The sequence below is a fragment of the Amycolatopsis sp. cmx-11-12 genome, from assembly GCF_046269425.1.
Taxonomy (GTDB): Bacteria; Actinomycetota; Actinomycetes; order Mycobacteriales; family Pseudonocardiaceae; genus Amycolatopsis.
In genome coordinates, this window is record NZ_JADNQM010000011.1 from 112953 (window position 1) to 227731 (window position 114779).

The following is a 114779-nucleotide window of genomic DNA, read 5'->3' on the forward strand; positions in this document are numbered from 1 at the left end:
CGGACCAGCCCGGCCCAGAAGAACCCGGTCACCGCACCCCACCACGACCAGCTGATCAGCCCGCCGAGCACCGCGGGCAGCACGAGACTGAGCGTGATCCACAACCAGAAGTAGCGGTTCACGACGCGAAGATCCTTGTCGGCCACCAGATCCGGCGCGAAGCGCTCGTAGTTGGTCACCTCGCGGCTGAACATCCAGCCCATATGCGCGTGCCAGAACCCGCGCAGCAGCGCAGTGGGCGAAGTCCCGAACAGCCAGGGGGAGTGCGGGTCGCCTTCGCGGTCGGCGAACGCGTGGTGACGACGGTGGCTGGCCACCCAGAAGATGACCGACCCCTGCACCGCGAAACCGCCGGCGATGGCGAGCGCGATCCGCAGCGGGCGTCCGGCCTTGAACGCGCCGTGGGTGAAGTAGCGGTGATAGCCGACGGTCACCCCGAGCGTCCCGACGGTGTAGAACACGGCCGCCAGCGCGAGATCGACCCAAGTCATGCCCCAGCCCCACACGATGGGCACGGCGGCGAGCAGTGCGACGAACGGGACCAGCAGAAAGGTCTTGAGTATCAGCATCTCCCCGGACCCTCGGCGGTGGGAGATCAGGGGCTTGGACTGACTGGCCGGTGCGTCCGGCTCCGTGCTGGCGGTCATGCGACACCTCGTGCCTCGACTCGGTGGTGACCCCCGTGTGGGGCACCGAACGCAGCGTAAGGGCACCGTCTGGCGAGCACGCCGCCCGGGGGTTACGTCCGGTTTGCCGAAGGGTCAGTTCGAGGTGGCGAGTTCGCGTTCGGGCGCCCTCACCGAGACGACGGGACCGCGATCACGTGAGCCACACCACAATGCCGCCGTCGAGATGATCACCGCGGCGGAGCCGAGGACGTGGAACGAGACCAGCGCCTCCGGCACCCCCAGCGCGTACTGCACCGAGCCCAGGACACCCTGTGCGAGCGCGATGACCCACACGATGGTGTAACGCCGCCACAGCTGCTTCGGCGTGCTGCCACGCATCAGCTGGAGCCCGAACACGACCAGCACGATCAGATAGGCCACCAGCAGCCCGCCGTGGATCTGCGTGAGCGTCTCGATCGGCGCCTGGAACCGGTGGGTGCCGGGGTCGCCGCCGTGCGGGCCCGCGCCGGTGACCGTGGTGCCGGCGATGAGGACGGCCCACATCGCGGCGGCGAGCACGATCAGTGTCTTGCGGCCCGCGTCCGGGATCAGCCAGCGGGCGGGCTCGTCACCCTCCTTGAACGCGCGCAGCAGCAGGACCGCGAGCCAGACCAGGGGAGTGGAGGCCAGGAAATGCAGTGCGACGGTCCACCATTCGAGCTTCGCGAGCACGGTGATCCCGCCGACGACGGCCTGCAGCATCACGCCCGCGGGCATCGTCCAGGCCAGTTTCACCAGACGGCGGCGGCTCGGGTGCTCGATCTGCACGCGCCACGCGGTGATCACGCACAGCGCGGCGACGGCGATGACGACGCCGGTCAGCATCCGGTTGCTGAATTCGATCCACTGGGTGAGCGCGTCGAATTCGGGATGCGCCACCGGGACGATGCTGCCTTCGACGCACTGCGGCCAGGTCGGGCAGCCGAGGCCCGAACCGGTGACCCGGACGATCGAACCGGTGACGCCGATTCCGGCCTGTGCGATCACCGCCGCGATCGCGACCGCTCGCTGGACCGCGAACGAGGGATACGGCAGACGCGCTACAAGGCTCTGGAACGGCACCGTCCGATGCTAGAACGCCGCTCCTGAGAGCGTGTCACCGGCCGTACCCGCTGTGTCCGCCGCCTCAGGTGAGCTTCGTGGTCTTGCTCGCCAGCGAACCGGCGACGACGCCCCAGCCGACGAGGACCGCGAACGGGCCCCAGCCGAACGAGCCGTCCAGCAGCACCGACCGCAGACCTTCGGCGAGCGCGCCCGAGGGCAGCAGCTCGACGATCGTCGCGACACCGGACGGCATCGTCGACGGCGCCAGCAGGATGCCACCGGCGAGCAGCAGCACGAACCAGACGATGTTCGCCAGCGCCAGCACGGCTTCCGCCCGCAGCGCCCCGCCGAGCAGCAACCCCAGCGCGCCGAACGCGAACGTGCCGACGATCAGGAACGGGATCGCGCCGAGGATCCCGCCGAGCGACGGCGACCAGCCCAGCAGCGCGGCGACCGCGCCGAGGATCACGGCCTGCAACGCGACCACGACCAGCGCGGCGGTCACCCGGCCGGCGACGAGCAGCCAGCGGGGCAGCGCGGTGGCGGAAAGTCGTTTGAGGACGCCATAACGGCGATCGAAGCCCAGTGCGATGGCTTGCCCGGTGAACGCCGACGACATCACCGCCAGCGCCAGGATCCTCGGCGTGATCCAGTCCACTTTGGACGCCGAGCCGAGCTGCGACGACGGCAGGATGTCCAGCAGCGACAAGCCGATCAGCAGCGCGAGCGGGATGAGCAGGGTCAGCAGGATCTGCTCGCCGTGGCGCAGGGTCAGGCTCGCCTCGACCTTCGCGTGCGTGCGCAGCATCTTGCCGAGCGAACCGCGGCCGGGAGCGGGGGTGAAGGTGCCCGCGGCGAACCGCGGGGCGGGCGTCGTGGTCATGCGCGCAGTTCCCGTCCGGTCAGCTCCAGGAAGACCTCTTCCAGCGTGCGCCTGCCGACCTGGAGTTCCTCGGGCATGACGCCCTGCTGCGCGCACCACGCCGTCACCGTCGACACCACCTGCGGGTCGATCGCGCCCTCGACGAGGTACGTCCCCGGCGCGGACTCGTGGACGAGGTGCCCCTCGGGCAGGGCCGCGGTCAGCAGGCCGGTGTCGAGCCGCGTACGCGCCTTGAAACGCAGCTGCGCGGCTTCGCCCGCGTCGACGGTCAGCGACTGCGGGGAGCCTTCGACGACGACCTTGCCGTGGTCCACGATCACCACGGTGTCGGCCAGCGTTTCGGCCTCCTCCATCAGATGCGTGGTGAGCAGCACGCTGACCCCGTCGGCGCGCAACGCACCGAGCAGATCCCAGACCAGGCGGCGGGCCTGCGGGTCCATGCCAGCCGTCGGCTCGTCGAGGAAGAGCAGTTCCGGGCGTCCGACGAGCGCGCAGGCGAGGGAAAGCCGCTGCTGCTGTCCGCCGGAAAGCCGTTTGAACGGCGTCTTCCGCGCTCCGGAGAGACCGAGGACGTCCAGCAGCCAGGCGGGATCGAGCGGGTTCGCGGCACACGCCGCGACCAGTCCGAGCATCTCGTCGGCGCGCACGCCGGGATACGCGCCGCCGCCCTGGGGCATCACGCCGATCCGCGGCCGCAATGCGGATCCGTCGTGCGAAGGATTCAATCCCAGCACGCGGACTTCGCCGTCGTCAGCGCGCAGGAAGCCTTCGCAGATCTCGACGGTGGTGGTCTTGCCGGCCCCGTTCGGGCCGAGCAGAGCGAGCAGTGCGCCACGTTCCATCCGCAGGTCGAGTCCATCGACCGCGGTGGTGGATCCGTAGCGTTTCACCAGCCCGGTGATCTCGACGGCGGGGGTGTTCACGACAGGTCACGATACGGCGTCACGCCGGGACCGAATGCTCCGGGGACGGTCTGGACAGCAGCAGCGGCGAGATGCGGTGGACGACGAACAGCCCCAGAAGCGTGATCGCCCCCGCGGCGGCCCACGCGAACGGCAGGACGTAACCGCGGCCGTCGAAGGTGCTGCCCGTCGTGGGCAGCAGGAACGGCAGGACGGCGGTGACGATCGTCGCGGCGATGCGGAATCGCGAGGTCCCCGCGGACGCGGCGAGCGGGATGATCGCCCACAGCAGGTACCAGGGTTGCAGCGCGACGTGCAGGACCATCACCGCGCCGAGCGAGACACCGAGGCCGATCATCGGCCGGTAGCGCCATTTGAAGCTGTCCCAGAGGAACTTGACCGTCACCGCGCCCGCCACGAGGTAGCCGAGCGAGCCGAGGATCGGTACCAGCGCGTTGGTGTGGTTGCCGAGGCCGAGCGCGATGCCGAGGACACCGCCGAGCGCGGCCAGTTCCGACGTCGGCGAGATCCACGAGCGCACCAGTCCCGGCGTCCCGAGCGCGCCGACCCAGCCGAAGCCGAGGCCGGTGCCGTAACAGACCGCGACCAGCACGACGCCGAACAGCAGCGCCATCGGCACCGCCGCGGTGAGCAGGTCCTTGAGCCTGCCGTGCCAGCGTCTCGCCACCATCACCGTGAAGAACGGCAGCGCCAGGATCGCGTTCAGCTTCACCGCGACGCCGAGGGTGATGATCGCCACCCCGAGCCCGATGAACAGCAGTTCGCCCTTGGCCAGTGGCGGGGGAATGTCGCCCTTGAACCGCACCGGCATCCGGCTGATGCCGATCTCCAGCCCGGCCACCATGAGACCGATCGCCAGCGCGTCATTGTGGGCGCCCGCGACGAAGTGGAAGATCAGCAGCGGGTTCGCCGCGCCGAGCCACAGCGCGGTGGCCGGCTGCACGCCGAACCGCCGGGCCAGCCGGGGCAGCGCCCAGATGATCAGGATGACGCCGATCAGCGCGAGCCCTCGTTGCAGCAGTACGCCGGTGACGATGCTCCCGTTGCTCAGCGGGGCGAGCCAGCCGCCGAGGCGCAGCAGCAGCGGGCCGTAGGGCGCCGGGGTCTCGCGCCACATGTTGGAGACACCCGAGGTCAGCGGATCGGAGACACCGAGCGCTTCGGCGGGACCGAGGGAGTACGGATCCATCCCGCGCGCCACGATCTCGCTCTGCGCGAGATAGCTGTAGACGTCGCGGGAGAACAGCGGCGGGATGACCAGCAGCGGCGCGCACCAGAGCGCGATGGTGCGGGCGAGCTGGCCCTGGGTGGCGAGGCGGCGGCGCGCGGGCTGCGCGAACCGGCCGAGCATCAGCCAGCTGAGCACGATGATCGCCATCCCGGCGAGGCCCATCGCGAGCGAGACGGTGGGAATCCGGGTGAACAGCCGCAGGACCGGGATCTCCTGGACCGGGTTGATCACCGGCGCGGCACCCGCGCCGAGCGAGCCGAGGGCGAGGAACAGGGAGCCGACCGCGCCGAACCGGCGGACGACGTTCAGCCCGCGCAGCTCCTTGTCGTCGAGCGGCTCGGGTTCGTGCGGGCGTGCCGGGGACAGCGTCGCCACCGATCCCGACGCCGGGTCTTCCGGTCCCGTCCCGTCCGTGTCCCGCTGTGCCGGGTGTTCGCCCACTGCCACGCACGAAGGGTAGCGATCGCGGGAACAGACTGAACGGGTACGTGGTTACCGCGGAGATGAAGACGGTGACGTGACGCGCGCCACTCCGTGAGGCACCCCTCTTTGCCGTCTCCCCGGAAATACGTCACACTTGTGTTGTGAAAAAGACGGGGACGCAGGACGAGGCCGGTGGCGACATGCCCCGCGCCGAGGTCCAGCCTGTCCCCGCGCAGGTCGGTCCCGAGGGCCGGACCAGGCACGAAGTGGCCCGCTTGCTGCTGGAACAGGGTCCGATGACCGCCGTCGTGGTCGCCGAGCAGCTGGGGATCAGCGCCGCCGCCGTCCGCCGTCATCTGGACGCGCTCCTGGCCGACGGCGAGGCCGAGACCCGCGACGCGCCCCGCCGTGGCCCCCGCGGACGAGGCCGTCCCGCCAAGAACTTCCTGCTCACCGAAGCGGGCCGCGCCCGGTTCGGGCACGCGTACGACGACCTCGCGTCCTCGGCCATCCGATTCCTCTCCGATCACGCCGGCGAAGACGCCGTGAAGGCCTTCGCGGAGGCCCGTGTCGCTTCGCTGGTCGGCCCGCATCAAGAGGCCATCACCAAGCACGCGGATCCCGCCGCCCGCGCCGAGGCCCTCGCTGCGGCGCTGACCAGGGAGGGTTACGCTGCGTCGACCCGTCAGGTCGGGGTTGGCGAACAGTTGTGCCAGCACCATTGCCCGGTCGCCCACGTCGCCGCCGAGTTCCCTCAGTTGTGTGAAGCCGAAACCGAGGCTTTCGCGCATCTGCTGGGTACCCACGTGCAGCGACTGGCGACCATCGCACGCGGTGACAACGCGTGCACCACACACGTACCCGTCGCTTCGGCGGGTCACCCGGCCACACCCGGGCCGGGAAGCACGGCGCCCTCTCCAGGGCGCACAGCACGGATCCCGAATGGAGGGAAACCCGCATGACTGCCGCTGCCGAGCAGCGCACTCCCACCACCGCGCCCATGAGCCAGGAAGAGACCATCGAGTCCCTTGGCAAGTACGCGTTCGGCTGGGCGGACTCCGACGAGGCGGGCTCAACGGCCCGTCGCGGACTGAACGAGGACGTCGTCACCGACATCTCCTCGAAGAAGTCCGAGCCGGAGTGGATGCGCGAAGCGCGACTGAAGGCTCTCAAGCTCTTCGACTTGAAGCCGATGCCCAACTGGGGAGCGGACCTCTCCGGGATCGACTTCGACAACATCAAGTACTTCGTGCGGTCCAGTGAGAAGCAGGCCACCTCCTGGGAAGACCTGCCCGAGGACATCAAGAACACGTACGACCGGCTCGGCATCCCCGAGGCGGAGAAGCAGCGTCTCGTCGCCGGTGTCGCCGCGCAGTACGAGTCCGAGGTCGTCTACCACTCGATCCGTGAGGATCTGGAGGCGCAGGGCGTCCTGTTCCTGGACACCGACACCGCGCTCAAGGAGCACCCGGAGATCTTCAAGGAGTACTTCGGCTCCGTGATCCCGGCCGGGGACAACAAGTTCTCCGCGCTGAACACCGCGGTGTGGTCCGGCGGCTCGTTCATCTACGTGCCCAAGGGCGTCAAGGTGGACATCCCGCTGCAGGCCTACTTCCGGATCAACACCGAGAACATGGGCCAGTTCGAGCGGACCCTGATCATCGTCGACGAAGACGCCTACGTGCACTACGTCGAGGGTTGCACCGCGCCGATCTACCAGTCCGACTCGCTGCACTCGGCGGTCGTGGAGATCATCGTGAAGAAGGGCGCCCGCTGCCGTTACACGACCATCCAGAACTGGTCGAACAACGTCTACAACCTGGTCACCAAGCGCGCCAAGTGCGAAGAGGGCGCGACCATGGAGTGGATCGACGGCAACATCGGTTCCAAGGTCACGATGAAGTACCCGTCCGTGTTCCTGATGGGCGAGCACGCCAAGGGCGAGGTCCTCTCGGTCGCGTTCGCGGGCGAAGGCCAGCACCAGGACGCCGGCGCGAAGATGGAGCACCTGGCGCCGCACACCTCCTCGACCATCGTGTCGAAGTCGGTGGCGCGCGGCGGTGGCCGCACCTCCTATCGCGGCCTGATCAAGATCGCGAAGCGGGCGCACCACTCGCGGTCCAGCGTGGTCTGTGACGCGCTGCTGGTCGACACGATCTCGCGGTCGGACACGTATCCGTACGTCGACATCCGCAACGACGAGGTCTCCATGGGCCACGAGGCGACCGTCTCGAAGGTCAGCGAAGACCAGATGTTCTACCTCATGTCGCGCGGTCTCGACGAGGCCGAGGCCATGGCGATGATCGTGCGCGGGTTCGTCGAGCCCATCGCGCGTGAGCTGCCGATGGAGTACGCGCTCGAGCTGAACCGCCTGATCGAGCTTCAGATGGAAGGGTCCGTCGGCTAGTCATGTCGGTTACCGAGAACAACGTTTCCGAAGCGATGCGCGAGGGAGTTGGCGAGCCCGCCGGCTCTGGAGGCACAGTTGTGCCGGCCACGTCCCGCGCGGAGCGGTTCACCTCCCACGACGTCGAGGCCTTCGAGGTCCCTAGGGGACAGGGCGAGGAGAACTGGCGCTTCACTCCGATGAAGCGGCTGCGCGGCCTGCACGACGGGTCCGCCACCGCTTCGGGTTCGGCCACCGTCGAGGCCGACGCCGCGCCCGAACTGAAGATCGAACAGGTCGGCCGGGACGACGAGCGCCTCGGCGTCGCGGGTGTCCCGAGCGACCGGATCGCCGCGCAGGCGTACTCCTCGTTCACCGAGGCCACCGTCATCACGGTGCCCAAGGAGACCAAGGCGTCGAAGCCGTCGACGGTGAAGATCACCGGCCCCGGCGAGGGCGAGGTCGCCTACGGGCACCTCCAGGTCCGCGCCGAGCAGTTCTCCGAGGCCGTCATCGTCCTCGACCACGCCGGCTCCGGCACCTACGCCGACAACGTCGAGTTCGTCATCGGCGATTCGGCCAACGTGACCGTGGTCAGCGTCCAGGACTGGGCCGACGACGCGGTGCACGTGTCCGAGCAGCACCTCAAGCTCGGCCGCGACGCCACGCTCAAGCACATCGTCATCACCCTGGGCGGTGACCTCGTCCGCGTCTCGCCGACGGCGACGTTCGCCGACAAGGGCGGCGACGTCGAGATGCTCGGCCTGTACTTCGCGGACGAAGGACAGCACCAGGAGCACCGCCTCTTCGTCGACCACGCCGTGCCGAACTGCAAGTCGCGGGTGATGTACAAGGGTGCGCTGCAGGGCGACGGCGCGCACACCGTGTGGGTCGGCGACGTGCTGATCCGGGCGGCCGCCGAGGCCACCGACACCTACGAGCTCAACCGCAACCTGGTGCTGACGCCGGGCGCGCGGGCGGACTCGATCCCGAACCTGGAGATCGAGACCGGCGAGATCGAAGGCGCCGGGCACGCGAGCGCGACGGGAAGGTTCGACGACGAGCAGTTGTTCTACCTTCAGTCGCGGGGAATCGGCGAGGACGCCGCGCGGCGCCTGGTCGTACGCGGGTTCTTCCACGAGATCCTGGTCAAGATCGGCGTTCCCGAGGTGCGCGAGCGTCTCGAGGCCGCGATCGAAGCCGAGCTCGAAGCCGTGGGCGTCTAAGCCCTCGTCCGTCCACATCAGACTTTAGGAAAGAAATGCCTACGCTGGAAATCAAGGATCTGCACGCCTCGGTCACAACCGAGGAGGGCCCCAAGGAGATCCTCAAGGGCGTCAACCTGACCATCAAGTCGGGCGAGACCCACGCGATCATGGGCCCCAACGGTTCGGGCAAGTCCACACTGTCCTACGCCATCGCCGGTCACCCCAAGTACGAAGTCACCTCCGGGCAGGTCCTGCTCGACGGTGAGGACGTACTGGAGATGAGCGTCGACGAGCGCGCCCGCGCGGGCTTGTTCCTCGCCATGCAGTACCCGGTCGAGGTCCCGGGCGTGTCCATGTCCAACTTCCTCCGCACCGCGGCCACCGCGGTCCGTGGCGAGGCCCCCAAGCTGCGCCACTGGGTCAAGGAGGTCAAGGAGGAGATGGGCAAACTGGAGATCTCGTCCGAGTTCGCCGAGCGTTCGGTGAACGAGGGCTTCTCCGGCGGCGAGAAGAAGCGCCACGAGATCCTGCAGCTGGCGCTGCTCAAGCCGAAGATCGCCATCCTCGACGAGACCGACTCCGGCCTCGACGTCGACGCGCTGCGCGTCGTGTCCGAGGGCGTCAACGAGTTCAAGGCCAACAACGACGCCGGCGTCATGCTGATCACGCACTACACGCGGATCCTGCGGCACATCACGCCCGACTTCGTGCACGTCTTCGCCGGCGGCAAGATCGTCGCGTCCGGCGGCCGTGAACTCGCGGACGAGCTGGAGGAGAACGGGTACGTCAAGTACACCGGCTCCGCCGAGACCGCCGCTGTCTGATCCTGGGAATTTCGCGACTACACCGAGAGGAGTTGGCCCGATGACCACCACCACGGCTAACTCTCCTGATGGACCCTCCGCTGGAACAAGTACGTCGGGTCGGGCCGCACCGCTGGACGTAGCGGCCATCAGGGCCGACTTCCCCATCCTGACCCGTACCGTGCGGGACGGGAAACCCTTGGTGTATCTGGATTCCGGTGCGACGTCCCAAAAACCGATGCAGGTGCTCGAAGCCGAGCGCCGGTTCCTTGAGACCTCGAACGCCGCGGTGCACCGCGGCGCGCACCAGCTCGCCGAGGAGGCGACCGACGCCTACGAATCCGCCCGCGTGCGGATCGCGGAGTTCGTCGGCGCCTCCCCGCACGAGCTGGTGTTCACCAAGAACGCCACCGAGGGCATCAACCTCGTCGCCTACGCGATGAGCAACGCCGCCACGGCTGGTCCCGGGGCCGAACGGTTCAAGATCGGCCCTGGCGACGAGATCGTCATCACCGAGATGGAGCACCACGCGAACCTGGTGCCGTGGCAGCAGCTCTGCCAGCGCACCGGCGCGACGCTGAAGTGGTTCTCCGTCACCGCCGACGGCCGTCTCGATCTGTCCAATGTGGACGAGCTGATCACCGAGCGGACCAAGGTGCTCGCGTTCACGCACCAGTCCAACGTGCTCGGCACGATCAACCCGGTCAAGTTCCTGACGGAGAAGGCACACAAGGTCGGCGCGCTGGTCGTGCTGGACGCCTGCCAGTCGGTACCCCACTTTCCAGTGGACTTTCACGACCTGGACGTCGACTTCGCCGCTTTCGCCGGGCACAAGATGGTCGGCCCGTACGGCATCGGTGTCCTTTACGGCCGCCGCGAGCTGCTCGAAGCGATGCCGCCGTTCCTGACCGGCGGCTCGATGATCGAGATGGTCCGCATGGAGCAGACCACGTTCGCCGCGCCGCCGCAGCGGTTCGAGGCGGGTACCCCGATGACGTCGCAGGCCGTCGGCCTCGGCGCGGCCGCCGACTACCTGTCGTCGATCGGCATGGACCGGGTCGCCGCGCACGAGCACATCCTCACCGAGGCGGCGCTGGCCGGGCTCGGCGAGATCCCCGGCGTGCGGATCATTGGCCCCACCGACATGGCCGACCGCGGCGGACTGGTCTCGTTCGTCATCGACGGCGTCCACCCGCACGACTCGGGCCAGGTGCTGGACAGCCTCGGCATCGCCGTCCGCGTCGGGCACCACTGCGCGTGGCCGCTGCACCGGGCCTGCTCGGTCCCGGCGACCGTGCGCGCGTCGTTCTACGTCTACAACACACTGTCCGAAGTGGACGCGCTGGTGAACGGTGTGCGTGAGGCGCAGAAGTTCTTCGGGGTGGCCTGATGAACCTCGAAAGCATGTACCAAGAGATCATCCTGGACCACTACAAGAATCCGCACGGCCGCGGTCTGCGCGAGCCGTTCGACGGCGAGTCGTTCCAGGTCAACCCGACCTGCGGCGACGAGGTGACCCTGCGGGTGAAGGTCGACGACGGGAAGGTCGCCGACATCTCCTACGAGGGACAAGGTTGCTCGATCAGCCAGGCGTCCACGTCGGTCTTGACGGATCTCGTCGTCGGGCACACCGTGGAGGAGGCGTTCACCACCATGGACGCCTTCGTCGAGCTGATGCAGGGCAAGGGTCAGATCGAGCCGGACGAGGAGGTGCTGGAGGACGGCATCGCCTTCGCCGGCGTCGCCAAGTACCCGGCCCGCGTGAAATGCGCCCTGCTCGGATGGATGGCGTTCAAGGACGCCGTCGCCCGCACGACCAACGGAGTTGAGACGGCATGACCGAACAGCAGACCGAAACCCGCGAGGGGCGCACCGCCGCCGACCTCGACGCCGAGACCACCGCCGCCCCGGACACCGCCGACGTGGCGAAGGTCGAGGACCTCGAAGAGGCGATGCGCGACGTCGTCGACCCCGAACTGGGCATCAACGTCGTGGACCTCGGGCTGGTCTACGACATCCGGGTCGAGGCGGACAACACCGCCACCATCGACATGACGCTGACGTCCGCGGCCTGCCCGCTGACCGATGTCATCGAGGACCAGACCGGTGCCGCGCTCGTCGGCGGAGGAACGGGACTGGTCAAGGACTTCCGGATCAACTGGGTCTGGATGCCGCCGTGGGGCCCGGAGAAGATCACCGAGGACGGCCGCGAACAGTTGCGGGCGCTCGGCTTCACCGTCTGACCCTCTTTCGCCGTAGTACATGAAGGCCCCCTTCCTTGCGCCTAGGTACAGGAAGGGGGCCTTCATGTACTTTGGCTGGACTGACGAGGCCTTCACGGCTATTCCTCGGCAAGGAGTGTCGGCCGCACACCGGCTACCCCTTACTGCGCGTGGAGGTAAGGGGGTGTGGGGAAATAGGGACACTCAACGTCCCTATTTCCACACACCCCCTCTGGATCCGGTCGTGACAGGGACGTTCTTGCAGGACTGTGTGGATTTTGGGGCGTTAGATGACCCAAAATCCACACAGTCACCCTTTTGTATAACGACCTATACGGTGCGGCGACGGCGCACGCCTGGCGGGGTCGGCGTCATCGGGGCGATCGTGAGCGTTGCCCGGTCCGCCGGAAAACGACGAAAAGCAGTCGCAATCCCACCAGGGCACTGACCACCAGCAGGTTGTAGCCGAACATCTGGTGCAGCGTGACACCGGGCAGCATCTCCGGGCCGGACGCGCCCGCCAGCAGCAACACTGCCATCAGCCCGGTGGCCGCGCCGACGAACGCCAGCAGGATTTCGTGTACCAGGCCGGTGACGACGTCGCGGTCGCGTTCGTCGGAGAACAGCCGGACGTTGACCGAAAGCCTGCCCTGCTCCAGTGCGTTGCCGATCCGGTCGACGCGGCGGGGCAGGCGGCGCAGCACCGGCAGGAGCGCCAGCAGTTCGTTGGTGGCGGTGGCGCGCAACGATTCCGGCCGCAATCCGGCACCTACCTGCTCGGCGGCGTAGGCGCGGGATTCGACGACGATGTTGAATCCCGGCGCCAGCGCGGCCAGCGTTCCCTCCAAAGTGGCCAGTGCGCGGAACACCGCGGCGATCGGCGGGGGCACGCTGAGCCGGAAGTCGGCGATCACCCGGAACAGGTCGGTGAACATATCCAGATCCGGGGCCTGACCGTGGTTGAAATGCTTGGCCACCAAGGCACCCAGTGCCCGCTCCAGCCGTTGCTCCTCGATCTCGTCCGGCCGGTCGACGATCTCCAGCAGGCCGTCGCGCAACGCGGCCGGGTCGCCTCGGTCGAGGGCGAGGATCAGGTTCTGCAACCCACCGCGCAGTCCCGAGTCCAGCCGTCCGACGGAGCCGAAGTCGAGCAGGCCCAGCCTGCCGTCGGTGAGCAGCAGGACGTTGCCGGGATGCGGGTCGGCGTGGAAGACGCCGCTGCCCATCACCTGGCCGAGCACGCACCGCAGCATCGACCGCGCGAGTTTGGCCCGTTCCGCGGCCGGGACCTGTTCCCTGGCGGCGGCCAGCGGTTTGCCGTCGAGGTGCCGCATCACCAGGACACGCTCCGTGGACAGTTCTTTGTGGACGGTCGGGATGGCGACTTCGGTGCCGGGGTAGGCCGCGGCGACGGCCTCGATGTTCCTGGCCTCCGTAAGGAAATCGAGTTCCTCGACCAGCGCGTCGGCGAATCCTTCGGCGAGGTCGACGACGCCGAGTGAACGCGCCCAGTCCGCGCGCAGGTCCAGCGCGGCGGCCACCCGGCGGACGATGTCGAGGTCCCGGTCGACGAGCGCCTGCACACCGGGCCGCTGCACCTTGACGACGACGTCCTGCCCGCCGCGCAGCTTCGCCCGGTAGACCTGCGCGATCGACGCGGCCGCGATCGGCTCCGGGTCGAACTCGGCGAAGATCCCGTCCGGGTCGCCGCCCAGTTCCTCCCGGAGCACGGTGGCGATCTCGTCGGCGTCCGCGAAGGCGACCTGGTCCTGGAGTTTGCTCAGTTCGTCGATGAACACCGGCGGGAGCAGGTCGGACCGCGTCGAGAGCAGCTGGCCGAGTTTCACGAACGTCACGCCGCCCTCTTCCAGCGCGCGCCGCAGCGATCGCGCCAGTTTGGCGTGCCGGACCTGGGCGAGGCCGGGTTCGCGGCGGCCGGTGAGGTAGCGGCCGAGGCCGTGCTTGATCGCGATCCGGGTGATCTGCGAGTAGCGCCGAGTCCGGGCCGCGCGACGGCGCAGGGAGCGGATCCGGCCGATCAGCCCGAGTCCGGAGCCCGCCGGCAGGACGAACTCCGCGACGAACAGGAAGATCAGCGTCGCCAGGAAAGCACCGCCCGCCACCGGGATGACCAGTCCGACGAAGGCACCGCCGCTCGCGTACATCGGCGTGGGGAACGCGCTGAGGATGCCGCCCGCGACGAGCCAGCCGAAACCCGCGGCGCAGAACGCGCGGACCACGCCGACCCGCACCCCCAGCACGCGACGGGCGGCGACCACCAGCGGCCACAGCATCAGCGCGTAGACGGGCAGGGTGAGCAGGCCGAGCAGCAGGTTCATGCGAAGAGAACATCACGCGCAGCCCACGCGGGATTCCCGCTCCGGCGGGACGGGACTCACCCTTGAGAGGGAGCGGACCCCGAAGTTGTAGGTCGTGGTCGCCTCCCGGGGCGCGAACAGGACACCGAGGACCGCGATCACGGCGGCGGCGAGGAACCCGGCGCGAAGGTCGATGAGGTCGCCGAGGAGGCCGATGAGCGGCGCTCCGACGGCCTGACCGAGCGCCAGCATCAGGAAGGACACGCCGACACCGAAGGCGGGCGCCGTCGGATAGGCCCTGGTGCCCCAGAGGATCAGCACTCCGGTCAGTCCGATGTAGACGGCTCCGAAGAGCGCCGCCGCGATGATGAGCGCCGGGAGCGATCGGGTGGCGAGTGCGAAGAGCGCGGTGGCGACGGCGAACAGGACCATCCCCGCCGACCAGGCCCGGCGCAGTCCTGCCCGCGAGGTCAGCTCGGCGGTGAACGCGCCGGCCAGGCCGACAGCGCCGAGGACGATCCACACCACCGTCGAGGCCGTCTCGCTGAGACCGCCGACGCTCACGGCGATGTCCCGGCCGAACGTCCAGATCGCCGCGCTGGCCAGGCCGAGCGTCGCGGCGGCGGGAAGCAGCCGTCCGGTGGCGGGCGGGAGCAGCGGTGACGGCAGGCCACTCTTCCGGTCATCCTTGACGGGCGGCACGACCCGGGCGATCCACAGCGTCACCAGCGCCGACGCCGCCGCGAAGGCCCACCAGGCCAGGCGCCAGTCGCCGATCGCGAGCAGGGAGACCGGGCCGGAGATCAGCACGCCGAGTCCGGTTCCGGCGTTCACCACGGATTGGGCGCGGTCGCGGCGGGTCACCCGGACGACGCGGGAGACCGCGTCCGCGAGCGACGGGGAGGCCAGTCCGGTGCTGGCTCCGGCCAGGACGACGCCGAGTGAGAGGACCGCGGCGTTCGGCGCGGCCGCGATCAGCGCGGTCCCCGCGGTGGCGGTCGCCCCGGCGGCGAGCGCACCCGTCCGCGCACCCCAGCGGCTCGTGACGGCGGTCGAGGCGATGACCGCGAGGCAATACGCGACGTAACTGCCCGCGGCGATGGCGCCGAGCGTGCCGCCATCGAGGCCGAACTCCGCCCGGAGCGTCGGCGCGAACAGGCCGTACGCGTACCTCGCGAGTCCGTAGGAGACCGCGATCAGCGACAACCCGGCCGCGGTGAGCGTCAGCTCGCGTTTGTACGAAGAAACCATCAGCTCTCCTCCAGAGGTATACCGATCGGTATACCTCTGGAGTGTTCCCGCATTTCGCGCTTAGGTCAACCGATCGGTATAGTCGAGGCATGCTGACACCGGCCGGCGAGCGAGTCTTGAGCGCGGCGAGCACGTTGTTCTATCGAGACGGTCTGAACGCCGTGGGCGTCGCGGCCATCGCCGAGGCCGCGGGCGTCACGAAGAAGACGCTGTACGCGTGCTTCGGGTCGAAGACGGACCTCACGGTCGCGTACCTGCGAAGTCGTCACGACGTCTGGTGGGCGTATCTGGAACGGCGGCTGGCGGAGGCCGACGCGCCTCGGGCGCTGACGGTCTTCGACGCCTACGTCGATCACCCGAAGCTCGGGAGCGACCGCGGATGCGCGTTCCTCAACGCGGCCGCCGAACTGCCCGCGGGGCATCCCGGGCTCGACGTGATCCGGCGGCACAAGGCGGCGGTGCGGGCGAAGTTCGCCGAACTCCTCCGCGAGGACGTCCCGGGCGCCGCCGACCCGGAGCGGCTCGCGGAGCAGCTCTTCCTCCTGCTGGAGGGCGCCGTCGCGCACACCGGTATCGACGGCGACGCGCACCGGGTCACGCTCGCGAGGGAGATCGCGGAGATACTGCTGAGGGATCCGCGCGGATCCGGCACACGCTAGAAAGAGCACATGCGACTTTTCGGCCCGCTCGTGGACCGGGCGACCTACCGACGGTGGGTGTACTTCATCCTCGGCGGCGCGCTGAGCGTGCCGTATATCCTCTTCGCCGCCATCGTGGTGCCGTCGCTGCTGCCCCTCGTCGTGACGGTGGAGCGCGGGGTCGCCATCGCGACGATCACCCTCGTCCTGGTGGTCATCGCGTCGTCGTTCATCCCGGCTGTCCGGGTGCTGGAAGGCGCGGCCGTGCGGGAACTGCTGGACGATCCCGTGCCGGGAGTGACGTTCGGGCCCGCGGGGAGCTGGCCTGTCCGGCTGCGGTCGACCGCGATGTACCTGCTGCACGTGAGCACCGGTTGCGTCGTCAGCCTGGCGAGCCTGTTCGTCCCGGTCGCGTTCGGGTTCACGGTCGCGGCACCGTTCACCGGCCGGATCACGCTGTCCACAGAGGACCCGATCGTGGTGCCGGTTGGCTGGGCGAGCGCGTGGATCCCGCTGGCCTTCCTGCTCGGCGTCGTCGCACTGGCGTATGTGGTGTGGGGAGCGGGTGCGGTGCTGACCCGCGTCGCCCGGAGCCTGCTGGGTGTCTCGGCCGCGGAACGGATCGCTCAGTTGGAGAAGCGCACCGAGCAGCTCGCCGAGCGCAACCGGCTGGCGCGGGAACTGCACGACTCGGTGGGGCACGCGCTGAGTGTCGTGACCATCCAGGCCGGGGCCGCGCGCCGGACCCTTCGGTCCGATCCGGACTTCACCGAACAGGCGCTCACCGCGATCGAGGACTCCGCCCGTGGCGCCTTGGACGACCTCGACCATGTGCTGGGCCTGCTGCGGGAGGAGGCCTCGTCGCGGGCGCCGCAATCGGGGCTGGCGGAGCTGTCCGCGCTGGTCGAGGCCACGCGACTGGCGGGTGCCGAGGTGACGGCGGAGGTACGGGGCGAACCGGCGTCGGTGCCGCAGGTCGTTTCGCGCGAGGCGTACCGGATCTTGCAGGAATGCCTGACGAACGCGTTGCGGCACGCCGGTAAGGTGCCGGTGACGGTGCTCGTCGACGCCGGTTCGGAGCTGTTGCGGCTGCGGGTGTCCAACCCGCTGGGCGCCGCGGCTCCATCGCGGGACGGCGGCGGCCGGGGACTGCGGGGGATGGCGGAACGGGTGGACGTGCTCGGTGGCACGATCACCGCGGGCCGCGCGGACGGATTCTGGAAGGTCGAGGTGGCGGTGCCATGGGGGAAACGGCGATGAGCACGAAGGTGCTGCTGGTCGACGACGAACAGCTGATCAGGGCCGGGCTGCGGGCGATCGTCGCTTCCGAGCCCGATCTGGAGGTCGTCGGCGAGGCGGCCGACGGTGCCGAGGTACCGGGCATGGTCTCGCGGTTCCGGCCCGACGTCGTGCTGATGGACGTCCGGATGCCCTCGATCGACGGCATCCGCGCGACCAGCCACCTTATGTCCACTATGGACAACCCGCCGAAGGTGATCGTGGTGACGACCTTCGAAAACGACGACTACGTCTACGACGCCCTGCTCGCCGGTGCGAGCGGTTTCCTGCTGAAACGGGCCCGGCCCGAGGAGATCGTCGCGGCGATCCGGACCGTGGCGGCGGGGGAGTCCCTGCTGTTCCCGGCCGCGATCCGGCGGCTGGCCGCGCAGCAGGCGAACCGGGGCCCGCAGGACGGCCTCGCCGGCGCCGGGCTCACCGAACGCGAACGCGAGGTGCTGCGGCTGATGGCCGGTGGACTGTCCAATGTGGAGATCGCGGGCGAGCTGTACCTCGGCGTGCAGACGGTGAAGACGCATGTCGGGAACGTGCTGGCGAAACTCGGCGCGAGGGACCGGACACAAGCGGTGATCAAGGCGTACGACACCGGATTCGTCACACCGGCGGGCTGAACGCGGTAGGGTTCCCAGGTGGATACGAACGTCAACCGCCGTCGTGTGCTGGGTCTGGGCACGGTCGCGGCCGCGGGTGCGGTGCTTGGGACGACGCAGATCGCGGGTGCCGAAGAGGCCGAAGTGGACACGGCCGCCAAAGACGCTTCGGCCGCCGCGCGCCGGATTTCCCAGGTGTACGCCCGGGAAACCGCGAAGGCGGGTGGCACGTGGTCGTCCTACATCAGCGTCGCGGACTCCGCCGGGAACCTGGTGCCCGCCGTCTCCGAGCGGGCGGATGAGGTCGTCGAGGCCTACAGCGTCAACAAGATCGCGGTCGCCTCCGCGGTACTCGACAAGATCGACCGCGGACTGCTCACGTTGGACCAGCGCGTCGACGTCACGGCCGACATCGTCATCAAGGACACCGATGGCATCTTCGGCCTCGACGGCGCGTACCCCAGTTCGGTGACCCTCGGGCACGCGATGGCCGCGCTGCTGACGCTGTCCGACAACACCGCCGTCCGCTTGTGCGGACTGGTCTGCCCCGCTGCCGAGGTCAACGAGATCCTGCGTGGCAAGGGATTCGTGCATACACAGGTCGTTCCCGTCGCGAACCCGAACCGGTTCTTCCTCGGCAAGACCACCCCGGCCGAGACGCATACGCTGCTGCGGAAACTGGTCGGCGGGACACTGCTTTCGGCGAAGTCGACCGAGTACCTGCTCACCATCCTGCGTTCGCTCAGCGCTTTCACCGACGGCGTGCGGCTCGACCTGACCTCCGCCGAGCGGCTGCGGGTCGCCACCAAGGCCGGCTGGTTCAACGACGGCCGCAACGAGGCGGGCGTGATGTTCAGCGCGGACGGCAAGCCGATCCTGACCTATTCGCTGTTCGCGTCCGGTGCGTTCGCGGGCGACCCGGCGGTCAACAAGGACGACTACGCCGCGACGCATCCGGCGCTGAAAGCGCGTACGCGGCTCGGAAAGACGATGTTCCGTTCGGTCGAGAAGCTGACCGCGACCACGGCCCGCACCTACGCGACCGCTCCGTACCGGGCCTCCAACGGCGGCTGATCGTCAGTCGAGGGCGGCGAAGATCAGCGCGGCCATCGAGGCAGGATCCCCGTTTTCCGGGCGCAGCACCAGATCCGGGGTCTCGGGACGTTCGTAGGGAGCGTCCACCCCGGTGAACCCGGTGATCTCGCCCGCCCTCGCCTTCACATACATCCCCTTGGGGTCGCGGTCTTCGCAGACCTCGAGCGGGGTGTCGACGAAGACCTCCAGGAACGGCAGCCCGGCGGCCTCGTGCGCGGCGCGGGCGAGTTCGCGATCGGCTTGATACGGGCTGATCAGCGAAACCACCGACACCACACCGGCGTCGGCTAACAGCTTCGCGACCTCCGCGACGCGTCGCACGTTCTCGGCGCGGTCGGCCGGGCTGAAGCCGAGGTTCCCGTTCAGCCCGTGCCGGAGATTGTCGCCGTCCAGCAGATACGCGGGCCTGCCGGACGCGACCAGCCGCCGCTCCAGTTCCACGGCCACGCTCGATTTCCCGGACGCGGAAAGCCCGGTGAGCCAGACGGTGAGCCCGCGCGTCGCGCGTTCCGCCCTGGTGACCGCGGCGGTGTGCCAGACGACGTTCGACGCCGTCACACTCGGCCCGGTGATCATGCCGGCCGCGACCGTCGCCCCGGAATGCTCGTCGATGAGGAGGAAACCGCCGGTGGACCGGTTGCGGCGGTAGGAATCGAACAGCAGTGGCTGCCGCGCGCGCAGCCGGACACGGCCGATCTCGTTGAGGGACAACGATTTCGCGGTCTCGTCGCGGTGCAGCGTCGTGACGTCGAGCCGGTAGGCGAGGTCGCGGATCTCGGCCTTGGTCTCGCGGGTGGTGTGCCGCACGACGTAGCTCGCGCCAGGGGAGAGGGCGCTTTGCTCGGAGAACCAGCACACTATCGCGTCGACGTCCCGTCCGGTGTGCGGGCGATTGCCGGGACGGCAGATCAGGTCGCCGCGGCCGAGGTCGAGGTCGTCGGCGAGTTCGATCGTGACCGCCCGCGAGGCGAAGGCCTCGGTGATCGGAATGCCGCCCGGCCCCCAGATCGCGCGTACCGTCGTGGTGAAGCCGGACGGCAGCACGGTGACCTCGTCGCCGGGTTTGAACACCCCGCCCGCGACGGTGCCCGCGTACCCGCGGAAGTCGCGGCTGTGCTCGCGGATCACGTACTGCACGGGGAAACGCGCGTCGATGAGGTTGCGATCCGAGGCCACGTGCACCTGTTCGAGATGGTGCAGCAGGGAAGTCCCTTCGTACCAAGGCATACTGGCACCGCGGTGCACGACGTTGTCACCGTGCAGTGCCGACATCGGGACGAACGTGAGGTCGTGCACCTGGAGCTTCATGGCGAAGCGGCGGAAGTCGTCGCGGATCTCTTCGAAGCGTTCCTGAGACCAGTCGACGAGGTCCATCTTGTTGACGCACAACACCAGGTGCGGAATTCCGAGGAGGCTCGCCAGGAACGCGTGCCGCCGAGACTGTTCGAGCACGCCTTTGCGGGCGTCGATCAGGACCAGAGCGAGGTCCGCGGTGGACGCGCCGGTGACCATGTTCCGGGTGTACTGCACATGCCCCGGGGTGTCGGCGATGATGAACTTCCGTTTGGGGGTCGCGAAATACCGGTGTGCGACATCGATGGTGATGCCCTGTTCGCGTTCCGCGCGCAGGCCGTCGGTCAGCAGCGCGAGGTTCGGGTACGCCTCGCCGCGGGCGCGGCTGGTGCGTTCGATGGCTTCGAGCTGGTCGGTGAACACCGTCTTCGAATCGAACAGCAGACGGCCGATCAGGGTCGACTTACCGTCGTCGACACTGCCCGCGGTCGCGAGGCGGACCAGTTGAGAGGCGCCCATCAGAAGTACCCTTCCTTCTTCCGGTCTTCCATGCCCGCCTCGGAGATCCGGTCGTCGGCCCGGGTGGCGCCGCGTTCGGTGAGCCTGCTGGCGGCCACCTCGGCGACCACTTCGGACGGTGACGTCGCCGTCGACTCGACGCAGCCGGTGCAGGTCGCGTCGCCGACGGTACGGAAGCGAACCGTTGCGTCGTAAGGACTTTCGCCTTCATCCAAGGTGAGGAAGCGGGTGTGCGCGAGCAGCATCCCGTCCCGCTGGACGACCGCGCGCCGGTGCGAATAGTAGATCGAGGGCAGGTCGACGTCCTCGGCCTCGATGTACTGCCAGATGTCGAGTTCGGTCCAGTTCGACAGCGGGAAGACCCGGATGTGCTCACCCTTGCGGTGCCTGCCGTTGTAGAGATCCCAGAGTTCCGGGCGCTGGTTGCGCGGATCCCATTGGCCGAACTCGTCGCGGAAGCTGAAGACCCGTTCCTTGGCGCGGGCTTTTTCCTCGTCGCGCCGGGCGCCGCCGAAGACGGCGTCGAACGCGTGCTCGCGGATCGCGCGCAGCAGGGCGGCGGTCTGGAGGCGGTTCCGGCCGGCCTTCGGATCTTCGATCACCCGGCCCGCGTCGATGTCGTCCTGGACGCTGGTGACGACGAGCCGGAGCCCGTAGGTGTCGACCGTGCGGTCCCGGAACTCGATGACCTCGTCGAAGTTGTGCTCGGTGTCGACGTGCATCACCGGGAAGGGGGGTGGCGACGGCCAGAACGCCTTGGCCGCCACGTGGAGCATCACCATCGAGTCCTTGCCGCCGGAGAACAGCAGCACCGGCCGCTCGAAGGTCGCCGCGACCTCTCGGAAGATGTGCACTGCTTCGGCTTCGAGTGCTTCGAGATGGGTGAGCTCGTATGCCGGGGACGCCATCGTGACCTCCGTGGTTGGAGATCAGAAAAGTAGAACAGGTTCTTGTGCTTGGTCAAGAGGAGGAGGACGCTGTCGGCATGGACCTGGTCGCGCTCGAAGAGATCCGCCGTCTCAAAGCCCGCTACCTCCGGTACCTCGACCTCAAGCTGTGGGACGAGATGGCCGGGACCCTGACCGCCGACGCGCACGCGCGCTACGGCACGCCGTCGTACGGCAAGCCGCTGACCTTCGAGGGTCGCGGAGAGATCATCGGGTTCTTCCGGAACGCCGTCGGGCCCGGGATCATCACGGTGCATTTCGCCGGGCAGCCGGAGATCGACGTCGACGGCGACACCGCGACGGGCACCTGGCTGATGCGGGACAAGGTGATCGTGCCGGAGCACCGGGTGGTGATCGAGGGCGCGGCGTACTACGAGGACACCTATCGGCGGGTGGACGGCGTCTGGCTGACCGCCTCGACCCAGTACGACCGGCTGTACGAGACGATGATGTCGATGGACGACGTGCCGAGCCTCAAACTCACCGCGAACCTGTGGTCGACCCCCGCAAGTAGGTGACTAATTGCGGTCCGTTGCCGCCTGCGGTGGGTCGTGAGACGGGTCTTGACCAAGGGAGGGTTGGGACACTCAACGTGCCAAATCCTCCTTGGCGGCTCAGACCCGTGCCGCCGCGCGCTTGACGTACCGCTCTCAGGCGCGAGGGTGTCGCGAAAGCCACTTTCGGGACATCAGACGTCCCGAAAGTGGCTTTCGCGACATCACGAGACCTTGCTCGCGCCCCACCCGGCACCGGTCCTTGCACGCGCAACTCCCGCAAGTAGGTGACTAATTGCGGGATTCGGTGGTGACGGCGTCGGCGGTCGCGACCAGGGCGGCGCCCCGCCGCGCGATCTCGGCGCCGGTGATCGTTTCGCCGACGGACAGCGTGAGCACCAGTTCCTGTCTGCCCGAAGCGTCGAACGTCGGCGCGGCGAGCAGGCTCACCGCGTGTTTGCGGCGCGGTTCCAGGTCGGCGCCGAGGTAGACGCGTTCGCCGAGGCTCGAGACGAGTTCTCCCACCAGGCCCCGTACTTCCGGTGGCAGTTCCTCCGCGCCGACGCCCGCCATCAGCGCGTAGAGCCGCCGCCCCGCGGAGGTCAGGCTCTCCACCAGGTAACCGTGTTCGCGGCATTCGGCTACGACGCGCCGCAGGTGCGCTTCGTCCAGCCGCACCGGCACCGCCGGGGGTTTGGCGAGCCACGCGTCGAACGCCGCGTCGGAGTCCCACAGCACGTACATCAGCCCGACCGGCGGCGCGAACGGGTAAGCCTCGCCGAGTTTGACCCGTCCGGGCCCGGCGCTCTGCAACATCAGGATCCGGTCGCCGACCACGGCCGACGCGGTGCACGTCGCGCCATAACGCCTGCTCAGATCCTCCAGATGCCGCCGCGCGACCTCGCTCGCGCCGAATCCCTCGCCCGCGACGCGGCCGGCGGCGATCATCGCGGGCCCGAGCCGGTAGGTGACCGGCTGCGGGTCCCGGACCAGGTAGCCGCCCGCGGTCAGCTCGGTCACGATGCCGAGACAGGTCGGTTTGGCCAGGTCCAGTTCGCGGGCGAGTTCCGAAAGGCCGAAACGCCGTCCAGGCCGCGCGGCGAAGAAGTCGAGCAGCCGTACGACTCGCTCGGTGGGCGGAGAGCGCCGAGTCATTGACCCATCCTTAGAACGCGTTCTAGTCTGATGTCGCGAAGAACGTACCAAGTCGGTACGTATTTGTACCAGCATGAGGAGTCGCCGGTGCTCACTCAACCGTTCGCGGACGCGATCGTCGAAGCCGAGAAGGTCATCGCGGAGGCGCCGCACATCCGGACCGAACAGGATCTGGTCGAGGGGTACGACTACCTCGCCGGCAGTATCCGCGCGTCCCTGCAGATGGCGTGGGCCTACGAACGGGACTATCCGTACTTCACCCAGTCCACCGGGCCGTACACGAAGATGGGCCTGGACAACCCGGACACGCTGTACTTCAACGCGAACATCCGCGAGGACCGCGAGTACGTCGTCACCGGGACTCGGGGGAGCACGGCGGACCTCAGTTTCCAGGTCCTCAACGGCGACTACTCGCCCGTCGAGGTGCCGGACAGTCTCGCCGCGTTCGACGACCGCGAGATCGAGATCGCCGACGACGGCTCGTTCGAACTCCGCTTCGGACCGGCGAAACCCGACCCCGGCCCCAACTACTTCATCCTCGGCCCGGGTTCGTCGATGCTCGTGGTGCGCGAGGTCCACAGCGACTGGGCCACCGAACGCCGCGGCACGATCCAGATCCAGTGCGCGGACACCGCGGGTGGCTCACCCGCGCCGCTCACCCGCGACGTGCTGGCCAAACGCTACGGCGTCACCGGCAAGATCCTGTTGAGCAGGTTGCGCACTTTCCTCGCCTTCCCGAAGTGGTTCTACCTGAACCTGCCGGTGAACACGATGACCGAACCGCGGCCAACGCCGGGTGGCCTGACCACGCAGTATTCGTCCGCCGGGCACTACGAACTCGGTGACGAGGAGGTCATGATCGTCACGGTGCCACGTTCGGACGCGCCCTACCAGGGCATCCAGCTCGGCAGCGTCTGGTACCTCTCGCTGGACTACATCAATCACCAGACCAGCCTCACCGCCGACCAGGCGAGGGTCGATCCGGACGGCAAGATCCGGTTCGTGATCAGCGAACGCGACCCGGGCCTCGCCAACTGGCTCGAACGCACCGGTCACGACCGCGGTTACGTCCAGATCCGCTGGCAGCGGCTCTCTCGGGCGCTGGGCGAAGCCGACGGTCCCGAAGTCGAGGTGGTGAAGGTCGGCGAACTCGCCGACCGGCTGCCGTTCCACGACGAGGCGCGCGTGACGCCGGAGGAGTGGGCGAGCCGGATCGCGGCACGCCAGACCGCCGTCGCGGCGAGGATGCTGGGCTGACATGGACCTCTTGAAGGACAAGGTGATCGTGGTCTCCGGTGTCGGACCGGGACTCGGCCGGTCCATCGCGGTGCGCTGCGCCGCGGCGGGCGCCGACGTCGTTCTCGCCGCTCGCACCGAATCAAGGCTCGCCGAGGTCGCCAAGGAGGTCGACGCGCTCGGCCGTCGCGCGGTCACCGTGCCGACCGATATCACCGACGACGCTTCGGCCGCGAATCTCGCCGAGGCCGCGCTGAAGGCGTTCGGCCGAGTGGACGCGTTGGTGAACAACGCTTTCGCCATCCCGCCGATCATGGATCTCGCCGACGTCGACCTGGCCGACGTCCGTGCGGGCTTCGAGACCAACGTCCTCGCCGCGCTCCGGCTCACTCGGCTGTTCACGCCGTCTCTCGAAGACAGCGGGGGTTCGGTGGTGATGATCAATTCGGCCGTGCTGCGGCATTCCCGGCGGACGTTCGGCGCGTACAAGATGGCGAAGTCGAGCCTGCTCGCGCTCGCGCAGAGTCTCGCCTCGGAACTCGGGCCACGCGGGATCCGGGTCAACTCCGTGGCGCCCGGGTACATCTGGGCGGACTCACTGAAATGGTATTTCGCCTACCTGGCCAAGGAACGCGGCGTGACGCCGGAACAGGTGTACGCCGAGACGGCGGAGACGATCGACCTGCGCCGTCTTCCGGAACCGGATGAGATCGCCGACACCGTCGTGTTCCTCGCCTCGTCGCTCGCCCGGTGCGTCACCGGTCAATGCCTCGACGTCAACGCCGGCGAATACCACCACTGAAGGGGAGAACATGCTGCCAGGGCGCGAAAACGTCGGCACGGTCGAGGATCTGCACGCGTCGGCGGCGAAACTCACCGGGCTGGACGACTTCGGCGGCGAGGATCACCTCGAAGGCCTCCGCGTGCTGCTGGATTCGTATGCCGGAGAGGCCGGTTTGACGCCGTACGGCAACAAGATCCATCGCGCGTTCCTGCGTGGCGCTTTGGTGGCGCGCTCGTTGAGCGAGGCGTCCTGGAAACAGAATCCGCGGTACGCCGAGGTTCCCGTCGAGCGGCCGATCTTCGTCACCGGCCTGCCGCGCACCGGGACCACGGCGTTGCACCGGCTGCTCACCGAGGATCCGGCGCACCAAGGCCTGGAGGTCTGGCTGACCGAGGTGCCGCAACCGAGGCCGCCGCGCGAGACGTGGGCGGAAAACCCGGTGTTCCAAGGGATCCAGGCGGGTTACGAGAAGCATCACGTCGAGCATCCCGAGTTCATGGGCCTGCATCATATGTCGGCCGATCAGGTCGAGGAATGCTGGCAGCTGCTGCGGCAGTCCCTGAAATCGGTTTCGTACGAATGCCTCGCGCACGTGCCGTCGTACTCGCGCTGGCTGGACGGGCAGAGCTGGACCGACGCCTACCGCAGGCACCGGCGCAATCTCCAGCTGATCGGCCTTCCCGACGCCGGGCGCCGCTGGGTGCTCAAGAACCCGAGCCATCTGTTCGCGCTGGACGCGCTGCTGGAGGTGTACCCGGACGCGCTGATCGTCCAGACCCACCGCGCGCCCAGCACGATCATCGCGTCGGTGTGCAGCCTGAACGAGCAGGCGTCGGAAGGCTGGTCCGACGTCTTTCGCGGGGACGTGATCGGCCGTAGTCAGCTGGATCTGTGGGCGCGAGGTGCGGAAACGTCACTCGAAGCACGTGCGCGGCACAACGCGGCGCAGTTCTGCGACGTCCGGTATGAGGACTTCGTCGCCGACCCGATCGGGACGGTCGAGGGGGTCTACAAGCATTTCGGGCTGCCGCTGAGCGGCGAAGCTCGCGACGCGATGACCGCGGTCCACGCCGAAAGCCGTTCCGGGGAAAGGAAACCCGTGCACCGGTACGACCTCGCGGACTTCGGGCTCACCGCGGGCGAGGTCGACGAACGCTTCTCCACCTACCGCGCCGCCCACGACCTCTAGACCCTCCCGCAATTCGGCACCTACTTGCGATACTTGCACGCGCAATGATCGCAAGTAGGTGCCGAATTGCGTGGGTCAGAAGCCCGCGGCGGCGCGTTGGGCGGGGAGACCTCGGGTCGTGATCCCGCGCAGTACCTCGACGCGCTCCGAGCCTGGCCGCCCGAGCACCCAGCTCGACCCGGGGACCTCCTTGGCGCGCTTCTTCAACGGCGCCAAGAGCCGCGAAGCGTCCTTATAGGATCGGATCGCGCCGTTCCCGCACACCAGGGTCGCGAGCGACACCGTCACCGGCAGTCCGTCGGCCGACCACGGCGTGTCCAGCAGTGCGGCGGCGACCGTGCCGATCTCGTCGACGTCGCAGGCGATCAGGAAGTCGTCCCCGCCCACGTGGCTGACACGCATCCGGCGAAGCCTGGACTCCAGATCGGTGAGCGTCCGGCCGAGTGTGCGGATCAGGTCGTCGCCCGCGGCGAACCCTGCCGTGTCGTTGACCGTCTTGAACGAGTCGACGTCCAGCCAGGCCGCGACGAACGGTTCCCGCGCGTTGATCCGGCGGTCGACGTCCCTGGCGACGGCGTCGCTGCCGGGCAGCCGGGTCAGCGGGCTGAGGGAGACGGCCTCCTCGACCTTCGCCTCCGCGACCCCGCGGACGACCTCGTTCACCAGCACCACGCCGAGACAACGACCACGGTCGTCGACCACCACGACGTCGTCGCCGGTCCGGCTCCAGTCCGCGTCGGTGACCAGTTCGAGGAACTCCAGCGCGCTCGCGTCGACGTGGATCGTGTGCGGCTGGTCGGCGAGCCTCGACGCGGGCCGTTTGGCGTGCAGGGCGTGCCCGTACAACCCGGTCACCGCGACCAGGAACCGTGTCCGGTCGATCGACCACTGTGGACGGTGCCGGTCGTCGATGCCGACGATGCCGCTCGGCCCGTCGGCGGCGGCCAGCACCTCGCGCACGTCGTCGCACGTCGCGTCTTCCGGCAGCGTGGTCGCGGGCCGGAGGAAGTCCCCGACGCGGCGCGCGCGGGCGGTACCGGGGATGAACGGGCCGGGCGCGTCCGGCGCGGGCAGCGGCGCGTGGTTGCCGTCCGGCGGCGCGAGCAGGTTGCCCTGCGCGATCCGCACGCCGAGTTTGCGCGCGGACTCCAGCTGCTCGGTGGTTTCGAGCCCGGTGGCGACCAGCCGGTTGTCCGTCCGCGACGCGAAATGCAGCACCGACTCGACCACCGCGACGGCGGCCGGGTCGTGCGGTAGGCCGCGCAGCACGCTGCGGTCCAGTTTCACCAGGTCGATCGGCGCGGAGGCGAGCAGCGTGAGCGGGAGATCGCCGCGGCCGAGGCCGTCGAGCGCGAGCCGGAAGCCGAGTTCGGTGAGCCGCCGCATGCCGCTGAGCAGCAGGTCGGCGGGGATCTGCGTGAACGGCGGCCCGATCTCCAGCACGACGTCCCTTGCCCGGCGGCCCGCCAGGCTGAGTGCCTCGGTCAGCGGGTCGAAGTGCGACGGCGGAGCCGCCACCGTCCGCGCGGACAGGTTCAGGTGCAGGGGGAGGGCGGCCTGCGGCTCGTTCTGCTGGCGGACGGCTTCGGCGGCCAGGCCGACATCGACCTCGGCCAGCCTGCCGCTGCGCCGGGCGTCGGCGAGCAGTTCGTGGGCGGTGCCGCGACCTGGCCGTGCCAGGGCTTCGAACGCGACGACGCCACCGGTGTGCAGGCTGTACAACGGCTGGTAAGCGAAGCGGACCGCGATCTGCAACGTCACAAACGAATGTTCGCTGGAGATGTCAGGAAACGAAACACGTGTCAACTGATGTTCATCGTCAAGGCACCAGGGTTACCTAGAACGGCGTAGTGCACGCCACCCGATCAGGTGTTTCCTTACTCGCCATGGCGCTATTCGGAAAAGTGCCGACATCGCTTCGGCGGTACCCGAAACATCTTGGTGACCGGACGTGAAAGCCCGTTGGAGTCCGGTGGGCAGGGTGAAGAACAGCTCGAAGAACACCGGGACCAGATCGGGCGGCATCCCGCACAACGCCCGCAGCCCGTGCCGCCGCAACCCGTGCACGGTGCGGGCCGAGGACGGCCACAGCGCCCGGTGAGCGGCCGACGCGGCTTCGGCGGGCCCTCTCTCCCAGGCCTGGGCGACGGCGTCGGCGACCGGATCCGCGAGCCGCACCGACGTCGCCACGCTGTACCCGGTCGCCGGATGCACCAGCCCGGCCGCCGCCCCGAACGGCACCGTCCGGCCTCGCCGGGGCACCGGCACGTCGAGCACGATCCGGACGCGCTCTTCGCGCCCGCGCGTCGTGAGCCCGGCTGCCGTCAGGCGGGCGCGCAGCCGTGCCGCCAGGACGTCCAGTGGCAGGCCGGGCTTGCGGGCCAGCGAGGTCTCCTCGACCAGGACGGTGCCGTCGCCGAGCGGCAGCACGTAGAGGAAGCCCTGTTCGCTGCCGCGCCAGTCCATGAACACGGCGGTGTCCGGGCCGTCGACCAGCCGGAGCGCGTCCTCGGCGGGGAGGACGGCGCCGAACGCCGTCTGTTCGTACCGGTTTCCCCGGGGCCGGGCACCCGTGGCGTCGAAGTACAGGCCCGCCGCGAGGACCTGGCCGTCATCGAGGCGCACCGAGGATCCGTGCTTGCCGTGATCGACGCCGGACACCGTCCCGGCGACGACGTCGTAGCCGCCGGTCAGCCAGTCGCGCAGACCGGCGTTGTCCACCACGAGGTACTGCCGCTCGAGGACGTGCGGTCCGGTTCCGAAGGCGAGTGTCGTCGAAGGCGCGCAGGCTACGGCGCTCTCGGGCAGCGACGGCAGCTCGTCGGCCCACAGGCCGTAGGTCGCCCGCCAGCGCCTGCCCGGCGCCGGGTCGACCAGGACCGTCGTCAGGCCGCGCCGCGCGCAGGCACGTGCGAGAGCGCGCCCTGCCGGGCCACCGCCCGCGATCACCACGTCCGTCACCTTGGCATCTCATCACGGCACCGCGACGGATACGGTGTGACGCATGGAACAGACGGATCCGAGGGCGTGGCGGCGAGACCCGGAGAGCGAGAGCGCCGGGTTCAGCGACCTCGCCACGAGCCCGTTCCGGATCGACCGGGACCGGATCGCGGCGTCGCCGTTCTTCGCCCGGCTCGGCGGGGTGACCCAGGTGGTCAGCGCCGGGGGCGCCGGACTGCTGCACAACCGGCTCACGCACAGCCTCAAGGTCGCGCAGGTCGCCCGCGCGATCGCCGAGCGGATCAACGCGAGCAGCGATTCCGCCGAACTCGCCGCGAAACTGGGCGGCTGCGACCCGGACGTCGCCGAGGCCGCCGCACTCGCGCACGATCTGGGGCATCCGCCGTTCGGGCATCTGGGGGAGCAGACCCTCGACCGGATCGCCCGGCACCGGTTCGGCCTCGCCGACGGCTTCGAAGGCAACGCGCAGTCGTTCCGGATCATCACGACGACCGACGTCCGAGGGCCGTCCGCGTCCGGACTCGACCTCACCACGGCGGTCCGCGCCGCGGTGCTGAAGTACCCGTGGGCGCGGCTGCACGTCCCCGATCCGCATCCGACGTCGATGGACGTCCAGCCCCGCGGCGCGGCCGAACCGGCCGACGCCCCCGGCACCGGCGCGAGCAAGTTCTCCGCCTACAGCACCGAACTCGACGACTTCAGCCAGGCGCGGGCGCCCTTCGAGGGACGTATCGAGCCGTGGCAGCAGACCGTCGAAGCGTCCGTGATGGACACTGCCGACGACATCGCGTACGCCATCCACGATCTCCAGGACTTCCACCGGATCGGCGTCCTGCAGCACGCGCCGGTCGCGGCCGAGTTCACCGGCTGGGTCGACCACGCGGTGGATCTGGCCGGACTGGACGACGCGACGCTGACCGCCGAACGGCGGCTCCCTGGCCGTTCGCTGGAACGCCTGCGCCGCCGAATGCACGCCAAGGACGGCTGGATCGTCGACGACGACGCCTTCACCAGTGCCGTCGCCCGTGTCCGCGCCGAACTCGTCGACGGTCTGCTCGCCACCGGGTTCGACGGTTCCATCGAGGCCGAGCAGGCCACGGCCGCCTTCTCCTCGAAGTGGACCGCGCGGCTCGTCGACGGCGTGCAGGTGGTGCCGTCTCCCTCGACCCGGACAGGGCATCTCACGCTGCGGCCCGCGCAGTGGCACGAGGTGCAGGTGCTGAAATTCGTGCACCGGAGGTTCGTGCTGCTGCGCCCGGAACTGGCGCTGCACCAGCGCGGACAGGCGAGCCTGGTGACCACCCTGGTCGACGCGCTCGACGCGTGGCTGCTCGACCGTGACGAGTTCTACCGGCTCCCGCGGCGGCTGCACGATCTGGTGGAGCTGGCGCGGTCGGAGTTCAACGACCTCGCGCGGACGGCGCCGGAGCTGCTCGTCGGGGCGACCGGGGAGCCGGTCGCCGGTGCCGACGCCCTGCGCGGGCTCGCACGCGGGCGGGCAGTGGTCGACTTCGTGGCGTCGCTGACGGACAAACAGGCGGTGACCCTTATGGACGGTTTGTCCGGCCGCGCTTCGCAGCCTTGGTCCGACTCTTTCGTCCTTTGAGGCCGGTCCCCGGCACACCGTGACCCTACGATTACGCTGATCGGCCTACCTTCCGCGGCCGAAAACGGAAATTCCCATTCTGACGTCACTCGAACGGCCTCTGCCAACGGTGCACGCGCGGTACTTAGCTTGATCCAGCCGGTGATCGCCGGCATTGGTCAGCGTGAGTCGGGGCACGCGCCTAGGAATCGGAGGCGCACGTGCGTCCAACCCGTTCTAGTAGGAGAAGAAGAACGATCCTGACCGCGGGCACAGCGGTGCTCGTCACCGCGCTCGGCCTGGTCAGCCCGCCCGTCGCGGCGGCGGAAACCGGCCAACCCCCGGACGCCTTCTCGGAGAACACCGTCCGGCAGATCGAGGCCTTGCAATCGATCAAGAAGAGCCAGACCACCGGTGAGTCCAAAGTGGACAGCCGATTGCTCGTCGAACAGAAACTCCGCGCTCAGCGCATGTCGGCCTCCGCGGTTCCCGCACTGGGGTCTGGGGCGAATGTCTCCGCGGCCGGCACCGTGCTCGTGGACATCCGGGGCCAGGTCTCGGAAGAACTCCTGAAGGGCCTTCGTGAATCCGGTGCGGGGATTCGCGCGGTCTCGCAGCGATACGGCAGTGTTCGCGCCGAGGTGCCGCTGAACGCGGTCCAGGCGATCGCCGGTCGTGCCGACGTCAAGAAGGTCGAAACCGCCAACGAGGCGTTCACCGCCCGGCAGCTCGCCGAACCCGCCGTCGCGGGCAAACGGGAGAGCAAACAGGAGAAGGCCGACCGGATCACGGCCGAGCTGAAGAAGGCCGTCGAGGCCAAGGGGCAGGTCGGCATCTCCGCCGGGCCGATCAACAGCGAAGGCGACCGCGCGCACAACGCCGACACCGCGCGCCAGCAGTTCGGCGTCACCGGGGTGGGCACCAAGATCTGCGCGCTGTCCGACGGCATCGACTCGCTCGCGACCTCGCAGGCGCGCGGCGAACTCCCGGCGGGCGTCGACGTGATCCCCGGCCAGGAAGGCGACGGCGACGAAGGCACCGCGATGCTCGAGATCATCCACGATCTCGCGCCGAACGCGTCGCTCGGTTTCGCCAGCGCGTTCAACTCCGACGCCAGTTTCGCCGACAACATCCGCAAGCTGCGGTTCGACGCGCACTGCGACGTCATCGTCGACGATGTCCTGTACTTCAAGGAATCGCCGTTCCAGGACTGGATCATCGCCCAGGCCGTGAACGACGTGACCGCCAACGGCGCGCTGTACTTCTCCTCGGCCGGTAACGAGGGCAACGTCGCCGACGGAACCTCGGGCCACTGGGAAGGCGACTTCGTCGACTCCGGCAAGAGCGTCGGCAAGTTCGCCGGCACCGCGCACAACTTCGCCGGCGCCGCGGGCAACCAGATCTTCGAGCCGATCTCGAACGCGTCCGGCGCCGTGCCGGTCACGCTGTTCTGGTCGGACCCGCTTGGCCGTTCGAACAACGACTACGACCTGTACCTGCTGAACGCGGCGGGCAACGTCGTGGACTTCAGCCAGGACAACCAGACCGGGACCCAGGACGCCTACGAGCGGGTGGACACCACGGGTGCCGCCGGGCTGCGGCTGGCCATCGTCAAGTTCTCCGGCGAGGGCCGTTACCTGTCGCTTTCCGCGCTGCGTGGCCGTTTCTCCGACTCGGCCGACGGCCTCAAGGCCTACACCAGTCCCGGCGTGACCGTGGGCCACTCGGCCGCGCGGGACGCGTTCAGCGTCGCGGCGGCCCCGGCGGCCAAGGCGTTCCCGCGTGCCCTCGAACCGGGCGACCCGGCCAACCCGGTGGGCCCGTTCCCCGGCGCGTTCGGTGCGACCACGAAGGTCGAACGGTTCACTTCGGACGGTCCGCGGCGGGTGTTCTACCAGGCCGACGGCACCCCGATCACCCCGGGCAACGTGTCCGGGACCGGTGGTGAGGTCCGCGCCAAGCCGGACATCACCGCGGCCGACGGCGTCTCCACCAGCGTCACCGGCTTCACCACGTTCTACGGCACGTCGGCCGCCGCGCCGCACGCCGCCGCGATCGCGGGCCTGGTGCTCTCGGGTAACCCGGGGCTGCCCCCGGCCGACGTGCGCGAGGCGCTGATCAACACCGCCGTCGACATCCTGACCCCTGGCCGCGACAACTCCAGCGGCGCCGGAGTCATCCTCGCCGACAAGGTGCTCGCCTACACCGGTGCCAGCCCGCAGCCGCTCGCGACCGCGGGCCAGCCGACGGTCACCCCGGCCGACGGCGGTTCCGCGCTCGACCCGGGCGACACCGCCAAGGTGACCCTGCCGGTGACCAACCGGGGCGACGGCACCGCGTCGTCGACCAGCGTCGTGCTCTCCAGCCCGACCCCCGGTGTCACGGTGGCGCCGCGGTCGAAGTCGTACGGCACGATCAGCCCCGGTCAGACCGGCGTGAACGACTTCACCATCACCGTTCCCGCCACACAGGAACTGGGTGTTCCGGTGGTACTGAACGCCAGGGTGACGTTCGCCGGCTCGTTCTCGCCGACCACGTCGACGTTCTCGCTGCCGGTCGGCACGCCGTCGCCGGTGACGCAGAACTTCGCCTACACCGGTGACGTCGCGGCCATCCCGGACAGCGACCCCACCGGCGTGACCGTGCCGATCACGGTGAGCGGTGTCGGGCGCGCGTCGAAGCTGACGTTCTCGGTGGACGGGGCCACGTGCAACACCGACCAGACGTCGACGACGGTGGGCATCAACCACTCGTACGTCGGTGACCTGGTCGGCACGCTGACCTCGCCTTCGGGCGCCAAGGCGACCGTGTTCCAGCGCGGCGGCGGCTCGGGCAACAACCTGTGCCAGGTCGTCTTCACCGACACCGCGGCCGCTCTGTTCAGCACGGCGCCCGCGGCGAGCGCCCCGTTCACCGGTACCTACAAGCCGGTGCAGGCGCTCGGCGGCCTGACCTCCGGTACGGCGGCCGACGGCACCTGGAAGTTCACCGCGGTCGACGTCGCCGGTGGCGACACCGGCTCGATCCGCTCGATTTCCTTGCACATCAACGGTTTCGTTCAGCCCGGGGTGGCTGAGCGGCCCGCGAGCGTCGGGAAGTCGGTCGGGCGCGGTCCGGTGAAGCCGGTCTAGCCCTTTCGGAAGCGCGTGAAGGCCCCCTTCCCTCGGCTGATCCGAGGGAAGGGGGCCTTCACGCGCATGCGGGGCCTTGCCCGCGCGAGGGTGTCGCGAAAGCCACTTTCGCGACGCCTCATGTCTCGAAAGTGGCTTTCGCGACACGGTCGCGTGACTGGTGTCGCCGCGAAACGGCACCGTAGGTTGGACCTATGGCGAAGGAGAGGCAGGTAGCCGGAGGCGGCAGGGCGGTCGAAGTCGCCCCGGGCCGCCTCGAAGGCTGGTACGCCCGCTTCGCCGTCCGCAACGAAGGCGTCCGCGAGACCCAACTGAGCCCCGACGCCGTCACAGTCACCGCGGACAACGGAGTCGTCGCCGTCGCGACCGTCCCTTTCGGACCGCTGGATGCGGAAGGGACCGTGGAGGGGCTGGCCGTCGAGCCGCTCATCGAGCACGCGCTGATCTCGCGGAGGATCGCGCTCCTGCTGGTGCGCCGAGGCGGGCACAGTGTCGGGATCGCGCGCGGGGGAGTGATCGTCCAGTCCAGGACCGACCGGCATCTCGTGCAGGGCCGGTCCGCGGCGGGCGGCTGGTCGCAGCAGCGGTTCGCGCGGCGCAGGGAGGGGCAGGCGCGCGTCGCGCTTCGTTCCGCCGCCGAGGACGCGTTCGATGTGCTCGTGCCGCAACTGTCCGAAGTGGACGCTGTCGTGCTCGGAGGTGACCGCCGGGCACTGGAAACACTGCGCGAGGACCGGCGGCTGGCACCGTTGTTCGATCGGGCGGAACCCCGCGTCCTCGACATCGCCGAACCACGCCGCACGGTGCTCGACGACGCCGCCGAACGCGCGGTCACGGTCGAAATCACCCTGTCCGGGCCGTGACGTCGGGCACGGTCGGATAAAATCGTTCGACAGCGGCCCGTACACTGATCGCGTGGACATTCTCTTGGAGTGAGCTCCTCGCCTGCCCGTCGGCAGGCGAGTCGAAGCTGTCCACTCATCCACCCCTTTTACCGGGAGTTCCCGTGATCACGGCCTCTGGCCTGCAGCTGCGCGCCGGCTCGCGCATTCTGCTCGACGAAACCAACGTCCGCATCCAGCAGGGCGACCGCATCGGCCTGGTCGGCCGCAACGGCGCCGGCAAGACCACCTCGCTCAAGGTGCTGGCCGGGGAGGGCGAGCCGCACGCCGGCGAGGTCCGCCGCAGCAGCGAGCTCGGTTACCTGCCGCAGGATCCGCGTGAGGGCGACCTGTCCGTCACCGCGAAAGACCGCGTGCTCTCCGCCCGCGGCCTCGACTCGTTGATGCGCAACATGGAAAAGGCGCAGACCGCGATGTCGGAGCTGGTGGACGACAAGGAGCGCGACAAGGCGATCAACCGCTACAGCCGTCTCGAAGAGCGGTTCGCCTCCCTCGGTGGTTACGCCGCCGAAAGCGAGGCCGCGCGGATCTGCTCCAACCTCGGTCTCGCCGACCGGGTGCTCGCGCAGACGTTGCAGACGCTCTCGGGTGGTCAGCGCCGCCGCGTGGAGCTGGCCAGGATCCTGTTCGCCGCGGCCGAGGCCGGTGCCGGCGGCAAATCCGAGACGATCCTGCTGCTCGACGAGCCCACCAACCACCTTGACGCCGACTCCATCAACTGGCTGCGCGGGTTCCTCAAGCAGCATGACGGTGGTCTCGTGGTGATCAGCCACGACGTCGAACTGCTCGGCGACGTGGTCAACAAGGTGTGGTTCCTCGACGCGACCCGCAGCGAGCTGGACCTGTACAACATGGGCTGGCAGCGCTACCTCGACGCGCGGGCCACCGACGAGAAGCGCCGCCGCCGCGAGCGTGCGAACGCCGAGAAGAAGGCGGCCACGCTGCAGCAGCAGGCCGCGAAACTCGGTGCGAAGGCGACGAAGGCGGTGGCCGCCAAGAACATGGCCCGCCGTGCCGAGCAGATGCTCTCCGCGCTCGACGACACCCGTCAGGCCGACAAGGTCGCCCGGATCAAGTTCCCCGAGCCCGCCCCGTGCGGCCGGACCCCGCTCACCGCGGAGGGGCTCTCGAAGTCCTACGGTTCGCTCGAGATCTTCACCGGGGTCGATCTCGCGATCGATCGCGGTTCGAAGGTCGTCGTACTCGGATTGAACGGTGCCGGAAAGACGACTTTGCTCCGGCTGCTCGGCGGAATGGAAACTCCGGATACCGGCAAGACCATTCCGGGTCACGGATTGCGTTTGGGCTATTACGCACAGGAACATGAAACGCTCGACCATGATGCTTCCGTGTGGGAAAATATCCGGCATCTCGCACCGGACACGGGCGCACAGGAGTTGCGGAACCTGCTCGGGTCGTTCCTCTTCACCGGTGAGCAGCTCGATCAGACCGCGGGCACGCTCTCCGGTGGCGAGAAGACCAGGCTCGCCCTGGCCGGTCTGGTGTCCAGCGCTGCCAACGTTTTGCTGCTCGACGAGCCGACGAACAACCTGGACCCGGCCAGCCGCGCCCAGGTCCTGGACGCTTTGCGCAGCTTCGCCGGGGCCGTCGTCCTGGTGACACACGACCCGGGCGCGGTCGAGGCGCTGGAGCCGGAACGCGTGATCCTGCTGCCGGACGGAACCGAGGACCATTGGTCCGCCGATTATCTGGAACTTGTCCAGCTTGCGTGACCCCTGCGTCCGTTCGGGTGCTTGATCGATGCCATCCGGCCACTGAAATGGCCCAATGTGATCGCGGTTTCAGCAGTTTTGCGCTCGTCGTCTGGCATTCCGGCGCTCAGTGTTCGATCATTGCGGCGACAGGGGCCGCAATGTGGCCCAGAACACTCTCGGCGGGAAGGCGATCGACGTGGCTGATCTCAAGAAAGGCGCGCGGATCACCGGCAACACGCGTGACAAGCTGGCCGCTGACCTGAAGAAGAAATACGAGAAGGGCTCGAGCATCCGCGCCCTCGCGGAGTCCACGGGTCGCTCGTACGGGTTCGTGCACCGGGTTCTCTCGGAGTCCGGCGTCCAGCTGCGTGGGCGTGGCGGTGCCACCAGGGTCAAGAAGAAGTAGTCACGAAGAAGTAGCGGACTGCTGCGCGGGGGGCGCAGTTCCCTTTCCAGGGACCGCTGTTTCGCGGGATTCGCTGGAGGCGAAGGCCAGCCTGGCGCCGAGCAGGACCAGCGGATACACCAGGTAGCCGTACCTGGTCGCCGGAGTGAGCAGGATCAGCGCGCCGAGTCCGGCGGCGATGCGCAGGAGTGCGTCCGAACCGGTCACGGGAGGACGGCGTACCAGCCAGACCAGGATCGCGACGGCCGCGATCCCCAGCAGGGCGAAGGAAACCGCCGTGCCGACGGGGCCGAGCGAGGCGATGAGGCGCCCCGGCAACGGGCTCGCCGCCGGTGACTTGATCACGCCCATTCCCAGCGGGAACCGGAAGACGTGCTCGATGAACGCCTTCGGGTCCACGAGATACACCGGTACGTGCAGGACCACGGTCGTCACCACGAGTGCCGCGGCGTATCCGCCCAGTGCGCGAGGACCACGCCGGGTGAGCAGGAGGACACCCAGCACCACCGCCGCGGGAGCGACGATGAGTTTCGCGCTGATCACCAGCGCCAGCACCAGACCCGACAGGATCGCGCGGCCGGTCGTGGCCAACGCGACGGAAAGCACCAGCAGGCCGACGATGGCCAGATCCGGGCCGGCGACGGCCCAGGTCAGCGCGGTCAGCGGGCACGCGAGCGCGAGTTGTGCGGCGCTCACCGGGATTTTCGGCCACTTCAGCAGCCGCAGTGTCAGCAGGACGCACGCGACGGCGGCCAGCGCGAACATCCAGCGCGCGTCGGTGAGGGCGTTCGCGACCGGCCCACCGCCGAAGAGAGCGCGCGGCAGGCCGAAGACGGTCATCACCGGACCGTATGGCGTGTAATCGTTTACTTCCGCCGCGCGACCGAGCGCGGTGACGTCGACGTACGGGGTTCCGTTCTCCAGAAGGAGTTTCGCCGACCGCTCGATCACCCAGACCTCGGGCTGGGCGGCCCACGAGTTCGGCGTGATGAGCCAGTCCACTCCGGTCAGACGGCGAATGACGAGCATTCCCAACGGAAGGATCATCGCGAACAAGCCGATGGCGCCGATACCGATCCACCGCGAGCCGAGCGCGCCGGACAGGGGCTTGCCGCGCCGGCCGGCGATCATCAGCCAGCTGGTGTGGACCACGGCGAGGCCGTAACCTGCGACAGCGAAATTGGCCCACACGCGGTATCCGTAGAATTCCGCGACGGCCGTGTTGATTCCCGCGAAGATCAGGCAGCCGGCGTAGAAGACCAGGTCGATGGTCAGCTGTCGCGAGTCCTTGGTCACCGGCTCAGGCTACCGACGTGGCCGTGGCCGCTGAAAAGAGGACGCGGAAACCGGGAAGCATCCGGTGTCCTTCGGTGTTGGTGCTGGTTATATCCGGGAAAAATCTCGACCAATGTCGAGGTTTGGTGGGGGCGAGGAGAGAGATTCCATGGACAACACGTGGACGCTGATGAACTCGGCGATGAAGTCGGCCGACGTTCCGAAAGGACTGCACAAGGGGACATTGCGCCGCGTCGCGAGGTTCGCCAGGCCGCACTGGCGAAGGTTGCTGATATTCCTGGCGCTCACCGTCGTCTCGGCGGTGCTGGCGGTGAGTACGCCGGTGCTGGCCGGGAAGGTGGTCGACACGATCGTCGGCGGCCACGACGTCTCGCTGGTGGTGTGGCTGGCCGTGGTGATCGCCGCGCTGGCGCTGATCGACGCCGGACTCGGGCTGGCGGAACGGGCGCAGTCGTCGAGGATCGGTGAGGGGATCATCCTCGACCTGCGGGTCGCGGTGTACCAGCACGTGCAGCGGATGCCGGTCGCGTTCTTCACGCGCACTCGCACCGGCGCGCTGGTGAGCAGGCTCAACAACGACGTCATCGGCGCGCAGCGTACGTTCACCGCGACACTGTCCGGTTTGGTCACCAACGTGATCCAGCTGGTGCTGTCGCTGGTGGTCATGATGACGCTGTCCTGGCAGGTCACCCTGCTGGCGCTGGTGCTGCTGCCGGTGTTCATCCTGCCGACACGGCGGCTCGGCCGGAAAATGGCCGGGCTGCAACGGGAGGCGGGGCAGCTCAACGCGTCGATGACCACGCAGATGACCGAACGGTTCTCCGCGCCCGGCGCGACGCTGGTGAAGCTCTTCGGCGACCCGGAGCGGGAAGCGGGCGACTTCGGCGCGCGGGCCGGGCGAGTGCGTGACATCGGGGTGCGGACGGCGATGCTGACGCGCTGGTTCCTGACCAGCCTGACCACGGTCTCCGCGCTCGCGCAGGCCTTGGTCTACGGGCTGGGCGGCTACCTCGCGCTGACCGGGGCGCTCGCGCCGGGCACCGTCGTGGCGCTGGCGTTGCTGCTGACCAGGCTGTACTCGCCGCTGACCGCGCTGGCGAACGTCCGGGTGGACGTGATGACCGCGCTGGTGTCGTTCGAGCGGGTCTTCGAGGTGCTCGATCTCAAGCCGATGATCGAAGAGAAGCCGGCCCCGCGTGCACTGCCGGAAGGCCCGGTCGCGGTGGAGTTCTCCGACGTCCGGTTCGGTTACCCCGCGGCGGACCGGTACTCGCTGGCGTCACTGGAGGACGTGTCCACTTTGGACCATCGGGGCGGTGAAGAGGTGCTGCACGGCATCAGCTTCCGTGCCGAACCCGGGCAGATGGTGGCGCTGGTCGGTTCTTCCGGTGCGGGCAAGTCGACGATCGCCTCCCTGCTGCCGCGCCTCTACGACGTCGACGCCGGCTCCGTCCGTCTGTCCGATGTGGACGTTCGTGAGCTGAGTTTCGCCTCACTGCGGGAAACCGTCGGTGTGGTGACGCAGGACGGGCACCTCTTCCACGAGACGATCCGGGCGAACCTCGAATACGCGCGGCCCGGTGTCACCGATGCCGAGATCTACTCGGCGCTGGATCGCGCCCGGCTGGCCGACTTGATCCGGGAGCTGCCGGACGGACTGGAGACCGTGGTGGGGGAGCGGGGTTACCGGCTCTCCGGCGGCGAACGGCAGCGGCTGACCATCGCCCGGCTCCTGCTGGCGCAGCCGAGGGTCGTCGTCCTCGACGAGGCGACGGCACATCTGGACTCGCAGTCGGAAGCGGCCGTCGGCGAGGCGCTCACCGACGCGCTGGAGGGGCGGACCGCACTGGTCATCGCGCACCGGCTGTCGACGGTGCGGGCGGCGGACCAGATCCTGGTCGTCGAACACGGGGAGATCGTCGAGCGAGGGACGCACGAAGAGCTTCTCGCGCGCGACGGGCGCTACGCGGCTCTGTACCTGACGCAGTTCTCGGAGGAGCCTGCTGCCGCGTGACCCCGGTGAGATGAACGGGGCTTTCATTGCAAATTTTGAGATGAAAGCCCCGTTCATCTCACGCGGCGGGCGACGCGAAGGTCGCCCCCACCAGAGCCATCTTCCGCGGATCGTCCCGCAGCAGCGGGCCCATCCGGTTCATCGTGTAGCCGAAGGCGATCCCGCTCTCCGGATCCACGCCGCCGGACGAGCCGCCGAGCCCGTCGTGCCCGAACGCGCGCGGGTTCGGTCCGAAGCCGCGTTCTTCGCTGCCGAGGTAGAAACCCAGCGCCCATTCGTTGCCCAGCCCGCCGACCAGGTCGACCTCCCGGCCCTGTCCAGCTCGGGCTGTCGCGAGCGCGGTGTCCGAAAGCAGCTGTCCGGAGGCGAGCGCGCCGTAGATCGTCGCGATGGCCCTGGCGGTTCCGTGCCCGTTCAGGGCGGGCAGGATCGCGCGCCGCCAGTCGGCGACGTTCGCGTCGCGGCCTTGGACGCGCGGGTTCGCCAGCGCGGCGAGCGCGGCCGGTCCGGCGTTCGCGAACGCCGTCGCCAGCGCGCCCGCCATCTCGGCGGTGAGCACCGGTTCGACGAGGGTGGAGCAGCGGGCCAGGTCCGCGGGGGAGCCGAGCCCGATCTGGAAGTCCGCGCCCAGCGGGCCGGCGACATGTTCGGCGAAGTACGCGCGGACGTCCCGCCCGCTCACCCGGCGGATCACCTCGCCGACGAGGAAGCCGAACGACAGCGCGTGGTAGCCGCTGGCCGTTCCCGGTTCGAAGAGCGGCGCCTGCGCGGCGAGCAGGCCGGTGATGTGGTCCCAGTCGTAGAGTTCCTTGACCGCCACCTGCCGCTCGAGGCCGATCCCGGTCACCCCGGAGCGGTGCGAGAGCAGCCAGCGCACCGGGATGTCCTGTTTGCCCGCCGCCGCGAACTCCGGCCAGTACTCGGCGACCGGCGCGTCCAGGTCGAGCAGGCCGCGGTCGGCGAGGTGGTGCGCGCAGAGCGCGGTCATGCCCTTGGTGGTCGACCAGACGTTGGTGAGGGTGTCCGCCCGCCACGGCCTTGTCCGGCCTGGATCCGCCCAGCCCGCCCACAGGTCGACCACCGTCTCGCCGTGCCGGGTCACCGAGAAGGCGGCGCCGAGCTCGTCGCGCAGGGCGAAGTTCTCTTCGAAGGCGGCTCGCACGGGCTCGAACCCCGCCGCGCATTCACCGTGGATCTCGGGAAGTGCCATGAGCGCGACCTTCCTGGAAACCGACCAGTCGGTATGAAACCGTAGAAGGGCCGCGCGGACGAGTCAAGAGGTTCGTCCGCGCGGACCGCGACTACCGGAGGGCGGGAACCCGCGCGCCGTACTTGGCCAGCAGTGCGGCGTTGGCCTCGTCGCCACCGTCCACGTTGGAACTGCGCCAGAGCGGGATGTCGACACCCTGCGCCGCACCGAGGTCCACGACCTCGGCGAGTACGAGGTTCCACAGGAACGCGTTGATCACTGTGGACAGTGGCGCGGTCCGCGGCGCGTCCGGCGGGTAGCTCGAGTCGCCGGGGCGGACGTGGGAGTCCAGCACGATGCTGGCTTCTTCGATCAACGTCGTCGCCGAGCGTTTCGGCGCCGCCGCCACGGACGCCGCCGAGCTCACCGCGATGACCGAGGCCCCGCGCGCCCGCGCTCCGGCTGCCAGTTCGACCGGGTACGGGTTGACGCCCGAGGTCGAGAACACCACCAGCAGGTCGTCCGGTCCCGGCGCGCGCTCGGCCAGCACCTCTTCGGCCAGCCCGGAACGGCGCTCGGTCTTGGTGCTGTGCTGCGCGCCGTGCAGCGGCAGCAGGTCGGGGTGGTACACCGGGTACACGCAGGCGAGTCCGCCCGCGCGGTAGAAGGTCTCGGCGACCGCGGCCAGCGAGTGCCCGGCTCCGGCGGTGAACACCAGGGCGTCGGCCCGGATGACCCCCAGGATCAGCTCGGCCGATTTCCGGATCTGCTCCGCGTTGCCCCGTTCGGCCTCCGCGAGCCGTTCGGCGACGTCTGCATAACGTTCGGTGGTGCTCACCACATCCGCCCTTCCGTCTGGAGATCAGCGACGAATGTATCGCGTGGACCAATGGCAGAAGTGGAATACATCGAGTCATGATCGAGGTTGACCCGTTCGCTGCGGCCGGGTTTCGGGAGACTGGAGGGCCCAGGGTGAGCGAGGCTGATCCCGCGGTGCGGATTTGGCGAGCACGCGGCCGGGTGACCGCCGTGGTGCTGGTGCTGCACGGCGGCGCGGAGCACAGTCATGCCGCCGTGCCGTCGTGGAGGCTGGCGTATCAGCGGATGGTTCCGCTGGCGAAGGACGTCCACCGGGCGAGCCGGGAGCACGGGGTCGAGGTGCGGCTCCTGCGCAACCGGATCTACGGCTGGAACGACGACGGTACCGACGCTCTCGCCGACGCGCGCTGGGCTCTGGAACGCATCCATGAAGACCATCCGGGCGTACCGGTGATCCTCGTCGGCCATTCGATGGGGGGACGGGTCGCGCTGCGCGTCGCGGACGACCCCGCCGTCATCGGGGTATGCGGACTGGCGCCGTGGACACCACCGGGTGAACCCATCGGCGCCGTCGAAGGCCGTGCAGTGCTCATCGCGCACGGGACCAAGGACCGGATGACCGATCCGGTGGCCTCGCACGCCTTCGCGGAACGCGCCGAAAAGGTGACATCGCGGTCCGCGCGATTTGAAATCGGTGGTGAGGGGCACGCGATGCTACGGAGGTCGCGCGTCTGGAACCGTCTCGTGCGGGCTTTCACACTCGAGCTGATCGAAGCCGGGGGAAACGACGAAACGCTGAGCGCGGCCTGGGATCGGCCGAGCTCCGAACGGCTGCGGATCCCGGTCTAGACCGGGCGGGAGGGAGCACCTTTATGTCCACATCGAGCATCGACCGGACGGCAGGCCCGTCCGGCCTGCCCGCACCCGACGAATCGCGGTGGCCTGGCCTGGCCACCCCGCCGCATTCGCCGTTCCGCGCACGGATCGCCGAGCAGTTGTTCCGGCAGGCGGTGCGCCCGCTGAACGTCCGCGTGCGGATGCCCGACGGTTCCCGGCTCGGCTCCGGTGGCCCGGACGCGCCCGAGATGCGCGTCAACCGTCCCGCGGCCTTCTTCAATCGCCTCGGCGTGGACGCGAAGATCGGCTTCGGCGAGGCCTACATGGTCGGCGACTGGACCAGTGACGCGCTCGCCGAGGTGCTGACCCCGTTCGCGGAGCGGATGGCGACGCTCATTCCGCCGCTGCTGCAACGGTTCCGCCGGTTCGTCGACCGCGGCCACCCGGCGGAGGAGGAGAACACCATCGAGGGGTCGCGGGCGAACATCCACCGCCACTACGACCTGTCCAACGACCTGTTCGGCACGTTCCTCGACCCGTCGATGATGTATTCGTCGGCGTTGTTCGGCCCGGACGACGACCTCACCACCGCCCAGCACCGCAAGATCGACAGCGTCCTCGACTACGCCGGGGTCCGCGAGGGCAGCACGGTGCTCGAGATCGGCACGGGCTGGGGAGAACTCTCGATCCGCGCGGCCGCGCGCGGGGCGAGGGTGACGTCACTGACCATTTCCGAGGAGCAGGCGGCACTGGCGACCGAGCGCATCGCGGCGGCGGGCCACGCCGACCGCGTCGACGTGAAGCTGTGCGACTACCGCGATTCCACCGGCGAGTACGACGCCGTGGTGAGCGTCGAGATGATCGAGGCCGTCGGCGAGTCGTACTGGCCGACGTTCTTCGAGACCATCGGGAAGCGGCTGAAGCCGGGCGGCCGGTTCGGGCTCCAGGCCATCACCATGGACCACGAACGCATGCTCGCCGCGGCCCGGTCGTACACCTGGGTGCACAAGTACATCTTCCCCGGCGGCCTCATCCCGTCGACCACCTCGGTCGAGCAGGGCATGCTGGAGCACACCCGGCTGAAACTGCAAGGGGTGCGCGAGTTCGGCCAGGACTACGCCCGCACGTTGCGGTTGTGGCGGGAGAGGTTCACCCAGCGGTGGGACGAAATCACCGAACTGGGCTTCGACGACGTCTTCAAACGGATGTGGGAGTTCTACCTCGCCTACTCCGAGGCCGGGTTCCGGTCGGGATATCTCAAGGTCCACCAGTTCGGATTCGCCGATAACGGGCAGTGAACGCCACCCAACCGATGCGGGGTGCCGCACGTCCTTCACCTAGGGTCTGCGGTTGACTGGGCCCACACGCGATATCGGGACGGGTGATTCGGCATGACGTATGGAGGCGACGACCGAGGGCGACGGATGCCGCCACAACGGCCGCCGTCCGGCCGCCCCAGACAGCACCAGCCGGCGCAGATGATGCCGCTGCCTGGCCGGGGTACCAGCCCGTACGACGAGCGGACGCGGCCGATGGGCCCGCGGGGCGACGAACGCCCCGCGGGCCCGCCACCGCGCCGTCCAGGCCCTCCGCAGCCCCCTCATGGCCGCCCCGCCGACGGTGCACGCCCGCCGCGGCGACGTAAGCGCTGGGGCTTCGGCAAGGTGCTGCTCACCTTGCTGACCGTGTTCGTGGTGTTCCTCGCCGGCGTGTGGGTGTACCTGGAGTTCTCGATCAACCGCGTCGACGCGCTGGGCTATTCCGACCACCCCGCCGCGGCCGAGGGCACCAACTGGCTGATCGTGGGCTCCGACAGCCGGGACGGGCTGACCCCCGCGGAGCAGGAGAAACTGGTCACCGGCGACAGCAAGGCCGCCGGCGGTGGCAGGCGGACCGACACCATCATGATCGCGCACGTCCCGGACAACAGCACCAAGCCGACCCTGCTGAGCCTGCCGCGCGACTCCCAGGTGAAGATCCCCGGCCACGGTACGAACAAGATCAACGCCGCGTTCTCGATCGGCGGCCCGGCGCTGCTCGCGCAGACCGTCGAAGGCGCCACCGGCCTGCGGATCGACCACTACGCCGAGATCGGCTTCGGCGGGTTCGCCAAGATCGTCGACGCGATCGGCGGCGTCCACATGTGCGTCGAAAAGCCGATGGAGGACACCCTCACCGGGATCAAGATCGAGCCGGGCTGCCAGGACCTCCAGGGCCCGCAGGCGCTCGGGTTCGTCCGCATGCGGCACAGCGCGGCCACCCCGCGGTCGGACCTCGACCGCGTCGCCAACCAGCGGAAGTTCATCGGCGCGCTGGTCAGCGAGATCGGCAGCCCCGGCACGCTGCTGAACCCGTTCTCCCTGTTCCCGCTGCTGTCGACCGCGCCCGACGCGCTGACGATGGATTCGGGTGACCACGTGCACAACCTGGTGGGGCTGGCGCTGGCGATGCGCGGGATCTCGTCGGGCGGCGTCGTCACCACGACGGTCCCGGTGACGAACGGGTCCGCGGAGAACTGGGACAAGACGAAGTCGAAGCTGCTGTTCGACGCGCTGAAGAACGACACGGAGATCCCGGACAGCGCGATCCTGACCTGATCCAGGGGCGGCGAAAACCGGAGGCGCCAGGAGTGCCGGTGAGTCACCATGGACCGATGGAAGCGCCCGCCGAAACCCTCGCCGACGACGTCATCGTCCTGCGCCGCTGGAAGCCGGAACAGCTCGACACGCTGGCGGCTGTCGCGGGAGACTCCGCCGCGCACCTCGGTGTCTGGCTGAGCTGGGCCACCGGCGGCTATGGCGAGCCCGAGGCCAAGGAGTTCCTCGAGAACGCTGCCCGCAACTGGGCCGAAGGCAAGGACTACGACTTCGCGATCTTCGCCGACGGTGAGGTCGTCGGCGGCGCGGGCATGATGACGCGTCCGGGCTGGATCGAGATCGGTTACTGGCTCAGCCGCCACCACACCGGGCGCGGTTTCGTGACCAGGGCGGCGCGGCTGCTGACCGCCGAGGCCTTCCGACTCGGCGCGCCGGAGGTCGAGATCCGGCACGACGAGAAGAACGTCGCGAGCGGCGCCGTGCCCGCGCGGCTGGGGTTCACGATGATCGGCGAAGAGGCCGCCGAACCGCCGCTCGCCCCCGCCTGCGCGGGTGTCAGTCGGATCTGGCGGCTCAAGCGTCCTTAGTCTCGCGCTCGCGCAAGGCCGCGAGTGCCTTGTCGGCGTGCACGGTGAACTTCAGTTCGCTCTTGATCACTTCGAGCACCTTGCGGTCGGTGTCGATGACGAACGTATGCCGTTTGGCGTGCAGCGGGCTGAATTTGCGCCATACGCCGAACTGCCGGGCCACCACACCGTCCACATCGGACAGGAGCGGGTAGTCGAAGCCGTGTTTGGCCGAGAACTCCTGCTGTTTGGCGACGGCGTCCGGGCTGATCCCGACGCGGTGCGCGCCGACTTCGGCGAATTCCGCGGCGAGATCGCGGAAGTGGCAGCTTTCCGCCGTGCAGCCAGTGGTCATCGCGGCGGGGTAGAAGAACAGCACGACCGGGCCGGACGAGAGGAAGTCCGACAGCGTGCGCTCGTCGCCCTTGTCGTCGGGCAGGGTGAAGTCCGGGGCGATGTCACCTTGGTCCATGGACGGATCCTGTCACGTCAGTGGGCGTGCCGTTCGATGAGCTCGTCGACCTCGTCCCCGGTCGCGGAATCGGCGACGAACGAGCCGCGCGCCGCGAGCACGCCGTGCCGTCGCAGCCGCTCGGCCTGTTCGTGACTGCGGACGCCTTCCGCGCCGATGCGCAGCTTCAGTTCCTTGGCCCTGGCGACCAGCTGGCACAGGTGGCGGACGTCGGCCTCGTTCTCACCGTCGGCCAGCGCGTCGACCACCGCGCCGGACAGGATGACGTGACGGACCGGCAGCCGATGCTGGGGGATCAGCTCCAGATCGGCCGAACCGGAGATGGTCAGCACCATCTGGGCGCCCAGATCGGCGAGCACGGCGAAGGAGTCCAGTACCTCACAGCCACGCGGGCCGAGCACGGACTCGCGGTCGGTGCACAGCCGCAGTGCCTGTGCGGGAAGATTGTGCCGGTCGAGCTGTTCTTTGATCAGCAGCACCAGATCGGGGTCGATGGCCAGCCGGTTCGGCAGCCGTACACAGACGTCCGGGGCGGCCTCGCCGAACCGGTTCCGCCAGCGCGCGGTGGCGGCGAGTGATTCCGCCAGCAGCCACCGGCCGAGCGGGATGGTCATCCCGGTGGTCTGCGCCAGCGGATAGAACTCGTCGGAATCGAGTTCGCCCCGCTCCGGGTGGTTCCAGCGCAGCCCCGCGTTGACCGCGGCCAGCTGGTCCGGGTTCGCGAGCTTCACCGTCGGCTGGTAGATCAGCGAGAACTCGCCGTTCTCCAGCGCGCCCGCGATGACCGCGCCGAGCTGGTAACGGCCGCGGTCGCGCGCGTCGAGTTCCGGGTCGAACAGCATCCACTGCGCCTTGCCTGCCTCCTTGGCGCGGTGCAGGGCGATCTCCGCGGCCCGGAGCAGGTCTTCCGGCCCGCCGTCGGTGACCGGGCGGACGACGATGCCCGCGCTCGCGCTGACCCCGATGCCGTGCCCGCCGAGATAGATCGGCTCGACCAGCTCCTCCAGCGCCTGCTCGACCAGCGCGATCACCTGCGGCGACGTGAACTCACCGCGCAGCAGAACGGCGAACCCGTCGCCGGACAGCCTGGCGACGGACCCGTTGTAGCTGCCGGCGAACACGGATTTGAGCTTGGTGGCGACCCCGCGCAGCACCTGGTCACCGACGCCGGCGCCGAGACCGTCGTTGATCACCTTGAAGCCGTCGACGTCGAGGTAGACGAGAGCGACCTGCTCGCTGTCGGAGCCGGCCAGCGCCGCTTCGAGGGCGTTGCCGAACGCGGTGGCGTTCGGCAGGCCGGTCAGCGGGTCGTGCACGTTCTGGTGCAGCAGTTGTTCCTGCAGCAGGTGGATCTCGTTGGCGTCGGCGACCATCAGTACCGGGTAGGCCGAGCCGGGCCGGTCACCGGGAAGGTCGGTCAGGGTCACGTCGACCCAGAGCGCGCCTTCCTCGCTGTGGTTCAGCAGCAGGCGTTCCTGCTGCGTCGGCTGACCCAGCGTCATGAGCTGGGAGAGCCCGTTCCGCAGCCGGGCGACGTCGTGGTCGGCGGAGCCGAGTTCGGGAATGGTCCGCCCGCGCAGCGTCGAGGGGCGGCAGCCGAGGAGTTTGCCGAGCGCGGTGTTCGCCTCGACGATCCTGCCGCCGGAGTCCGCGAGCGCGATACCGACGGGAGAGGCGGAATAGAGCTTGGAGAAGCGCAGCAGCGCCGGTTTGTGGTCGGGCTCGGTCCGCACGGCGTCCTTGGCGACGCCGAGCAAGAGCTGTTCGAGTTGCTCTTGGGGAAGCGATACTCCTTTAGTGTCAGCGAGCGTCGCGGCCCATCTCCGAGCGACGTCCACCAACCCTGGCGCGGAACCAGGCTCAGGCACACTTCACCTCTTCATGCGCGGTTGATGGCCAGCTCAGACAGGGTGTCCGAGCCCAAGAGCCCACACTAGGTATGAGCCGACCGGGAGTAGTGCCACGGCATCACGCGCGATACGGGGTGTCTACCGGCTGAAAGGGTGATCGGCGCTACACGAGTGGTGACCGGAAGTTACCAAGAGTACTCGATCGTGGTTGCTCTCCGGTCAGGATTCAGCGTGCCGTCAGCCGGATCGGCAGGCCGTCCGCCGGGACGGGCAGCGAGACGTAGTCCCAGCGCGCGGTGTAGTCCGCCGGGACCGACCACCGATACGCCCGCAGCATCTCGTGCAGCAGTGCCTTCACTTCGAACATCCCGAAATGCAGGCCGATGCACTTGTGCGCGCCACCGCCGAAGGGCATCCACGCGTAGCGGTGTGACTTGTCCTCGCGGCGCTCCTCGCCGAAACGGTCCGGGTCGAAACGCATCGGGTCGGTCCAGTGCTCCGGCGCGAAATGGTTGACGGTTGGCGAGACCCCGACCAGTGTCCCTTCAGGAATGAAATGCCCGAGAACCTCGGTGTCCTTCACGGTTTTCCTCGCCAGCGACGGCACCGGGGCCACCAGCCGCAGGGATTCCTTGATCACCAGGTCCAGCGTCGTCAGGGTCTCCAGCGCTTCGATGTCCGGCACGTCGTCGCCGAGCGCGAGGGACTCCTGACGCGCGCGTTCCTGCCACTCAGGGTTCTTGGCGAGGTGGTAGACGGCGGCGGCGCTGGTGATGGTCGACGTGTCGTGCGCGGCCATCATCAGGAAGATCATGTGGTTGACGACGTCGGAGTCGGTGAAGCGGTCACCGTCTTCGGTGGTGGCGTGGCACAAGGCGGTGAAGAGGTCGTCGCCGTCGCTTCGCCGCTTCGCGGGCAGATTCGCCGAGAAGTAGCGTTCGAGGACCTTGCGGCCGTGCAAACCCGCCGCCCAGCGGCCGCCGGGGACGGGGAACCGCACGATGGCCGTGCCCGCGCGCACGGAATTCACGAACGCGCGGTTGATCGCGGCCGAGTCGTCGCCGGACCGCATGCCCATGAACACGCGCGTCGCGACGTCGAGCGTGAGTTGCTTGAGGGACCAGTAGATCCGCGGGTTCGGCTTGTCCGCCCATGCCGCGACGCCTTCGCGCAGCGCCGGTCCCATCTGGTCGACGTAGCCGGTGAGCCGCTGCCGGGTGAACGCCGCCTGCATGATCCGGCGGTGCAGGTGGTGCTCGCCGAAATCGAGCAGCATCAGGCCGCGGTCGAAGAACTGCTCGATGAAGAACTTCCAGCCCTCCTGGGAGAAGGCCTTGTCCTTGTTCACCAACGCGATCTGGGTGGCCTCGGGGCCGGAGAGGGCGACGATGCGGCGGCCGAACGCGCCCATCCACGAGACCGGGCCGTAGGTCTCGTAGCGTTTGAGGCCGAACTCGATGCCGAAGCGCATGAAGTCCAGCGCGTGCCCGATGACCGGCGGGCCTTCGTCGCCGAGGACGGGTTTGAGGCCCGGTGGGGCGGGCGCGAGTTCGCGGACCGGCCAGGTCGCGCCGAGCCAGCGCTGGTCGACCGAACGCGGCAGCGGGATCGAGGTGAGCGGCGGAACCCGCTCGCGCAGTGCCCCGGTGACCTTTTCGACGGTGTTCGCCATGGCGACCATCTCCCCGCTGAGATCGGCTACCGGTCCACCATCGCACCCTTATTGACGTTCTGACAATACCCCGGCGGTGGTCCGTGAAGGCCAGTTCGGAGCGGACCGTGTTCGCGGCGGCGACCAGGTTCCGCAGGGCCGGTTCGACCTCGGCGTAACCGCGGGTCTTCAGACCGCAGTCCGGGTTGACCCAGATCCGCTCGGCGGGCACGGCGCCGACGGCGGTCCGCAGCAGCCCGCTGACCTCGTCGACGCCGGGAACGCGCGGCGAGTGGATGTCGTACACACCCGGCCCGACGCCGCGGCCGAAGCCCGCCGCGCCGAGGTCGGTGACGACCTCCATCTTCGACCGCGCGGCCTCGATGCTGGTGACGTCGGCGTCGAGCGCGTCGATCGCCTTGACCACCTCACCGAACTCCGAGTAGCACATGTGCGTGTGGATCTGTGTCGCGTCGTCGATGCCGGACGTCGCCAGCCGGAACGACGAGACCGCCCACGCGAAGTACGCCTCGTGGGCCGAGGCGCGCAGAGGGAGAAGCTCCCGCAGTGCCGGCTCGTCGACCTGGATGACGCGGATGCCCGCCGCTTGCAGGTCGTGCACCTCGTCGCGGATGGCCAGTGCCACCTGACGGGCGGTCTCGCCCAGCGGCTGGTCGTCGCGGACGAACGACCACGCCAGGATCGTCACCGGCCCGGTCAGCATCCCCTTGACGGGTTTGCCGGTCAGGCCCTGCGCGTAGCGCGCCCACTCGACGGTCATCGGCTCCGGACGCGAGACGTCGCCGTACAGGATCGGCGGCCGGACACAGCGCGAGCCGTAGGACTGCACCCAGCCGAAGTCGGTGGCGGCGAACCCGGCCAGCCGCTCGGCGAAGTACTGCACCATGTCGTTGCGCTCGGGCTCGCCGTGCACCAGCACGTCCAGGCCGAGGTCCTCCTGCAACCGGATGACGCGCTCGATCTCCGTCTTCATCGCGGCTTCGTACCCGGCGTCGTCCAGCGAACCCGCCTTGTGCGCGGCGCGGGCCTTGCGGACGTCGGTGGTCTGCGGGAACGAGCCGATCGTGGTGCTCGGCAAGGGCGGCAGGGCCAGCGCGGCCTGCTGGGCGGCCGCACGCTGCGCGTAGGGCGAGCGGACGGTGTCCTCCGGGCGCAGTGCCTCCAGCCGGGCACGCACGCGGGCGTCGGCCAGGTCGGCCGCCGTCGCGCGGTCCGCGGCCGCGGCACGGGCGGCGGAAAGGTCGACGCCATCCTCCTTCAGCGCCCGGCCGAGCAGGACGACCTCATCGACCTTCTGCTTGGCGAACGCGAGCCAGCCCTTGAGACGAGGGTGGAGTTCGGCCTCCCGCTCGACGTCGTAGGGCACGTGCAGCAGCGAGCACGACGTCGAGACGCTGACCGACTTCGCGGTGCCGAGCAGCGTCGCCGCCCGGCTGAGCGCGCGGGTCGGGTCGGTGCGCCAGACGTTGCGCCCGTCGACCACTCCGGCCAGGACCTCCTTGTCGCGCAAGGCGGGCTCGGCCGCGACAGCGTCCACAAAGGACTCATCGGTGACGAGGTCGACGGCGAGGGCGTCGATCGGGGAGCGGGCGAGCACACCCAGCCCGCGGCCGAGGCCGCCGAAGTACCCGGCGACCAGGATCTTCGGCCGCGCGGTCTCCTTCGCGAGCCGGTGGTACGCGCGGATGAGCGCGTTGAGTTCCTGCTCGGTGCGGTCGGCGGCGAAGGCGGGCTCGTCGAACTGGACCCACTCGATGCCTTCGTCGTGCAGGCGCCGCAGCAGTTCGACGTAGCTGTCGAGGAGGTTGTCGAGCAGGTCCAGCGGGCGGAAGCCCTCCGGTGCGCTTTCTGAGGCCTTGGCGAGCAGCAGGAACGTCACCGGACCCACCAGCACCGGCCGGGTCTCGACGTCGATCGCGCGGGCCTCGCGGTACTCGTCGAGCGGCTTGGTGCCGGTGAGCGAGAACGTCGTGTCAGGGCCGAGTTCGGGGACGATGTAGTGGTAGTTGGTGTCGAACCACTTGGTCATCTCCATCGCCGGGGCGTCCTGCACCCCGCGGGCGGCGGCGAAGTAGGTGTCGAGCGGCGAAAGGCCGAGCCTCGTGAAGCGTTCCGGCAGCGCTCCGAACAGCTCCGTGGTGTCGAGCACCTGGTCGTAGTGGGAGAACGTGTTGGAGGGGACGGAGTCCAGTCCGGCGTCCTTGAGTTCCCGCCAGGTCTGGGTGCGCAGCGCGCGGCCGGTCTCCAGCAGCGCGGCTTCGTCGATCTTGCCAGCCCAGTAGCGTTCGAGTGAACGCTTGAGTTCCCGGTCCGGTCCGATCCGGGGGTAGCCCAGCACAGTGGTGCCGATTTCGGTCACTAGCTCTCTCCTCGCGAGCTTGTTGGCAGAGCCCGGAGCGCGCAGGAGTGACCGACCTTCGGTCGCGCCCATCCCACGAGGCCCGGACTCACGCACGCCGTCGGCGCGCGTACCACGGGCAGGTCTTCGGACTCGTGGGCGACTCGCTCGCTCCTACCGGCCGTCGCTTCCCGGGTGCCATACCCAGTGCTTTACCGTGTCTCGCACGGTGACGGCTTTCGTTCCCACATACCGCTGCGGGGCAGTCCCGGATTCACACCGGGTTCCCTGTTACCTCGACCGGCCTGGGAGGCCGGGCGAACCAGTAGCACCTCGAAGCGTACTCAGGCCCACAAGTACATGAAGGCCCCCTTCCTGTACCTGGATCCAGGCTGCGCGCGCCAGCGCGTCCGTTGAGGGCGGTGGCGGGGGCATGGATGGAGCAAGGAAGGGAGCCTTCATGTACTACGGACGGGGGATCAGTCCCAGTCGAGGGCACCGCCGGACTGGTACTCGATGACGCGGGTCTCGAAGAAGTTCTTCTCCTTCTTGAGGTCCATCGCCTCCGACATCCACGGGAACGGGTTCTCCGTCTCGCCGAAGATCGGCGCGAGGCCGATCTGCTGCGCCCGCCGGTCGGTGATGAAGTGCATGTACTGCTCGATCAGTTCGGCCGAGAGCCCGAGCATGCCGCGCGGCATGGTGTCGCGGGCGTAGGCGACCTCGAGTTCGCAGGCCTCGGTCAGCATGCCGCGGATCTCGGCCTGGAACTCCTCGGTCCACAGGTGCGGGTTCTCGATCTTGATCTGGTTGATGCAGTCGATGCCGAAGTTCAGGTGGATCGACTCGTCGCGCAGGATGTACTGGTACTGCTCGGCGATGCCGATCATCTTGTTCCGGCGGCCGAGCGAGAGGATCTGCGCGAAGCCGGTGTAGAACCACATGCCCTCGAAGATCACGTAGAACGCGACCAGGTCACGCAGGAAGTTCTGGTCGGCCTCGGGGGTGCCGGTCTCGAAGTCCGGGTTCTCCAGGTTCTGCGTGTACTTCAGCGCCCACGCGTCCTTCTCCGAGATGGAGGGGACCTCGCGGTACATGTTGAACAGCTCGCCCTCGACCAGGCCGAGACTCTCGCAGATGTACTGGAAGGTGTGCGTGTGCACGGCCTCCTCGAACGCCTGGCGCAGCAGGTACTGGCGGCATTCGGGGTTGGTGATCTGCCGGTACACCGCGAGCACGATGTTGTTGGCCACCAGCGATTCCGCGGTGGCGAAGAAGCCGAGGTTGCGCTTGAGCATGGTGCGCTCGTCCTCGGTGAGGCCGTCGGCCGACTTCCACAGCGCGATGTCGGCCTGCATGGCGACCTCGGTCGGCATCCAGTGGTTGTTGCAGCCGGCGAGGTACTTCTCCCACGCCCAGGTGTACTTCATCGGCAGCAGCTGGTTGACGTCGGCGCGGGCGTTGATCATCCGCTTGTCGTCGACGTTGATCCGGGCGGCGCCGACTTCGATCTCGCCGAGGCCGGTGGCGTCGGCGGAGGCGTCAAAGGTGGTCATAAAGAGAGGCTCACTTTGCGAGTTGGGGTCGTGAGTGGGTCACTGGCAGGCTTCGCAGTCGGGGTCGTCGATGCGGCAGGCGGCGCCGTCGGTGGCGACGAAGTCGACGTCCGAAACCTGCGGGATCTCCTTCGGCTCCGGCTTGGCGGCCGGGGCGGTCACCGGAACGGCCGGGACCGCGGCGGAAGCCGACGGGGCGGGAGCGGGAGCCGGGGCGGCGGGCTTGGGCGCCGAAGGTGTGGCCGGGGCCGGGGTGGCCGAGACCGCGTTCAGCTTGCCGTCGGTGCCGCGCAGGGTGCTCTTCTCCACGTGCGTCGCGGACCGCGCCCGCAGGTAGTACGTGGTCTTGAGGCCCTTGTGCCAGGCGTAGCGGTACAGCTCGTCGAGCTTGCGGCCGCTGGGCGCCGCGATGTACAGGTTCAGCGACTGCGCCTGGTCGATCCACTTCTGCCGACGCGAACCCGCGTCCACCAGCCACCGCGACTCGATCTCGAAAGCGGTGGCGTACAGCGCCTTCAGGTCGTCCGGCACGCGGTCGATCTGGCCGAGGCTGCCGTCGAAGTACTTCAGGTCCGACACCATGACCTCGTCCCACAGCCCGCGCTCCTTGAGCGAGCGGACCAGGTGCGGGTTCACCACGGTGAAGTCACCGGACATGTTCGACTTGACGAACAGGTTCTGGAACAGCGGCTCGATCGACTGCCCGACCCCGCAGATGTTGGAGATCGTCGCGGTCGGCGCGATCGCCATCACGTTGGAGTTGCGCATGCCGACGGTCTTGACCCGCTCGCGCAGCGGCGCCCAGTCCAAAGTGGACGAGGTGTCGACGTCGAGCGCGTCGCCCTGTCGCGCGTCGATCAGCAGTTGCAGCGAGTCGATCGGCAGGATTCCCTTGCTCCACAAGGAACCCTCGAACGTCTGGTACTGGCCGCGCTCCTCGGCGAGGTCGGTCGACGCCGAGATCGCGTAGTAGCTGATGTGCTCCATGCTGGTGTCCGCGAACTGCACGGCCTCGTCCGAGGACAGCGGCACGCCGATCTCGAACAGCGCGTCCTGGAAGCCCATCAGGCCCAGCCCGATCGGGCGGTGGCGCAGGTTGGAACGACGCGCCTCCGGGATCGTGTAGAAGTTGATGTCGATCACGTTGTCGAGCATGCGGACCGCGGTGCGCACGGTCTTCTCGAGGCGCTGGGTGTCCAGGCCGTCGGGGGTGACGTGCTTGAGCAGGTTCACCGAGCCGAGGTTGCAGACCGCGACCTCGTCGGTGGTGGTGTTCAGCGTGATCTCGGTGCACAGGTTCGACGAGTGCACGACACCCACGTGCTGCTGCGGCGAGCGCAGGTTGCACGGGTCCTTGAAGGTGATCCACGGGTGACCGGTTTCGAACAGCATGGTCAGCATGCGGCGCCACAGGTCGACCGCGCGGATCTTGCGGAACACCTTCAGCTCACCGCGTTCGGCGGCGGCCTCGTACTCGCGGTAGCGCTCGGCGAACGCGGTGCCGTAGAGGTCGTGCAGGTCCGGGGTCTCGTTCGGCGAGAACAGCGTCCACTGCGCGTCGGCCTCGACGCGGCGGAGGAACTCGTCCGGCACCCAGTTCGCGGTGTTCATGTCGTGCGTACGACGACGGTCGTCACCGGTGTTCTTGCGCAGGTCGAGGAATTCCTCGATGTCGACGTGCCAGGTCTCGAGGTACGCGCAGGCCGCGCCCTTGCGCTTACCGCCCTGGTTCACCGCGACCGCGGTGTCGTTGGCGATCTTGAGGAACGGCACGACACCCTGCGACTGGCCGTTGGTGCCCTTGATGTGCGCGCCGAGGCCGCGGACCGGGGTCCAGTCGTTGCCGAGACCGCCCGAGTACTTCGCCAGCAGCGCGTTGTTCTTGTACGCCTGGAAGATCGAGTCCAGGTCGTCGTCGACCGTGGTCAGGAAGCAGGACGACAGCTGCGGGCGGGTGGTGCCCGAGTTGAACAGCGTCGGGGTGGACGCCATGAAGTGGAACGACGACAGCAGCTCGTAGAACTCGATCGCGCGGGCTTCACGGTCGTCCTCGCGGATCGCGAGACCCATGGCGACGCGCATGAAGAACGCCTGGGGCAGCTCGAACCGGACGCCGTCGTGGTGCTGGAAGTACCGGTCGTACAGCGTCTGCAGGCCGAGGAAGCCGAAGTCGAGGTCACGCTCGGCGTGGATGGCCGCGGTGATCTTGTCCAGGTCGAACGTCTGGAGCTCGGGGTTGACCAGCTCCAGCTCGATGGCGCGCTTGAGGTAGTCCCGGAAGTACTGCGGGTACCGGGCGGTCATCTCGTCCTGGCTGGCCAGCTGCGGCGTGCCCGCGAGGTAGGTGAGCGCTTCGCCGCGGAGCTTGTCCGCGAGCAGCCGGGCGCTGACGTAGGAGTAGTTCGGCTCCTGCTCGACGAGCACGCGCGCGGCCATGATCTGGGCGAGGGCGAGTTCGTCGGCGCTGATGCCGTCGTAGAGGTTGCGCTTGGCCTCGGCCAGCACCGGCTCCGCGGAGACGTCGTCGAGTCCGGCGACGGCCTCTCCGACCACGTGCGAGACGCGGGCCCAGTCGAGCGGGCGGATCGAGCCGTCGGCGGCCTTGACGCTGATCGCGACGTCGGACGACGCGGGCTTCTCGGACTCGCGGGCCTTCGCGCGCTCATCGCGGTAAAGGACGTACGCGCGGGCGACCTTGTGGTGCTCGCCGCGCATCAGCGCGAGTTCGACGATGTCCTGGATCTGCTCGATGTGCAGCGCGGTCTCGGGGCCGGCGTGGCGGAGCAGGGTGGCTTCGATCTGCCCGGTCAGTTCGTTGACCAGGTGGTGGATCCGCGACGAGGCGGCCGCGTCACCTCCTTCGACGGCGAGGAAGGCCTTGGTCACGGCGACCGAGATCTTGTTCGCGTCGAAGGGGGACACGCTGCCGTCCCGCCGGATGACTCGCACGGTCGCGGGCGTGGTGTCCGAAGACGAAGGTGGCCGCTGACCGGTTTCCACTGACATGCGTGTCTCCAATGGGCGCGTTGAAGCACCGCAAGGCCTCACAAGGCCGTGCGCTGCACGTTCACAAAGCTGTCCGACAACCGCTCCCGAGCGGTCTCCCCGTCGCTGGGCGGTGCCGGTTCCCAGAGACTACATGTAGGGGTCGGAGGCTGCACGTGCCCCAATGGGTGGCGTGTCGCTGTCTCACCCTGGCGGGTTAGGCGATCACGCTCAGCGGCTGCTCAGCCGCCGAAAACAATCTTGAAATCACGCAGGTGAGCGCTCAGAACGGGCCGCTGACCGGCCAGGAAGCCGAGCGGCCCCGCCTCGTTGATCCGCCAATCCGCGGCCGCCGGATGGGGGTGCGCCTTCGCCCGGACGGGGCTTCTTTTGAGACGTCCGTCCAGGATCTGGACGACGTCGAAGGCGGCGGGCATCGTCACCGGGAGGCTCGGGCGAGCGGTGAAGGCGGCCGTCGCGATCCAGTCCTCGTGGGTGGCCGCGGAGGCGGTGAAGGTCCGTCCGTGGGTGAAGTCGAGCGCGGCGAGGTCCTTGGGGATGCCCCACAGCGCGCGCCCGCCGGCGAGCGAGACCTCGCTGTCGACCCAGATGTCGGTGATCGAGCTGGAGAGGCGCTTGCCGCGGACGGCGACCGTCGCCAGCAGCTCGTGATACTGGAGCTGCCCCGGCTCCTGGTAGTCGATCCACGCGGCGAACACCTGCGCGCGTCCGCCCGCGACGGCCGGTTCGACGCCGTCGGGCAATTCGGGCAGCTCGCTCACCGGGACACGCCAGACGGACAGGTATGCCTGGCCCGCCAGGTTCCACGGCTCCGGGGGATAGGCGGTCACGCGTTCCGCCACGGCAGGTAGGCGGGCTGGTCGGTGTCGACGCGCATGGAGAACTCCGGTGGTCGTTTCTGCAAGAAGGACAGGACCCCTTCGACGGCGTCCGGGCTGCTGCCCAGACCGCCGATCAGCCGGGAGTCCAGTTCGTGCACCGGGAACGGCGATGCGGCGCTCGCCATCCGGTACAGCAGCTGGCGGGTCACCGCGACCGAAACCGGCGCTGTGGTCGTGGCTATTTCGAGAGCCAGTTCGCGTGCCTTGGTGAGGACTTCTTCGGGCTCGTGAACACTGTGGACCAGTCCGGCGGCTTTCGCTTCCTCGGCGCCGAAGACGCGGCCGCTGATCATCCAGTCGAGTGCCGTGCCCATCCCGACCAACCGGGGGAGGAACCAGGCGGACGCGCCTTCCGGGTAGATCCCCCGGCGGACGAACACGAAGCCGAAGCGCGAATCCGTGGACGCCAGCCGGTAATCGCACGACAGTGTGATCGTGACGCCGCCGCCGACGGCCGCGCCCCGCAGGGCGGCGATCACCGGCTTGTTCATCGTGAAGATCCGCTTCGAGCAGCGTCCCGCCGGCTCCTGCCACGCCGCGTCCGGGCCGGACTCCGGATCGAAGTCGAAACCACCCTGCGAGAGGTCGGCGCCCACCGAGAAATCCTTGCCGTTGCCGGTCAGGATCACCACCCGGACGTCCTCGTCGCGGTCGGCCCGGTCCATCGCGTCCCCGAGTTCGTCGGCCATACGGATGGTGTAGCCGTTGCGGGCCTCCGGCCGGTTGAGCGTGACCGTCGCGATGCGGTCGGAAACCTCGTAGGTGATTTCGGCGTACGCGCTCATGACGTGAAAGTAAGGCTATGTTGACAAGGTGTCAATAAGGATCACTCGACGTCGTCCAGATGATCCGCGTAGTACTCGACCGCTCGCCGGTACCGCTGGACCCCGGCGTCGGAACTGGTCGCCGCGAGCACCTTCAACAGCGTTCCCGCCGCTTCACGCGCCTCGCCGACGTTGTAGAGCGCCATGGCGAGGAACGTCCTCAGCGCCCCGTCGTCCGGGAACTCGTCCAGGCCGCGGCGCAAGGTCTTGAGTGATTCGCCGTACTTGCCGAGGACGCGATACGTGCTGCCGAGCCCGACGAACACGCCATGCCTGTCCTCTGTGGACAGACCGTCGCCGCTGAGTGCCCGCTCGTAGAAGGGGGCTGCTTCGGCCTCCAGCCCGGCGGAGTCGTGCGCCCACGCTGTCTGATAGGCGATCACGGCGTCGCGCGGGTTCTGTTCGGACAACGCGACCAGTTGCCGTCGCGCGTCGTCGGTGCCCAGCTCGCGCAACTGGATGGCCTCCTGCGTCTCGCTCACGCGGCACCTTCGAACGGGGGATAGGTCTTCGCGCCTGTCCGCTCTGCCGCGTCGATGTAACCGGCCAGCGCGTCGCGGGACCGCGCGATCTTGGCCAGCTGCTCGTCGAGCCGCCCGAGCCGTTCGCGCATCGCGGCCAGCAGTTCGGGACAGCCGATCAGCTCCGGCTCCTCACCGATCGCGCAGGGCAGCAGATACGCGATGTCCTCGGACGACAGGCCGGCGGCGAGCAGATGCCGGATCTGCTTCACCCGCAGCAAGGCCGTCTCGTCGTACTCGCGGTAGCCGTTCGTGGCGCGGTCCGCCTCCAGCAGGCCTTGGGCCTCGTAGTAGCGCAGCTGATGGGCGTGGACGCCCGTCCGATGGCTCAGTTCCCCGATCTTCATCGCTTTCCCCACTTGACCTTCATACCGGTATCAACGTTGACGATGTTGCCATGACCGACAACACGAATACCCCGATCACCGTTCTCGGCCTCGGCCTGATGGGCCAGGCGCTCGCCCGCGCGTTCCTGAAAGCCGGGCATCCCACGACCGTATGGAACCGGACGGCCGCCAAGGCCGACTCGCTGGTCGCCTTGGGCGCTCGCTTGGCGCCGACGGTCGGCGATGCTCTTGTCTCCGGCGGCTTGACCGTCGTGTGTCTCACTGACTACTCGGCCGTGCGTGAACTGCTCGGCGATGTCGGGCTGGAGGGCACGACACTGGTCAACCTGACCTCGGGTGATTCCGCTCAAGCGCGGGAAACCGCCGCCTGGGCCGGAAAAAAGGGTGCCCGCTACCTGGACGGCGCGATCATGGCCATCCCGTCGGCGATCGGGACCGCCGACGCGGCGATCCTGCTCAGCGGGCCGCGGCTCGACCTGGCGCTGGACGCGCTCGGAACGGTTACGTATCTCGGCGAGGACCACGGCCTGGCTTCGCTATACGACGTCGCGGGCCTGGCGATGATGTGGAGCGTCCTGAACGCGTGGCTGCAAGGCACCGCGATGCTGCGGACCGCCGGCGTCGACGCCGCGACGTACGCGACCTTCGCGCAGCAGATCGCCGTCGGCGTCGCGGGCTGGCTGCCCGGCTACGCCGAGCAGGTCGACAAGGGCTCGTTCCCGGCGGAGGTGTCGGCCTTGGAGACCGACGCGCGGGCGATGGCGCATATGGTCGAGGAGAGCGAGGCGCTGGGCGTGAACGCCGAACTGCCGAAGCTGATCAAGGCGATGGCCGACCGCGCCATCGCGGCGGGGCACGGCAGGGAGCAGTACCCGGTGCTGATCCGGGAGTTCGAGCGGCCGGGGGAATAACGGCTGGGGGCCGAACACGGGACGGTGTGCTTCACCGGGATGCCCGGCGACGTCTGGTCGATCCCGGACTTCTACCCGATGGCGGTGATCCCGAACGGCGTCCGGCTCACCGCGTCCGGCGGCGACCTGCCCGCTGAGGCGCTTCAGCGCTATGTCGACTTGGTCGAGGCCGGGCGGCTGCCGCTGAAGATCCATCAGGTGGGGAAGCTGGTTGTCCGGGCTTCCTGAGTACGGAGTCAGTGACGAGGTATGTAATCCGTCGCGACCACGACACCGAAGACCAGGAGGGCCATCACCAGCGTGATCATCGCGATCAGGACGAGCAGTGCGACGAGGCCGCCGATCCCGTCCCGTTTGCGCATCTCGCCTACGGTACCTGGGCTCGGGCGTGTTGGGGTGACGTCGCGCGGCCCGTGTTGATGAAGGAATCGGGACGTTGAGCCTGGGAGGTGAATCCAGGCTGGGGGTCCGGTTCCATCCCCCTCGTGCCCATGAGACTGACACGGCAGCCCCCAGACGCATCTCTAATGCAACAACGCAAACTAGGACAACACCTCGAAGTCTCGGCTCTCGGGCTCGGCTGCATGAGAATGAGTTTCTTTTACGGTCAGCCAGAAGACACAGCCGAGATGACGAAGCTGCTGCGGGGTTAGCCACGGCGTGACTTTCTTCGAGACTGCCGAAGTCTACGGCCCGTTTACAAATGAGGACCTGATCGGTCAGGCGCTGGCACCGGTCCGCGACCAGGTGGTGATCGCCACCAAGTTTGGAATCAAGCACGGCGAGCACGGGCCGACCCCGATGTCCGGGGTCGACAGCAGGCCTGCTTCCGGCAGGTGGTGTTCGGGTTGCGGGCAGGGCTTGGGCGTGTGCGTATTGGGGCTGGGTTGTTTTCATTCCAGTCCCAGTGCAGGAAGGCTGTCGGTCTATACCCGTAGGTGCATGGTGTTGCGTCTCGGTTCCCCGGTGGGGTCGAGGTAGGCGGGTGCGATGAATTCGGGTAGTCCGTCTTGGGCGATCTGGACTTTCCACTCGCTTTTATGGATCAGTCGATGGTGCTTCGTGCAGACCAGCACGAGATTGTCGATTTTTGTTTCACCACGATGACGCCAGAAAACAATGTGGTGGGCCGTGCAGCGCTGCACCGGCATATCGCAGCCAGGAAACGCACACCCACCATCCCGGACCTTCAACGCATGCTTCTGCGGGGTGGTGGCGGAACGGCTGGAGCGCCCCACGTCCAGCGGCTGCCCGGCGCCGGAGAGGACGATGGGCCGGATCCGGGCATCGCACGCCAGGATTCGGACATCCGTGGCGCTGATCGGGCCGACGAGATCGAGGACGCCGTCGCCGACCTCGTTCATCAAATCCTCGTAAGCCATGGTCACCAGGATCTGGGTCGACTCCCCGGCCTGACCGGGAAGATCGGGACTGGCGGTCTTCAACCGCACATAATCAGCGAACGCGTCCCCATAGCGTTCGCCCTGGCTGCGGGAGTCCCGGACACCATCGACGGCCTTGCGTGGTTTGGCCAGCGGGTCGAGATCGGACTTCAACCGGGCGTAGGTTTCCGGATCCAACGTCCCCGCGAACCCCAGCGTGCCATCACGATGCTTGATAAACCGCAACTCCGGACGAGCACCCTTCGACCCCTCGTCCCGGGGTTCTTTGCCATCAGGGTCCATCGTGTCCAGCATCCGACGCCCCGCCGCGACGATCTCCTTCGGCCCAGCCCGCCGAGCCAGATCAACCAGAATCCTCTCCCCAGCCCGCACCTTCCCCTCGGACACAAAAGATGGGACCCGAGCGAGAGCACCGATGATCGCATCGATCTGCCCGCCACCGATCACACCCTCCGCGGCCGCCTCAGCAGTCAGAGGCGCAAGAGGTGGCACCACATCGCCACCGATAGCGACGCCGGGATGCAAAGCCAGTGCCCGCTCAGCGCGGGCCGACGCTTCCTTCTCCGACACCAGGAAATCCTGCAGGATCAAACCCATCAACGTCGAATGCCCATAACATCCACGAATCCCCCGCGTATTCAACTCCGCCAGAATCGCGTACTGCTCCGCGTCCAACTGGCGTTTCAGGACTTCGATTTCCTGCTTACGGGCATGCAGCGTCGCAGTATCAGCACGCCACCACTCGGCGCACGCTCCCTGGGGACTGTTTTCGCTGGCCACGACACCAACAATACTCCTGTTCGAACACCTGTGCTACTACGATTTGCGTAGCGACCCAGAGTGGACCATTTCACTCGATGGGGGCAAAAGGCGGTAATAGTGGGCTAGGGAGGCGACCGTCGCAAGTGATCTGTGGGCTTGTATGGAACTTATGCGCGATCCAGGCACGCTCGGGGACCATGACGACACCCTTGCCCTCACGGCAAGTCTCGAGATGGTCCGTGGTCGCGCTGCTGCTCGCGTTCGTGGGTTCGCTGCTCGCGTTGCCCGCCGGGGCGGCGCCCGCGCAGGGGATCCGCGCCAGTTACGCCAATCCGGTCCGCAAGGCCGATGGGCATGTCGATGCCCAGGCGACGGTGGACCGGCTCCGTGCGATGAACGCGGACACGTACGCGTTCCTGGTCAACAAGCCCACCGACTGGGGTGATCTGGAGCAGGAGTTCCTGCCCGCCGCCCAGGCGAGTGGCCTCGCTGTCTGGGTCTACCTGGTCCCGCCGACCGAGTGCCCCGGCGGCACGAGCTGCGCGGAGTATCTGCCCTACAAGAAGGACTACGTCGCGTGGGGGCAGGCGATCGCCCGGCTCTCGGTGCGGTATCCGGTGCTCAAGGCCTGGGCGATGGACGATTTCAACGCCAACACGAGCACGTTCGACACGACCTACACGGCCAAGATGCGCAACGCGGCCAGGGCGATCCAGCCGTCGCTCGACTTCTACCCGGTGGTGTACGCCAACGCCGTCACCCAGTCCTTTGTGGACTCCTACGCCGCGAGCATCGACAGCCTCATTCTGCCGTTCCGCGACGACCCGTACCGCAACACGCTGTGGACCGGGAGTCTCCGCGCGCAGCTGGACCAGATCGTCGCGCGGCTCGCGAGCAAGAGCCGCAAGGCCATCCTGATGGTGTACGCCTCCACTCTGTCGCGCACCACGATCACCCCTGACGTCGAGTATGTCCGAACGGTGACCGCGGTCGGCCTGGAGTACGCGGCGGCCGGGAAGCTCGCCGGGGTCATCCAGTACGCGCTGCCCTTGACGCCGGGACGGGCGCAGTCGGGAGACGAACGCGTCGCGCACACCGGGAACAGCGCGCTGGTGTTCACGGTGCATCCCGACAACGCCACGACGGCGGGGGACTACGCGGCCGCCAGCACGACCGTTCGCCTCGACGCGGGGTCGACGTCCTGCCGGATGGTCGTGTGGCATACCGACGACCGGCCCGCCACGAGCCCGCTCGGCTACCACGCGAAGCAGGCGATCGTCGGCGGGACGCAGGTGTGGGAGCGTGACGTCGCCAGCGAGGGGATCGAGTGGTACACCTCTTCGCCGATCGACCTCACTCCGCGCTTGAGCGGCGGGTCGGCGACGCTCACCCTGCGTCTCTACGAGAAGAAGGCGGTCACCAACTATTCGGTGACGGCCCGGATGGACGACATCAGCCTGACCGGCTGCCACGTCGCGAACCCTGGCTTCGAGGCCGACGGCGGCTGGACCTACAGCCGTAAGGGTGGGGACGTCCTGGCCGGCCGTCACACCTACGACCCCGTGTACTCGACTTCGGTCCACTCCGCGGTCGGCTCCCTCTACAGTGCTTGAACCCGCGTGAAGGCCCCCTTCCCTCGGCTCAGCCGCGTGAAGGGGGCCTTCACGGGCAAAACAATCAGGCGTGCTTGATTTTTCTGGCGAGGGGTGCGAGCCTGGGGAGGACGCGAGGAGGCGGGCATGGCTGACCTTGGCGTGATCCTTGGGGATCTCGCGGCGGAATCGCAGGCCATCGACGACGTGGTGGCGGAGCTGCCCGCGTCGGACTGGGCGCGGCAGACCCCGGCCGAAGGCTGGACGATCGCCCATCAGATCGCTCATCTGGCCTGGACGGACAAAAAGGCGCTGATCGCGGCGCGGGGGTCCGAAGCCGAGTGGCAGGCCGAGATCGAGGGGTTGCTCGCGACGGGGGAGACCTACGTCGACGACGGTGCGGCCGAGGGTGCGAAGACACCGCCCCGGGAGTTGCTGGCCGAGTGGCGTGCCGGTCGCGCGGAGCTGGCCGAAGCGCTCGCCGCGGTGCCCGACGGGCAGAAGATCCCCTGGTACGGGCCGCCGATGAGTGCCGCGTCCATGTTGACCGCGCGCCTCATGGAGACATGGGCGCACGGCCAGGACATCTTTGACACGTTCGGCGTCGCGCGCGAGAACACCGGCAGGCTCTGGCACATCGCCCGCTTCGGCACCCGCACCCGCGACTTCGCCTACAAGCTCAACTCGCTCGCCCCGCCCGCCGAGGAGTTCCGGGTCGAATTGACCGCGCCGGACGGCTCCACCTGGGCTTTCGGGTCGGAGGACGCCGAGCAGCGGCTCACCGGGAGCGCGGTCGACTTCTGCCTGGTCATCACCCAGCGCCGCCATCCTGACGACACCGACCTGGTCGCGGCCGGTGCCGACGTCGAGGAATGGCTCGGGATCGCGCAGGCCTTCGCCGGGCCTCCCGGTGCGGGACGGCAGCCGGGGCAGTTCGCATGACCGCGGCCCCGATCAGGATCGGCAACGCGTCCGGGTTCTACGGCGACCGGTTTTCCGCCGTCCGCGAGATGCTCACCGACGGCCCGCTCGACGTGCTGACCGGCGACTACCTGGCCGAACTGACGATGCTCATTCTCGGCCGTGACCGGATGAAGGACCCGAACCGCGGCTACGCCAAGACCTTCCTCCGTCAGATGGAGGAGAATCTCGCGCTGGCCAAGGAAAAGGGCGTCAAGATCGTCGCGAACGCCGGTGGGCTCAACCCTGCCGGTCTCGCCGACGCGCTCCGCGAACTGGCCGCGAAGCTCGGGGTCGACGTCGCCATCGCACATGTCGAGGGCGACGATCTGATCCAGCGCGCCGAGGAACTCGGTTTCGGCAAGACGTTGACCGCCAACGCCTATCTCGGCGCGTGGGGGATCGCGGAATGCCTGAACGCGGGTGCCGACATCGTGGTGACCGGGCGCGTCACCGACGCGTCGGTGATCGTCGGCCCGGCCGCCGCGCACTTCGGCTGGGCGCGCGACGACTACGACGCGCTCGCCGGCGCGGTCGCGGCCGGGCACGTGATCGAATGCGGCACGCAGGCCACCGGCGGCAACTACGCGTTCTTCACCGAGCACGAGATCGGTGTCCCGGGTTTCCCGATCGCCGAGATCTCCGCCGACGGCTCCAGCGTGATCACCAAACACCCCGGAACCGGCGGCGTGGTGAACGCCGGAACCGTTACCGCGCAACTGCTCTACGAGATCACCGGCGCCCGTTACGCCGGGCCGGACGTCACGGCGCGGTTCGACACGCTGACCCTGACCGAAGACGGCCCGGACCGCGTCCGGATCACCGGCGTCACAGGGGAGCCGCCGCCCCCGACGCTCAAGGTCTGCCTGAACGGGCTCGGCGGTTTCCGCAACGAGACGACGTTCGTCCTCACCGGACTCGACGTCGAAGCGAAAGCCGCGCTGGTCAAGGAACAACTCGAAGGCGCGCTCAAAGCGCGACCGCCCGCCGAGGTCCGCTGGACGCTGGCCCGCACCGACCAGGCGGACGCCGAAACCGAACAGCAGGCGAGCGCGTTGCTCCACGTCGCGGTGAAGGACGCCGATCCGGAGGTCGCCGGGCGCGCGTTCAGCGGTGCGGCGATCGAACTCGCGCTGGCGAGTTATCCCGGCTTCCACGTCACCGCGCCGCCAGCGTCGGCGTCGCCGTATGGCGTTTACCGGGCCGCTTTCGTTGACGCGCAGGAGGTTCCGCACGTCGCTGTCCTGCCGGACGGAACCCGTCGCGACATCGCACAAGCCACCGACACCCTGGCACTGTCCGATGTGGACGAATACGGACTGCCTGCCCCCTATACGCAGGCGCAGGTCCGCAGGGCGCCGCTGGGCAAGGTGATCGGTGCCCGCAGCGGGGACAAGGGCGGCAACGCGAACGTCGGCGTCTGGGCGCGCTCCGACGAGGCGTGGCGCTGGCTCGCGCACCGGCTCACCGTCACCGAGTTCAAACTGCTGCTCCCGGAGACCGCTGACCTGGAGGTCCGGCGGCACCTGCTGCCGAACCTGCGGGCGATCAACTTCGTCGTCGAAGGCATCCTCGGTGAGGGCGTCGCGTCGCAGGCGCGGTTCGATCCGCAGGCGAAGGCACTCGGGGAATGGCTGCGCTCCCGCGAGATCGATATCCCGGAGGCTCTCCTGTGACCGACCTCTTCACCACGCCGGAACGCGTCGAGCTGCGCAAGACCGTCCGGCGGTTCGCCGAAACCGAGATCCTGCCGCACCTGGACGACTGGGAGCGCGAGGGGGAACTGCCCCGCGACCTGCACCGCAAGGCCGGGAAACTCGGGCTGCTCGGCGTCGGCTTCCCCGAGGAGGTCGGCGGCGGGGGCGGTGACTATCTCGACGCCGTCGTCATCGCCGAGGAACTGCACTACGCGGGCGGCTCCGGCGGGCTGTTCGCGTCGCTGTTCACCTGCGGCATCGCCGTTCCGCATATCGCGGCGGCCGGGGATCCGGTGCAGATCGAACGCTGGGTCCGGCCGACACTTGAGGGGGCCAAAATCGGCTCGCTCGCGGTCACCGAACCCGACGGCGGCTCCGACGTCGCCGGCATCCGCACCACCGCGGTACGCGAGGGCGACGAGTACGTCATCAACGGCGCCAAGACCTTCATCACCTCGGGCTGCCGCGCCGACTTCGTGACTACCGTGGTCCGCACCGGTGAATCCGGCGCCCACGGCATCTCGCTCATCGTGGTCGAACGCGGCACGCCAGGCTTCACCGTCTCCCGCAAACTGGAGAAGATGGGCTGGCTCTGTTCGGACACCGCCGAGTTGTCCTATGTGGACGTCCGGGTGCCCGCGGAGAACCTGATCGGCGCCGAGAACAGCGGGTTCGCGCAGGTCGCCACCCAGTTCGTCACCGAGCGGGTTTCGCTGGCGGTGCAGGGTTACGCGCACGCTCAGCGAGCACTCGACCTGACGCTGGACTGGTGCCGCCTGCGGGAGACCTTCGGCCGTCCGCTGATCTCCCGCCAGCTGGTGCAGCACAAACTGACCGAGATGGCGCGCAAGATCGACGTCGCCCGGACCTACACCCGGCAGGTCGCCCTGCGGCACGTCGCGGGCGAAGAGGTCATCGCCGAAGCCTGTTTCGCGAAGAACACCTCCGTCGAGGCCGCCGAATGGGTGGTCAACGAAGCCGTCCAGCTGCACGGTGGGCTCGGCTACATGCGGGAGGCCGAAGTGGAGCGTCACTACCGTGACGTGCGCATCCTCGGCATCGGCGGCGGTACGAACGAGATCCTCACCGGCTTGGCCGCGAAGCGATTGGGATACACCGCATGAGCACCATCAGGTCCACTGTGGACAATCGGAGCGAGGAGTTCGCCGCCAACCGTGAGTCCATGCTCGGCAAACTCGCCGAGATCGACGGCGAGCACGCCAAGGCGATCGCGGGCGGCGGCGAGAAGTACGTCACCCGGCACCGCAAACGCGGCAAGCTGCTCGCCCGCGAGCGGATCGAACTCCTCCTCGACGAGGACTCGCCGTTCCTGGAACTTTCACCGCTCGCGGCCTGGGGTTCGGACTATCAGGTCGGCGCCAGCGTGATCACCGGCATCGGCGTGGTCGAGGGTGTCGAGTGCATGATCTCGGCGAGCGACCCCACGGTCAAAGGCGGGGCGAGCAACCCGTGGACGGCCAAGAAGAGCTACCGCGCCGCGGACATCGCCGCGCAGAACCGCCTGCCGGTGATCAACCTCGTCGAGTCCGGCGGCGCGGATCTGCCGACGCAGAAGGAGATCTTCATCCCCGGCGGCCGGATCTTCCGCGACATCACGCGGTCTTCGGCGGCGAAGGTACCCACGATCGCGCTGGTGTTCGGCAACTCGACCGCGGGCGGCGCGTACCTGCCCGGCATGTCGGACTACGTCGTGATGGTCAAGGAGCGTGCGAAGGTCTTCCTCGGCGGACCGCCGCTGGTCAAGATGGCCACCGGTGAGGAGTCCGACGACGAATCGCTCGGTGGCGCCGAGATGCACGCCCGTACGTCGGGCCTCGCCGACTACCTGGCCGCGGACGAAGAGGACGCGATCCGGCTCGGCCGCAGCATCGTCAAGCGGCTCAACTGGACCAAACAGGGTCCGACGCCGAAACCGGACTACGCCGAGCCGCTGTATTCGGCCGAAGACCTGCTCGGCATCGTGCCCGCCGATCTCAAGGTGCCGTTCGACCCGCGCGAGGTGATCGCCAGGGTCGCCGACGGTTCGGACTTCGACGAGTTCAAACCCTTGTACGGCAGCAGTCTCGCCACCGGCTGGGCGAGCATCCACGGCTACCCGGTCGGCGTCCTCGCCAATGCGCAAGGCGTGCTGTTCGGCGAAGAATCGCAGAAGGCCGCGCAGTTCATCCAGCTGGCCAACCAGATCGACACGCCGCTGGTCTTCCTGCACAACACCACCGGCTACATGGTCGGCAAGGAGTACGAGCAGAGCGGCATCATCAAACACGGCGCGATGATGATCAACGCCGTGTCGAACTCGAAGGTCCCGCATCTGTCGGTGCTCATGGGTGCCTCGTACGGCGCCGGGCATTACGGCATGTGCGGCCGCGCCTACGATCCCCGGTTCCTCTTCGCCTGGCCCAGCGCCAAATCCGCGGTCATGGGGCCGCAGCAGCTGGCCGGTGTGCTGTCCATTGTGGCCCGTGCCGCCGCCGCGTCGCGGGGCCAGGACTACAACGAGGAGCACGACACCGCCATGCGCGCCATGGTGGAGGGGCAGATCGAGGCGGAGTCGATGCCGATGTTCCTCTCCGGGATGCTTTACGACGACGGGATCATCGATCCCCGCGACACCCGCACGGTGCTCGGGCTCAGCCTGTCCGTGATCCACAATGGACCAGTGAAGGGCGCCGAAGGCTTCGGCGTCTTCCGGATGTAGGGGCCGAACGTGATCGAGAAACTCCTGGTCGCCAACCGTGGTGAGATCGCCCGCCGCGTGTTCCGCACCTGCCGCGACGCCGGGATCGGGACGGTCGCGGTGTTCTCCGACGCGGACGCCGACGCGCCGCACACGGCCGAGGCGGACGTCGCCGTCCGGCTGCCGGGCAACGCGCCGTCCGACACTTACTTGCGGGCCGAACTGCTGATCAAGGCGGCCGTCGAGACCGGCGCCGACGCGATCCACCCCGGCTACGGCTTCCTGTCCGAGAACGCCGGGTTCGCCCGCGCCGTGCTCGACGCAGGGCTCACCTGGGTCGGCCCGCCGCCGGAGGCCATCGAGAGCATGGGCTCCAAGGTCGAGTCCAAGCGGATGATGGCCGACGCCGGTGTCCCGATCCTGTCCGAATTGGACCCGGCCGAGGTCACCGAGGACGACCTTCCGTTGCTGGTCAAGGCATCCGCCGGTGGTGGCGGACGCGGGATGCGCGTCGTGCGCTCGCTCGGCGAACTCGCCGAGGCCGTCGAGGGAGCGAGTGCGGAGGCCGCCTCGGCCTTCGGCGACGCGACGGTGTTCTGTGAGCGGTATCTGGAGACCGGGCGCCACATCGAGGTCCAGGTGCTCGCCGATACCCACGGCACGGTGTGGGCGGTGGGGGAGCGGGAGTGCTCGATTCAGCGCCGTCACCAGAAGGTCGTCGAAGAGGCACCGTCGCCGTTCGTCGACGATGCCATGCGGGAAGCCCTGTTCGACGCCGCCCGCAAGGCCGCGCAGGCGATCGATTACGTCGGTGCCGGGACGGTCGAGTTCCTCGCCGGTCCGGACGGGCGGTTCTACTTCCTGGAGATGAACACCCGGCTCCAGGTCGAGCATCCGGTCACCGAGGCCACGACCGGCCTCGACCTTGTTTCCTGGCAACTGCGGATCGCGGAAGGCGAGCACCTCCCGATCGACGAGCCGGAGACGCGGGGTCACGCGATCGAGGTCCGGCTCTATGCCGAAGACCCGGCAGCGTGCTGGCAGCCGCAGAGCGGCACCCTGCACCGCTTCGAGCTTCCCGCCGCACAACGGGAATTCGAGATCGGCCCGGGTGTCCGGCTCGACTCCGGCTTCGTCAGCGGCCAGACCGTCGGCGTGCACTACGACCCGATGCTCGCCAAGGTGATCGCCTTCGCCCCCGATCGCCGGAGCGCGGCACGGGCGTTGGCCGGCGCGCTGGCCGGTGCGGAGATCCACGGCGTGGTGACCAACCGCGACCTGCTGGTGAACGTCCTGCGCCACGAGGCTTTCCTCGCCGGTGAGACCGACACGGCGTTCTTCGACCGGCACGGACTGGACACGCTGGCGACGCCACTGGCCACTGTGGACACCGTACGGATTTCCACGCTCGCCGCGGCTTTGGCGGGCGCGGCAGGAAACCGCGCGGGCGCCCAGGTGCAGGGGCGGCTGCCCAGCGGGTGGCGCAACGTCCACTCCCAGGGCCAGCGCAAACGTTTCCTTGCACGCGAAGACGAGATCGAGGTCGTCTACACGCTCACCCGTGACGGCCTGCGCGCCGACGGATTCGACGGCGTGGAACTGGTTTCCGCCGCGAGTGACCGTGTCGTCCTGGAGGTCGCCGGGGTGCGGCGGACGTTCGCCGTCGCCCGGTACGGCGACGCGGTGTACGTCGATTCGCCCGATGGCGCTGTCGAACTGAGTGTGGTGCCGAGGTACCCGGATCCGGACGCGGCGCTCGCCGCCGGTTCGCTCGTGGCGCCGATGCCGGGCACCGTCGTCCGGCTCGCGGTCGAGGCCGGTGACACCGTCAAGACCGGCGATCCGTTGCTGTGGCTGGAAGCGATGAAGATGGAACACCGGATCGCGGCGCCGGCCGACGGCGTCGTGACGGAACTCCCGGTGGTCGTCGGACAACAGGTCGAAGTGGGCACGATCCTCGCGGTGGTAGGAGAGAACGAATGAACGCGATGAACTTCACCGAACCCGAGGAGCGCGTCGCGCTGCGGGCGGCGGTCGCCGAACTCGGCAAGAAGTACGGGTATGAGTACTACGCCAAACAGGCCCGTGCCGGGCTCAAGACCGAAGAACTGTGGGCCGAGGCCGGACGGCTGGGCTATCTCGGCGTGAACTTGCCCGAGGAGTACGGCGGTGGGGGAGCGGGCATCGCGGATCTCGCCGCGGTGCTGGAAGAACTCGCCGCGGCGGGCAGCCCGCTGTTGCTCATGGTTGTGTCGCCGGCCATCTGCGGCACGGTCATTTCGCGCTTCGGCACCGAGGAACAGAAGAAGCGCTGGCTGCCGGGCATCGCGGACGGCAGCAGGCGGATGGTCTTCGCGATCACCGAACCCGACGCCGGGTCGAACTCGCACAAGATCACCACCACCGCCAAACGCGACGGTGGCGATTGGGTCCTCAATGGACGGAAGGTCTACATCTCCGGCGTCGACGAGGCGGACGCCGTCCTCGTCGTCGGCCGCACCGAAGACTCGAAGACCGGCAAGCTCAAGCCCGCGCTGTTCATCGTCCCGACCGACGCGCCCGGCTTCGAGTACCAGCAGATCGAGATGGACCTGATCTCGCCGGAGAAGCAGTTCGGCCTGTTCCTCGACGACGTCCACCTGCCCGCCGACGCGCTGGTCGGCGAGGAGGACGCGGCGATCGCGCAACTGTTCGCCGGGCTCAACCCCGAACGCATCATGGGCGCGTCGTTCTCGCTCGGCATCGCGCGGTACGCGCTGGCCAAAGCCGTTGACTACGCCAACGAGCGCAAGGTGTGGGGCGGCGCGCCGATCGGCAGCCACCAGGGGCTCGCGCATCCGCTGGCCGAGATCAAGATCGAGCTGGAACTGGCCAAGCTGATGACGCAGAAGGCGGCGTCGCTCTACGACTCCGGCGACGACTTCGGCGCGGGCGAGTCGGCGAACATGGCGAAGTACGCCGCCGCCGAGGTCGCCATCCGCGCGGTCGACCAGGCCGTGCAGACCCACGGCGGCAACGGCCTCGCCAGCGAATACGGGCTGGGCACACTGGTCACGGCCGTCCGGCTGGGCCGCATCGCGCCGGTGAGCCGCGAGATGGTGCTCAACTTCGTCGGCCAGCACAGCCTCGGCCTGCCCCGGTCCTACTGAGAGGCGCGAATCATGAGCACGCTGCACGGCAAGACGATCATCATCTCCGGCGGCAGCCGCGGGATCGGCGAGGCCATCGCGGTCCGCGCCGCTCGCGACGGGGCGAACATCGCGCTGCTGGCCAAGACCGCCGAGCCGCATCCGAAACTGCCGGGCACGGTCTACACCGCGGCCAAGGCGATCGAGGACGCCGGCGGGCAGGCACTGCCGATCGTCGGTGACGTCCGTGACGACACCTCGGTCGAAGCCGCGATCGCGCGGACGGCCGAGCAGTTCGGCGGGATCGACATCGTGCTCAACAACGCCAGCGCGATCGACCTGACGCCGACCGAGTCGGTCAGCATGAAGCGCTACGACCTGATGCAGGACATCAACGCGCGTGGCTCGTTCCTGCTGTCGAAACTCGCCATCCCGTACCTGAAGCTGTCGGACAACGCGCACATCCTGACGCTGTCGCCGCCGATCAGCCTCGACGAGAAGTGGTTCCAGGCCGGGCATCTCGCGTACAGCATCGCGAAGTACTCGATGAGCCTGGTGACCGTCGGGCTCGCCGCGGAACTGCGGCAGTTCGGGATCGCGGCGAACTCGCTGTGGCCGCGGACGACCATCGACACCGCGGCGATCCGCAACGTCGTCGGCGCGGAACTGGCGGCGAAATCGCGGACGCCGGACATCATGGCCGACGCGGCGCACGCGATCCTCACCAAACCGAGCGCCGAGGCGTCGGGGAACTTCTACATCGACGACGAGGTGCTGGCCGCCGAGGGCGTCACCGACTTCTCGAAGTACCGCATCGGCGATCGCGAGGAAGACCTGCAACTCGATTTCTGGGTCGACGAACGTACTCCAGAAACAGGGCCATGATCCGCGAACCGCAGCAGGAGCGCAGCCGGACGACCCGTCGGCGGCTGGTCGAGGCCGCCGTCGAGACGATCGGGGAGCTGGGCTGGAACGGGACAACGGTCGCGATCATCGCCGAACGCGCCGGGGTCTCGCGCGGTGCCGCGCAGCACCATTTCCCGACCAGGGAAGACCTGGTCGCGGCCGCGGTCGAACACGTCGGCGAGATCCAGATCGTGGAACTGCGCGCCCGCGCGGCGGAACTGCCGTCGGGGCGGTCGCGGATCGAGCGGGCCGTCGACATGGTGCTCAACCTCTACAGCGGGCCGATGTTCCGAGCCGCGCTCCACCTGTGGGTCGCGGCTTCGACCGACGAGGGGCTGCGCGCGACCCTGGTGCCGCTGGAGGCGCGGGTGGGCCGGGAAGCACACCGGGTGACGGTCGAACTTCTCGGCGTCGACGAGTCCCACCAGGGCGTTCGTGAGCTGGTCCAGGCCACTCTCGATCTTGCCCGCGGCCTGGGACTGGCGAATCTGCTGACCGACGACACGAAGCGCCGCAAGCAGATCGTCGCGCAGTGGGCCAGGGTCCTGGAGCCCACACTGGCAGTGGCGAAAAACGAGAAGATCGAACGGAACGTAGAGATTCCCCGGAACGTCTGAGATCTTGTTAACACTGATGGAGCAGCGACCGATAACACGGTGTAAGTGCTGCCGATTCAGGTAGCTGATCGAGAGAGGTTACTCCGGTGTCCGGTTCAGCGGTCGAGTTGTCCCATCGAGCCATGGCGATGCTGCGAGCGGTCGCGGCCCGCCGCGCCCAGATGTCGTGCAGCTGCGAGCCGGACCTCTTCATCGACGGGTTCGCCTGTTGTGACCAGATGACCGCGCACGCCCTCGCCCACGGTGGTTACATCCGCCCCGCCGAGAGCAGCGGCCTCTCCGCCGTCACCGGCCGCGTGCCCGCCGAGCTGACCGAAGCCGGCGCGGCCGCGATCGCGGTCACCGCAGCGGCCTGACCCTTCACCGCACCGTCTGTCCGGTGTGGACGACATCCGTTTACAACCGCCTCCCGCGTTCCTAGGATCCACCCCGGGATGAGGCCGTCGCGCTGCGCGACGGACCGGGGTTGGGAGGTGCCGATGGCACGCACGGCTCGCCGCCACAGCGGTGAGGACGCCCTGAGCGCACTGATGCGGGAGGCCGGCGCGGCACCCCGCCGCCGGGGACCGCGCGGGCCGAAGCACCGGGCTCCGAGCAGCGCCGCTCCCGGCAACGGGAAGGTCCGGCGGATTTCCGCGCTTTCGGCGGGCGGCCTGGTCGTCGGCGGCTTGCTCGCCGTCCTGCTCACCCCGGCCGACTCGGCCGACGTCATCCCGGGAACGCCGCTCCCGCCGCCGTCGCTGACCATCGCCCCGCAGGCTGTCGAGGTCCCGGACGACGCGGTGCCTTCCCCTGTCCCGTCGGGGCCGCCGGGAGGCAGTGTCGCGCCCCCGCCGCCGCTGACCGCGTCGATGCACGGCTCGGAGACGCCGTCTCCCACTCCGCCGCCGGTCGTCACCCCGGAACGGCGGGATCCGCGCGCCGGTCACCACGACTATGACTGGTACCGCGGCGGCGGTCGCCTGCCGCAATGGGGCGGGTAGCGCCGTTCGGGTGAACGGCGGTATCGCTCACCGTCGATGGTCCGCACTCCATTCCCGTCCGGATCACAGCTACGGACCCTGAGCGGTAAACCGTGAAGGCCTCTTTCCCTACTTTGAGAGTAGGGAAAGAGGCCTTCACAGGCTGACACCGGTGGGGAACGGAAGTCAGCCGGTATAACCCGCCACGATCTTCGTGTAGTCGTACTTGCCCTGTGCGATTCCCGCGCAGTTGTTGCAATCGCGGTTCACCGCCCAGAACGACAGCCGGGCGAGATGTTTGCTCGCCGCGTAGTCGCGGATCGCGCGGAAGTCGGCGACGCTGACCGTCTCGCCCGCCACGTCGGTCTTCCCGTTCATCGAGGAGAGGCCGCTGCGCCGGTATGCCGCGTCGTCGCTCAGGCCGAAGGCGGACTTCACGACGTTCTTGAGCCCGTCCACGGCACTGCGGGTCTTGCCTGCCATGTCACCGCCGCTGGAGAAATTGAACGGCATGACCGACCAGGCGTCGACGTCCGCGCCGAGGGCCTTCGACTGGTTGATCAGCCGCTTTCCGTGCGAATTGGGGCCGCCGACGTCGGTCGGGATGGTGATGACCACGCGCAGGCCGGGATTCTTCTGTTTCGTGAGTTTGACGGCGTTCAGGATCCGGTCCTGGACGGTGTGGTTCTCGAATTCGTCGGTGTTCTCGACGTCGAGGTCGATCGCCTTGAGTTTGTAGGCGTCGATGACCTTCTGATACGCGCCGGCGAGTGCCGCGGGTGTGCCGCATTTCGGGCCGAGCTTCGTGCCGGACCAGCCGCCGAACGACGGGATGATGTCGCCACCCTTGGCCCGGATTTTGCTGATCAGTGTGGCGTCGGAGCCGGTGAGTGAACGGCTGCCGTCCCATTTGGGGTTGCAGCCGCCGTCGGAGAGGATGAACGCGAGGGTGAAGGCCTTGACCCCGGTGGCGTTCATCGCGGCGATCGGGTCCGTCTGTCCCGACCACTGGTACAGATAAGGCGAGGCGAGCACCGCGTCCGGGGCCGCCGAGGCGACGGGGGCGAGGCCGACGGCCGTGGCGAGAGCGGCGCCGACGGTGGTGGCCAGTGTTGCCCAACGTCGTAAGGATTTCATAGGTCCTCCAACTGGTACGCGCGCATCGGGGCGCGCAGGTGTGGAGCACCTCCGTCTTGACGCGGCGTATCAACCAGGAGGGTGCGCCCACTCACGGTGGACTAGACCATTGAGGACTGTCAAGAATTCACCGGATTTACCGGCTGAAACGACCGACCTTAGTAGGGGGGTCACTACCCGGAAAGCGGATCGACAGCTCCGCGATTACCGGCTAGTTTGCCGAAATGGTGGGGGACTCCCTGATGGCGACCGGAAGCCGCGGCCGAAGAGAGCGGCTCGCCGCGCCGCGGCGGATATTGGGGACCTGGAGCCTGTGGGAACTACCCAGGCGGGGCCTGATCGGGTACCTGCTCCTCGTCGACGCGGTCGCCTTGGCCGCCACCACCTACCTTTTCGTGCTGCGGCCGCCCGCCTCGTCGTCACTGCTCCCGTTTTCCGCGCTGCTGGCGGGAATGATCCTCAGTTCGGAGCTTTCGCGGCCCGTTGAGCGCTCCCGTGCCGACACCCGGCTCGGCGCCGGACTGGACGCGGCCTGGATCTTCGCGGGCGCGCTGCTGCTGCCGCCCGCGCTGGCCGCCGTGCTCGTCGTCGCCTCGGCGGGGTACCGCTGGTTCCGGATCCGGCGCGGGATCCCGCATCGCCAGGTGTTCGCGGCCTCCGCCACCGTGCTGTCGGCACTCGGTGCTTCGCTCATCCCACTACTGCTGCACGCGCACCCGTTCGCCGACGCGACAAGGGATTTCGAAAGTTTCGCCCTGGTTTTCGCGACCGGCCTGGTATTCCTGTCCGTCGACGCCGCCTTGGCCGCTCCCGCAGCCGAATTCGGGGCGGAGCCGTCGGGATTCGCCTTCGACGCGGCGATGGTCGCGTTCGGCCTGCTGCTCGCGTGGTCGGCGGTGGACTGGCCGTTCGTCACCGTGGTACTCGCCGGTGCGCTCGTGGTACTGCACCGGGCGGGGACGATGCGCGCCCTGCGCGGCCACGCGGGCACGGACTCCGGCACCGGCCTGCTGACCGCTTCGTCCTGGTTGGACGGTGCCCGCACCCAATTCGACCTGCTTCGCGGCCGTGGCGCCGATCTTTCGCTGCTGATGCTCGACCTCGACCATTTCGCCCGGCTCAACGACCGGCACGGCAGGCATGTCGGAGACGACGTCCTTCGCGCCGTCGCGGACACTTTGCGCGCGGAGGTCCGCGCGGCCGACCTGGTCGGCCGGTTCGGCGGCGAGGAATTCGTCGTCCTGCTGCCCGGTACGAGCCGGTTCGACGCGCACGCGATCGCCGAACGCATCCGATTACGGATTTCCTCGACGTTCGTCTCACTGGGTGGGACGTTCGCCGGTGCGACCGTTTCGATCGGGGTCTCGTCGCATCCCGCCGGCGGTGAGACGCTCGACAGGCTCGTCGGTGCGGCGGATCAGGCGTTGCGCGCGGCCAAGGGGGCGGGGCGCAACCGGACCGTCGTCTTCGAGGCCGAGGAACCGCTCGATTAGTTGTCGGTCGGGACCCCGATGTCCTCGAACCACAGCTCCGGATGGTCCTGGATGAACTCGGTCATCAGCGCGGTGCACGCCGGGTCGTCGAGCAGGGTGATCTCGACACCGTTCTCTTCGAGCCAGCCATGCCCGCCCTCGAACGTGGCGGCCTCGCCGATGATCACCCGGCCGATGCCGAACTGGCGCACCAGCCCGCTGCAATACCAGCAGGGGGAGAGGGTGGTGACCATGATCGTGTCCCGGTAGTGCGGCCGCCTGCCCGCGTTCCGGAACGCGGTGGTCTCGGCGTGCAGCGACGGGTCGCCGTCCTGGACCCGGCGGTTGTGCCCGCGGCCGAGCAGGACACCGGCGCTGTCGAACAACGCGGCGCCGATCGGGACCCCGCCCTCGGCCTTGCCGAGTTCGGCCTCTTCGCGGGCGACGGACAGCAGCTGCGCGGGATCGATCACCCGGGTCACTCTACCCTCCGCAATGCGGACCGGACCTGTCCTCGATGTCTGCCACACTCGTCCCCATGAAGCGAGCGAACCGATGACCACGGGCACGTCGGCACGGCTGCTGAGACTGTTGTCCCTGCTGCAAGCGCGGCGCGACTGGCCGGGCGCCGATCTGGCCGACCGGCTGCGAGTGGACGTGCGCACGGTCCGGCGTGACGTCGAGCGGTTGCGGGAGCTGGGCTATCCGGTGCACGCCACGCCGGGGGTCGCGGGCGGCTACCGGCTCGGTGCGGGGGCCGCGCTGCCGCCGCTGCTGCTGGACGACGACGAAGCCGTCGCGGTCGCCGTCGGGCTCCGCACGGCCGCGAACGGGACGGTGTCGGGGATCGAGGAGACCTCGGTCCGCGCGCTCGCGAAACTGGAGCAGGTGCTGCCCGCCCGGCTGCGGCACCGGGTGACCGCGCTGAACTCCGCGATGATCCCGCTCGGCGGTGTCGTCCCGGTCATCGACGCGGAAGCGCTGACGGTCATCGCGTCCGCGTGCCGCGACCATCAGCGGCTCCGGTTCGGCTATCGCGGCCACAAAGGCGACGTCACCGAGCGGTACATCGAGCCGCTGCGGATGGTGCACACCGGGCGCCGGTGGTATCTGGTCGCGTTCGATCTCGACCGCGACGACTGGCGGACCTTTCGCGTCGACCGCATCGACGGCGTCCCGGACACCAGTTTCCGCTTCACACCGAGGGAACCGCCCGCCGAGGACCTCGCGGCCTACGTCTCCCGTGGGATCACGTCGTCGCCGTATCCGCACCAGATGGTGCTGCGGGTGAACACCTCGGCGACCGCGCTCGCCGAACACGTGTCACCGACCGTCGGGATGATCGAGGCCATCGACGAGCACACCTGCCGGGTCAGGGTCGGCTCCAACGACCTTTCCGTGATGCCGTACTACCTCGCCCACTGGGACGTCGACTTCGTCGTGGAGGAGGCGCCGGACGAGGTCAAGGAGCGGCTACGGCTGGTCGCCGACCGGTTCGCGCGCGCGGTCGTCTGAGTCCGAAGTGGACTGTGCGGCTCGCTTGGCGCGTTTGGCCAGCAGACCGATCGAGCCGAGTGAGATCAGCGCCAGCACGATGATGTAGAGCGAGACCGACATCGAGGTCCCGGTGGATTCCAGCAGCAGCACCATGATGAACGGCGCGAGCCCGCCGCCGACGACCGCGCTGATCTGGTAACCGAGCGAGGCGCCGGTGTACCGCATCTCGGCGGTGAACAGTTCGGCGAACAGCGCCGCCTGCGGGCCGTACATGATGCCGAGGAACAGCGACCCGACGAACGAGGCGACCACGAACAGCGGCAGCGAAGCCGTGTCGATCAGCAGGAACATCGGGATCGCCCAGAGCGCGACACCGGCCGCGCCGAAGGTGTAGATCTTCAGCCTGCCGATGCGGTCGGACAGTTTCGCCGACAGCGGGATGATCGCCAGCTGCAACGTGCTGATCAGCAAGGTCGCGACGAGCACGGTGGTGCGCGACATCCCCAGATGGCGGGTGGCGTAGTCGAGGACGCCGTTGAGCAGGATGTAGAAGGTGGCGGTGTTGACCATGAACGAACCGCCCGCCAGCAGCACGGTGCCCTTGTGGTCGCGCAGGACGGCGCGCAGCGGCGACTTGGCGCGGCCGCGTTCCTCCGCGGCGAGTTTCGCCTCGGCACGGCGGTATTCCGGGGTCTCGTCGATCTTGACGTGGATGTACCAGGCCAGTCCGAGCACGAGAATGCCGACCAGGAACGGAATGCGCCACGCCCAGGTGAGGAAGTCCGACGGCGGGGCGACCTGCGCGGCGATCAGGAACACCGTGTTCGCCAGCACCACGCCGATCGGGACACCGAGCTGGACCAGGCTGCCGTAGAGGCCGCGTTTGCCGGGTGGCGCGTATTCGGTGGCGAGCAGCATCGCGCCGCCCCACTGCGCGCCGACCGCGACCCCCTGCACGAGCCGTAGCAGCACCAGGAGGATCGGCGCGGCGATGCCGATCGTGTCGTAGGTCGGGAGCAGGCCGATCAGCGTGGTCGCCGCACCCATCAGCGCGATCGCCAGCACCAGCACGGGTTTCCGGCCGCGTTTGTCGCCGAGGCTGCCCGCGATGATCCCGCCGAGCGGCCGGGCGAGGAAGCCGACCGCGAAGGTCGCGAACGAGGCGAGGACACCGGCCGCCGCGTTGGTGGTGGGGAAGAAGGTCTTCCCGAAGACCAGTGCGGCGGCGATCCCGAAGACGAAGTAGTCGTACCACTCGACGGACGAGGCGAGCGCCGCGGCGGTCGCGGCCCGCCTGCGCTGGGACACGGTGATCGTGGGTTCCGGGGCGTGCTGTGCGCTGTCTGCCATCGGTGTTCCCTTCGCTCGGCGCTGCGGGTCCGGGCAAGTTAACAACCGCTTAGTATGTGGTCAACGTCTCAACGGGTATTTCTCGATACCGACCGGTTGGTATGTCACTCTGGTGGCGGTATCGCCGACGGAGGCCGACTCAGTACCCGGTCAGGAGAGTTTCGTGCCGAGCATGCGGAGCACCAGCTCGCTGTACTCCTGGCCCAGCTTCTTCGGGGTCTGGCGGGCGCGGTCGCTGTACCAGCGGGAGACGTCGACGCCGAGCGAAAGCACGGCGCGCGCGGCGGTGTGCGGGTCGCCGACGGTGAACACCCCGGCCGCGGAGCCTTCGGTGATGACCTCGCGCACGATCTGCTCGATGCGGCGGCGCAGCTTCGCGACGATCTCGAACTCCTCGTCCGGGAGCGCGTGCAGTTCGTACTGCACGACGCGCGCCACGGTGTGCCGCCGGGCGTGCCAGGCCACGAAGTCCTCGACCAGCAGCCGGATTCGCTCGACCGGGTCGGTCTCCCGCGCGACGACGCTCTCGACGAGTGAGAGGGTCTGCTCGTGGCCGTACTTGGAGATCGCGAACAGCAACGCGGCCTTGGACGGGAAGTGCACGTACAGCGCCGCGGGGCTCATCCCCGCCGCCGAGGCGATGTCCCGGGTGGTGGTCGCGTGATAGCCACGCCGGGCGAAGGATTCGACCCCGGCCAGCATCAGCCGCCGTGCCGTTTCCGGCTGGACGTCGGGCCACAGTTCGGCCGACAGCGACATGGTCATCCGCAGATCCTCCCAGAGGCTTGCACCGGATGGTGGGCTTGACACCGCCTCCGGACCTTTCCATTGTAAGTGAGCGCTCGCTTAGTGATTACGCTCGCTGGTGAACACAGAGGAGATCGACAGAGTGAACTCGTTCAAGGATCGCGTCGCGATCGTCACCGGCGCGAGCCGGGGTATCGGCCTCGGGATCGCCAAGGACCTGGTCGAGCGCGGCGCGAAGGTGTGCATCACCGCGCGCAAGCCGGAGCCGCTGGCCGAGGCCGTCGCCGAACTGGGCGGTGAGGCGGTCGCGATCGCCGTCCCCGGCAAGGCCGACGACACCGCGCACCAGGACGAGGCCGTCGCCAAGACCATCGAGACCTTCGGCAGGCTGGACATGCTGGTCAACAACACCGGTATCAACCCGGTGTACGGACCGACGTTGGACATCGAGCCCGAAGCCGCCGCGAAGATCTTCGCAGTCAACGTGCTCGCGCCGCTTTCGTGGACCCGCCGGGCGCGCGACGCGTGGATGGGGGAGCACGGCGGCGCGGTGGTGAACGTCGCGTCCGTCGCCGGGCTCGGCGCGTCGCCCGGGATCGGCATGTACGGCGTCAGCAAGGCCGCGCTGATCCGGCTCACCAAGGAACTCGGCTTCGAACTGGGCCCGAAGATCCGCGTGAACGCCGTCGCGCCCGCCGTGGTCAAGACCAAGTTCGCGACCGCGCTGTACGAAGGCCGTGAGGAAGAGGTCTCGGCGTCGTACCCGATGAAGCGACTCGGAGTGCCTGCCGACATCGCGAGCGCCGTGTCGTTCCTGCTCTCGGAAGAGTCGGGTTGGATCACCGGGCAGACGATCGTCCTCGACGGCGGAGTGACGCTGGCGGGTGGCCTGTGACCGCGTCGTTCACCGGATCCGGTGTCGTCATCACCGGCGGAGGCGGCGGCATCGGCGCCGCCCTCGCCCGCCGGTTCGCCGCCGAGGGTGCCAATGTCGTCGTCGGCGACCTGAACGGGGACGCCGCCGCCGAGGTCGCGAAGGAGATCGGCGGAACCGCCGTCGCCGGTGACGCCGCCAGCGAGGCCGGGGTCGCGTCGCTGATCGAGGCCGCACGCGAAACCCTCGGTGAGATCGACGTTTTCTGTGCCAACGCCGGGATCGCGCCGATGGGCGGCGTCGACGCGCCCGAGGAGGACTGGGCGCGGATCTGGGACGTCAACGTGATGGCGCACGTGCGCGCGTCGCGGCTGTTGCTGCCGCCGTGGCTCGAGCGCGGCCGCGGGCACTTCATTTCGACGGTGTCGGCGGCGGGACTGCTGACCACCCTCGGCTCGGCGTCGTACTCGGTGACCAAACACGGCGCGCTCGCCTTCGCCGAATGGCTGTCGGCGACCTACCGGCATCGCGGGCTCACGGTGCAGGCGATCTGCCCGCAAGGGGTGCGGACGGCGATGCTGGAGAACACCGGCCCCGCGGGCGAACTGCTCATGGGCGCGTCGGCGATCCAGCCGGAGCAGGTCGCGGACTCGCTGTTCGAGGCCATCGAGGCCGAACGTTTCCTGGTGCTGCCGCACCCCGAGGTCGCGGACTACTACGCCGCGCGGGCCACGCAGACCGACCGCTGGCTCGGCGGGATGAACAAACTGCAGCGCAAGGTGGAGCAGCTCGCCGGCGAGTGATTTCCGGGGCCGCGCACGGTTGATCTTCGCCGGGGAATCGGCCACTGTGAGTGCGGGGTCTTGCTCGCGGTAAGGAAACTCAATGAGCAAACGTTTCGTGCTTCGTGGCGCCGTTCTCGCCGTGACCCTCGCGGGTTCGGTACTCACCGCGGGATCGGCGATGGCGAGCACCGCGGAGCCGTGTGCTGCCGAGGCGTCGGGTGACGTCGCGGCGGCTTCGTGCACGCCGTACCGCAAGCAGAGTGAGGGCTGGAGCAGCAAGACCGCCTGCAACCGCGCCGGCAACGAGGGCGCGCAGGCGATGCGCTGGACCGGCTGGAACTGCAACCAGGCGCTGCGCGGCTGGGAGCTGTGGGTGCGCACGTGCACCGCGCTGGCCGCCGAGAAGGACGCGGTGTCCACGCGCGAAACCGTCTGATCCGTGCGGGGCCGCTCCGGGTGCGAAACGCCCGGAGCGGCCCCGCCCTGGCGAGCACGCCCGGCGCGGGGCGGCTCCCAGGGCGTCGACAAACCGGCCGGTATGCTGAGTGTCCGCACGAGAAGGAGCCGGTATGACACGAGCGACCACCCGCAAGGCGGGGACGGCCGAGGCGAGCGGCGACGACCAGGCCGCCGTGCCGCGCCGTCTGCTGTCGCACGCCACGAAGCTCTTCGCCAAGAAGGGTTTCGACCGCACCTCCGTGCAGGAGATCGTAGAGGCGGCCGGGGTCACCAAGGGCGCGATGTATCACTACTTCGGCTCCAAGGACGACCTCCTTTACGAGATCTACGCCCGGGTGCTGCGCGCGCAGACCGAGCAACTGGAAAAGGTGGCCTCGAGCGAGGCGCCACTGCGAGAGCGGCTGCGCTCCGCCTGCTCCGACGTCGTCGTCAGCACGATCGACAACCTCGACGACAACACGATCTTCATGCAGTCCATGCACCAGCTCAGCGTGGAGAAGCAGAAGGCCGTCCGCGCGGAACGCCGCAAGTACCACGAGCGGTTCCGTACGCTGATCGAAGAAGGCCAGGAGTCCGGCGAATTTCGCGCGGACAAACCGGCCGACGTGATCGTCGACTTCTTCTTCGGCTCGGTGCACCACCTCGGTTCCTGGTACCGGCGGGGCGGCGCGCTCTCGGCCCGCCAGATCGGCGACCACTTCGCCGATCTCCTGCTGGCCGCGCTGCGACCCGAATAGTCTTCACCCCGGTGGCGCGGTGACGAGGCGCTCGGCGAACCAGTTGCGGCGGCGTTCGAGTACCGTTCCCACCTCCCATCCGGAGGTGAAGGCGAGCAGCCCGGTCGCCACTTCGTCGGCGCCTTCGGGAGGCCAGCCCTGTGCGGCCAGACTCGACCGCAGCGCTTCGGTGTAGTCGTAATAGGTGAAGCCGGGCAGCTCCGCGACGAGCGCCGTCGTCGTCCCGGCGTGCGAGTTCAGGCCGCCGAAGGACCGGCTGCAACCGCATTCGGAATCGGGTGAGGCGTCGCCGTCGTCGCAGCACGGGGCGATCCAGATCAGTTCGCCTTCGACGCAGTCGTTGAAGTCGTTTTCCCGCGCACCCTGGGTCTTCGAGGTGGCCACGAGCAGTTTCATGGTGACTCCCTGTTCGCTCTGATGTTCGAACAGGTTTTACCGGCGGGGTCCGACACTTTCCGGGGCGGACCCCGCCGGGAGGATCAGGCGGGCAGGTCGATCAGTGGCGCGAGGGCCGCGCGATGCCGTCCAGGAGTGCCTAAAGCGATCTCGTCGCTCTTCGCGCGCTTCAGGTACAGGTGGGCGGGGTGCTCCCAGGTCATGCCGATCCCGCCGTGCAGCTGGATCGCCTCTTCGGCGGCGTGGACGGCGATGGGGGAGTTGCGGGCCTGCGCCACCGCGACGGCGATCGCGATGTCGTCGCCGGAAGCCAGGCAGTCGGCGGCGTAGCGCGCGGTCGCCCTGGCGTTGACCAGATCCGTGTACAGGTTCGCCAGCCGGTGCTTCAGCGACTGGAACGATCCGACCTGACGGCCGAACTGGTAGCGCTCCTTGAGATAACGCACCGTTTCGGTCAGCGCCCATTCGGCGATCCCGAGTTGTTCCGAAGCGAGGAGTCCCGCCGCGGTCGTGAGCGCCGTGTCCAGCGCGGACGCCGCCGAGGAGTCGGCGACGCGCTTCGCGGCCGCGTTCTCCAAGGTGATGTCGGCGATGCGCCGGGTCAGGTCCAGCGAGATAGCCTCGGTGATCGTCACTTCCGGCGAAGCCGTGTCGACGGTGTAGAGGCCGGGGCCGTCGGGCCCCACCGCCGGGACGACGAGCAGTTCAGCCACCGAAGCGTCGACGACGCTGCGGACCTGGCCGCTGAGCGTGCCGTCCGCCGCCGCGCTGACGGTCGAGGGGAACTCGGCGCCGGGAGCGGTCGACAGCGGGACGGCCAGCGCGCCGATGAGCGTGCCAGCGGCCAGTTTCCCGAGTTTTTCCGCCACTTCCGCCTGCGAAGTGTCGGTCGCCAGCAAGGCGGACGTCGCCAGGACGGCGCTGCCGAGATAGGGGACGGGAGCGACGCTGCGCCCGAGTTCCTCCATCACGACAGCGACTTCACGCGCCGAAGCGCCATGCCCGCCCAAAGCCTCCGGCACGGCGAGGCCCGCCGCGCCGAGGTCGGCGGCGAGCGTGCGCCACAACTTCAGGTCGTACGGTTCCGCCGTCTCGGTCCTGGCGATCAGTGTGGCCGGTTCCGCGCGGTCCTTGAGCAGGTCGCGGACGCTGGCGCGAAGGTCCTCTTCGACCTCGGAATACAGCAGGTCGCTCATCGGGGCAGGTCCTTCCAGGCGACGTCCTTGTCGATCCGCGGCTCGGACGGCAGTCCCAGCACGCGTTCGGCGATGATGTTGCGCAGGACCTCCGAGGTGCCGCCCTCGATCGAGTTCCCCTTCGCGCGCAGGTAGCGGTAGCCGGCTTCGCGGCCGAGGAAGTTCACGCCGTCGGGACGCCGCATCGTCCAGTCGTCGTAGCGCAGGCCTTCCTCACCGAGTAGTTCGATCTCCAGCCCGGACGCGGCCTGGTTCAGCTCGGAGAACGCGACCTTGACCGCCGAACCCTCCGGCCCTGGCGCACCGGCGGCGAGTTGCTGCCGCAGCCGCGAACTCACCAGGCGCAGGCTTTCGCCCTCCACCCACAGTTTCAGCAGACGGTCGTGCAGTTCGGACGTCCGCAGGTCCGGGCGCTCGCGCCAGGTTTCCGCGACGACGCCCACCATTCCGCCGTCACGCGGGAACTCGGCCCCGCCGATCGCGACACGCTCGTTCATCAGCGTGGTCTGCGCGACCTTCCAACCCTCGCCGACCGCGCCGAGGCGGTGCGCGTCGGGGATGCGGACCTCGCTGAGGAAGACCTCGTTGAACTCGGCCTCACCGGTGATCTGGCGCAGCGGCCGGACCTCCACACCCGGCGCGGTCATGTCGCACACGAAGTACGTCATGCCACGGTGTTTCGGCACGTCGGGATCGGTGCGGGTGACCAGGATGGCCCACTGCGACTTGTGCGCGCCCGAAGTCCACACCTTCTGCCCGGTGACCACCCAGTCGTCGCCGTCGCGCACCGCGCGGGTGCCCAGCGCGGCGAGGTCGGAGCCGGCGCCGGGCTCACTGAACAGCTGGCACCACACCTCCCGCTCGGTCCACAGTGGACGAAGGAAGCGCTGGTGCTGCTCCGGGGTACCGAAGGCGAGGATGGTCGGCGCGGCCATGCCGAGGCCGATCCCGATCCGCCGTTTGTCGTTGTCCGGCGCGCCCGCCGCGGCGAGTTCTTTGTCCACAAGGGACTGAAGTGAGCGCGGCGCGTTCAGGCCGCCGAGGCCTTCGGGGAAGTGGATCCACGCCAGCCCGGCGTCGAACCTCGCGTCGAGGAAGTCCTGGCGCGGCGTGCTTTCCGGCGGATACGCGGCCAGCAGGTCGGCCACGCGCCGCTTGAGTTCCTGAGGTGTCGTCACTTCTTGGCCTCTCCGCGGTACTTCTTCAGTTCACGGTGCGCCAGCGAGCGCTTGTGCACCTCGTCCGGGCCGTCGGCCAGCCGCAGTGTCCGCACCTGCGCCCACATCTCGGCGACCGGGAAGTCCTGGCTGACCCCGCCCGCGCCGTGCACCTGCACGGCCTTGTCCAGGATCCACTCGACGGTGATCGGCGTCGAGATCTTGATCGACTGGATCTCGGTGTGCGCGCCCTGGTTGCCGACGGTGTCCATCAGCCACGCGGTCTTGAGCACCAGCAGCCGCTGCTGCTCGATCTTGACCCGCGCCTCGGCGATCCAGTCCTGCACCACGCCTTGTTCGGCGATCGGCTTGCCGAAGGTCTCGCGCGAAAGCGCCCGGCGGCACATCAGTTCCAGCGCGCGTTCGGCCATCCCGATGGCGCGCATGCAGTGGTGGATCCGGCCCGGTCCGAGACGGGCCTGCGCGACGGCGAACCCGTCGCCCTCGCCCGCGATCAGGTTCTCCGCCGGGACACGGGCGTCCTCGAAGACCACCTCGGCGTGCCCACCGTGGTCGCCGTCGGTGTAGCCGAACACGTGCATACCGCGTTTCACGGTCATGCCAGGGGTGTCACGGGGGACCAGGATCATGCTCTGCTGCTTGTGCGCGGGCGCGTCCGGATCGGTCTTGCCCATCACGATGAAGATCTTGCAGTTCGGGTTCATCGCGCCGGAGATGTACCACTTGCGGCCGTTGATGACGTACTCGTCGCCGTCACGCCGGATGCTGGTGGCGATGTTGCGTGCGTCGGAGGAAGCGACGTCGGGCTCGGTCATCGCGAACGCGGACCGGATCTCGCCATCCAGCAACGGCTGAAGCCACTGCTTCTTCTGCTGCTCGGTGCCGAACATGGTGAGGACTTCCATGTTCCCGGTGTCCGGCGCCGCGCAGTTCAGCGCGGTCGGCGCGAGCCGCAGGCTGCGGCCGGTGATCTCCGCCAGCGGCGCGTACTGCAAGTTCGTGAGGCCCGCGCCGTGGTCGCCGGGGAGGAAGAAGTTCCACAGCCCGCGTTTGCGTGCCTCGGCTTTGAGTTCTTCGACGATCGGCGGCTGCGACCATTCACTGTCGCGCTCGGCCAGTTGCTCCTCGAAGACGGCCTCGGCCGGGTAGATGTGCGAATCCATGAACTCGAGGAGTTTCCCCCGCAGTTCCTCGGTTTTCGCGTCGAAGGCGAAGTCCATCTCTATCCCTCTTCCTTGAGAGTCTCGTTGCCGTGCGCGATCAGGGGAACGACGCCGGAGCCGATGTTGTCGAACCCGGCGCCGACGGTCTGCCCCTTGCTGTAGCGGAGGTGGATGCCTTCCAGGATCACCGCGAGTTTGAAGAAGGCGAAGCCCACATACCAGTTGAGCCGGGAGACGTCACGGCCCGAGCGCTCGGCGTACCGGGCGATCACCTCGTCGTTGCGCGGGTAGCCCGGCGCGGAACTGGCGTTGGACACGAACTGCAAGGAGACCTTGTCGCGTTCGGCGTAGGCCACCAGCAGCGCGAGATCGGTCAGCGGATCGCCGAGGGTCGACATCTCCCAGTCCAGCACCGCGGTGATCCGGTCGTCGGCGTTCACCAGCACGTTGTCCAGCCGGTAGTCCCCGTGGATGATCGACGGCTTGCCCGAAACCGGCACCGAACCCGCCAGGCGGTCGTGCAGTGCGTCGACACCGGGCAGATCGCGGCTACGGTTGCCGTCCAGTTGCTTCTTCCAGCGCCGCAACTGGCGTTCCAGGAAGCCTTCCGGACGGCCGAAATCGCCCAGTCCCACCGATTCCGGATCGACGGCGTGCAGTTCGACCAGGGTGTCGACCAGTTCGTCCGCGATCGCCTTCGTCCTGGCGGGGCCCAGCGCGGCCAGTTCGGTGTCCGAGCGGAAGGGGGTGCCCTCCACGAACTCCATCACGTAGAACCGCGAGCCGATGACGTCGGTGTCCTCGCACAGCAGCAAGGTTTCCGGCACCGGGACGGCCGTGCCGTGCAGGCCGGAGATCACCCGGAACTCGCGGCCCATGTCGTGCGCGGTCGGCAGGACGTGGCCCAGCGGCGGGCGCCGGACCACCCAGCGGGACCGGCCGTCGCCCACGATGTAGGTGAGGTTGGACCGGCCCCCTTCCACGACCTGGCCGCTCAGGTCGCCCTGGACGAGCCCCGGCCGGTGCTCGTCCAGGTGGGCCTTGAGCCTCGCCAGGTCGAGGCCCGGCAGGTCGGACTGGTTCATCGTGCCTCCAGCGTCTCGCTTTCCGGTTACAGTACCGACCAGTCGGTATGTCGGATAGTGGTGGTCCGGCGGGGTGCCGGAGGTCACTTTCCTCAGGCGATGAGCCGGACGACCATCTCCGCGACGCACGCCGGTTTGGGCTCGCCGTCGATCTCGATCGTCCACCGGACGACGGCCTGCTTGCCGCCGGTGACGTCGGTGACCTCGACCAGTTCGGCGCCCGCCCGGATCCTCGCGCCCACCTTGACCGGCTGAGGGAAGCGGACCTTGTTGAGGCCGTAGTTGATCCCCATCTTGAGCCCGTTGACCCGGTAGAGCTTCCCGACGAAGCCCGAAATGAGCGACAGCGTCAGGAAACCGTGGGCGATCGGCGCCCCGAACGGGCCTTCGGCCGCCTTCTCGACGTCGACGTGGATCCACTGGTGGTCGTCGGTGGCGTCGGCGAACAGGTTCACCCGGTCCTGGGTGAGCGTCAGCCATTCGCTGTAGCCGAAGTGCTCGCCGACGGCGTTCTCGAACTCCTGCAGGGAGGCGAATTCACGCATGGCTCAGTCCTTCGGTCCGCCGGCGACGTAGATGACCTGGCCGGAGATGAATCCGGCGCCGTCGCTCACCAGGAACGACGCGAGGTTGGCGATGTCGTCGGGTGTGCCGACGCGCTGCACCGGGATCTGCGACGCGGCCGCCGCCTTGAAGTCCTCGAACGACATGCCGACCCGCTCGGCGGTCGCCGCGGTCATGTCGGTGGCGATGAAACCGGGGGCGATGGCGTTCGCGGTGACGTTGAACTTGCCCAGTTCGATCGCGAGGGTCTTGGTGAAGCCCTGCATGCCCGCCTTGGCCGCGGAGTAGTTGACCTGCCCGCGGTTGCCCAGCGCCGAGGTGCTGGACAGGTTGACGATGCGGCCCCACTTCTCCTGCGTCTGGTACTTCTGCACCTCGCGGGTCATCAGGAACGAGCCCTTCAGGTGCACGCCCAGCACCGAGTCCCAGTCCTGTTCGGTCATCTTGAACAGCAGGTTGTCGCGGGTGATGCCGGCGTTGTTGATCAGCACGGTCGGCGCGCCGAGTTCCTCTGCCACCCTGGTCACCGCAGCCTCGACCTGCGCGGCGTCGTTGACGTCCAGCGCGACGCCGACGGCCTTGCCGCCCTCGGCGACGATCGCTTCGGCTCCCTGCTTGACGCCCGCCTCGTCGAGGTCCAGCAGGCCGACGGCGAACCCGTCGGAAGCGAGCCGCTTGGCAACGGCCGCGCCGATGCCGCGGCCTGCGCCGGTGACGATCGCTACGCGGGAGGGGTGTTCGGTCACGGGGGACTCCTCGTCGTCGAGTGGAAGTGACGCCGAGTCTGCCGTACTAAGCGGTTGCTTTCCAGAGGAGACCGAGGGATACGTCCCCCACTCCCTGCCCCCTTCAACGTATAACGCACTGGGGGGCTTGCGGCAAGACCCGGGTGATGCCGCAGAATCGCCCGCCGTACTCGAAAAACACGGAGGGTGAACAACACATGGGCGGCTACGTACTCGGGTTCCAGGAGATCGACCGGACGCGGGTCGCGGTCGTCGGCGGCAAGGGCGCGCACCTGGGAGAGCTTTCGCGGATCGAAGGCGTCCGGGTGCCCGACGGTTTCTGCGTGACGACGGACGCCTTCCGGCGGATCCTGGCGGACGCGCCGTCGATCGGCGATCAGCTGGACCGGCTGTCGCGCCTGAACCCGGACGACCGGGAGGCCCTCCGCTCGCACAGCGCGGAGATCCGGCGGACCCTCGAAGAGATCGTCATCCCCGACGACCTGGCGGCCGCGATCACCGGCGCGCTCGCCGGGCTCGGAGAGCAGGCCGCGTACGCCGTCCGATCGAGCGCGACGGCGGAAGACCTGCCGACGGCCTCGTTCGCGGGCCAGCAGGACACGTACTTGAACGTCGTGGGGGCGGCGGAGATCCTGCGGCACATCAGCCTCTGCTGGGCGTCGCTGTTCACCGAGCGGGCCGTGACCTACCGGCTGCGGAACGGCTTCGGCCACCGGAAGGTCGACATGGCCGTCGTCGTGCAGCGGATGGTCTTCCCGCTGGCGGCAGGCGTCCTCTTCACGGCCGATCCCGTCACGTCCAACCGGAAGGTCTCGTCCGTGGAGGCCGGCTACGGCCTCGGTGAGGCGCTGGTCTCCGGCCTGGTGAACTCGGACAGCTACCAGGTACGTGACGGCGAGATCGTCGCCAACATGGTCGCGACGAAGCAGCGCGCACTCCACGCCTCACCGGGTGGCGGGACACAGGAACAGCCGATCGAGCCTGGCCAGCAGGAGCAACCGGCGTTGACGGACGCGCAGGTCGTGCGGCTGGAGCGGCTGGGACGGCGGATCGAAGCGCATTTCGGCCGCCCCCAGGACATTGAATGGTGCCTGGCCGATGACGAGTTCCAGATCGTCCAGAGCCGTCCGATCACCACGTTGTTCCCCGTCCCGGAGGTCGACGACGAGGCCAACCACGTCTACGTCTCCGTCGGCCATCAGCAGATGATGACCGACGCCATGAAGCCACTGGGGCTCTCCTTCTGGCAGATGACGACCCCTCGGCCCATGTCGGAGGCGGGCGGCCGCCTGTTCGTGGACGTCACCGGGATCCTGTCCGCGCCGACGAGCCGCGCCGGTTTCCTGGACGTCATGGGGAAATCCGATCCGCTGATGGGTGACGCGCTGCGGACCGTCCTCGACCGCGACGGCTTCATTCCGTCGGTTCCGGACGACGGGGCCGGCCAGCAGATCCCCGGCGTCGAGCCCGCCACGATCGAGACCGATCCGGCCGTCGTCACCGAGCTGATCGGGCTCAGCGAGGACTCCATCGCCGCGGTGAAACGCGACATCCGGACGAAGTCGGGCTCGGAGCTGATCGACTTCATCCTGGCGGACATGCAGGAGCTGCGGCGGATCCTGTTCGAGCCGCGGAGCCATCAGGTGATCATGGCGGGGATGCAGACGACGTGGTGGCTCAACGAGCATTTGCGGGAGTGGCTGGGCGAGAAGAACGCGGCCGACACGCTCACCCAGTCCGTGCCGCACAACGTCACGTCGGAGATGGGGCTGGCACTCCTCGACGTCGCGGACGCGATCCGCCCGCATCCCGAGGTCGTCGCCTTTCTGCACGAGGTCGAGGACGAGGACTTCCTGGACGAGCTGGCCGGGCTCGCGGGCGGGCCGGAAGCACGAGACGCCATCGAGGCTTATCTCGACAAATACGGCGTGCGCTGCGTCGGTGAAATCGACATCACGAGGCCTCGGTGGAGCGAACGTCCCACGACGCTCCTGCCGCTGATCCTCGCCAACGTCAAGAACTTCGAGCCGGGCGCCGGTGAACGCCGGTTCGAGCAAGGGCGGCAGGAGGCGCTGGCGAAGGAACAGGAACTGCTGGAACGCTTGCGGACCCTGCCGGACGGGGAGGAGAAGGCCGACGAAACCCGGCGGATGATCGAGCGCGTCCGGACGTTCAGCGGGTACCGGGAGTATCCGAAGTACGGCATGGTCAGCCGCTACTTCGTGTACAAGCAGGCGTTGCTGGCCGAGGCCGAGCGACTGGTGCGGGACGGCCTGCTGGGGGAGCGGGAGGACATCTTCTTCCTGCGATTCCAGGAACTCCAGGAAGTCGTGCGCACGAACCAGGTCGACGACGAGCTCATCCGACAGCGCAAAGAAGCATTCAAGTCCTATGAAACGCTTACGCCGCCCCGGGTGTTCACTTCGGACGGTGAGGCCGTCGCCGGAACGTACCGGCGCGACGATCTGCCGTCCGGCGCGCTGGTCGGCCTGCCGGTTTCCGCCGGGACCGTCGAAGGGCGGGCGCGGGTCATCCTGGACATGGCTGACGCCGACCTCGAACCGGGCGACATCCTGATCACGGCCTACACGGACCCCAGCTGGTCGCCCCTGTTCGTCGCGATCACGGGCCTGGTGACGGAAGTCGGGGGCCTGATGACCCACGGCGCGGTGATCGCCCGCGAGTACGGCCTGCCCGCCGTCGTCGGAGTCGAGCGCGCGACGAAGACGATCCAGGACGGGCAGCGGATCCGGGTGAACGGAACCGACGGATACATCGAGATCCTCTAGCCCGGAGGCGTAACTCACGTGCTCAAGCACGTAACTCACGTGCTTGGACACCGCACTCGCGTGCCTGAAGACCGAACTCGCGTGTGCGGGTTCTGAGCACGCGAGTTCCGTCTCTGAGCACGTGAGTGCGGTACTCAAGCACGCGAGTCACGCCGTGTCGTCCGCGGAACTAGCCCGCGCGCCTGCCGAGGACGTCGGTGATCAGCTGCCGCAGTTCGCCACCGTGCCACGAACTGGGCGAGAACCGCTCCTGCGCGATTCCTTCCCAAGGCTCGCCGTCGTCCAGCGAGATGCCTTCCGCACCGGGAACGAAGGTGCCGATCTCCTGGGCGGCGATCCCTTCCCCGGCAAGGGTTTTCTTGGCGAGTTCGACGTCCTGCGGCCGCACGGCGACCACGAGTGTCCAGTCACCCCAGGCCTGCGCGAGTTCGAACCGGCCGAGCCCGGACTGCGCGCAGACGTCGGCGGGCGCGTCGTCCAGTCGGATGTCCGTGGTGATCCGCGCGCCGAGACCGTTGGCGCCGCAGAGGCTCCGCACGGTCGGGAAGAGACCATCCGACACGTCCATCGCGGCACGGGCCAGCCCGGTCGTGGCGAGCATTCGTCCGGCGGTCACCTGCGCCATCGGACGGCAGGCGCGTTCGCGGATCTCGGCGGCGAGCGACTCGGGGAGCCGAGCCTGTTCTTCGACGAGCAACGCGTACGCCCAGAGGTAGCCAGGAGAACCGACCAGCAGCAGGCGATCGCCGGCCTCGGCGCCCGTGCGGCCGAGCCTGCTCCCGGGGACGCACCGGCCGATGGCGGTCGCGGAGAGTTGCCGGACCGGGCCGTCCCGGAGGTCGCCGCCGACGACCTTCGTTCCCTGCGCCAGGGCACAGTCGTCCACACCGTCGAGGAGCCGCCGGAACTCGCCAGCCGTGGTCGTCTTCGGCAGGGTGTAGTTGACGACCAGCCCGAGCGGAGTGGCGCCCGCCGCCGCCAGATCGGACAGGTTGATCGTCGCCAGCAGCCAGCCGGCGTGATACGGGTCCGTTTCACCCAGAATGGTGACCAGCGGGGTGGGGCAGCTGTCGGTGGTGGCGACCAGTTCACCGCGAAGCCCTTCCGGGGCATCGAGGACGGCGCAGTCGTCACCGAACCCGCGGACACCGCCGTAGCGCGGCCGCAGGATGTGCTTCAGGATCGCGTGTTCCCCGAGGTCGCCGAGGCGGACGTCGTCGCCGACGGGGGAGATCTCAGTTACGCCCGACATGATCCGCCAATCGGGACGGGGCCACGGTGTGGTCGCTGGAGTAGTTGTGCGGCAGGGTGCCGTAGGGCTGATCGCTGCCGGTGGAGGCGAACAGCATGAGGTTGCAGATCCGCGCGCCGGGATGCAGGAGCACCGGATGCCGCAGGTGGTTCACGATCTCCAGGGTCAGCACGGCGCCGTTCTCACTGCCGAAACCGGGACTGACCTGACCGCACAGGACGACACTGACGCCGAGCCGCGCGTAGTCACTCGTGCCGTCGACGAGACCGGCGAGTTTCCCCGAAAGCCCGATCTTCTCCAGCGTCGGCGCGAGAACGACCTCGCCGGGTTCGACGCACAGCCTGCCTTCGGCGTCGAGTTCCTTCGGCCGGAGTTCCGGATAGGTGCTCCGGTCGGCGATGTCGACGGTTCCGGTCGACTCCAGCGCGAACGCCTCATGGCCGAGCCGGAGGCTGATCGCGGCGGGCCGGACGAGGGCGGGCTCGAACGGGGTGATGGTGAGTTCCCCGTTCCGGTGCGCGCGTTTGATCGCCCGGTCGGTCAGGATCCCGCGGCGCAGGGTCAACGGCATGACGCCACCGCCTTCGCGACGGCACCGACGAGCACCCGGAAATCGGCCTCGGTCAGCTCGCCGTTGGGCTGGTCGTCGGTCTGGCCCGGCTCGCAGTAGACGACGGTGGTGGGGGTGCGATGCGGGCCCTGGATCACCACCGTCGCGGTCAATCCCGCGTCGATCGGCCGGACGGTGTGCACGACGTCGGTGTCACACGCGTAGACCTCGCCGCGCCGGACGTGCGGGATCTTCTCGACCGCGAGCCGGGCTTCCCCGTCGGCGAGCAGAGCGGCCGGATTCGCCGGATCGGCACCGTAGCGGTACCGGTCGTGCGCTTTCCCGCCTTCGGTCGTTTCGCGGTACTCGACCATGTGCATGCCTTCGCCCGCGATGATGGTCGAAGCGAACTCCCACCGGTGGCTGTGCGGATTGGACTCGCCGCGGGACGGCTCCTCGGATTCCGGCCAGACGTGGAGCCGGATCCGGAAATCGGCGGAGGCGTGGAGCACCATTTTGGCGAACCCGTTGGGGTGCCAGTAGGAACGCTTCGCCGCGGCACGGACGGCCTCTTCGTCGTCGAGGATTTCCTCAAGCCACGAAAGGAAAGTGCCGGGGTCTTCCTGGACCCGGTGCGCCACCGTGCGCAGCCAGGGCAGGTCCGCGTCGCCGTCGCGGGGTCGCGTGCCGGTGACACCGCGGAGGAACGCGGGCGGAGTGTCGATCATCAAGTCGTACCTGGGGTTCCGGGAGGGCTGAGCGGGGGCGCGGCGACGGCGAGCGCGGCCGCGCGGAGGGCTGTGACGGCGTCCAGCGTCTGCCAGATGGGTAGGTCCCCGCTTCCCCAGGCCCACAGCCCTTGATCGGCGTCATAGCGCTCCCAGAGGGTTCCGAGCGCCCGGTTGAGCCGGGGGAGTGGCAGGAAGGGGGCGGTGGCGAGTGCTTGGACGACCCAGGCGGAGGTGAAGTGCCGGATGATGATCCGGGTCGTTCCGTCACCGTCGGGACGAGGCCTTTCGAGATCCTCGGCCACGCCGTCGTCCGAATGCGAGCGGTCGATGAGCCATTGTGTGGCTTCGTCGGCCGCCTCCCGGACGTCGTTGCGATCTTCACGGCTGCGCAGCACGTCCCGCAGAGCGACGACCGACCGCGCGGTGTGCACCACCGAAGCCTCCGGGGCGACGAGGCCTGCTTCGTTCTTCTCCGGCCACAGCTGTGAGCCGTCGAAGTCGAGCCGGGCCGCCAGGAGGGCGTCGATCAGCCGGTCGGTCAGCGGGGCGTCCGGCCGCAGCCGGACCGCCGTGTGCAACACGGCGGACAAAAGGTACGGGCGGGTCCGGCTGTACGGGTCGAGCGACCCCTCGAGCAGGTCCAGCCCTTCGTCGGCGGACATGGTGCTGGTGCGGAAAAGCGCGTCCACCACCGACGCGGTGGTCTCCGGCCGCTTGCCGCCCGCGCGGCCTCGCCAGCCGTGTTCCGCTTGCAGGTGGTAGAGATCTTCGGCCAGCGTATGTAGGTCGATGTAGGGATCGCCTACCACCAGCATCGCGTTGATCCCGTAGGCGGTGCTGAGCGCCTTCGGGCCGGTGGTCTTCTGCAGGTTGTGCCGCCAGCCGAGCGGCTTGCCACTGTCGTCGCGGATCAGGTGATCGGCGAGTCTGGCGCCGACGGTGTGGAAGACCTGCAACAGGGAACGGGAGGTCTCGACGACGCCCGCGTCACCGACGGTGGACGGCGTGTGGTCCTGGGGCGATCGCGCCGTCTCCACCAGCTTGAACAGCGCGTTCGCGGCACGGAAGTGGTCGTCGAGCTGACGTGCGTTGTGCGTCGACGGCAGGTATTTGCCGGTCTCCCACTGGGTCAGGTTCGCCCTCGTGACCCCGATGATCCTGGCGGTCTGTGCCTGCGTTTCCCCCGCGGCCTTGCGCAGTCGCCGCAGCTCGCGTCCGACACCTGATGCGGTAACGGTTTCCGCATCAGGACTTACCGGCCGGTCCCCGGCCGATGTAGGCTTCATGTAGGCACTAGACACGGGCTTACCTACCTCGCGTAGGCAATGTAGGGCGGTGACTGAACGTGCACACAACGGGGAGAGTACAGCAAGAGAATCGGACCGCGCTGGCGCGTCGGTCAAGGTCGTGTCACATCGTGTCGAACGCTCCAGTCCGACTTGTTCTGCCTGGTCCCGGCGTGCGCGACCCACCTGGCGGCAGGGGCCGGTACGACCCGGGCGCGATCGGAAAGCGGATGCTGTCAGCCATGTGGAAGTGACGCTGCGCATCCGAGCCGGTTCGAGCCGTCTGCGGGCCACACGAATGTCGTAGTAGGCGTCGTGTGTGCCGACCCGAGTCCGAGCTTCGCCGCATCGGGGGTGAACTCCATGACCCACCACGAGTACCACACGGACGTACCTCGATCTTGGTTCGATCGGCTTCTCGAACGCTTCCACAACTGGCTTTTCGCGACAGACGAAGACGCGAGGGCCGCCGCGCGCGGCTGGCAGGTGACTCGCGTGCCGAAGAGCAGGCGCCGCGTCTACCGCGATCCCCGCTGGGACACCGTGCACGCGTGCGAACCCTGCGGAGGCACGGGCTGGTGGCCCTACGAGGACGCCGTATGCCCGGACTGCGCCGGTGCCGGCGTCGTCCGCTCCATTCCCGCGGCGGCGGTGTCCGCCGAACAAACCGCCGGACGGACAGGAGGAAGGTCATGAGCCGTTGGCAGGAACCTCAGGCGATCGCCGAGCTGGCCCGCGAGGTCACGGTGGTCAGGAGGCCCAACCCGTTCACCGCCCTTTATCACTGGCGCTACGAGATCGGCGCGCTGCTCGTCGTCCCGTATGCGCTGTTCACCCTGTTCCAGGCCGTCGGCCCGATCTGGGCAGCGGTCGTGCTGTTCTGTGTCGCCAACTGGTTGTTCTACTGGCGCTCGGCGCGCGGGTTCATCCGTGACCGGCTCCGGTCGGTCGTGGTGCAACACCGGCTGCGGACCGGATTCGCCCGTGCGCGGGTGTGCACGCTCGACGGCAAACTGCCGGTGATCCTGTGGACCAGACCACGGGGTGACGAAATCGAGATCACGGTGTTCTGCCCGGCAGGGGTCGGCTACGAGCGCATCGAGCAGCGGCGGGCACTGCTCGCCGCTGCGTGCTTCGCCACCGACGTCCATGTGTACCGCCATCACAAGCGGGCCAACGTGGTGCACCTGTCGGTCTGCACCGCGCGCTTGCGCAAGGACGACGACGAGGACGGTGCCGATCTCGCGCCCGGAGTGGCTCCCGCGCGGCGATGAACGCGTCCGCTCAGGACGCGACCTGCAAGGCCTCGGGCTCGGTCGTGACCACTCGGGCCGGGATCAGGAGTGACGCCAGCGCGATCAGCCCGGTCAACGCCATCGCGCGTTCGACCAGCCCCAGCGGGATCGCCTGCCACCACGGCCTGCCGCCGTTCATCGAGACCACGATCGCCCCGAGGATCACGCCGAACCAGGCCAGCGCCGCCACCGCCAGGACCCGCGTCACCACGCGGCGCGCGGGAGAGGAGGGGAAGACGGCCTTCGCGGCGAAATACACGGCGAGCGGCAGGCAGACGAAGGCCACGACGCTCGCGATCCGGTGCACGGTCCCGCCGGTGCTCGGCCCGATCGCCCAGTTGTTCTTGGGGAACGCCACGATCACCACCAGGCTCAACGTCCAGAGCGCGCAGAAGACCGACGCCGCGGAGAGCGCGGGGAGATGCTTGCGGCGGATCAGCGCGCCGAAGCCGATCGCCGAGCCGAACGCGACCAGCAGGACCGCGACGTCGAAGATCCATTTGTTCTCACTCAGCGCGTATTCGCTGATGGTGCGGCGGACCGGGCTGATGTCGCTGGTGGCGGGGAGGACCTGCAACAGCAGGATCAGCAGCGCTCCGCCGGCGACCGAGACCACGGCGGCCAGCAGGGCCAGCGGGGGCCTGGCGGTGACCTGAGGCGTCGTCATGGTTGAAAGGTAACCACCCAACCTGAAGGTTTTCTTAGGCCGAGCTGTCGGAATCGACAGGAAAGGCCCATCCTCCGGCGCACGTGGTGGTGATCGTTCCGGCACGGTCGGTGAGATCGTTGGGCCGAAAGGGGTGCAGACGACTTGTGGCGGGTCCCTCGGATGGGGTCGCGGGTCTAGGGTCTCGCTACCGGTGACCTCACCCGGTCACCGGAGGCGTCCAAGGAGGTCAGTCTGTGGGCTATTCACCAAACCGGCGAAGAGCGGGATGGACGGCGGCGACTCTGGTGCTCGCCGGCACCTTCGTGGCACTTCCGTCGGCCACGACGGCGGGTGCCGCGGACAACGTGGTGCGAGCCAACCAGGCCGTGCCACGTTCCTGTTTCGCCGCGTTGCAGAAGCCGGGCACGTCCGGCGCCGATCGCCGCGAGTTCACGTCCACAGTAGACGGTCTGCTGCAGGCGCGCCTCGCGCCGCGCGGCGGCAACGAGGGCGACTGGGACCTCGCGGTCTTCGACAAGGCCACCGGCGCCGTGGTCGCCGCGTCCGCCGCGTTGCGCAGCCACGAGCTCGCCGAAGGATTCGTGAAGAAGGACCAGAAACTGGTCGTGCAGACCTGCCGGTACGACGGGCGGACGCGCGAGGCGGTACTGGGAGTCGACTTCCTCGCGCTCACGCCGCAGGGCACGCCCACCGGTGCCCCGCCCGCGCCGCAGCGCGCCGAACTGGTCCGGGTCGAGACCCCGGCCAAGCAGGACAAGGACAAGCTGCTCCGGCTCGGCCTCGACGTCACCGAGAAGGCCGACGCCACCGGCGTCCAGGTCGTCCTCGCCAACGACGCCGACCGCAAGACGCTGGCAGACAACGGCTTCAAGTCCAAGGTGATCGACGCCGACCTTTCGGCGAGGTCGATCCAGAACGCCAAGACCGACCGCGAGTACGCCGCGAAGACGCCGGGGTCCACCCTGCCGTCCGGGCGCACGAGCTACCGGCACCTCTACGACTACCAGTTCGAGGTCAAGGAACTGGCCCGCAAGAACCCCAAGCTCGTCACGGCGTTCACGCTGCCGCAGCCGACCTGGGAAGGCCGCGACGTGATCGGCATCGAGGTCGCGAGCGACGTCAAGAACGTCATGGACGGCAAGCCCGTCAACTTCACCATGGGTGTGCACCACGCCCGGGAGTGGCCCGCCGGTGAGCACGCCATGGAGTGGGCGATCGAGCTGGTCAAGGGCTACACCGGCAACAACCCCGAAATCCGCGGCCTGGTCGGCCGGACGCGCAACATCATCGTGCCGATCGTCAACCCCGACGGCTTCGAAATCTCCCGTGAGGCCGAGCCCAAGGGCGACTTCTCGCGTTTCGACTACGAGATGAAGCGCAAGAACTGCAACGTCAACGACTCGCCGAAGGAATTCGCGACCGGCGTCTGCAAGGCCAACCCCGCCGGCCGTGAACGCGGCACCGACCCGAACCGCAACTACGCGGGCTTCTGGGGCGGCGCCGGCGCGTCGACCTTGTGGCGCAGCGACACGTTCCGCGGCTCCGGCCCGTTCTCCGAGCCCGAGACGCAGAACATCCGCTCGATCGTGTCCAACCGCCAGGTGACCAACCTGATCACGCTGCACACCTACTCGAACCTGATCCTGCGGGTTCCGGGTGTCGCCGCCGTCCGCCCGCCGCTCGACGAGCCGGCGTACAAGGCGCTCGGCGACAAGATGGCCTCGCGCAACGGATACACCAGCCAGCCGGCGTGGGCGCTCTACGACACGACCGGTTCGACCGAGGACTGGTCGTACTGGGCGACCGGTGGCTGGGGCTTCACCTTCGAGGTCGGCCCGAACGAGTTCCACCCGCCGTTCTCCGACGGTGTCGTCGCCGAGTACACCGGCGTCGCCCCCGCGGCGGGCGCGGGCAAGGGCGGCAACCGCGCGGCGTTCGTCGACATGCTGGCGAACACCGCCGACCCCGCGGCCCACTCGACGCTGATCGGTACGGCGCCGAAGGGCTACCAGCTGAAGCTGCACAAGACGTTCCAGACGCCGACCTCGTCGGTGGTGCAGCCGGACGGCTCGACGAAGCCGCCGATCTACGTGACCGACAACCTGAACTCGTCGCTGGCTTCGACCGGCGGCCGGTTCGCGTGGTCGATCAACCCGTCGACCCGCCCCTACGTCGCGGGCCGCTACGGCCGCGAGCCGCAGGGCCCGGCGCAGCACGCGATCCAGGCCACCAACCCGGCCGGGGTCCCGGCGATCAACACGAACTACCCGACGGACCCGACTTCGGAGAGCTTCACCTTCCACGTCGACGGACTCCCGAAGGTGGACAACGGGAAGTTCAGCGTCGACGTCAAGTGGGCCAGCCCGGACACCGACTGGGACCTGTACGTCTTCGACGCGGCGGGCAACATGGTCTCGTCGTCGGCGAACGGCGGGACCACGGAAGAGCACGCGATCCTGTACGACCCGCCCGCCGGGGACTACCGGGCCGTGCTGGTCAACTTCTCGCAGGCCAACCCGTCCACTGTGGACGATTGGACCGGCGGCGTGTCGTTCCAGTCGCCGATCCCGCCGACCTACGGCCCCAAGGAGGCGTACCAGCTGACCTGTACGTCGCCGAAGGGTAAGCTCGTCGGGCTGGCGGACGTCTACATCGACCGCGGCCAGACGGTCGACGTCGGTGAAGTCTGCACCCGTTCCGCGCGCGCCGCGAAGGAGCGCTCGGGCCGGTAGTCGTCAGTTTGCGCGTGAAGGCCCCCTTCCCTCGGCTCAGCCGAGGGAAGGGGGCCTTCACGCGGGACGGGGCGCCGGAGCTCAGCCGGTGCCGACCACCCGGTCCCGCACCACCCGCATCGTCGCCGAGTCCACAGTGGACGGCTCGGTCGCCAGCCAGCCGCCGATCTCGTGCAGGAACTGTTCCGGCGTCATCGGCGGCGCGGGCGAGGGATCCTCGAGGTCCGTGGTGATCTCGCCGGTCCGGCTCGGGTACACGATCATCGCCCCGCGCAACGCGACTCCCGGCAGGATCCGCCGGTACTCGGCGAGACTTTCGGCCAGCCGGCTCCCACCGCCGCGGAAGGCGCGGCCGTTGCGCAGGAGGCGGTCGTCGTCCGCGGTTTCGTAGTGCCCGGGCAGCCACAACTTCGATTCGATGAGCACGAGCCGCTTTCCGCACAACACCGCGTGGTCGACGTCGGCGAACACCGAGTCCGGCCAGGAGAGGCCGTGGAAGATACGGGCGCCGGGCAGCCGGGTCAGGTAGCGCTCGAGCAGGTCGGCGGTGAGCCGCTCGGCGAGTTCGTGGGTTTCGGTGCCGGGGGTGCCGAATACGCGTTTCCCGCCGAATTCGGCGGCGAACCGGTTCTTGGCGCGGGAAGCGGCGAGGTAGCCGCGCGCGAGTCGTTGTACCAGGAGGGCGGTGCCCGCGGTCAGGATCAGCCAGACGATCAGGGTGGGGGCCGAGAAGCCGACGCCGGTCAGCACCGGCAGCAGGACCAGCACCATCCCGCCGACCGCCGCCACGACCGGGGTGTGCCCGGGGCCGCGCCGCCGTCCGTGGCGCACGCGCCCGTCCTGCGCGGCGAATTCCCACCATTCGAGGTCTTCCGGATCGATCACGACCTGCTCGGGCTCATAGCCCGGTTCTTCGCCGAAGCGACGTCTCGGCCGCGGCCGGATCGGCACGCGCACGGAGCGGCCGCCCGCGTCGTAGCCCGAGCGCCGCAGTGGATCGCTGAGGGTGTCGTAGGCCTCGCGGACCAGCTGGAACGTGAGCGCCGAGCCCCCGGCGTCCGGGTGATGCGACTTCGCGAGCCGCCGGTACGCGGTTTTGATCTCGTTGACCGAGGCGGCCTTGCCCACGCCGAGCACCTCGTAGTAGTCGACATCGGGCACGGGCGGGTTCACCTCCAAAGGGCCGGGCCGCAACACTATTCGGCCGCCGCCGGGCATCCGCAACCACCTCCGCGGCGCGTCGGGGTGACCTCGCGGTCATACTGTTTCGCCTGTGGCGGAACGAGGTCCACTTCCGCTGCGTCCTGGATATCGTGGAGATCGACAGCGCACGAGGAAGGACAACGGTGGGAGAACCGATTACCGGCACGGCCGCGGGGGTACCGTTCACCGCGTTGCCGCCATCGGCCGAGGTCAGCGGCCCCGCGCCGGTGGTCGTCGCCTGGCACATGATCGACGCGCCCCGCTCCGACGCCGCGTTCGCGGCCGCGTTGCCGCTGGATGGGGTGCCGGCATGGCGGGTTTACCTCGGAATGCCGTTGTGCGGCGCGAGAATGATCGACGGCAGCATGGACGCCGTCGTCGAACGAGCCGTCCGTGACGCGATGCTCGCCTACATTGACCCGATCGCCGCGCAGGCGGCGCTGGAGTTCCCCGCCGCGCTCGCCGAACTGCGGGAACGCTTCGGTTTCGACACTTCCCGGATGGCCGTCGTCGGTGGCTCGCTCGGCGGTGCCGTGGCGCTGGAGATCCTGGCCACGCGGGAGATCCCGGTCCGTGCCGCGGCGCTGGTCAACCCCGCCGTGCGGGCGCGTTCGGTGATCGGCGTGGTGGAAGGCCTGCTGGAGCAGCCTTATCCGTGGAACGACGAGGCGGACCAGGCGGCGGATCAGCTCGACTTCGTCGCACGATCGGGTGAAATATCGGCGCGGGAAACGCAAGTTCCCTTGTTGCTCGTCAGCGGGGAGGACGACTTTCCGTCGTTCCGCGCCGATGCCGACGACCTCGCCGCCGCGCTGCGCGGGCGGTACACCCGTCCGGACGACGTCCACCTGACCCGGGTGCCCGATCTCGCGCATCCGCTGGCCGAAGACCCGGGTATCGAACCCGCGCCGCAGCTGCCGATCGCGAAGGTGGTCGACGACGCGATCACCGAATGGCTGGTGCGCCACCTGGATTAGCAGGCGGCGGGCGGCGCGGACCGGGCGGGACCGAATTCCAGCCGCAGTTTGTCGGTCTTCGGGATCACGAACGCGACCCCGGTGTCCGCCCGCCAGCCCGACGGAACGAACACGTACTGGCCACCGGACTGAAGCAGCAGTTTCAGCCCGGTGTACCGGTATTTGTAGGCGGCGCCGGGATCCGCGCATTTCACCTGAAGGACGCCGCCCGCGGTGAGGTTGAGGCTTTCGGCGCTGTAGAGCGTCGCAGCGGGCCGTGCGGGGAGCTGCGCCGCGACCTCGAAACCACGCCGTGTACCGACAGCGGCCGAATAGTCGCTGACGGCCCAGAACAGCCCGATGCTGACCAACGCGTAACCCAGGACGAGCTCCAGCAGGCTCGATCGCAGCGTCGAAGCCCAGTGCCGCCAAGCGAACAGCAGCATCAGCACGCCGAGCGCGAAGCCGAGTCCCGGCAGGCCGGGGCGGTCGCGGAACGGCTCCGGGTTCAGCGTGACGAGCACGGTCGAGATGATCAGCAGGGCACCGAGCCCGGCCGCGATCGGGGCGCAGATCCGGAGCAGCCGGGCCCAGGAGTGCTCGGCGAGGCGCAGCCGCAGGATCCGGACGGCGATCACGAAACCGAGCACCGCTCCCGCGGCGCCCGCCAGCGGCAGGTACAGGCCGTCGACACCACGCGCGAAGATCTCGTCCGGGGTCTGGGCGAGAAGTGTGTAGTGCACGCGGAAGTACGCGAAGAGCACCTGCGTCTCGACGAGGCCGAAGAAGTACAGCAGCGCGGTGAGCAGGGTCGTGTTGGCCAGTACCGCGCCGACCAGCTTGAGCGCCTGCGGCGGCCCGGGGTCCGGCTCGCCTGTCCGGGGCTCCGGTCGCCGCAGGCCGCGCCGCGCGGTCATCCCGACGTGGTCTCGGCTGGTTGTTCGCTGGTGGACGCCGGGCTTTCCGAGGTCGTGGTCTCCTCGGTGACCTCGGGCGCGCACGCCTTGGCCTTGACCGTCACCGTCCCGCCGGGTTTGACCGGGGACAGGGTGATGCTCGCGGTGCAGCCGCCCGAACCGACGATCACGACCTTCACTCCGCACAGCTTCGGTCCGCAGACCTTCCTGATGTCGTCCTCGATATCCGACTTGGCGGTCTTCGGCGCGGCGCCGAGGCGGGTGTGGTCGTAGATGATCGGGCTGCCGGGTACACCCGGCTTCGGGTCGTCGGTGCGGCCGCCGCCCCCGCCGGACGTCGCGCCGGAGGACGCCGTCGGAGCGACCTCCGTTGTCACCCCGCTGTCCGTCGTCAGATCCGCCGGAGCGGTGTCACGGGGAGTGGACGTGTCGCCGCAGCCCGCCGTGAACCCGAGGGCGACGATCGCCATCATCGCGCTGAACAGCCGTTTCATGGACCTCACCGTCCTTGGAAGACGTCCTTCTGGGTAAGGACGCGGAATGACGGCCCCCTGATACATCCCGGCTTGGTCCGTTCGGGGGTATTTCGCTGATCCCGCCCTTTCGGGCAATTCCGGGTGGACCAGTGCGCGACAACTTCGCCGCCTGGACTTCCGACACGCCCCAAATTATGTTAAGAAACTTTACTAACTAATAGGGAGGCGCGTTTTGAGTTCACCCCCGCAGCCGGGGCTCGAGCGGAAGATCGGGCCGCTGCAGGCGACCGCCATCAACATGACCCAGATGTGCGGGATCGGCCCGTTCGTCACCATTCCCGCGATGGTGGCGACCCTCGGCGGCCCGCAGGCCATGTTCGGCTGGCTCATCGGCGCGGTCATCGCGCTGGCCGACGGCCTGATCTGGGCCGAACTCGGCGCGGCCCTCCCTGGTGCCGGCGGCACCTACGTCTACCTGCGCGAAGCGTTCGGCGCCCGGACCGGCAGGCTCATGCCGTTCCTGTTCGCCTGGAGCGCGGTGCTGTTCATCCCGCTGATCATGTCCACCGGCATCATCGGGCTCGTCCAGTACCTCGGCTACCTGATCCCGGGGGTGGCGGACGAGGGCGGCACCACCGGACTCGGCAAGATCATCGGGCTCGGCGTCATCGTGCTGGTCGTGCTGGCGCTGTTCCGGCGGATCGGCGAGATCGGGAAGCTGACCACCGTCCTGTTCGCGATCATGTTGTTCGCCGCGCTTTCGGTGATCGTCGCGGCCTTCACGCATTTCGACGGCGCGCAAGCGTTCGCCTTCACGCCGGGGGCGTTCTCGTTCGGCGGCGGCGCGTTCTGGGCCGGGCTCGGCGCGGGCCTGATCATCGCCATCTACGACTACCTCGGCTACAACACCAGCGCCTACCTCGGCGGCGAGGTGCGTAACCCGGGCCGGACGCTGCCACGGTCGATCATCTTCTCGATCCTCGGCATCATGAGCCTGTACTTCCTGCTTCAGCTCGGCGTGCTCGGCTCGATCCCGCTGGAGGAGCTCAAGAGCGCGACGTCGGTCGCCTCCACCGTGCTGGAACAGGCGTGGGGGACGGGCGCGGCCAAGGTCATCACCGTGTTCATCGTGATCGCCGCGATCGGATCGGTGTTCGCCGGTCTGCTCGGCGGCTCGCGGGTCCCGTTCGAGGCCGCGCGCGACAAGGTGTTCCTGCCGGTGTTCGCCAGGCTTCACCCGAAACTGAACCTGCCGACCGCCGGTGTGCTGACGATGGGCGTCATCGCCGCGATCGGCTCGCTGTTCACGCTGACCGCGGTGATCAACGCGGCGGTGACGGTGCTGGTCCTCATCCAGTCGCTCGCGCAGGTCGCGGCGATCGTGGTGCTGCGGCGACGGCGTCCGGAGCTGGACCGGCCGTACCGGCAATGGCTCTATCCGATCCCGACGATCATCGCGTTGCTCGGCTGGGTCTACATCTACTTCTCGGCCACCTGGCTCTCGATCGGGCTTTCGGTGGGATGGATCGCGCTCGGGGTGGCGGCGTTCCTCGCCTACGCGAAGGCGGAGCGCGTGTGGCCGTTCGGGCCGAAAGCAATTCAAGAATCGTTCGCGGGGGCGGCAGAGGGGAACGGGAAGTGACGGGGGAAGAGCTGATCCTGGGGATCGACTTCGGTGGCACGAAGGTCGCGATCGGGCTGGCCGACAGAGCCGGGAGCCTGCTGGTCACCCGGCGGCTCGACACCGACGCGCACGCGGGCGCCGAACAGGTGGTGACCCGTGCGCTCGCCGCTGCGCGGAAACTGCTGGCCGACGAAGGCGCCACGGACAACCTGGTGGCGATCGGCGTCGTCAGCCCCGGCATCGTGCTGGAGGACCGCATCCTGCTGGCCCCCAACGTGCCGGGCTGGGAGCAACTGCGGCTGCGCGAACTCGTCGCCGACGAGTTCGGCGGCATTCCGATCGAAGTGGGCACCGACGCCAAGGCGGCGGCGCTCGCGGAATGGCGGTGGGGGGCGCTGGCGGACACCGATCCGGCGGTGTTCCTGTCACTGGGGACCGGGATCGCCGCGGCGGTCCTGGTCGGCGGACGGCTGCTGGCCGGCGCCAACGGAGCTGCGGGCGAGATCGGGTACAACCTCCGCTCGCCGCAGGACATCGACGGGTTCGCCAGCGGAGCGGCGCCGCTGGAGGAGGTCGTCGGTGGGCGTGGGCTGGGCGGCCGGGCGAGCGAGTTGCTCGGCCGCCCGGTAACCGCGGGTGAGCTGTTCGGCCTCGCCAGGGAGAACGCGCAGGCCAAGGAACTGGTCCGCGCGGCGCTCGACGAACTGTCGATGCACGTCGCGAACCTCGCCATCGCGCTCGACCCGCGGCGCATCGCCGTCGGCGGGGGACTGGTCCGCTCGGCCGACGTCCTGCTGCCCGCGCTGCGTGAACGGCTGGCGCAGGCCGTGCCGTTCCCGCCGGAGCTGGTGTCGGCGAAGTTCGACCAAGACGCGTCGCTGCTGGGCGCGATCGCGATCGCGCTGGACGCGTAGCGAGATTACCGACCGAAGCCGCCGGGCTTCCGCTAGATCCGATCTAGCGAAAACCCGGCGGCTTTCTCGCGCCTAGGGGGTGAGGCGAGAGGAGGTCGGTCATGAACAAGATGCGAGTCGCGGTGATCATCGGCAGCACTCGGGAAGGGCGAGTGGGGGACGCCGTCGCCAAATGGTTCACCGGCCGTGCGGAACATCGGGACGACCTCGTTATCGACGTCCTCGACCTGATCGACTTCGATCTGCCCGCCGGGCTGCCGGAGCAGGCGACCCCGGACATGAAGCGGTTCGCCGCACGGATCGACGACGCGGAGGCGTTCGTCGTCGTCACTCCCGAGTACAACCGCAGCTTCCCGGCGTCACTCAAACAGGCGATCGACTGCGCCTACGACGAGTGGCGCGTGAAGCCGGTAGGTTTCGTCTCCTACGGCTACCGGTCGCAGGGCCTCTACGCCGTGGAGCAGCTTCGCTCGATCTTCACCGAGCTGCACACCGTGACGATGCGGGACACCGTCGCTTTCAACCTCCTCGACGGCACCTTCGCCCGCGACGGCACCCCCTTCGACGCCGACGGGCAAGGACAGGCCGTGACCACCTTGCTCGACGAACTCGTCTGGTGGGGCCTCGCCCTGCGCGACGCGCGCTCCGCCCGCCCGTACGTCTGCTGAAAAGTTTTCGAAAGGAACAAGGAAAATGAGTGAACTGGCCATCGAAGCCTCGGGGCTGGTCAAGGTGTTCGGGGAGAACCGGGCGGTCGACGGGATCGACCTGAAGGTCCCCGCGGGCACCGTGTACGGCGTCCTCGGACCGAACGGCGCCGGCAAGACCACCGCGGTGAAGATGCTCGCGACCCTGCTCCGCCCCAACGCCGGCGAGGCTCGCGTCTTCGGCAAGGACGTCGTCCGCGAGGCCGACGCGGTCCGGTCCATGGTGAGCCTGACCGGGCAGTACGCCTCGGTCGACGAGGATCTGACCGGGACCGAGAACCTGGTGCTGATCGGCAGGCTGACCGGGCACCGCAAACCGGCCGCGCGGGAGCGGGCGGCGGAACTGCTGGCGGCGTTCGGGCTGACCGAGGCCGCGGGGCGGCAGGTGAAGAACTACTCCGGCGGGATGCGGCGGCGGATCGACATCGCCGCGAGCATCCTCAACACCCCGGACGTGCTCTTCCTCGACGAGCCGACGACCGGGCTCGATCCCCGTAGCCGCAACCAGGTCTGGGACATCGTGCGCGCGATCGTGCAGCACGGCACCACCGTCCTGCTGACCACGCAGTACCTCGACGAGGCCGACCAGCTGGCGTCCCGGATCGCGGTCATCGACCACGGCAAGGTCATCGCCGAAGGAACCAAGGGCCAGCTGAAGGCGTCGGTCGGCGCGGGCGCGGTCCACGTCCGGCTGCGCGAGGCCGACCAGCGACCCGAAGCCGAGGCGCTGCTCGTCCGGATCCTCAAGGCGCAGGTCCAGCTCGAACAGGACCCGCTCGCCCTGACCGCCCGCCTTTCCGGCGACAGCACCGAGAAGAGCGCCGCCGAGCACGCCGCGCGCGCACTGGCCGAACTCGCCCGCGAGGGCATCGTCGTCGACACGTTCTCCCTCGGCCAGCCGAGCCTCGACGAGGTCTTCCTGGCCCTCACCGACCGCACCACCGTTTCCGAGGAGAGTGCAGCTTGAGCACCACAGCCGTCAAAGAGAACGAACCCGTCCTCGCGGCGCCGAAGCCCGAAGACCTCGCCGCCGTCCTGATCGCGAAGAACCGTCCGCAGCGCCCCAGCGCGCTGTCGACTTCGGTCACCTTCGGGTGGCGCGCGATGCTGAAGATCAAGCACGTGCCCGAGCAGCTGTTCGACGTCACGGCCTTCCCGGTCATGATGACGCTGATGTTCACGTACCTCTTCGGCGGCGCGCTGTCCGGCTCGCCGACGGAGTACCTGCAGTTCGTGCTGCCGGGCATCATGGCGAGCAGCATCCTGATGATCACCATGTACACCGGGGTCTCGGTGAACACCGACATCGAGAAGGGCGTGTTCGACCGGTTCCGCACGCTGCCGATCTGGCGGCCGTCGGCGATGGTCGGGTACCTGCTCGGCGACATGCTGCGCTACCTCATCGCGTCGCTGGTGATCCTCGGCGTCGGGCTGATCATGGGCTTCCGTCCCGGCGGCGGGTTCGGCGGCGTGGCCGCCGCGATCCTCCTGCTGCTGGCGTTCTCGTTCGCGTTCTCGTGGATCTGGACGATGTTCGGCCTGCTGCTGCGCAGTGAGAAGTCGGTGATGGGGGTCAGCATGATGGTGCTGTTCCCGCTGACCTTCCTCAGCAACATCTACGTCAACCCGGAGACGATGCCGGGCTGGTTGCAGTCCTTCGTGAACATCAACCCGGTGACCCACGTGGTCGCGGCGGTCCGGTCGATGATGGACGGCAACTGGGACGGCGGCGAGATCACCTGGGTGCTGATCGCGGGCGGGGTCATCCTCGCGATCTTCGGAACACTGACGATGCGCCTCTACAACCGTAAGTGAATTGGGGGTGACCAGGTCCCCTGGCGGCTCACAGCCGCCAGGGGACTTTGTCGTCCGGCGCGTAGCGGCACGAAGACCCGGTGGTGACCGACGCACGCAGGTGCGCGGCCAGCGCCGGGTGCTGGTCGTCGAGTTTGCGGAGGGTGTCCCGGATCCGGGCGGTCACCGTCTTGCGGGCGCGTTCGGCTTCGTCGCCGAGCCGCCGGGTCCGGCCGCCGAGCCCGGCGGCGGACCGCAGTTCCGCCAGCAGCGCGTCCCGCTCACGGTCCAAAGCCGCGGCGCGGGCGTCTTGCCCCAGCTCGCTCGCGGAGTCGATCAACTCGTCGAGTTCGTCCAGCCGCGCGCGATACCGCGCCTTCGCTTCGTCGTCCAGGACGGCGTCGCCGCCGAGGCTCTTGGCGGCGACGACCACTTCGCCGCCCTCGGGATCGAGCAGTCGCACGGCCGTCACCTCCGAACCCGGCCTGCCGAGCAGGAAATGCAGATCCCGCAAGCCTTTCGAGTCCGGGAGATGTGCGGTGACGCCGTCGAAACGCAGTGTCCACACGGCTTCGTCGCGGCGGAACTCGGCGAGCGGGATGGCCGGGGCCCGCGTGCGAGCCCGCAGTTCGGCGACCCTGGCGACGACCTGCCGCATGCCGATCGCGGCGGCCTCTCTGTCCACTTCGGACAGCAGCGCCGCCGCGGCGGCCGCGTCCCCTTCGAGATCGCGGCCGAGCAAGGTCTTCGCCAGCCAGGACTTGGCCTCGATCGACCAGACCGTGGCCCTCAGCCGGTCCGCGGAGAGCGCGGCGTCACGCAGCCTGGCGACCGCGTCGTTCCAGCGTTCCTGTGCCAGATCGAGCCTGCCGAGCCAGAGGACGACCGGGCCGGAGATCTCACAGCCGTACAGGGAAACCAGCCATTCCCCGCTGTAGGGAGCGAGAAGCGTGCGGGCCGCTTCACACCGTTCGGGATCGCGCGAGATCGCCGCCGTATGCGCCTGGCAGCGCAACCACAGCGCTTCCAGATCGCGAGGGTACGGTTTCGCGTCGGCGGCGAGATCGGTGAGCCGCACGGCTTCCGCGACGTCCTCCCGCTGGGCGGCGGTGATCGCCTCCAGCAGCCGGCCGTAGGCGTATCCGTCACGGTAGATCTCGCGGTGCAATCCGGCGAGATCGTCGAAGCGGCCTTCCATGCACCATCGTGTCCACCGCTGTAGCTGGTTCAGATCGCCGAAATGGGGATGTTCGTCTCCCTCGTGTCTCGAGATCACCTGCTGGATGAACGCCTCGGCTTCGGCGAACCGGCCCTGGAGCGTGGCGATGATGCTCTGGTCGATCCGGGAGGCCAGCTGTGAACTCGGTGCCCGGCCGGTGCTCGCCAGGGCGACGAACTCCTGGTACTGCTCGAAATACCGGGGATCGCCCCGTTCGAGCAGCGCCACCCATTTGAACGACGCCGCGTAGTGCTCCAGTTCCGGGTTCGACGTCCGGCGGCCGACGACGACCAGTTCGTCGGTGAGCCGCTCCCGTTCCGCGGCGCTGCCCGGCCCCCAGATCGCGTCGTGCCGGGCCCACAAACCGAACAGCAGCGCGGAATCGTCCTGATCGTCGCGGGCGGTCATCATCATGCGCGCGGTCAGTTCCTGCGTCATCTCCTGCACGGTGAGTTCCTGACCGGGCTCGCGGCCGCAGAGCCGTTTGTGCGCTTCGGTGAGCACCAGGACGGTCTCGTCGACCCGCAGGCCCTTGTGATCGGCGCGGATCAGAGTCAGCGCGAGCCGGGCGAGGAGATCGTCGTCGTCGAGTTCGCGGATGAGCGCGGAGACCTCGTCGAGGACCTGCCTGCCCTCGTCGGTTTCGTGATGGCGGGTCAGATGCGCGCCCAGTTCGAGCGCGATGACCGCCCGCCGCCGTCGATCCTCGGCGACCTCCATCGCCCGCCGGTAGTGCGTGGCCGCCTCCTCGGCCGCCATCCGGCCGGTGGCGTCGATCGCCGCGGCCAGCAACAGTTCGACGGCCTGATTCGGATCGAGCTCCCGGCCGGCGAGCAAGGCGTGCCGGGCCAGGTCCGCGGGGAAGATCCGGTCCGGTGACTTCGGCATCTCTCGGACCGCCGCGACGACCGCGGCGTGCAGTTTCCGCCGCTCCGCTTCGGACAGGCTCGCGTACAGCGTCTCGCGGACGAGGTCGTGGGCGAACGCGAACCGGCCCTGCCCCTGCACCACGACCAGCCGGGCCGCGACGGCCTGGTCCAGCAGTCTGTCCACTTGCGGCACGGGCGCCGTCGCCACCCCGGCGAGCAGACGGCGGTGGAATTCCCTGCCGAGCACGGACGCGGTGGTCAGCAGATCGAGAACAGGTTGGGGGAGCAGGGAAAGCCGTCGTTGCAGGGCGTCGGCGACGCCGGGTGCGATCGTCTCGGCGGATCCGCCGCTGTGCCACAGCCGCGCGGTCTGCTCGACGAAGAACGGGTTGCCGCCGGTGCGGCGATGGACTTCGGTGACCAGGGCGCCGCCCGGTTCCGCCCCCGCCGTCCTGGCCATGAGCGCGCCGACCTCGCTCGGTTCGAGGCCGGTGAGCGTGACCGAAGTGGCCTTCGCGAGTAGCGGCAGCATCAGCGAGCGGAGCGGGTGGCCCGCCGTCTCGACCTCGACGTCCCGGTACGTGCCGATCAGCAGCAGCCGTTCGAACCAGGTGTGCTGCGCCGCGAACTCGAGCAGCCGCAGCGACGCGGCGTCGGCCCAGTGCAGGTCGTCGAGCACCACCACGACCGGTCGTTCCTGGGACGCGGCCACGAGCGCGCTCGTCACCGCGTCGTAGAGCCGGAACCCGTCGGCGGCGCCGTCGCCGCGGGCCTCGCCGAGCAGGACGTCCAGTTCGCTGTCCGCCATCGCGGCCCACCGGCCTGGCTCGACCGAGCGCCGCAGCCCGCGGATCACCTGCGTCCACGGCCAGTAGCCCGGCGCGCTGGCGGAGTCCCAGCAGGACCCGTTGAGCACCAGGGCACCGAGGCGCTTGGCCTCGTCGGCGGCGCCGGTGACGAGTGTGGTCTTGCCGATCCCGGCCTCGCCGGTGACCAGCACCAGCCCGCCGTGGCTTTCGGCGGCACGGGCGATCTCCGCACGGAGCACACCCGCGGGATGGTCGCGTCCGATGAGTGAGGCTGGCATGTCCGAATCCTCCCAGTAAGGTCCGACAATCTCACGACGCCGGCCGCCTGTCGGGTGTTACCGCCGGTTCGTCGTGACCGACGGTGACCGACGTCTCCCACCCGCTGGGAACCGTGCCCGGCCCGAATCCGACCTTCTGGCCGTGACGAATCGAGTGGGACGACGGGTGAACGGCCGTCGAAATTCTTGCCCCGCCGGGCGGACGCGACCTGTTGTGCCAGGTCAGGTGCTACGTGGCTGGAGTAGGGTGCAGGGCATGGGGAGCATTCGCTCGCGCGTGCTGGCATGGATCGGCCGCCGCTACCTCGCGCGACAGCAGAAGAACGGTTTCGACCTGTCCAAGATGTCCATCATCCCGGACAACCTCCTGACACCGCTCAAACGCGACGGTCTCGACCCGGTCGCCGAGCTGGGCCGGACCCGCGCCGAGGAACCGATCAGCAAGCTGGACCTGCCGTTCGGGATGAACGGCTGGCTGGTCACCGGCTACGACGAGGCCAAGGCCGTACTCGGCAAGGTGAGCGAGTTCAGCAGCGACTTCACGAACCTGGTCGGGAGCGCGGGCGTGACCGAGGACCAGAACCCCGGCGGGCTCGGCTTCG

At 68.7% G+C, this 114779-nt stretch carries 102 protein-coding genes, 1 pseudogene and 1 riboswitch (2 of these 104 cut by a window edge); of the genes and pseudogenes, 56 read left to right on the forward strand and 47 right to left on the reverse strand.

The features are described from left to right. From ACLARN_RS17695 to mptB, 5 genes are all read right to left on the reverse strand, one after another. Window positions 1-647, reverse strand: the 5' portion of a protein-coding gene (locus tag ACLARN_RS17695; protein ID WP_409492506.1) for an acyl-CoA desaturase. 301 nt of this gene lie to the left of the window's left edge; 647 of the gene's 948 nt are visible here — the first part of the coding sequence; it begins with the start codon at window positions 645-647; its stop codon lies off the left edge, out of view. Between the two features lie 114 nt (window positions 648-761). Beyond that, the gene (locus ACLARN_RS17700) at window positions 762-1730 is read right to left on the reverse strand and encodes a COX15/CtaA family protein (RefSeq protein WP_409492507.1); all 969 of its coding nucleotides are present in this window, start codon (window positions 1728-1730) and stop codon (window positions 762-764) included. 64 nt (window positions 1731-1794) lie between these two features. After that, on the reverse strand, window positions 1795-2595 hold the full coding sequence (locus ACLARN_RS17705; RefSeq protein WP_409492508.1) for an ABC transporter permease: 801 nt from the start codon (window positions 2593-2595) through the stop codon (window positions 1795-1797). Continuing rightward, complete coding sequence (locus ACLARN_RS17710; RefSeq protein WP_409492509.1) at window positions 2592-3518, reverse strand: ABC transporter ATP-binding protein; 927 nt, start codon at window positions 3516-3518, stop codon at window positions 2592-2594. The genes ACLARN_RS17705 and ACLARN_RS17710 overlap by 4 nt, the downstream gene beginning before the upstream one ends. 19 nt (window positions 3519-3537) lie before the next feature. Further along, window positions 3538-5124 carry a polyprenol phosphomannose-dependent alpha 1,6 mannosyltransferase MptB gene (mptB, locus tag ACLARN_RS17715; protein WP_409492617.1) on the reverse strand — a complete coding sequence of 529 codons (1587 nt, stop codon included), beginning with the start codon at window positions 5122-5124 and terminating at the stop codon, window positions 3538-3540. A gap of 209 nt (window positions 5125-5333) precedes the next feature. On the opposite strand from mptB, the gene ACLARN_RS17720 reads away from it, so the two are divergent. From ACLARN_RS17720 to ACLARN_RS17750, 7 genes are read left to right on the forward strand one after another with little or no spacing between them, the layout of a single operon-like run. Further along, a complete protein-coding gene (locus ACLARN_RS17720; RefSeq protein WP_409492510.1) occupies window positions 5334-6134 on the forward strand; it encodes a helix-turn-helix transcriptional regulator in 801 nt (266 codons plus the stop codon). A gap of 38 nt (window positions 6135-6172) precedes the next feature. Beyond that, the gene (gene sufB / locus ACLARN_RS17725; RefSeq protein WP_409492618.1) at window positions 6173-7579 is read left to right on the forward strand and encodes a Fe-S cluster assembly protein SufB; all 1407 of its coding nucleotides are present in this window, start codon (window positions 6173-6175) and stop codon (window positions 7577-7579) included. A gap of 2 nt (window positions 7580-7581) precedes the next feature. Beyond that, a complete protein-coding gene (sufD, locus tag ACLARN_RS17730) occupies window positions 7582-8784 on the forward strand; it encodes a Fe-S cluster assembly protein SufD (RefSeq protein ID WP_409492511.1) in 1203 nt (400 codons plus the stop codon). Window positions 8785-8819: 35 nt separating this feature from the next. Next, complete coding sequence (sufC, locus tag ACLARN_RS17735; protein WP_409492512.1) at window positions 8820-9590, forward strand: Fe-S cluster assembly ATPase SufC; 771 nt, start codon at window positions 8820-8822, stop codon at window positions 9588-9590. Between the two features lie 40 nt (window positions 9591-9630). Then, window positions 9631-10959, forward strand: a complete 1329-nt coding sequence (locus ACLARN_RS17740; RefSeq protein ID WP_409492513.1) for a cysteine desulfurase — start codon at window positions 9631-9633, stop codon at window positions 10957-10959. Continuing rightward, window positions 10959-11408, forward strand: a complete 450-nt coding sequence (sufU, locus tag ACLARN_RS17745) for a Fe-S cluster assembly sulfur transfer protein SufU (RefSeq protein ID WP_076163767.1) — start codon at window positions 10959-10961, stop codon at window positions 11406-11408. The genes ACLARN_RS17740 and sufU overlap by 1 nt, the downstream gene beginning before the upstream one ends. Next, window positions 11405-11812, forward strand: coding sequence for a metal-sulfur cluster assembly factor (locus ACLARN_RS17750; RefSeq protein WP_076163768.1), 408 nt, complete (start codon window positions 11405-11407; stop codon window positions 11810-11812). Before sufU ends, ACLARN_RS17750 begins: the two co-directional genes overlap by 4 nt. Window positions 11813-12162: 350 nt before the next feature. Here ACLARN_RS17750 and ACLARN_RS17755 read toward each other — a convergent pair whose 3' ends face one another. After that, window positions 12163-14130 (reverse strand): ABC1 kinase family protein, encoded by a 1968-nt coding sequence (locus tag ACLARN_RS17755; protein WP_409492514.1) that lies wholly within the window; start codon window positions 14128-14130, stop codon window positions 12163-12165. 12 nt (window positions 14131-14142) lie between these two features. Further along, window positions 14143-15360, reverse strand: a complete 1218-nt coding sequence (locus tag ACLARN_RS17760; RefSeq protein ID WP_409492515.1) for an MFS transporter — start codon at window positions 15358-15360, stop codon at window positions 14143-14145. Window positions 15361-15449: 89 nt separating this feature from the next. On the opposite strand from ACLARN_RS17760, the gene ACLARN_RS17765 reads away from it, so the two are divergent. The 4 genes from ACLARN_RS17765 to ACLARN_RS17780 are packed head-to-tail and all read left to right on the forward strand — an operon-like array spanning window position 15450 to window position 18961. Then, window positions 15450-16019 carry a TetR/AcrR family transcriptional regulator gene (locus ACLARN_RS17765; protein WP_409492516.1) on the forward strand — a complete coding sequence of 190 codons (570 nt, stop codon included), beginning with the start codon at window positions 15450-15452 and terminating at the stop codon, window positions 16017-16019. Between the two features lie 9 nt (window positions 16020-16028). Then, window positions 16029-17258, forward strand: coding sequence for a sensor histidine kinase (locus ACLARN_RS17770; protein ID WP_409492517.1), 1230 nt, complete (start codon window positions 16029-16031; stop codon window positions 17256-17258). Continuing rightward, window positions 17255-17908, forward strand: coding sequence for a response regulator (locus tag ACLARN_RS17775; protein WP_409492518.1), 654 nt, complete (start codon window positions 17255-17257; stop codon window positions 17906-17908). The genes ACLARN_RS17770 and ACLARN_RS17775 overlap by 4 nt, the downstream gene beginning before the upstream one ends. An 18-nt stretch (window positions 17909-17926) precedes the next feature. Next, complete coding sequence (locus ACLARN_RS17780) at window positions 17927-18961, forward strand: serine hydrolase (protein WP_409492519.1); 1035 nt, start codon at window positions 17927-17929, stop codon at window positions 18959-18961. Between the two features lie 3 nt (window positions 18962-18964). Here ACLARN_RS17780 and cysC read toward each other — a convergent pair whose 3' ends face one another. Then, window positions 18965-20794: an adenylyl-sulfate kinase gene (cysC, locus tag ACLARN_RS17785; protein ID WP_409492520.1), complete on the reverse strand. Its 1830-nt coding sequence runs from the start codon at window positions 20792-20794 to the stop codon at window positions 18965-18967. Further along, window positions 20794-21702 (reverse strand): sulfate adenylyltransferase subunit CysD, encoded by a 909-nt coding sequence (gene cysD / locus ACLARN_RS17790; protein ID WP_409492521.1) that lies wholly within the window; start codon window positions 21700-21702, stop codon window positions 20794-20796. Before cysD ends, cysC begins: the two co-directional genes overlap by 1 nt. 77 nt (window positions 21703-21779) lie before the next feature. Here cysD and ACLARN_RS17795 point away from each other — a divergent pair, with 77 nt between their 5' ends. Then, window positions 21780-22259 carry a nuclear transport factor 2 family protein gene (locus ACLARN_RS17795; protein WP_409492522.1) on the forward strand — a complete coding sequence of 160 codons (480 nt, stop codon included), beginning with the start codon at window positions 21780-21782 and terminating at the stop codon, window positions 22257-22259. A 267-nt stretch (window positions 22260-22526) separates the two neighbouring features. Here ACLARN_RS17795 and ACLARN_RS17800 read toward each other — a convergent pair whose 3' ends face one another. Continuing rightward, a complete protein-coding gene (locus ACLARN_RS17800) occupies window positions 22527-23390 on the reverse strand; it encodes a helix-turn-helix domain-containing protein (RefSeq protein WP_409492523.1) in 864 nt (287 codons plus the stop codon). 87 nt (window positions 23391-23477) lie between these two features. On the opposite strand from ACLARN_RS17800, the gene ACLARN_RS17805 reads away from it, so the two are divergent. From ACLARN_RS17805 to ACLARN_RS17815, 3 genes are read left to right on the forward strand one after another with little or no spacing between them, the layout of a single operon-like run. Then, a complete protein-coding gene (locus tag ACLARN_RS17805; RefSeq protein ID WP_409492524.1) occupies window positions 23478-24647 on the forward strand; it encodes a hypothetical protein in 1170 nt (389 codons plus the stop codon). Between the two features lies 1 nt (window position 24648). Beyond that, window positions 24649-25428, forward strand: coding sequence for an SDR family oxidoreductase (locus ACLARN_RS17810; RefSeq protein ID WP_409492525.1), 780 nt, complete (start codon window positions 24649-24651; stop codon window positions 25426-25428). Window positions 25429-25438: 10 nt separating this feature from the next. Continuing rightward, window positions 25439-26599 (forward strand): sulfotransferase family protein, encoded by a 1161-nt coding sequence (locus ACLARN_RS17815; protein WP_409492526.1) that lies wholly within the window; start codon window positions 25439-25441, stop codon window positions 26597-26599. 75 nt (window positions 26600-26674) lie between these two features. Here ACLARN_RS17815 and ACLARN_RS17820 read toward each other — a convergent pair whose 3' ends face one another. Beyond that, complete coding sequence (locus ACLARN_RS17820) at window positions 26675-28360, reverse strand: EAL domain-containing protein (RefSeq protein WP_409492527.1); 1686 nt, start codon at window positions 28358-28360, stop codon at window positions 26675-26677. A 72-nt stretch (window positions 28361-28432) separates the two neighbouring features. After that, window positions 28433-29560, reverse strand: coding sequence for a lycopene cyclase family protein (locus ACLARN_RS17825; protein ID WP_409492528.1), 1128 nt, complete (start codon window positions 29558-29560; stop codon window positions 28433-28435). 43 nt (window positions 29561-29603) lie between these two features. Between ACLARN_RS17825 and ACLARN_RS17830 the strand changes: the two genes are divergently transcribed. The 5 genes from ACLARN_RS17830 (at window position 29604) to ACLARN_RS17850 (ending at window position 37299) form a co-directional block, all read left to right on the forward strand. Next, window positions 29604-31166 (forward strand): deoxyguanosinetriphosphate triphosphohydrolase family protein, encoded by a 1563-nt coding sequence (locus ACLARN_RS17830; protein ID WP_409492529.1) that lies wholly within the window; start codon window positions 29604-29606, stop codon window positions 31164-31166. Window positions 31167-31402: 236 nt separating this feature from the next. Next, window positions 31403-34276, forward strand: coding sequence for a S8 family serine peptidase (locus ACLARN_RS17835; RefSeq protein ID WP_409492619.1), 2874 nt, complete (start codon window positions 31403-31405; stop codon window positions 34274-34276). Window positions 34277-34470: 194 nt separating this feature from the next. Then, window positions 34471-35139: an acVLRF1 family peptidyl-tRNA hydrolase gene (locus ACLARN_RS17840; protein ID WP_409492530.1), complete on the forward strand. Its 669-nt coding sequence runs from the start codon at window positions 34471-34473 to the stop codon at window positions 35137-35139. Between the two features lie 143 nt (window positions 35140-35282). Next, on the forward strand, window positions 35283-36911 hold the full coding sequence (locus ACLARN_RS17845; RefSeq protein WP_409492531.1) for an ABC-F family ATP-binding cassette domain-containing protein: 1629 nt from the start codon (window positions 35283-35285) through the stop codon (window positions 36909-36911). A gap of 178 nt (window positions 36912-37089) precedes the next feature. Next, a complete protein-coding gene (locus tag ACLARN_RS17850) occupies window positions 37090-37299 on the forward strand; it encodes a helix-turn-helix domain-containing protein (protein WP_003071237.1) in 210 nt (69 codons plus the stop codon). On the opposite strand, the gene ACLARN_RS17855 is transcribed toward ACLARN_RS17850, so the two are convergent. Continuing rightward, entirely contained in the window at window positions 37300-38595 is a 1296-nt protein-coding gene (locus tag ACLARN_RS17855) for a glycosyltransferase family 87 protein (RefSeq protein ID WP_409492532.1), read from the reverse strand. A gap of 148 nt (window positions 38596-38743) precedes the next feature. Between ACLARN_RS17855 and ACLARN_RS17860 the strand changes: the two genes are divergently transcribed. Then, the gene (locus tag ACLARN_RS17860) at window positions 38744-40609 is read left to right on the forward strand and encodes an ABC transporter ATP-binding protein (RefSeq protein ID WP_409492533.1); all 1866 of its coding nucleotides are present in this window, start codon (window positions 38744-38746) and stop codon (window positions 40607-40609) included. A gap of 58 nt (window positions 40610-40667) precedes the next feature. On the opposite strand, the gene ACLARN_RS17865 is transcribed toward ACLARN_RS17860, so the two are convergent. Both ACLARN_RS17865 and ACLARN_RS17870 read right to left on the reverse strand, forming a co-directional pair. Then, window positions 40668-41819, reverse strand: a complete 1152-nt coding sequence (locus ACLARN_RS17865; protein ID WP_409492534.1) for a serine hydrolase domain-containing protein — start codon at window positions 41817-41819, stop codon at window positions 40668-40670. A 91-nt stretch (window positions 41820-41910) separates the two neighbouring features. After that, entirely contained in the window at window positions 41911-42639 is a 729-nt protein-coding gene (locus ACLARN_RS17870; protein WP_409492535.1) for a sugar isomerase domain-containing protein, read from the reverse strand. A 131-nt stretch (window positions 42640-42770) separates the two neighbouring features. Here ACLARN_RS17870 and ACLARN_RS17875 point away from each other — a divergent pair, with 131 nt between their 5' ends. From ACLARN_RS17875 to ACLARN_RS17890, 4 genes are all read left to right on the forward strand, one after another. After that, entirely contained in the window at window positions 42771-43466 is a 696-nt protein-coding gene (locus tag ACLARN_RS17875) for an alpha/beta hydrolase (protein WP_409492536.1), read from the forward strand. 23 nt (window positions 43467-43489) lie between these two features. Continuing rightward, a complete protein-coding gene (locus ACLARN_RS17880; protein WP_409492537.1) occupies window positions 43490-44752 on the forward strand; it encodes a class I SAM-dependent methyltransferase in 1263 nt (420 codons plus the stop codon). A gap of 93 nt (window positions 44753-44845) precedes the next feature. After that, complete coding sequence (locus ACLARN_RS17885; protein ID WP_409492538.1) at window positions 44846-46051, forward strand: LCP family protein; 1206 nt, start codon at window positions 44846-44848, stop codon at window positions 46049-46051. 56 nt (window positions 46052-46107) lie between these two features. Continuing rightward, window positions 46108-46638: a GNAT family N-acetyltransferase gene (locus tag ACLARN_RS17890; protein ID WP_409492539.1), complete on the forward strand. Its 531-nt coding sequence runs from the start codon at window positions 46108-46110 to the stop codon at window positions 46636-46638. Here the strand turns inward: ACLARN_RS17890 and ACLARN_RS17895 are convergent. The 10 genes and pseudogenes from ACLARN_RS17895 to ACLARN_RS17940 all read right to left on the reverse strand — a co-directional run bounded on the left by ACLARN_RS17895 (window position 46625) and on the right by ACLARN_RS17940 (window position 60084). Continuing rightward, on the reverse strand, window positions 46625-47089 hold the full coding sequence (locus tag ACLARN_RS17895; protein ID WP_409492540.1) for a peroxiredoxin: 465 nt from the start codon (window positions 47087-47089) through the stop codon (window positions 46625-46627). The two genes, ACLARN_RS17890 and ACLARN_RS17895, sit on opposite strands and share 14 nt — an antisense overlap. Before the next feature lie 17 nt (window positions 47090-47106). Next, window positions 47107-48957 (reverse strand): putative bifunctional diguanylate cyclase/phosphodiesterase, encoded by a 1851-nt coding sequence (locus ACLARN_RS17900; protein ID WP_409492541.1) that lies wholly within the window; start codon window positions 48955-48957, stop codon window positions 47107-47109. Window positions 48958-49165: 208 nt separating this feature from the next. Continuing rightward, complete coding sequence (locus ACLARN_RS17905) at window positions 49166-50611, reverse strand: cytochrome P450 (protein ID WP_409492542.1); 1446 nt, start codon at window positions 50609-50611, stop codon at window positions 49166-49168. Between the two features lie 91 nt (window positions 50612-50702). Then, window positions 50703-52970 (reverse strand): annotated as a pseudogene (gene metE, locus ACLARN_RS17910) (5-methyltetrahydropteroyltriglutamate--homocysteine S-methyltransferase); the annotation flags it as partial. A gap of 99 nt (window positions 52971-53069) precedes the next feature. Beyond that, window positions 53070-53291, reverse strand: a riboswitch (cobalamin riboswitch). Between the two features lie 137 nt (window positions 53292-53428). Next, on the reverse strand, window positions 53429-54505 hold the full coding sequence (locus tag ACLARN_RS17915; protein ID WP_076165670.1) for a ribonucleotide-diphosphate reductase subunit beta: 1077 nt from the start codon (window positions 54503-54505) through the stop codon (window positions 53429-53431). Window positions 54506-54544: 39 nt separating this feature from the next. Continuing rightward, window positions 54545-57511 carry a ribonucleoside-diphosphate reductase subunit alpha gene (locus ACLARN_RS17920; protein WP_409492543.1) on the reverse strand — a complete coding sequence of 989 codons (2967 nt, stop codon included), beginning with the start codon at window positions 57509-57511 and terminating at the stop codon, window positions 54545-54547. A 221-nt stretch (window positions 57512-57732) separates the two neighbouring features. Then, window positions 57733-58341 carry an acetoacetate decarboxylase family protein gene (locus ACLARN_RS17925; RefSeq protein ID WP_409492544.1) on the reverse strand — a complete coding sequence of 203 codons (609 nt, stop codon included), beginning with the start codon at window positions 58339-58341 and terminating at the stop codon, window positions 57733-57735. Further along, the gene (locus tag ACLARN_RS17930; protein ID WP_409492545.1) at window positions 58338-59177 is read right to left on the reverse strand and encodes an enoyl-CoA hydratase-related protein; all 840 of its coding nucleotides are present in this window, start codon (window positions 59175-59177) and stop codon (window positions 58338-58340) included. The genes ACLARN_RS17925 and ACLARN_RS17930 overlap by 4 nt, the downstream gene beginning before the upstream one ends. 41 nt (window positions 59178-59218) lie before the next feature. Continuing rightward, window positions 59219-59698, reverse strand: coding sequence for a tetratricopeptide repeat protein (locus tag ACLARN_RS17935; protein WP_409492546.1), 480 nt, complete (start codon window positions 59696-59698; stop codon window positions 59219-59221). Beyond that, window positions 59695-60084 carry a MerR family transcriptional regulator gene (locus ACLARN_RS17940; RefSeq protein WP_409492547.1) on the reverse strand — a complete coding sequence of 130 codons (390 nt, stop codon included), beginning with the start codon at window positions 60082-60084 and terminating at the stop codon, window positions 59695-59697. The genes ACLARN_RS17935 and ACLARN_RS17940 overlap by 4 nt, the downstream gene beginning before the upstream one ends. Window positions 60085-60134: 50 nt before the next feature. On the opposite strand from ACLARN_RS17940, the gene ACLARN_RS17945 reads away from it, so the two are divergent. Together ACLARN_RS17945 and ACLARN_RS17950 are read left to right on the forward strand one after the other, a co-directional pair. Next, window positions 60135-60995: an NAD(P)-dependent oxidoreductase gene (locus ACLARN_RS17945; RefSeq protein WP_409492548.1), complete on the forward strand. Its 861-nt coding sequence runs from the start codon at window positions 60135-60137 to the stop codon at window positions 60993-60995. Window positions 60996-61034: 39 nt separating this feature from the next. Beyond that, a complete protein-coding gene (locus tag ACLARN_RS17950; protein WP_409492549.1) occupies window positions 61035-61223 on the forward strand; it encodes a hypothetical protein in 189 nt (62 codons plus the stop codon). A gap of 8 nt (window positions 61224-61231) precedes the next feature. Here the strand turns inward: ACLARN_RS17950 and ACLARN_RS17955 are convergent, their stop codons facing one another. Continuing rightward, window positions 61232-61357 (reverse strand): hypothetical protein, encoded by a 126-nt coding sequence (locus tag ACLARN_RS17955; protein WP_409492550.1) that lies wholly within the window; start codon window positions 61355-61357, stop codon window positions 61232-61234. 298 nt (window positions 61358-61655) lie between these two features. On the opposite strand from ACLARN_RS17955, the gene ACLARN_RS17960 reads away from it, so the two are divergent. Then, complete coding sequence (locus ACLARN_RS17960; protein ID WP_409492551.1) at window positions 61656-61976, forward strand: aldo/keto reductase; 321 nt, start codon at window positions 61656-61658, stop codon at window positions 61974-61976. On the opposite strand, the gene ACLARN_RS17965 is transcribed toward ACLARN_RS17960, so the two are convergent. Continuing rightward, entirely contained in the window at window positions 61922-63178 is a 1257-nt protein-coding gene (locus tag ACLARN_RS17965; protein ID WP_409492552.1) for a DUF222 domain-containing protein, read from the reverse strand. The genes ACLARN_RS17960 and ACLARN_RS17965 overlap by 55 nt on opposite strands. 179 nt (window positions 63179-63357) lie before the next feature. Here ACLARN_RS17965 and ACLARN_RS17970 point away from each other — a divergent pair, with 179 nt between their 5' ends. From ACLARN_RS17970 to ACLARN_RS18020, 11 genes are all read left to right on the forward strand, one after another. Beyond that, window positions 63358-64773 carry a hypothetical protein gene (locus tag ACLARN_RS17970; protein WP_409492553.1) on the forward strand — a complete coding sequence of 472 codons (1416 nt, stop codon included), beginning with the start codon at window positions 63358-63360 and terminating at the stop codon, window positions 64771-64773. 126 nt (window positions 64774-64899) lie between these two features. Then, window positions 64900-65694 carry a TIGR03084 family metal-binding protein gene (locus ACLARN_RS17975; RefSeq protein ID WP_409492554.1) on the forward strand — a complete coding sequence of 265 codons (795 nt, stop codon included), beginning with the start codon at window positions 64900-64902 and terminating at the stop codon, window positions 65692-65694. Further along, window positions 65691-67388 (forward strand): acyclic terpene utilization AtuA family protein, encoded by a 1698-nt coding sequence (locus tag ACLARN_RS17980; RefSeq protein WP_409492555.1) that lies wholly within the window; start codon window positions 65691-65693, stop codon window positions 67386-67388. Before ACLARN_RS17975 ends, ACLARN_RS17980 begins: the two co-directional genes overlap by 4 nt. Then, the gene (locus ACLARN_RS17985) at window positions 67385-68533 is read left to right on the forward strand and encodes an acyl-CoA dehydrogenase family protein (protein ID WP_409492556.1); all 1149 of its coding nucleotides are present in this window, start codon (window positions 67385-67387) and stop codon (window positions 68531-68533) included. The genes ACLARN_RS17980 and ACLARN_RS17985 overlap by 4 nt, the downstream gene beginning before the upstream one ends. Then, the gene (locus ACLARN_RS17990; RefSeq protein WP_409492557.1) at window positions 68530-70128 is read left to right on the forward strand and encodes an acyl-CoA carboxylase subunit beta; all 1599 of its coding nucleotides are present in this window, start codon (window positions 68530-68532) and stop codon (window positions 70126-70128) included. Before ACLARN_RS17985 ends, ACLARN_RS17990 begins: the two co-directional genes overlap by 4 nt. A gap of 9 nt (window positions 70129-70137) precedes the next feature. After that, on the forward strand, window positions 70138-72090 hold the full coding sequence (locus ACLARN_RS17995; RefSeq protein ID WP_409492558.1) for a biotin carboxylase N-terminal domain-containing protein: 1953 nt from the start codon (window positions 70138-70140) through the stop codon (window positions 72088-72090). After that, a complete protein-coding gene (locus ACLARN_RS18000; protein ID WP_409492559.1) occupies window positions 72087-73256 on the forward strand; it encodes an acyl-CoA dehydrogenase family protein in 1170 nt (389 codons plus the stop codon). Before ACLARN_RS17995 ends, ACLARN_RS18000 begins: the two co-directional genes overlap by 4 nt. A 12-nt stretch (window positions 73257-73268) precedes the next feature. Next, the gene (locus ACLARN_RS18005) at window positions 73269-74120 is read left to right on the forward strand and encodes an SDR family oxidoreductase (RefSeq protein WP_409492560.1); all 852 of its coding nucleotides are present in this window, start codon (window positions 73269-73271) and stop codon (window positions 74118-74120) included. Beyond that, window positions 74117-74758, forward strand: a complete 642-nt coding sequence (locus ACLARN_RS18010; RefSeq protein WP_409492561.1) for a TetR/AcrR family transcriptional regulator — start codon at window positions 74117-74119, stop codon at window positions 74756-74758. The genes ACLARN_RS18005 and ACLARN_RS18010 overlap by 4 nt, the downstream gene beginning before the upstream one ends. 86 nt (window positions 74759-74844) lie before the next feature. Beyond that, entirely contained in the window at window positions 74845-75114 is a 270-nt protein-coding gene (locus tag ACLARN_RS18015; RefSeq protein ID WP_409492562.1) for a hypothetical protein, read from the forward strand. 123 nt (window positions 75115-75237) lie between these two features. Further along, the gene (locus ACLARN_RS18020) at window positions 75238-75741 is read left to right on the forward strand and encodes a hypothetical protein (RefSeq protein ID WP_409492563.1); all 504 of its coding nucleotides are present in this window, start codon (window positions 75238-75240) and stop codon (window positions 75739-75741) included. A 165-nt stretch (window positions 75742-75906) separates the two neighbouring features. Here ACLARN_RS18020 and ACLARN_RS18025 read toward each other — a convergent pair whose 3' ends face one another. Continuing rightward, on the reverse strand, window positions 75907-76857 hold the full coding sequence (locus ACLARN_RS18025) for a chitinase (RefSeq protein ID WP_409492564.1): 951 nt from the start codon (window positions 76855-76857) through the stop codon (window positions 75907-75909). A gap of 224 nt (window positions 76858-77081) precedes the next feature. Here ACLARN_RS18025 and ACLARN_RS18030 point away from each other — a divergent pair, with 224 nt between their 5' ends. Further along, window positions 77082-78350, forward strand: a complete 1269-nt coding sequence (locus ACLARN_RS18030) for a GGDEF domain-containing protein (protein ID WP_409492565.1) — start codon at window positions 77082-77084, stop codon at window positions 78348-78350. On the opposite strand, the gene ACLARN_RS18035 is transcribed toward ACLARN_RS18030, so the two are convergent. Further along, on the reverse strand, window positions 78347-78811 hold the full coding sequence (locus ACLARN_RS18035; protein ID WP_409492566.1) for a nucleoside deaminase: 465 nt from the start codon (window positions 78809-78811) through the stop codon (window positions 78347-78349). The genes ACLARN_RS18030 and ACLARN_RS18035 overlap by 4 nt on opposite strands. Before the next feature lie 73 nt (window positions 78812-78884). On the opposite strand from ACLARN_RS18035, the gene ACLARN_RS18040 reads away from it, so the two are divergent. Next, window positions 78885-79844: a helix-turn-helix transcriptional regulator gene (locus ACLARN_RS18040; protein ID WP_409492567.1), complete on the forward strand. Its 960-nt coding sequence runs from the start codon at window positions 78885-78887 to the stop codon at window positions 79842-79844. On the opposite strand, the gene ACLARN_RS18045 is transcribed toward ACLARN_RS18040, so the two are convergent. Both ACLARN_RS18045 and ACLARN_RS18050 read right to left on the reverse strand, forming a co-directional pair. Next, window positions 79803-81176: an MFS transporter gene (locus ACLARN_RS18045; RefSeq protein ID WP_409492568.1), complete on the reverse strand. Its 1374-nt coding sequence runs from the start codon at window positions 81174-81176 to the stop codon at window positions 79803-79805. The two genes, ACLARN_RS18040 and ACLARN_RS18045, sit on opposite strands and share 42 nt — an antisense overlap. 150 nt (window positions 81177-81326) lie before the next feature. Then, window positions 81327-81941, reverse strand: a complete 615-nt coding sequence (locus ACLARN_RS18050) for a TetR/AcrR family transcriptional regulator (protein WP_076165617.1) — start codon at window positions 81939-81941, stop codon at window positions 81327-81329. A gap of 124 nt (window positions 81942-82065) precedes the next feature. On the opposite strand from ACLARN_RS18050, the gene ACLARN_RS18055 reads away from it, so the two are divergent. From ACLARN_RS18055 to ACLARN_RS18070, 4 genes are all read left to right on the forward strand, one after another. Next, window positions 82066-82818 (forward strand): SDR family oxidoreductase, encoded by a 753-nt coding sequence (locus ACLARN_RS18055; RefSeq protein ID WP_409492569.1) that lies wholly within the window; start codon window positions 82066-82068, stop codon window positions 82816-82818. Beyond that, a complete protein-coding gene (locus ACLARN_RS18060; protein ID WP_409492570.1) occupies window positions 82815-83600 on the forward strand; it encodes an SDR family oxidoreductase in 786 nt (261 codons plus the stop codon). Before ACLARN_RS18055 ends, ACLARN_RS18060 begins: the two co-directional genes overlap by 4 nt. An 82-nt stretch (window positions 83601-83682) precedes the next feature. After that, a complete protein-coding gene (locus ACLARN_RS18065; protein WP_409492571.1) occupies window positions 83683-84018 on the forward strand; it encodes a hypothetical protein in 336 nt (111 codons plus the stop codon). Between the two features lie 133 nt (window positions 84019-84151). Beyond that, on the forward strand, window positions 84152-84778 hold the full coding sequence (locus tag ACLARN_RS18070) for a TetR/AcrR family transcriptional regulator (RefSeq protein WP_409492572.1): 627 nt from the start codon (window positions 84152-84154) through the stop codon (window positions 84776-84778). Between the two features lie 3 nt (window positions 84779-84781). Here the strand turns inward: ACLARN_RS18070 and ACLARN_RS18075 are convergent, their stop codons facing one another. The 7 genes from ACLARN_RS18075 to fabG all read right to left on the reverse strand — a co-directional run bounded on the left by ACLARN_RS18075 (window position 84782) and on the right by fabG (window position 91106). Next, on the reverse strand, window positions 84782-85174 hold the full coding sequence (locus ACLARN_RS18075) for a hypothetical protein (RefSeq protein ID WP_409492573.1): 393 nt from the start codon (window positions 85172-85174) through the stop codon (window positions 84782-84784). 83 nt (window positions 85175-85257) lie between these two features. Further along, on the reverse strand, window positions 85258-86370 hold the full coding sequence (locus tag ACLARN_RS18080; RefSeq protein WP_409492574.1) for an acyl-CoA dehydrogenase family protein: 1113 nt from the start codon (window positions 86368-86370) through the stop codon (window positions 85258-85260). Further along, window positions 86367-87548, reverse strand: coding sequence for an acyl-CoA dehydrogenase family protein (locus ACLARN_RS18085; RefSeq protein WP_409492575.1), 1182 nt, complete (start codon window positions 87546-87548; stop codon window positions 86367-86369). The genes ACLARN_RS18080 and ACLARN_RS18085 overlap by 4 nt, the downstream gene beginning before the upstream one ends. After that, window positions 87545-88768 (reverse strand): acyl-CoA dehydrogenase family protein, encoded by a 1224-nt coding sequence (locus ACLARN_RS18090; protein ID WP_409492576.1) that lies wholly within the window; start codon window positions 88766-88768, stop codon window positions 87545-87547. Before ACLARN_RS18090 ends, ACLARN_RS18085 begins: the two co-directional genes overlap by 4 nt. Window positions 88769-88770: 2 nt before the next feature. Continuing rightward, window positions 88771-89796 carry a phosphotransferase family protein gene (locus ACLARN_RS18095; RefSeq protein WP_409492577.1) on the reverse strand — a complete coding sequence of 342 codons (1026 nt, stop codon included), beginning with the start codon at window positions 89794-89796 and terminating at the stop codon, window positions 88771-88773. A 92-nt stretch (window positions 89797-89888) separates the two neighbouring features. After that, the gene (locus tag ACLARN_RS18100; protein ID WP_409492578.1) at window positions 89889-90341 is read right to left on the reverse strand and encodes a MaoC family dehydratase; all 453 of its coding nucleotides are present in this window, start codon (window positions 90339-90341) and stop codon (window positions 89889-89891) included. A 3-nt stretch (window positions 90342-90344) separates the two neighbouring features. Next, window positions 90345-91106, reverse strand: a complete 762-nt coding sequence (gene fabG / locus ACLARN_RS18105) for a 3-oxoacyl-ACP reductase FabG (RefSeq protein WP_409492579.1) — start codon at window positions 91104-91106, stop codon at window positions 90345-90347. A gap of 197 nt (window positions 91107-91303) precedes the next feature. Here fabG and rph point away from each other — a divergent pair, with 197 nt between their 5' ends. Then, window positions 91304-93895 (forward strand): rifamycin-inactivating phosphotransferase, encoded by a 2592-nt coding sequence (gene rph / locus ACLARN_RS18110; RefSeq protein ID WP_409492580.1) that lies wholly within the window; start codon window positions 91304-91306, stop codon window positions 93893-93895. Between the two features lie 169 nt (window positions 93896-94064). Here the strand turns inward: rph and ACLARN_RS18115 are convergent, their stop codons facing one another. From ACLARN_RS18115 to ACLARN_RS18130, 4 genes are read right to left on the reverse strand one after another with little or no spacing between them, the layout of a single operon-like run. Further along, a complete protein-coding gene (locus ACLARN_RS18115; protein ID WP_409492581.1) occupies window positions 94065-95147 on the reverse strand; it encodes a thiamine-phosphate kinase in 1083 nt (360 codons plus the stop codon). Beyond that, window positions 95131-95718, reverse strand: coding sequence for a dCTP deaminase (gene dcd / locus ACLARN_RS18120; RefSeq protein WP_409492582.1), 588 nt, complete (start codon window positions 95716-95718; stop codon window positions 95131-95133). Before dcd ends, ACLARN_RS18115 begins: the two co-directional genes overlap by 17 nt. Continuing rightward, window positions 95709-96425 carry a hypothetical protein gene (locus ACLARN_RS18125; protein ID WP_409492583.1) on the reverse strand — a complete coding sequence of 239 codons (717 nt, stop codon included), beginning with the start codon at window positions 96423-96425 and terminating at the stop codon, window positions 95709-95711. The genes dcd and ACLARN_RS18125 overlap by 10 nt, the downstream gene beginning before the upstream one ends. Then, window positions 96425-97714: a helix-turn-helix transcriptional regulator gene (locus tag ACLARN_RS18130; RefSeq protein WP_409492584.1), complete on the reverse strand. Its 1290-nt coding sequence runs from the start codon at window positions 97712-97714 to the stop codon at window positions 96425-96427. The genes ACLARN_RS18125 and ACLARN_RS18130 overlap by 1 nt, the downstream gene beginning before the upstream one ends. Window positions 97715-98077: 363 nt before the next feature. Here ACLARN_RS18130 and ACLARN_RS18135 point away from each other — a divergent pair, with 363 nt between their 5' ends. Next, window positions 98078-98410 (forward strand): hypothetical protein, encoded by a 333-nt coding sequence (locus tag ACLARN_RS18135; protein ID WP_409492585.1) that lies wholly within the window; start codon window positions 98078-98080, stop codon window positions 98408-98410. After that, window positions 98407-98988 carry a hypothetical protein gene (locus ACLARN_RS18140; RefSeq protein WP_409492586.1) on the forward strand — a complete coding sequence of 194 codons (582 nt, stop codon included), beginning with the start codon at window positions 98407-98409 and terminating at the stop codon, window positions 98986-98988. Before ACLARN_RS18135 ends, ACLARN_RS18140 begins: the two co-directional genes overlap by 4 nt. 10 nt (window positions 98989-98998) lie before the next feature. Here ACLARN_RS18140 and ACLARN_RS18145 read toward each other — a convergent pair whose 3' ends face one another. Further along, window positions 98999-99676 carry a DUF998 domain-containing protein gene (locus ACLARN_RS18145; protein WP_409492587.1) on the reverse strand — a complete coding sequence of 226 codons (678 nt, stop codon included), beginning with the start codon at window positions 99674-99676 and terminating at the stop codon, window positions 98999-99001. A gap of 236 nt (window positions 99677-99912) precedes the next feature. Between ACLARN_RS18145 and ACLARN_RS18150 the strand changes: the two genes are divergently transcribed. Continuing rightward, window positions 99913-102411 (forward strand): M14 family zinc carboxypeptidase, encoded by a 2499-nt coding sequence (locus ACLARN_RS18150; RefSeq protein ID WP_409492588.1) that lies wholly within the window; start codon window positions 99913-99915, stop codon window positions 102409-102411. 81 nt (window positions 102412-102492) lie between these two features. Here ACLARN_RS18150 and ACLARN_RS18155 read toward each other — a convergent pair whose 3' ends face one another. Then, a complete protein-coding gene (locus ACLARN_RS18155) occupies window positions 102493-103572 on the reverse strand; it encodes a J domain-containing protein (RefSeq protein ID WP_409492589.1) in 1080 nt (359 codons plus the stop codon). A 185-nt stretch (window positions 103573-103757) separates the two neighbouring features. Between ACLARN_RS18155 and ACLARN_RS18160 the strand changes: the two genes are divergently transcribed. Next, the gene (locus tag ACLARN_RS18160) at window positions 103758-104591 is read left to right on the forward strand and encodes an alpha/beta hydrolase family protein (RefSeq protein ID WP_409492590.1); all 834 of its coding nucleotides are present in this window, start codon (window positions 103758-103760) and stop codon (window positions 104589-104591) included. Here ACLARN_RS18160 and ACLARN_RS18165 read toward each other — a convergent pair. Continuing rightward, window positions 104588-105487 carry a hypothetical protein gene (locus tag ACLARN_RS18165; RefSeq protein WP_409492591.1) on the reverse strand — a complete coding sequence of 300 codons (900 nt, stop codon included), beginning with the start codon at window positions 105485-105487 and terminating at the stop codon, window positions 104588-104590. The genes ACLARN_RS18160 and ACLARN_RS18165 overlap by 4 nt on opposite strands. Beyond that, window positions 105484-105981: a hypothetical protein gene (locus ACLARN_RS18170; RefSeq protein ID WP_409492592.1), complete on the reverse strand. Its 498-nt coding sequence runs from the start codon at window positions 105979-105981 to the stop codon at window positions 105484-105486. Before ACLARN_RS18170 ends, ACLARN_RS18165 begins: the two co-directional genes overlap by 4 nt. A 214-nt stretch (window positions 105982-106195) precedes the next feature. On the opposite strand from ACLARN_RS18170, the gene ACLARN_RS18175 reads away from it, so the two are divergent. The 5 genes from ACLARN_RS18175 to ACLARN_RS18195 all read left to right on the forward strand — a co-directional run bounded on the left by ACLARN_RS18175 (window position 106196) and on the right by ACLARN_RS18195 (window position 111023). Further along, complete coding sequence (locus ACLARN_RS18175) at window positions 106196-107605, forward strand: APC family permease (protein ID WP_409492593.1); 1410 nt, start codon at window positions 106196-106198, stop codon at window positions 107603-107605. Then, a complete protein-coding gene (locus tag ACLARN_RS18180) occupies window positions 107602-108501 on the forward strand; it encodes an ROK family protein (RefSeq protein ID WP_409492594.1) in 900 nt (299 codons plus the stop codon). The genes ACLARN_RS18175 and ACLARN_RS18180 overlap by 4 nt, the downstream gene beginning before the upstream one ends. Before the next feature lie 101 nt (window positions 108502-108602). Continuing rightward, entirely contained in the window at window positions 108603-109169 is a 567-nt protein-coding gene (locus ACLARN_RS18185; protein WP_409492595.1) for an NADPH-dependent FMN reductase, read from the forward strand. A gap of 25 nt (window positions 109170-109194) precedes the next feature. Next, window positions 109195-110175 carry an ATP-binding cassette domain-containing protein gene (locus ACLARN_RS18190; protein WP_409492596.1) on the forward strand — a complete coding sequence of 327 codons (981 nt, stop codon included), beginning with the start codon at window positions 109195-109197 and terminating at the stop codon, window positions 110173-110175. Beyond that, window positions 110172-111023, forward strand: coding sequence for an ABC transporter permease (locus tag ACLARN_RS18195; protein ID WP_409492597.1), 852 nt, complete (start codon window positions 110172-110174; stop codon window positions 111021-111023). The genes ACLARN_RS18190 and ACLARN_RS18195 overlap by 4 nt, the downstream gene beginning before the upstream one ends. 28 nt (window positions 111024-111051) lie before the next feature. On the opposite strand, the gene ACLARN_RS18200 is transcribed toward ACLARN_RS18195, so the two are convergent. Further along, window positions 111052-114177, reverse strand: a complete 3126-nt coding sequence (locus ACLARN_RS18200; protein WP_409492598.1) for an ATP-binding protein — start codon at window positions 114175-114177, stop codon at window positions 111052-111054. Window positions 114178-114433: 256 nt separating this feature from the next. Between ACLARN_RS18200 and ACLARN_RS18205 the strand changes: the two genes are divergently transcribed. Next, window positions 114434-114779 carry the 5' portion of a cytochrome P450 gene (locus tag ACLARN_RS18205; protein WP_409492599.1) on the forward strand. The gene runs 929 nt beyond the window's last position, so the window shows 346 of its 1275 coding nt (coding positions 1-346); its start codon is at window positions 114434-114436; its stop codon lies off the right edge, out of view.

What these genes read in the sequence shown, in the direction of transcription:
- ACLARN_RS17905 (WP_409492542.1), bottom strand. Translation starts at nt 50,611, where the DNA reads ATGGCGAACACCGTCGAAAAGGTCACCGGGGCACTGCGCGAGCGGGTT.
- ACLARN_RS18000 (WP_409492559.1), top strand. Translation starts at nt 72,087, where the DNA reads ATGAACGCGATGAACTTCACCGAACCCGAGGAGCGCGTCGCGCTGCGG.
- ACLARN_RS18185 (WP_409492595.1), top strand. Translation starts at nt 108,603, where the DNA reads ATGAACAAGATGCGAGTCGCGGTGATCATCGGCAGCACTCGGGAAGGG.
- dcd (WP_409492582.1), bottom strand. Translation starts at nt 95,718, where the DNA reads ATGCCGTTGACCCTGCGCCGCGGGATCCTGACCGACCGGGCGATCAAA.
- ACLARN_RS17775 (WP_409492518.1), top strand. Translation starts at nt 17,255, where the DNA reads ATGAGCACGAAGGTGCTGCTGGTCGACGACGAACAGCTGATCAGGGCC.
- ACLARN_RS18090 (WP_409492576.1), bottom strand. Translation starts at nt 88,768, where the DNA reads ATGGACTTCGCCTTCGACGCGAAAACCGAGGAACTGCGGGGGAAACTC.
- ACLARN_RS18010 (WP_409492561.1), top strand. Translation starts at nt 74,117, where the DNA reads ATGATCCGCGAACCGCAGCAGGAGCGCAGCCGGACGACCCGTCGGCGG.
- ACLARN_RS18130 (WP_409492584.1), bottom strand. Translation starts at nt 97,714, where the DNA reads ATGAAGCCTACATCGGCCGGGGACCGGCCGGTAAGTCCTGATGCGGAA.
- cysD (WP_409492521.1), bottom strand. Translation starts at nt 21,702, where the DNA reads ATGGCGTCCCCGGCATACGAGCTCACCCATCTCGAAGCACTCGAAGCC.
- ACLARN_RS18165 (WP_409492591.1), bottom strand. Translation starts at nt 105,487, where the DNA reads ATGACCGCGCGGCGCGGCCTGCGGCGACCGGAGCCCCGGACAGGCGAG.
- ACLARN_RS18045 (WP_409492568.1), bottom strand. Translation starts at nt 81,176, where the DNA reads ATGGCAGACAGCGCACAGCACGCCCCGGAACCCACGATCACCGTGTCC.
- ACLARN_RS17860 (WP_409492533.1), top strand. Translation starts at nt 38,744, where the DNA reads ATGGACAACACGTGGACGCTGATGAACTCGGCGATGAAGTCGGCCGAC.
- ACLARN_RS17940 (WP_409492547.1), bottom strand. Translation starts at nt 60,084, where the DNA reads ATGAAGATCGGGGAACTGAGCCATCGGACGGGCGTCCACGCCCATCAG.
- ACLARN_RS17770 (WP_409492517.1), top strand. Translation starts at nt 16,029, where the DNA reads ATGCGACTTTTCGGCCCGCTCGTGGACCGGGCGACCTACCGACGGTGG.
- ACLARN_RS17920 (WP_409492543.1), bottom strand. Translation starts at nt 57,511, where the DNA reads ATGTCAGTGGAAACCGGTCAGCGGCCACCTTCGTCTTCGGACACCACG.
- ACLARN_RS17990 (WP_409492557.1), top strand. Translation starts at nt 68,530, where the DNA reads ATGAGCACCATCAGGTCCACTGTGGACAATCGGAGCGAGGAGTTCGCC.
- ACLARN_RS17970 (WP_409492553.1), top strand. Translation starts at nt 63,358, where the DNA reads ATGACGACACCCTTGCCCTCACGGCAAGTCTCGAGATGGTCCGTGGTC.
- ACLARN_RS18040 (WP_409492567.1), top strand. Translation starts at nt 78,885, where the DNA reads ATGACCACGGGCACGTCGGCACGGCTGCTGAGACTGTTGTCCCTGCTG.
- ACLARN_RS18005 (WP_409492560.1), top strand. Translation starts at nt 73,269, where the DNA reads ATGAGCACGCTGCACGGCAAGACGATCATCATCTCCGGCGGCAGCCGC.
- ACLARN_RS18065 (WP_409492571.1), top strand. Translation starts at nt 83,683, where the DNA reads ATGAGCAAACGTTTCGTGCTTCGTGGCGCCGTTCTCGCCGTGACCCTC.
- ACLARN_RS18050 (WP_076165617.1), bottom strand. Translation starts at nt 81,941, where the DNA reads ATGACCATGTCGCTGTCGGCCGAACTGTGGCCCGACGTCCAGCCGGAA.
- ACLARN_RS17740 (WP_409492513.1), top strand. Translation starts at nt 9,631, where the DNA reads ATGACCACCACCACGGCTAACTCTCCTGATGGACCCTCCGCTGGAACA.
- ACLARN_RS17890 (WP_409492539.1), top strand. Translation starts at nt 46,108, where the DNA reads ATGGAAGCGCCCGCCGAAACCCTCGCCGACGACGTCATCGTCCTGCGC.
- cysC (WP_409492520.1), bottom strand. Translation starts at nt 20,794, where the DNA reads ATGGGCGCCTCTCAACTGGTCCGCCTCGCGACCGCGGGCAGTGTCGAC.
- ACLARN_RS18095 (WP_409492577.1), bottom strand. Translation starts at nt 89,796, where the DNA reads ATGAACCAGTCCGACCTGCCGGGCCTCGACCTGGCGAGGCTCAAGGCC.
- ACLARN_RS17915 (WP_076165670.1), bottom strand. Translation starts at nt 54,505, where the DNA reads ATGACCACCTTTGACGCCTCCGCCGACGCCACCGGCCTCGGCGAGATC.
- ACLARN_RS17765 (WP_409492516.1), top strand. Translation starts at nt 15,450, where the DNA reads ATGCTGACACCGGCCGGCGAGCGAGTCTTGAGCGCGGCGAGCACGTTG.
- ACLARN_RS18200 (WP_409492598.1), bottom strand. Translation starts at nt 114,177, where the DNA reads ATGCCAGCCTCACTCATCGGACGCGACCATCCCGCGGGTGTGCTCCGT.
- ACLARN_RS17830 (WP_409492529.1), top strand. Translation starts at nt 29,604, where the DNA reads ATGGAACAGACGGATCCGAGGGCGTGGCGGCGAGACCCGGAGAGCGAG.
- ACLARN_RS17895 (WP_409492540.1), bottom strand. Translation starts at nt 47,089, where the DNA reads ATGGACCAAGGTGACATCGCCCCGGACTTCACCCTGCCCGACGACAAG.
- ACLARN_RS17955 (WP_409492550.1), bottom strand. Translation starts at nt 61,357, where the DNA reads ATGCGCAAACGGGACGGGATCGGCGGCCTCGTCGCACTGCTCGTCCTG.
- ACLARN_RS17795 (WP_409492522.1), top strand. Translation starts at nt 21,780, where the DNA reads ATGGACCTGGTCGCGCTCGAAGAGATCCGCCGTCTCAAAGCCCGCTAC.
- ACLARN_RS18115 (WP_409492581.1), bottom strand. Translation starts at nt 95,147, where the DNA reads ATGTCGGGCGTAACTGAGATCTCCCCCGTCGGCGACGACGTCCGCCTC.
- ACLARN_RS17950 (WP_409492549.1), top strand. Translation starts at nt 61,035, where the DNA reads ATGCCCGGCGACGTCTGGTCGATCCCGGACTTCTACCCGATGGCGGTG.
- ACLARN_RS18190 (WP_409492596.1), top strand. Translation starts at nt 109,195, where the DNA reads ATGAGTGAACTGGCCATCGAAGCCTCGGGGCTGGTCAAGGTGTTCGGG.
- ACLARN_RS18025 (WP_409492564.1), bottom strand. Translation starts at nt 76,857, where the DNA reads ATGAAATCCTTACGACGTTGGGCAACACTGGCCACCACCGTCGGCGCC.
- ACLARN_RS18020 (WP_409492563.1), top strand. Translation starts at nt 75,238, where the DNA reads ATGGCACGCACGGCTCGCCGCCACAGCGGTGAGGACGCCCTGAGCGCA.
- sufD (WP_409492511.1), top strand. Translation starts at nt 7,582, where the DNA reads ATGTCGGTTACCGAGAACAACGTTTCCGAAGCGATGCGCGAGGGAGTT.
- ACLARN_RS17885 (WP_409492538.1), top strand. Translation starts at nt 44,846, where the DNA reads ATGACGTATGGAGGCGACGACCGAGGGCGACGGATGCCGCCACAACGG.
- ACLARN_RS17980 (WP_409492555.1), top strand. Translation starts at nt 65,691, where the DNA reads ATGACCGCGGCCCCGATCAGGATCGGCAACGCGTCCGGGTTCTACGGC.
- ACLARN_RS18170 (WP_409492592.1), bottom strand. Translation starts at nt 105,981, where the DNA reads ATGAAACGGCTGTTCAGCGCGATGATGGCGATCGTCGCCCTCGGGTTC.
- ACLARN_RS18125 (WP_409492583.1), bottom strand. Translation starts at nt 96,425, where the DNA reads ATGATCGACACTCCGCCCGCGTTCCTCCGCGGTGTCACCGGCACGCGA.
- ACLARN_RS17840 (WP_409492530.1), top strand. Translation starts at nt 34,471, where the DNA reads ATGGCGAAGGAGAGGCAGGTAGCCGGAGGCGGCAGGGCGGTCGAAGTC.
- ACLARN_RS17975 (WP_409492554.1), top strand. Translation starts at nt 64,900, where the DNA reads ATGGCTGACCTTGGCGTGATCCTTGGGGATCTCGCGGCGGAATCGCAG.
- ACLARN_RS18100 (WP_409492578.1), bottom strand. Translation starts at nt 90,341, where the DNA reads ATGCGTGAATTCGCCTCCCTGCAGGAGTTCGAGAACGCCGTCGGCGAG.
- ACLARN_RS17750 (WP_076163768.1), top strand. Translation starts at nt 11,405, where the DNA reads ATGACCGAACAGCAGACCGAAACCCGCGAGGGGCGCACCGCCGCCGAC.
- ACLARN_RS18080 (WP_409492574.1), bottom strand. Translation starts at nt 86,370, where the DNA reads ATGAGCGACCTGCTGTATTCCGAGGTCGAAGAGGACCTTCGCGCCAGC.
- ACLARN_RS17815 (WP_409492526.1), top strand. Translation starts at nt 25,439, where the DNA reads ATGCTGCCAGGGCGCGAAAACGTCGGCACGGTCGAGGATCTGCACGCG.
- ACLARN_RS18070 (WP_409492572.1), top strand. Translation starts at nt 84,152, where the DNA reads ATGACACGAGCGACCACCCGCAAGGCGGGGACGGCCGAGGCGAGCGGC.
- ACLARN_RS18030 (WP_409492565.1), top strand. Translation starts at nt 77,082, where the DNA reads ATGGTGGGGGACTCCCTGATGGCGACCGGAAGCCGCGGCCGAAGAGAG.
- ACLARN_RS17930 (WP_409492545.1), bottom strand. Translation starts at nt 59,177, where the DNA reads ATGAGCGCGTACGCCGAAATCACCTACGAGGTTTCCGACCGCATCGCG.
- rph (WP_409492580.1), top strand. Translation starts at nt 91,304, where the DNA reads ATGGGCGGCTACGTACTCGGGTTCCAGGAGATCGACCGGACGCGGGTC.
- sufB (WP_409492618.1), top strand. Translation starts at nt 6,173, where the DNA reads ATGAGCCAGGAAGAGACCATCGAGTCCCTTGGCAAGTACGCGTTCGGC.
- ACLARN_RS17800 (WP_409492523.1), bottom strand. Translation starts at nt 23,390, where the DNA reads ATGACTCGGCGCTCTCCGCCCACCGAGCGAGTCGTACGGCTGCTCGAC.
- ACLARN_RS17705 (WP_409492508.1), bottom strand. Translation starts at nt 2,595, where the DNA reads ATGACCACGACGCCCGCCCCGCGGTTCGCCGCGGGCACCTTCACCCCC.
- ACLARN_RS18140 (WP_409492586.1), top strand. Translation starts at nt 98,407, where the DNA reads ATGAGCCGTTGGCAGGAACCTCAGGCGATCGCCGAGCTGGCCCGCGAG.
- ACLARN_RS18135 (WP_409492585.1), top strand. Translation starts at nt 98,078, where the DNA reads ATGACCCACCACGAGTACCACACGGACGTACCTCGATCTTGGTTCGAT.
- sufC (WP_409492512.1), top strand. Translation starts at nt 8,820, where the DNA reads ATGCCTACGCTGGAAATCAAGGATCTGCACGCCTCGGTCACAACCGAG.
- ACLARN_RS18145 (WP_409492587.1), bottom strand. Translation starts at nt 99,676, where the DNA reads ATGACGACGCCTCAGGTCACCGCCAGGCCCCCGCTGGCCCTGCTGGCC.
- ACLARN_RS17865 (WP_409492534.1), bottom strand. Translation starts at nt 41,819, where the DNA reads ATGGCACTTCCCGAGATCCACGGTGAATGCGCGGCGGGGTTCGAGCCC.
- ACLARN_RS17945 (WP_409492548.1), top strand. Translation starts at nt 60,135, where the DNA reads ATGACCGACAACACGAATACCCCGATCACCGTTCTCGGCCTCGGCCTG.
- sufU (WP_076163767.1), top strand. Translation starts at nt 10,959, where the DNA reads ATGAACCTCGAAAGCATGTACCAAGAGATCATCCTGGACCACTACAAG.
- ACLARN_RS18075 (WP_409492573.1), bottom strand. Translation starts at nt 85,174, where the DNA reads ATGAAACTGCTCGTGGCCACCTCGAAGACCCAGGGTGCGCGGGAAAAC.
- ACLARN_RS17760 (WP_409492515.1), bottom strand. Translation starts at nt 15,360, where the DNA reads ATGGTTTCTTCGTACAAACGCGAGCTGACGCTCACCGCGGCCGGGTTG.
- ACLARN_RS17810 (WP_409492525.1), top strand. Translation starts at nt 24,649, where the DNA reads ATGGACCTCTTGAAGGACAAGGTGATCGTGGTCTCCGGTGTCGGACCG.
- ACLARN_RS17755 (WP_409492514.1), bottom strand. Translation starts at nt 14,130, where the DNA reads ATGAACCTGCTGCTCGGCCTGCTCACCCTGCCCGTCTACGCGCTGATG.
- ACLARN_RS17880 (WP_409492537.1), top strand. Translation starts at nt 43,490, where the DNA reads ATGTCCACATCGAGCATCGACCGGACGGCAGGCCCGTCCGGCCTGCCC.